Below are 115343 nucleotides of genomic sequence, written 5' to 3'. Positions count from 1 at the left end.
TCGCACAGCTCATCCCCACATAAGCGTCCGATTCAGAAAAATCGCGTCTTTGGGAAAAATCTGACTTTTGAATTGATGGCCTCATGATCTACCCTGCCCCAAATAAAAAGGAGTTCATAGTTGAACTCCTCTTCTCTAGGTTTAAATCGACTCAGTTTTAAATATTTGGCTGAGCTTGCGTCGACAACACTTCTTTCTTCTTATACTTCAGCACATAGACCAATGCCAGTAGCGCCAGCCAGATTGGCACCAGCATCACGGCAAGCCGCATATCTGGGGTGAGGCTCATGATCAGTAAAATCGCAAAGATGAAACCAATGGTCAGGTAATTACTCCATGGCGTTAAGATACTTTTGAACTTGGTGATGTGCTGTTGCTGCTGCATGGCTTTTCTAAATTTAAGATGGGTCCAGGAAATCATTAACCAGTTCACCACCAACGCCGCCACCACCAGCATCATGAGAAACTGGAAGGCTTTGCCTGGCATCAGGTAATTCACCACCACACAAAGTGCCGTCACGGACGCAGATACAATTGCTGCCGCCATTGGAATACCACGGCGATTGACCTTTTGCAGGATTTTAGGCGCATTGCCCTGCATTGCCAGACCATGCAGCATACGGCTATTACAATAAATACAGCTGTTATAGACTGAAATTGCTGCAATCAGTACCACAAAATTCAGCACATTGGCGACCCCATGACTATCTAAGGACTGGAAGATCAGTACAAAGGGACTGCCTCCTTCCGCCAGTTGATTCCATGGAAATAAACACAGCAATACCCCAATCGCACCGATATAAAAAATCAGGATCCGGTAGACGATCTGGTTTATCGCCTTAGGAATGGTTTTATCTGGATTTTTGGTCTCGGCCGCAGTAATCCCGATCAGCTCAAGACCACCGAAAGCAAACATGATCACGGCCATCGACATGATGAAGCCATGCATGCCATTCGGGAAAAATCCCCCGTATTGCCACAAATTGGCCACACTTGCTTGGGGGCCTGCACTGCCAGAGACCAGTAAATAGAATCCAAAACCGATCATGCTCAGGATGGCAATAATCTTGATACAGGAGAATAAGAACTCGGACTCGCCAAAGAAGCGGACATTCACCAGGTTGATGCCATTAATCAGGATAAAAAAGAATAAGGCCGTGATCCATGTGGGCAGTTCAGGCCACCAGAACTGTATAAAGGTACCGATTGCACTCAGTTCCGCCATACTCACCAGCACATACAACACCCAGTAATTCCAGCCCGACATAAAGCCCGCCATTGGACCCCAGTATTTATTGGCAAAATAACTAAAGGAACCACTGACCGGTTCCTCGACCACCATCTCACCGAGATGACGCATAATTAAAAAGGCAATCACGCCAGCCAGTGCGTAACCCAGCAGAACCGAAGGTCCTGCCAGTTTAATGGTTTGGGAGATACCCAGAAACAGGCCTGTGCCGACCGCACCGCCTAATGCAATCAGCTGTATATGCCGATTGGATAAACCCTGTTTTAAATCATGTTTATTGTCTACATCCATCACTTATCTCCAATGTGTGTGTCACATCCTGTACACCTTTATGCAGCGTTAAATTCGAAGCCAAAAGTCTGGCTCCGAATCTGGTTCGCTTTCTTATCAATTTATAAATTTGAAGATTGTTCCTGCCTGATCGCTGATCTAGAAAGAAATCACTTTTTGACAGGGCGTGGTCTGAGCGCGCTGTTTGAGAATTTCATAGCCGCGATCACCATAGTCAAAGCGCGCAATCACCGAAGCAAACTTTTTCAGGCTCAGCGGTGCATCCATTGCAGGAAGTTTTAATTCGATAAAAGTCAGACCATCAAATTGCTCGATACTGTCCAGAGTCTGTTTAAGTTGACCTGCAGTTTCAACCACACAGCTCTTATATTGATGCTTGCCATTAAATACCCCAGGAATCTGGGTATAGTGCCAGTTCTGAATATCGTTATAAGCTGCATTTTCTCCCATGATCAAACGCTCAATGGTATAGCCGCCATTATTCAACAGGAAGATAATCGGCTTGAGATCATGACGGATAATGGTGGAAAGTTCCTGTACGGTTAGCTGGAATGAACCATCACCAATAAACAGGATTTGACGACGTTCCGGGGCCGCCAGCAAACTGCCCAGTAAGGCTGGCAAGGTATAACCGATCGAACCCCACAGTGGCTGGGCAATATATTTGGCCGTTGCCGGGAGCTTTAAACCTGCCAGCGCAGAATTGGAAGTTCCCACCTCGCCGATAATGACATCATCCTCTTTAAGAAAATCAGCCACTGCGTTCCAGAGAATATCCTGACTCAACTTTTGCTGTTCAGGGACATCAATTGCTGTTAAGAGTTGTTTTTCCAGCATCGGCTTGGAAAGTTTACGTGGTGCAACTTTCTTATTCAGTTCAACCAGAAGCTGTCCAATCTCAATTCCAGGATAATCCTGACCAAAAATCGTCAAGGCATAGGGTTTGATTTCAATATAATGTTCAGTGGCGATCTGATGGGTAAACACACCCGTACCGACATCGGAAAAACGGACGCCGATTCCAATCAGGCAGTCTGATTGTTCAATGGTATTGCGGACATGCGGCTGACTCGCGCCCCCCACATAAGTTCCCACATAACGGGGTGAACCTTCATCCATAATATTTTTTGCCGTGAGCATGCTGGCAAAAGGAATCGAACATTTTTGCGATAAATCATTCAGCAATGAAGTCACCCCAAATACGGATGCTTCATTATCAATTAACAAAGCTGGATGTTGAGCAGCACCGATCACTTCACATAGTTTCGCCACAGCACTGTGTAGCAGCTCTGGCTCAACCGCTGGATAGGATAAATCCAATGGACGGTCTGTCACTTCAATTTTGACATGGGTAATATCTGAAGGGAGCTGGATATGCACTGGACGACGATCAATAAAACACTGACGTAACACACGGTCAATTTCAAATGCAGCATTGGCAGGCGTCAAACGGGTTTGTGCCACGGTGAACTCTTTCATACAGTTCATGATATTGTCATAATTGCCATCCACCAGCGTGTGGTGCACCAAGGTACCCTTCTGAACCACATGCAACGGTGGAATACCCGAGATATGCACCACAGGTACATTTTCGGCATAAGCACCGGCAATGCCATTAATCGCGCTTAAGTCACCCACACCATACGTCGTCGTCAAGGCCGCAAAACCGTTGATCCGTGCATAGCCGTCTGCGGCATAGGCCGCATTTAATTCATTACAATTGCCGATAAATTCGAGTTGTGAGTCTGCTTCTACTTGTTCGAGATAAGACAGGTTAAAATCACCGGGTACACCAAAGAGATGCAGGATACCCATTTGTTTTAGACGAAGATTTAAAAAGTCACCGATTTCTATGAACATTGCGCTACATCCTTTCAAGTCAATTTTTTATTCCATAGAAAAATAATATTTCATCTGTGTTTTAGATTTCGTGCATAATGGAAACGGATTTTAATAAAAATACAATATTTGTGTATCATAAAAGGATTTTATGCAATGGATAAGTTCGACTGGCAAATCATTCAGGCATTACAAAAGAATGGACGGCTCACCAATCAGGAAGTTGGCGATTTAATCGGTTTATCCGCATCTCAATGCTCAAGAAGACGCCAATTACTGGAGCAGAAAGGTGTGATTCTGGGTTATGCAGCACGCATCCACCAACAGGCTTTAGGTCTGGAAGTCACCGCGATGATTCACATTAATCTGCGTATCCATGAAGCCAAGTCGCAGCAAGCGTTTCAGGAGTTAATTGAAGCAGAAGACAATATTCAGGATGCCTTTTCAATTAGTGGCGATGCCGATTTTATTTTAAAAGTAGTGGCAGAAAATCTGGAACAGCTGTCGCAGTTTGTGACTGAGCGGCTACTGTCTTATCATTTTATTGGCCATATCAAATCTTACATTGTGTTAAAAAAGATCAAGGAACAGAATCATTTCATGAGCAAAGGCAAAAGCCCGAGTTACCACCCAGCAACCTAAGCCGAGGAACAGTGAGGCTCAAAAAAGGCGGATATTGAATCCGCCTTAACATATTATAAAAGTTAAACTTTATTGATATGCAGCGTTTGCCCGATGGTATTTTCCAGTAATCCTTCCATACCGAATTCAGCACCAACACCCGACATTTTCCAGCCACCAAAAGGTGCATGCGGCACAATTTCCGCATGGGTATTGATCCAGACGGTGCCGCATTCAAGTTGTGCTGCATAGAATTGTGCCGCTTTCAGATCAGTTGACCAGATTGAGCCACCCAAGCCGAACTCACAGGCATTGGCACGCGCGATGGCATCATCAATGCTGGTATATTTCAGAATCGGCAACACCGGGCCAAACTGTTCTTCCTGTACCACTCTGCATGTTTCATCCACATCAGTTAAAATCGTCGGGGCAATAAAATAACCCTGTTCAGGTAAGCTCTGATCACCCGATAGAACGTTCGCCCCCTGGGCAATGGCATCAGCAATCAAGGCTTTAACCTTCTGGTATTGCATCTGGTTCTGCACAGGCCCGAAAGTGGTCTCCGATGCCATGCCATCTCCTACAATCTGTGCCTTAGCGATATCTGCAAGTTTTTGTGCTAAAGCATCATATTGGCTTTCATGCACATACAGACGTTTTAAAGCAGCACAGGTTTGTCCAGCATTTAAAAATGCAACGTTGAAAATCCGTTGTGCAATCTGATCCAGATCCGAATCAGGCAACACAATCCCGGCATCATTACCGCCAAGCTCTAGTGTTAAATGTTTTAAGGTCTTTACTGCACCGGACATAATGTGTTGACCAGTTCTGGTTGAACCGGTAAATACCACCTTTTGTACGTCCGGATGCGTGGAGAGTGCTTCACCAATTTCTCCATCTCCCACCACGATCGAGATGACCCCTGCCGGCACTTCTTGCTGAATGATTTCACATAGCTTTAAAGTGGCTAAAGGCGTAAATTCAGAAGGCTTATTAATCACCACATTGCCTGCACGCAAGGCAGGCATGATATGCCAGACGGCAATCATCAGCGGCCAGTTCCATGGTGTGATTGAAGCCACTACACCCAAGGGTTGATAATGACGCTCGATACGTTTCTGTTCGCTATCTTCCAGGACATCAACCGGTAAGTCCAGACTTGCCGTATAACGGGTCCAGCCAATCGCACCCTGCACTTCCATTTGCGCCAATGCCAATGGCTTGCCCTGTTCCAATACCACCAGCTCAGCCAAAGTTTCAGCATGCTTTTCGATACCATCGGCAATTTTGTTAAGTATATTTTTACGTTCTTCATGCGGACAGCGCTGCCAGCTTTTAAAGGCCTGCTTTGCTGCAGCAATGGCTTGATTCACCTGAGCAACGGAGGCTTTGGCACAATGTGCTGCCACTGAACCTGTCGCAGGATTAATAATCTCAAGTTCACCTTGTTCGCCTAAACAAGATTGACCGTCAATAATAAGTTTAAATTCGTTTTGCATATTCACTTGTTGCATTTCTTTTCCTGATCTTAACTGTCTTTTCCGCTTTATTGTCCGCGTCTATGATTGGAATATAAGTCAAGTAAACGCGATCCTGAATGACATCAATGCATCACAGACACTGAGGGTCTATCAATACAATATGGAATTTGCCATCCACACTTCATGCATAATTATTTCTGATTTAGATTCAAGATGCATATTTTGTGCATAAACGTTGCAAAACCAACACAAGAACTTAATAAAGAAATTTTTGGACAATAAAAAAGGCACCCGAGGTGCCTTTTTTATGGAACGATCGATTAATCGATGGCCGGAACATAAGTGCCCGCAGCAATTGCATCCTTAATACGATCAGCTTCTGCAAGCACCAGTGCAAGCAAGTTCTGAACGTTTTCAAGTGTTGCAACCGGACTTAAAGTGGTCATTTTCAATGATTGAACATTGCCAACTTTAGTCACACCAATATTCGCTTCGCCACGTGCAAACAGTTCATCTGCAACGTTCTGGTTCAAGCTATCGATGAATTCAGTAGGATAAGCGTCTGGTACTACACGGAACAGAACTGATGCGAATTGTGGTTCAACCAGCAATTCCAGACCTGCTGTTGCTTTAATATAATCAGCAACTTCACGTGTTAATTTCACACCATGATCGATCATTGAACCATACAGCTCTTCGCCTAATGCTTCAACGGTCATCCATAATTTCAATGCATCAAAACGACGGGTCGTTTGTAATGATTTAGACACCAGGTTAGGTACACCATGTTCTTCATCATAAGCAGAGTTAAGATATTCTGCTTCATAATGCATAAAGCGATAGTTGGCTTCGTCCTTCAACAAGAAAGCGCCACAGCTAATGCTTTGGAAATAATGCTTATGGAAATCAAGCGTGATTGAGTCTGATAATTCAATACCATCCAGCATTGCACGATGGTCATTTGAAAGAATCAGTGCACCACCCCAAGCGGCATCAATGTGCATCCATGAACCATACTTGGTAGTAATTTCACGGATTTTCTTGAGTGGATCAATCGCACCAGCATCTGTGGTACCTGCAGTCGCAACCACACATGCAACGATTTTTCCTTCAGACTGAAGATGCGCCATGGTTTTTTCCAGTGCATCGACATCCATTTGGGCATTTTCATTAACAGGCACAGTCACAACCGACTGGAAGCCCATGCCCATCATTGCCATGTTCTTTTGCACAGAGAAGTGCGCATTTTCAGAACAGATGACTTTGACGTTTTTCATTGCATCTGCAGGGATACCATCACGCTGAACCGACCATGGCTTGCCATTTTCGTCTTTCCAGTTTTTCGAGATACACCAGTCACGTGCCAGCAATACGCCCATCAGGTTAGATTGCGTACCACCCGAAGTGAACACACCCGCCTGACCTGCACCATAACCGACTTTTTGACGAAGCCAGTCAATCAACTGCACTTCCATCAAAGAACCCGCTGGGCTTTGGTCCCATGAGTCCATCGACTGGTTGGTTGCATTGATCAACACTTCCGCAATCTGGCTCATCACCATGGTTGGGCAGTGTAAATGTGCCAGTGAATGTGGATGATGGACTTTCAAGCTTTTGTTGAGGAAAAGCTCAACCATACGTTGTAATGACTGCTGTACACCCAAACCTTGTTTTGAAGGCGCAAAAGAGATTGCTGCGCGCAAATCCTTGATGCTGCCACCTGTGTACATTTTGTCATTTTGCAACCATGCTGAAACGGCATTTACCGCCTCGCCCATTGCTGACTGATAGTCAGCAATAGATTGAGCATCATTGCAGAGTAACGCTTTACGATGTTCTGCAAAATCAACCATGAATTAGCCTCGTACTGCTTTTAATGCTTCAGCAATCGCTTTCTTGAAGCGAGCAATCACTTCAACACATTCGTCTTGGTTGATGATTAACGGACAAAGCAAACGAATGACTGTACCGTTACGACCACCTTTCTCAAGCAATAATTTATTGTTGAAACATGCGGCTTGAATCGCTGCTGCCAACTGAGCATCCGCAGGATGAGAACCGATACGGTCAGCAGGTTTACGCTCATCAATGATCTCGATACCGATCATCAGGCCACGACCACGCACGTTACCGATACATGGGAATTCTTGTGCAAGTTTTTTCAACTCAGCTTGTAAGAAGTCACCACGCTCTTGCGCATTTTGAGCCAGATTTTGTTCTTTGATCACTTGCAGTGATGCCAGACCTGTACCCATCGCAAGTTGGTTGCCACGGAATGTACCTGAGTGTGTACCTGGCTGCCATGCATCAAACTTACGTTTAATACCTAACACAGCCAATGGCAAGCTACCACCCACCGCTTTCGACATCACCACAACATCAGGCTCGATTCCTGCATGTTCAAAGGCAAACATTTTACCTGAACGTGCAAAACCAGCTTGAACTTCGTCCAAAATTAAAACGATGTTGTGCTTTTCAGTCACTTCACGAATTTTTTTCAACCATTTAACTGGCGCAGTCACCACACCGCCTTCACCCTGAATCGCTTCAAGAATGACAGCTGCAGGTTTGGTTACACCGCTTTCAACATCTTCAATGAAATTTTCAAAGTAGTATGTCAAAGCATCAACACCAGCTTCACCACCTAAACCCAGTGGGCAACGATATTCATGTGGATATGGCATAAACTGCACGCCTGGCATCAAACCATTGACCGCATTTTTCGCGTTCAGGTTACCTGTCATTGCAAGCGCGCCGTGGGTCATACCATGGTAGCCACCTGAGAAACTAATCACAGAGCTACGACCCGTATAAGTTTTTGCAAGCTTAATTGCTGCTTCTGTACCATCTGCGCCTGTTGGGCCACAGAATTGTAAGCAATACTCTTCTTTACCGCCTGGCAAATATGCCAGCAGCGCTTCAGTAAACGCATCTTTTAAAGGAGTCGTTAAGTCTAAAGTATGCAATGGCAAACCACTTGCCAATGTGTCTTGAATACTTTGAATCACCGCAGGATGATTATGGCCCAAAGCCAATGTTCCTGCCCCAGCTAAACAATCAAGGTACTGTGTACCTTCAACATCAGTAACCCAGCAGCCTTGTGCTTTCGCTATCGCTAACGGTAATTTACGTGGATAACTACGAACATTTGATTCCATCTGACTTTGGCGAGTCAGATAATATTCGTTGGTTGCATTAGCGGCAGGATTTACGGAAGTAACGCTCATATCGAATTACCATCTCTGATATGGGTGAAAGAAATAAGTCTGGTGACTTGCGGTCGTTTGACTCGGTGCTTTTTAGAATCTAGTGAGACACAAATTTTATATCTTTCAACTAGGAGCGAGATGATACCTAATTTTGCAAGAAAATAAACACTTTTTATGCCTGACATTGATCTAATCTTATTGAAAAAATGTATCATTCCAACAACTATGATGAATTATGATCATACTATGTGACAAGCGAAAGAAAGTAAGCTTTTTTAAATCCTGATTGCATTTTTAGATAAATGGTCAAATCAATCGATCTAATTATCTAATTTTTAAAGTTTTTCATTTATTTTTCCTGTTGCAAAACACTGCTAATCCCTTACAAAGTCACCACAAAATATGCAGAAGTTCACCATCAGTTCTTTTTAATATCAAAACTGTAAAAAATAAATTTTCGATATCAAATTCTAAGGACAATTTTATGCGCACTTTAGCACTTGCTACATTGATGATCGGGGCGGCCCTCAGCCCAAAACTGTTTGCCCATGAGACAGAAAACTTGAACTATAACATTGTAAATATTCAGGCAGATGCATCGCGCCAGGTTGCAAATGATGAGATGCGTGCCGTCCTGTATATTGAAAAAAGCAACAAACAACCGGCTGAACTCTCTAACCAGATCAATCAGCTGATGAATCAGGCGCAAGCAATTGCACGTAAATACAATCAGGTCAAGGTCGAAACCGGTACACAAAGTACCTATCCCGTTTATGACAATGACAGCAATAAACTGAAAGAATGGCGTGCCCGCGCCGAGATCCAGCTTGAAAGTAAAGACTTCAAGGCCGCAAGCCAGTTGATCAGTGAATTACAGCAAAGCTTCCAGACCCAGTCGATCAACTTTACCGTGTCGGATGAACAACGTAAAAAAGTCGAAAACGAGCTGATGATTGAAGCATCAAAAAATTTCCAGCAACGTGCGCAGGCCATTACTCAGGCATGGAACAAAGCCCAATACAATCTGGTCAGTCTCAACCTGAATACCAGTAATTATTTCCCGCAACCGATGGCGCGTGGCGGTATGGCAAAATTTGCGATGGCAGAAGCAGCTCCCGCGCAGGACATGGCTGCGGGCGAATCAAAAATTACTGTCAGTGCCAATGGTTCGATCCAGTTTAAATAATTCGTCATTTTAGAAAAACCGTGCTCAAACACGGTTTTTTGACGTTTGACATAGCCAAAAATATCTTTAGCAAAAAAACAATTAACTTAACTCATCTCATAGTTATAAGTGATAATCGTTCTTATTTTATTTCTTTACGTAAGCGATTAAGATTCGGGGAAATTTACAGCATTTACTCATCTTATGAAACCTGCCACCTATTCTGCTTCATCTAAAGATTTTCAACCCTCTCCCCTGAGCCTTGCCATTGCGATTTTATTCAGTGGAATTTCTCATACAACATTTGCCAATGAGGAATCCTCAACTGAGACTCAAACACTTGCAACTATTTCTGTTAAAGCCCAGGGAAACTGGCTGGAAAATGCCAATGCAGAAAAGGTACAGCAACATGCCGGCGCACGAAGCATTATTGATCGTAAACGCTTGGATGAAATCGCAACCACCTCGATTCGTGATGCATTAAAACAAATTCCCGGGGTTCAAGTGCAGGACAGCAATGGTACCGGCGGCAGTGATGTTTCCTTAAATATTGGTGTGCGTGGCCTCACCTCTCGTTTATCGCCTCGCTCTACTGTACTTATGGATGGTGTTCCGCTTTCTTTTGCGCCTTATGGTCAACCGCAATTATCTTTAGCCCCTGTGTCGATGGGCAATATTGAATCTGTAGATGTGGTTCGTGGCGCAGGTTCTGTCCGTTTTGGGCCACAGAACGTGGGTGGAATCATTAACTTTAGTACACGTGCCATACCACAAGAGTTTTCAGGTTCAGTTGGCTTAACCACTGAGTTTGCAACAGGAACAGATCAGCTCAAATATACGCCTAATCTATTTATTGGTGGCACCCTAGATAACGGCTTAGGTTTGGCCTTACTCTATTCAGGGACCAAAGGTGATGGCTATCGAGAAGCCAATAATAAAATTGATATCGATGATGTCATGTTAAAAACGGTCTACCAATGGACCGATCAGGATGCCATTGCTATCAATCTGCATCATTATGAAGGTCGTGGTGAAATGCCAGAAGGTTTAACTGCCGCACAATTTGCTGACAATCCTTATCAATCGAATCAAAACCGTAATTATTTCGCGGGCCGTCGTTCTGATATTTCTGTCAAATACAGCCATAAAGATGAACTCAATAACTTTGAAGTATTGGGCTATTACGTCGATTCTTTCCGTACCAGCGATTTAGAGTCAATTGGTACAACAGGCACCAGCCGTATTAGCAACTCACCGCGTGACTATAAATATTTTGGGATTGAGCCACGTTACTCACGTGCCTATAGCTGGGCTGGTATGGATAACGAAGTCACGGTTGGCTATCGTTACTTACAAGAAGAAAGTTCCGAATTTTCAGGACGTACAGATCCATACAATACAATCACAGGTACTCCGGGAGAGCGTATCGCCAATACTACCAGTGACGGCGGTACCAAAGCACATGCTATCTATATTGACAACCGTTTTGGTATGGGGAATTGGGTTATTACTCCAGGTGTTCGTTTCGAGTCGATTGATACACATAATGATTTCACTGCCTATCAAAAAGGTGTTGCAATCAATACGGTTCATCCAAAAATCAAATCAGATGAGTTTTTGCCAAGTTTATCGGTGCTTTATAAAGCCAGTGAAAACTGGAATCTCTTTGCCAATGCGGGCGTCTCATTTGGTCCCCAACAATATAATCAGTTGGTCAGCACTAAAACAGTAAATGGTAACAATACTGCAGTGACGACATTAGATGGCTTACATCCGGAAAAATCGAAAAACTATGAAATCGGAACCAAGTACTTTGGAAATGGGCTTAGCGCAGAGTTCACTGTATTTTATTTAGATTTCGATAAGGAATTGATGTTAGAACGACCTGATAATATTGGGACAGGGATCTGGACAGACTTGGGTGCAACCAGTCATAAAGGTGTTGAAACTGGGATCAGTTATGATTTCGGACAACTGGCAGATGTACTGGAAGGCTTGAAAGTCTATGGTAACTATACTTTTACCAAAGCAACATCCGAAGCAGGAAAGTTTGAAGGTAAAGATCTTCCCTACTACTCACGCCATGTCGGCAATTTAGGAATGGCTTATCAAATAGATCAATGGTCGGTCAATGCCGATATGTTTGCCCAGTCGAAACAACATGCGCCAGGCTCAGGTGATATTTATCAGGTTGAAGAGACCGCGGATGGTCGTACAGGTGATATTCCGGGTTATTCAACCTTTGCAGTACGTGCAGGCTATGATTTCAGTAATCAGCTTAAAGGCTTAAAAATTGCCGGCGGGATAAAGAATGTGTTTGATAAGCAATATTATACCCGTTCATCAGATTCAACTGGGGGTAAATATGTAGGGCAACCAAGAACCATTTTCTTACAGACTTCTTATGATTTCTAAATAAAAGAAAGCCGAACTTTGCAGTTCGGCTTTCTTTTTCATCTCTCATCGCAACGCTTTTTTAATAAAGGTAACGACTATCGATTCATATCAAAATAATTTTCCAATTCATTCAAATCGGGCAACTCATCAAATACCCGAAGCACTTCATGTGTCTCCGCCCAACTCACTTTGGAATTTACACAAAAGTTTAACTCAAGTTCAGGGGTGAACTGTTCCTGAAGCAAGCCCAAAGGAATCCACATAATCTCTGGCTTACTGCCTAAGGCATTCGGGACAGGAGAACCACACTGTTTGCAAAAGCAACTGGTAAAGCCCGTCTCCTTGACATAGGTCTGAATCAATTGCTCGCCCTGCTGCCACCGGAATGCACCAGTCGGCACAACGGTAGAGGCATTGGAGGCTGCCCCACTCTGCTTGCGACATAGACTGCAATAACAACGATAGATCATTTTAATCCGGTTGAGATGCAATTCAAATTGCACCGCGCCACATAAGCACTTGCCGCTAAAGTACTGTTTGTCATTGACTACATGCATATGTTGTTATCCTGAAAATCGTTTCGGCCTTTTTATTTATTTTGAGCCAGATTCTGTAATGAATCCCACGCAGCTTGGGCCAACGTTTCCCGATAAAGGCTCGGCGTTGTACTGACTTTTCCAGATAGCCAGGCCCGGCTATAACTTTCTGCCGCTCCAATAACCAGAGACATCATCAGTTCTGCGGGTACGGCTCTCAACAGCTTTGCCTCGGTATAACGCCCGATCTGGCTGGCTATTTGCTGATTCCGCAGTTTATTTTTCTCATCTAGCTGCGGTCGGTATTCCCCCTGCATTACATTAAAGTGAGCCAGTAACAGAAATCTGGCAAATTCAGGCTGATCAGAGACCCAGTCGGTATAACTGTAAATCAGGGCGTACAAGCATTGTTGTAAAGAATGTGCTTCCTGCAGGTAACGCTCACGCAATTGTGCCTGATCTTCCAGAGCCGCAAATACCAGAGCCGCGACAATACCCTCCTTGTTTTTAAAATGATGGTAAATCGCGCCGACACTACTCTCGGATTTTTCACGGATCATTTCAATACTGGTGGTTTCCAGACCATAGTCAAGAAAACAGCACAAGGCATCCAGCAAGATTTGCCGTTTTAATAAGGACTTCCGTTGCGGATATAAGCGTTGCAATAATTGCTGAGCGGCCTGCATAGTTCTATCAAATTTACCAATGGTCGGAACTATTGTGTATGACTTGACCACAACTTGTAAACAGAATTATATTCTGTAAAAGAATTTAATTCTGTTACAGGACATCTGATCATGGCTTCAACCTTAGAACTCTGGCATAAAGTCTCAGCCTTACCGGCCGGGAAATGGACCTTTACCCGCATGTTATGCCTCAAAGCCCCTTATTTCAGTAGTATTTCTCCGCTATTTGAAGAGCTGAAACCCAATTCTTGTAAAATCAGTATCAAGAAAAAGCGTTCCGTACTGAACCATATTGGTACGGTGCACGCGATTGCGATGTGTAATATGGCCGAACTGGCGGGGGGTACCATGACCGAGGTGACGGTTCCTGCGACACACCGCTGGATTCCCAAAGGAATGACGGTTGAATATTTAAAAAAAGCTGAAACCGATCTGGTTGCAATTGCTACCCCGGTTGATGACCACTACGATTGGGATCAAGCGGGTGAATATCTGGTGAATGTCGATGTGCTTGATCAGCACAAGGACAAGGTATTTCACGCCACCATCACCATGTGGGTTTCCAAAAAGAAGAAATAAAATAAAAAAGCCCTGAGGCACTTAGCTTCAGGGCTTTTGTTAAGGATTTATAGCTTACTTTTTAAATGGCAGTGCATATTTAAAAATACGCCCCACCACTTCACCAAACTGTTTTACAAAGCTGGCATTGTTGTAATGCAGTCCATATTTCTCACAGACTGCCTGTACTTTCGGGGCAACCTGACGGTAACGGCGTGCCGGAATATCCGGGAATAAATGATGTTCAATCTGATGGCTCAAATGCCCGGTTAAAATATGAAAAGCTTCTGAACCGGTCAGATTCGATGAACCGCGGATCTGGCGCATATACCAATGCCCGCGACTTTCATTCTGTAATACCGCTTTCGGGAATACTTCCACATCTTTGGTAAAGTGACCACAGAAAATGATACTGAAGGTCCAGACATTACGAATCCCGTTGGCCACCAGATTGCCTGTAAATACAGGAATCGCGGCTGGACCGGCAATCAGTGGAAAGAACACGTAGTCCTTAAACATCTGCTTAAGAATTTTCTTCTGTGCAGGCTGCCATTCACGCTTGAATTGCGCGATGCTTTTACGCTTATATACAACCTTGCCCAACTCCAGATTCTGGATCGCAACACCCCACTGGAATAGCAGGCTAAATGGCACGATGTAGATCGGCTGAATCAAGGTGAATTTAGACCAGCGCTGTTCCGGGAACAAACGGAAGACACCATAGCCAACATCATCATCCATCCCTTTAATGTTGGTATAGGTATGGTGCTTATAGTTATGGGTCTGGCGCCAGTTGTCAGAGGTACCGACCGTATCCCACTCATAGGTTTGACCGTTGAATTTTGGATCATTCATCCAGTCATATTGACCGTGCATCACGTTATGGCCCAATTCCATATTTTCCATGATCTTGGCGAAACCGAGTAAGCCCGTGCCCAACAACCATGCTGGCGGAAACCAACCCAGAAATAAACAGGCACGCCCAGCCAAACTGCTATAACGAATGGTGGAATAGACACGGCGAATATATTTGGCATCTTTTTCACCAATATCATCCAGTACTTCTTGTTTAATTTGATCCAGTTCACGGGCAAACGCATCTAACTCGGCAGCAGTCAGATCACGGTTTTTAGGATTTTTGAAAAATTCAATTTTAACAGGCATGTTCATAATCAATTTCTCTCTTATAGATCAATCACAAGATCAGACTGGGCTGAATTGACACAAATTTTTAGCAACTGAGCAGGTTCATTATTGGCAGCACCATTTAATAGGTTTTTGGTCGCACCTTGCGCCTTGTTGCAGGCACATTTATTACAGATTCCCATCCGGCAACCGTGATTCGGTTTAATACCTTGATGCTCTAAACTTGCAAGAATCGACTGGCCTTTCGGAATCGCAATCGTCTTATTGGATTGCGTCAAGGTCACATTAATAAAACCGGTCTCAGTTGCATCTTCAGCAAATTGACTTAAACTAAAGGCTTCTGTTTGTAGCGCTGCGGCATCTTTAAACAGGCTTTCCGCTGATGCAGCAAAACCCGAAGGTCCACATGCATAAACTGTGGTGTCGCTTAAAACCGTGCACTGATCCACATGACTTTGATTTAAACGCTGATCCTGCTGTTGGGTATAAAAAATCTGATAACTAAAATTAGGGAAGTTTTCTGATACTTCTTGAAGATATTCAACATAGGCTGCGTCAGCCTGCGTTTTGACCCAGTACATCAGTTGAACCGTATGGTGATTTAACTGTTTAGACTGGCACAAGGCTTCAATCAGACTCAGCATCGGGGTGATGCCACTGCCTGCCGCCAACAATAGCAAGTGTGGGGTTGCAATGTGCTGTTGCATGTCACCATACGGTTGTCCCAAACGTAACATATCACCGGTCTGACTGTGTTCAACCAGCCATGAACTCACTAAACCTTGTTCAACTTTTTTCACGGTTAAACACAGGTGATCGGCATCAACCTGCATCAAACTATAGGTCCGCTCGTAATGACGTCCTGCAATCTCAACGGTTACCGGATGATGCTGCCCTGCCACACCGCGTATGACATGGCGGTTGCATTGCAAAATAAGACTGACCGTATCTTTTGCCACATTTTGTTTTTTTACGATTTTGGCAAGTGGCTGATTGATTGACCACAATGGATTGATTTTCTGTAACCAAAAATTGGCATCATGGCTGTTCATTACACTTTGAGCCAACGAATTAAATAGAGAATTTCTCTTTTCAATTGCTTGCATGAGCAGTTTTACTCTGGTGGTTTGCTAATTATTATACATATGTATATATATTTGTATATACACTCGTATAAGAATTTACATTTCACAAGTACACCGACAATCGCTATAATCCCGAGTAGCTTACTTATATATTGAAAATAATGGTTCATTCTTCTTTTTTACCGCTCGGCCATGACACCGTAAATGAACAAGATGTCATTCCTATGAAATCTCCTGTACGTTCGGTGGGTAGGAAAGCAACGATTACCAAAGAAGAGTTGTTTCAGGCCACACTGAGCCTGATCGGCCCACAAAAAAGTATCGCTTCACTCAGTTTGCGTGAAATTGCACGTGAAGCTGGCATTGCACCAAACAGCTTCTATCGTCATTTCAAGGATATTGATGAACTGGCCATTGCCCTGATTGATCAATCCGGTCTGGTCCTTCGCCGTATTATCCGTGAAGCACGTTTACAGGCTTCCAAGCAGCAAAGCATTATCCGTAGTTCGGTTGAAGTGTTTATTCAGCAACTGAATACCGATGAAGGCAACCTGAGTCTGTTATTACGCGAGGGTTATACCGGTTCAACTTCGTACAAAGCTGCGGTTGACCGTCAGCTCAATTTCTTCCAGCAAGAGCTGCAAGAAGACCTGATCCGTCTGGAACGTTTGAATAATAGCAAAATCAGTCATGCGGATCTGGCTGCCAAGGCCATTACCCAGCTGGTGTTCAACATGGGGGCGAAAGTGATTGATCTGCCTGTGGAGCAACGTACCGAAGTTGCAGAACAGACCATGGTGATGATCCGTATGATTTTAGAAGGCGCGCGTCATCTAAATGAAATGGAAATTGATTAATTGTTTGTATCATCCTACGATGGACCTCGGCAAAATTAAATTTTGTCCTTTGCATCACCCCACATTCTAATCAGGCCTATAGATCATGAATCTACTGAATGACCGTCAAAGCATCATCGCCAGTTTTATCCTGATGTTTTTATTTTTAATGATGGTCATTCCCCTGCATTTACTACCGAGTTTCTTTGCCGGATTTCTGGTTTTTGAAATTATTAACAGTTTAAGTTCGATTGTTGAAAAGCATATTGATGGCCAACGTGCGCGTATCTTTATCAGTATTATTCTAGGGATATTGGCAACCGTGCTGATCGGTTTCTTTATCACCAGCCTGATCAGTTTTGTGATTTATGATCTTAAAGGCACAGGACTCAATTCTTTCAATATCAAAATCGACCAGACATTGATCAAGTTTCAGGCTGAGATGAGCCATTATTTGCCGGGCTATCTGCCCCATAGTGTGGCTGATATCAAAAATCAGATCTTGTCCTTTATCAAGAACAATATCTCGATTGTCAAAAATACAGGCACCGATATTCTACACAATCTGGCCACCATGGTGATTGGCCTGATTGTGGGTATTCTGGTATCGATCCAGAATTTTAAACAACATGCCCCACAACCTGCGTTTAAGGCGGCCATTCTGCATCGCATCCAGAAGCTTTCCGTTTCTTTTAAAAACGTTGTTTTTGCTCAGGTCAAGATTTCACTGATTAACACCGTGTTATTCATGATCTTTGTGTTTATTGTGCTGCCGATATTTAATATCCACTTACCTTTTGCCAAAACCCTGACCATTCTGACCTTTATTTTTGGTCTGCTTCCAATTATTGGCAACCTGATCTCCAACACCCTGATCATCATGGCCGGCTTGACCATTTCCCTGTCTGTGGCAGCGATTGCCCTGGCCTATCTGGTGATTATTCACAAGCTTGAATATTTTATTAATGCCAAAATTATTGGCACTAAAATCAATGCCAGTGCCTGGGAAGTGCTCTTGGCGATGCTGATTTTTGAAGCTATTTTTGGATTGAGTGGGCTGATTGTTGCGCCTATTTTCTATGCCTATATCAAACTGGAATCTAAGGATGCCGGTCTAATCTAAGCATTTTCATACATTCAAAATATTGGGCTTAACAGACTGAAGTACTCTTTAATCTGAATTAAAACGGTTGTTATAAAAAGAAAAGTACCGATAAGTAAACTTACAAAAGGCTAGAAAACGAAAACACTTAGAAGCCGGTTCAAGGCGTAAGCTAGAGATGAAGTAACGGTTTTATTCGTTCTATTTCATCACATATATAATTAAATGAGGTAACTATGAGTTCTTCAGCAACTAAAGCTTTAAAAGTATATACACGTAATAATTTAGATGATGCGATCAAAGAATCGACCGTAAAAATTTTAAACCAAATTCTTGCCAACCTGATCGATCTGTCGTTACTGACCAAACAGGCGCACTGGAACATGCGAGGCAGTAACTTTATTGCAGTGCATGAAATGTTAGATACGTTCCGTACGTCGTTAATTACCCATCTGGACAATGTGGCTGAACGTGCAGTACAGATTGGTGGCACAGCGTTGGGAACCACGCAGTCTGTGGGTGAAAGTTCACATCTGAAGCCTTATCCGGTTGCTATCCATGCGGTGCAGGATCACTTAAAAGAACTGGCAGATCGCTATGGCGTGGTCGCCAACCATTTGCGTGATACCATTGATGAAATTCAGGACCCGATTTCAGAAGATATTATCCATGCTGCCTTAGAGGATCTGGATCAATATCTATGGTTCCTGGAAGCCAATATCGAACAAAAATAATTAAAACAGCTGATAAAAAAGAGGACCCACGGTCCTCTTTTTTATTTAACGCTCGATTATGGTTTAACCACCACCAGCACCTGAATCGCCTCAGGGGTTACAGAAAGACCATCTAACAGGCCCAAGCCTTCTTTCTGAAATTTCTGTAAGCGCTCGATTTCATCTTCACGAATACTTGGATTGAATTGCTTGAGATAGCTCAAACGGTCAATTTCGTATTGCCATTTGCCACTGTAATGCTCTTTGGCTTGCTGCATCAATTCTGGCAATGATCCCTTGGCAATCTCTAAAGCTTGCGCATAACGGGTTTCAATCACTTCACGGCGCGCTTTCACCACCTGACGGCAGCTATTGCCATCCAAATGATGCAGATACGGACGTAAAATGCTTGGATCAATCTTGGCAGACAAATCCTGACCATTTTCACTGAGTAATACGCGAATCAGTTGTTTCGGTAAGCTTGATGGCAGATTCAATGCTTTTGGCGCCACCACATCGACCTTAAACCAGACTTCAAGCAATACCGAGCCTTGTTTCAATGCATTCGATTTCAACAAAGCCACATTGGTACTACCAAATGACTGGGTGCGGATCATTTCCATCACACTTTCAATAAATGGATGTTCCAGCGTCAAATATTGTGCATCTTCACGGATTTGTGCCTGATCACGATAGAAGGTTGCCGTCATCCCTTCTTCGTCTAGAGTTAGACCTTGAACCTGCATCTGATCGGTCGGCTTGATGATCACGGTACCGTTGCTTTGCTCATCAAAATCAATATTGGTTGATGACATGAAACGCTTCACAAACATGGGCAAAGTGGTGTTGTCATCATAATCTTCAAGCGCTTGCACAATGCCTTGCGCAACTACTGGACGGCATGAATTGTACTCAAGCAAACGGTCACGACCCGCCTGTAATTCAGCTTCCAAGGCTTGACGCTGTACATTGACTTCTTCAAGCAGGTCTTCAAAGGTCTGGCCTTGATCTGCGAGTAAGCAATCTTTTAGCTCAACAATAAAATTCTCTTGTAGCGTTTGCGCTGTTGGAGAAATATTGCTGAAAATATTCAGCGCTTCATTATACCAGCGGAACATACGCTCTTGCGCTGTGCCCATGAGATAAGGTACATGGATCTGGATACGGTTTTCCTGACCAATACGATCCAGACGACCAATACGCTGCTCAAGGACGTCCGGGTTTGCTGGCAAGTCAAACAAGATCAAGTCACTGGCGAACTGGAAGTTACGCCCTTCTGAACCAATCTCAGAACACAACAAGATTTGAGCGCCATAACTGTCTTCGGCAAAGTAGGCTGCCGCCTGGTCACGTTCGAGCAGGCTCATGCCTTCATGGAACATCGCGGTGCGAATACCTGCATGTAAACGCAATACATTTTCCAGTGCTTCAACCACTGGACCACTACGGGCGATCAACAACACTTTTTTGTGTTTTAATTCTTTACGTAGCACTTCCATCAACCAAGGCACACGCGGATCATTTTCCATCCATGCGCCATCCAGTTGACCTTCTTCTGGCCACATCTGCTCGCGCATTTTGCCGTCCATTGACCAGTCTTCTGGCGCTGGTAAAGGCGCTGGCTGGCAATCACGTCCCGGGAAGCCCTGAATCGCTTCACGGGTGTTACGGAACAGGATACGACCTGTACCATGGCGGTCCAACAATTCATGAATCGCACGCATACGCTGTTCAGGCTGATCATCAATTCGATGACCCAATAAGCCTTCCAGTGCAGCAAGATGATCTTCTGTTAAAGCCTCATCTGACATCAATACTTCTGCAATTTTCGCAGTTTGCTGGTATTGCTCTTCTTCATCCAGGAAACGGTCAAGGCTGCTAAAACGTTGCGGATCAAGCAAACGTAAACGCGCAAAATGACTTTCTACACCCAGTTGCTCGGGAGTTGCAGTGAGCAACAACACACCTGCGGTCTGTTCCGCCAGTTCTTCAACCAGATCATAGCGATCATTGCCGCCTTCTTCCTCACTCCACATCAAGTGGTGTGCTTCATCGACCACCAATAGATCAAAACCAGCTTCCATCGCTTGCTCACGCAAGTCATCGTGGTCAACCATCAGGTCAACGCTGGCAATAATGCATTGTTCAGTCAGGAACGGATTTAGGTCAGGATCATGTTCTTTGATCGATGCGGTACGGGTCAAATCAAATAAAGAGAATTGCAAATTGAAACGGCGACGCATTTCAATCATCCACTGATATTGCAGTGAATCAGGCACCAAGATCAGGATACGTTCTGAACGGCCAGTTTTCAGTTGCTGGTGAATGATTAAACCTGCTTCAATGGTTTTACCTAAACCGACTTCATCCGCCAGTAAAACACGTGGCGCAAAACGTTTGCCGACTTCATGGGCAATATAAAGCTGGTGCGGAATCAAGCCTACACGCGCACCCAGAAAACCACGTAACGGGCTAGTATGCATTTGCGCCTGCAATAACATGGCTTCAATACGCAGGTCATACCATTCCTTATAATCAACCTGACTCGCCAGCAGACGCTCTAATGGTTTTGACAGCTGGATTTGTGCACCGATACGGGTTTCGTTCAGTGACTTGCGCTCTTGTTCGCCATTTTCCAGGCTACGAACCACATCATAACGCAGTACACCATGACGGTCTTCAATCGACTCAACCGTCCACTTGATACCTTCCTGATCTTGGACTTCATCATTCACGTTAAAGATGATGCGAGATAAAGGCGCATTGTTACGTGCATAGACACGTGTTTCATCACTTTTAGGGAATAAAATGCTGATAGAACGTTCATCTACATCAATAAGAACCCCTAAACCGAGTTCAGTTTCAGTATCTGATAACCAACGTTGACCAATAGCAAACTGCTGCAATTTTTCCACCTTTATCTCAAGTTAGCCCACATATTTTATGCCCTGACCCCAATAAAAGTTAAGGCATTTTATGTAGTTTTCAACGATGTATTTTGACACAAAGCATCATTAAATAGCGTGCATCACATCGTGTTTCATAAAAAAGTTTTTAGACTAAAACGGTACCGCACAATCAAAGGTCAGTTGCGCGCCTGTTTTAGGATGAGCGAAGCTTAATTGCGTGGCATGTAAACACAAACGCGCATAAAGCTGCTGCTGTTCTAGTGTGGCATATAAGGTATCGCCTAGAATCGGATGACCTAAATATTGCATATGCACACGAAGCTGATGTGAACGCCCTGTAATCGGAATCAGTTTCACCCGGGTTACAGCTTGTCCTTGAATTTCTAAATGTTCAATCGCTTGCCATTCCGTTAATGCCGGTTTGTGATGCGTGGCATCAACAATATGTAATGGCGGGCGGCTTGGGTCATAAATCACAGGTATATCGACGGTGCCCTGACCTTCTAAATGGCCAGCAACCAAAGCTTGATAAATTTTTGAAGTTTGACGATCCTGAAACTGACGTGAAATCGTGCTCTGTCCAAATTTGGATAAACCAAACACCAGAATACCTGAAGTGTCACGATCGAGACGATGAATCAGTAAGGTTTTGGGTTCTAGTTCTAGTAGACGATTGATTAAACAATCTTGTAAATCTGGCGTTTTCCCAGGGACGGTGAGTAAGCCTGCTGGTTTATGGATGACCATAAAATCTTCATCACGATGAATCAAATGTTCACTTAGAAAATCACTCAAGGTAGCCTTCCAACGACTGGATGAAAACAAGCGGGCAATCATAAAAAGCTTGGCGCTGAATTACAATGCATGACACGTATTTTTACTGATTTTTTTCGTGTTTCTCTCGATTTTTCATCCAGATTCGAATTTAAATGCTGATTTAGGTGTGTTGCTCTAGAAATTGTTGAATCGCATGCTGGGCAATTTCTGCATCCTGAAAAGATTGTACCCCCGAAACCCCCACAGCTCCGACAACCTGTCCTTGATAGACAATTGGCTCACCGCCTTCCAGCATGCCTTTCGCAGCATTGATGGTTAAAAAGCCGATTTTGCCATCACGGATCATATCTTCGGATGCCTTGGTTGCTCTGCGGCTGACCGCGGCAGAATGTGCTTTTTCCTGGCAAATCTGTGTCGATAATACCGATGCGCCATCCATGCGCTTCATCATTAACAAGGTGCCACCGTCATCGACAACAGCAATGCTGACATTAAAATTATGTGCTGTCGCATATTGTGCTGCTGCATCAACCAGAATTTCCACATCCGCCGCAGTTAAATAATGTTTAGTTTTCATTGTTACTCCATTCCCATGAGTTTGTTATCAAAAGCTTATTCAAAATAAAATATATAGAAGCGCTCTCTATCACCTGCACCAACCAGAACGTAAATGCTTTGCAGCAGGCGCAGACCAACGCAAATATAGTTTATTATTCAAGCATTATTTTGACTGGCGGTACAATAAAGATTATTTATCTTTTTGTTGATCGCAAAGGTTTATCCTATAAACAGCTAGCAAATCAGTACGGTTGCGTTAAGGTCCACTCTTATTTTTTTAATACATTAAGTTTTTTATTCATTTCAGATTAAAGATATATCCATTAAAAAAGCCCGAAAAAATCGGGCTTTTTTAAACATCACAGCATTACTTCATTTCAGCAAAAGTTTCTTTTGCGGCCTGAATGGTATCGGCAATATCCTGATCTGAATGCATCGACGAAATAAAGCCTGCTTCAAATGCGGATGGTGCAAGATAGACGCCACGCTTTAACATGCCATGGAAGAATTTCTTGAATGCTTCCACATCACAGGCCAACATTGAATCAAAGCTGGTAATGTCATCCTTATCGGTAAAATACAAACCAAACATGCCACCCACTTGCTGGGTCTTAAATGGAATGCCTGCTTCATCTGCAGCGGCCTGTAAACCAGCTAGTAATTTGGCGAGCTGCGCAGCAAGCTTGTCATAGAAACCAGGTTCACGTAAATGCTTGAACATCGCGATACCGGCACGCATGGCCAATGGATTGCCTGACAATGTACCGGCCTGATAAACACCACCTAAAGGTGCGATGCATTCCATGATTTCACGTTTACCGCCAAAAGCACCAACCGGTAAACCAGCACCAATGATTTTACCCAACGTGGTCAAGTCAGGCTTAACCTTATACACCGATTGTGCGCCACCTAAAGCGACCCGGAAACCGGTCATCACTTCATCAATAATAAACACTGATTTGTATTCATCACAAACATCACGAATTGCTTGCAAGAAACCATCAATTGGCGTTACCAGATTCATATTACCTGCAACTGGCTCAATGATTACACCTGCAATCTCATGACCAAATTTGCTAAAGCATTCTTTTAAGGCTTCGATATTGTTATACGGTAAGGTTAAGGTATGTTTGGCAAAATCAGCAGGTACACCCTTTGAAGTTGGCTCACCTTCACCAAGTGTCAATAAGCCTGAACCTGCTTTCACCAATAATGAGTCTGAATGCCCGTGGTAGCAGCCTTCAAATTTTACAATCTTGTCACGCCCCGTATAACCACGTGCCAGACGAATCGCGGTCATGGTCGCTTCTGTACCTGAACTGGTCATACGCACCAACTCGATTGAAGGCATAATGTCACAGATCGTGTCTGCCAGCGTCGTTTCGTGCACAGTTGGCGCACCAAAACTTAAACCATCTTCTGCCGCAGTTTGTACCGCCTGAATAATATCCGGATGTGCATGGCCTAGGATCATTGGGCCCCATGAACCGACATAGTCTACGTAGCGTTTGCCATCAACATCCCACAAATACGCCCCTTTTGCCTTTTCGATAAAGACTGGGGTACCGCCCACACCGTTAAATGCACGTACAGGTGAGTTAACCCCACCTGGAATATGTTTATTTGCTTGTTTAAATAGCTGTTCTTGCTTTGGAGATAAACTCATAAAAGGCTCAACCTGGAATCAAGGACGAGGAACGCTGTCGTTCCGAGAAACAATGAAAGCTCCGCACAGCGGATGCCTATAATTAGTCAAATAACGTTGCCCATGCAGTGACACGAGCAGGAATTTCGGCTGTTGATCGTCCTAATATATCACTAATTACCGCACAAAGGCTCGCCCCAGCCTCAATCACCACTTGAGAATTTTCCACAGTCAGGCCACCAATTGCACAAATCGGTACAGCAAACTTTTGTTTCGCCTGTTTGATCACTTCGATACCGACATTACCTGCTTCCGGTTTGGTTGAGGTTGCATAGACTGCACCAAACGCCACATAAGTCGCTCCATCGACAATCGCTTTTTCAGCCAATTCCAGTGAGTTTAGGCAGGTACGACCAATAATCACACCTTTTGGCAAACGTGCAGCAGCATCGCTTATTTCCCCATCGGACTGTCCAAGATGGACACCTAAACCAAATTGTTCAGCCAGAGCCAGATCATCATTAATGACGAATGGCACCTGATGTTGTTCACAGAGTGCTTTGATCTGCTCGACTTCGCTTGACTGCTCTGCCTTTGCTACCTTCTTACGGCGATATTGCAGAATCGCAACCTTCCCGGTGGCTAATGCGACATCTAGTTTTTCAAGTAAGAGCTGGATTGGATCATCGTTGGTAATGAGGTAAAGACCGCGCATGAACGTTTCACTATTCACTATAATTACATTAGCTTCAGGGTATATTTTCTTATCTAAAATTTAAAGAGAGGGAGTGTATTTACATCATTAATCGTTATAAAACAGAATAAATAAAAAAAGCCGCCAAAGCAGCTTTTCAAATACCCAACCAATTTCAAGACTCAATTTTATCAAACTGACGATCAATCAGACTCAAACGGCCACGTGCAATATCCGACAGCATCCGCCAATCCGAAATAAAGCTATACAGTGGCTGCTTAAAGCTGGCAGGCTTATTATGTTCAAAAAAGAAATGCCCGACCCAGGCACAGGCATAACCCGAAACCAAACCATATAAGGCATATTTGGCCTGACGCTTACGAATGGCTTTGCTAAAGAAATACAAACCAATCGAGCTACCTGCCGCATGCAAACGGCGGCTAGCAATATTGCGATGTTCAGTTAAATAAAAACGATAAAATTCATCATAGTTTTTAATCGGTAATGAAAATTCCACTGGCTGGGCGATATTGGCTGGTGCATTCATTTCTAGATCATCCTAATCCTGCAAGACTTTACACACGTTAAAGCATTTTTTGTACAAAATAAAGTCATTGTGTGCCCTGCTTTCAATCCTTAAAACAACTTTACAATAATTTTTCAGATCAACAGTTTATACTCATTTATATATTTATCATTCTCGCTGGTCAGGAGTCATAACATCATGGAAATAGAGCTAAAATTTCAACTTCCTGAATCTAAGAAAAAAAGTGTTTTACAAGCCTTAAGCAAACAAAAAGCACAAAAAATTCAGTTACAGGCAAAATACTATGATACCGCTGAGCGTTTGCTTGCTAAAAATTATGTGGCAATCCGTCTACGTCAAGAAGGCGAACATTGGGTACAAACCTTTAAAGCTGCCAGTAAAAACCATTTACAACGTATCGAAGAAGATATTTATTTAGGTAAATGCGCTGAAGAACCTGAACTGGATTTATCTTTATATAAACATAATCAAACAGTCCAAACTGTACTTCGTGAGGTTTTAGGCGAAGCGCCAGCCGAGCTACAGTTACAGTTCCAGACCAATGTACAACGTACTTTTCATGTATTCGAGTTTGAAGGTTCACACATTGAAGTCTGTCTGGATGATGGGGAAATCCGTACCCCAACTGACCGCGCCAGAATCTGCGAAGTGGAGTTTGAGCTAAAACAAGGTTCAGCAGCAGACCTGATTCAATTTGCCAAAACCTGGGTCGATCAATACCAGCTCTGGCTGGATGTGCGTAGTAAAGCGGAACGTGGAAATTTACTGGCCCAAGGCAAAGTCGTCTCTGCTGCCACCAAAGCGAAATCACTGAACCTAGATAAAGATGTTAGCGCTGAACAGGCTATTAAACAGATTATTGAAAATACCCTTAATCATATCCTGCCCAATGCAGCAGCGATTGCGGATGGCGTCGCGGAAGCGGATCATATTCACCAAGCTCGTGTCGGCTTACGTCGCCTGCGCTCGGCTTTAAAACATTTTTCCAACTGGTCGGCACAGATTGACCCGAAGTGGGAAAGCCAATTGGCAGATATTTTTAGAGCCTTGGGACAATCACGTGATAACGATGCCATTCAGGACTCCGTCATTCCCTTAGTCAAACAAGTCTGTGATTTTGAATTTCCTTTCCCAGAAAATGTCGACACCAATATTGCTGAATTATTAAGTGACAGCAAAACAACCCAACTATTTTTATCTTTATTCAGCTTTAGCTATAGCGATCAACAATCAAAATCTAAACTCTCTAAACAAGCTGCCAAAAGCTTAACCAAGCTGTATCAAAAGATACTGAAAGATGCAACTCAGTTTTCAACTTTAGACATTGAGCAACAACATCGTACCCGTAAGCGCGTTAAACAATTGCGTTATTGCATCGACTTTATTGCAGGGATTTACCCGGAAAAACAGGTTCAGCAATTTTTGAGTAAGTTACAGCCGATTCAGGAATATTTAGGCTTCTATAATGACCTGTTTGTTGCGGAGCAAATCTTTGAACAACAGGCTGCGAAGCATTCACAATTTTTATTTGCTTTAGGCTGGGTTAAGGCTCAACAACCGCATGTTGCAAAGAAAGCGGCAAAGAAACTACAGGCTTTATCGACTAAAGATATTTTTTGGAAATAAAGTTTTATTTCCCAAGTTAACTTCATAGCGGAGTCATGCCGAGTTCTCATTCAATTTCAGGATATACCTTCGGTGACCTACTTTTCTTTCGGGAAAAGTAGGCAAAACCATATGTCATCTACAAAACCTGTTCTCTGCTTTCACACATCTCATTTTATCAACTCACCAAAATCATTCACTTTTTTAATACCACGCAGGTTGTAGATGACGCTCCCGACGCTCATATTCCTGAGTAAGATACTCACTTAAATCATTTACCGATATTTTCCAAAAATCTTCCACGTGCCATTATCCGCAATCGGGTCACTATAGCTATCATTACGCTGCTTACGTGGTTTATCCCGCGCATCGACCAATTTAAAATGCGGCTCAACACTCAAAATCACGCCATTCATATAAAAACGGGTACGGGTATAGTCGCTCAGCCCATGCTGAAACACATAAGTACGTAAATCAATAAACTCACGATGCGCCACCAAAGCAGCGGTATCGTCACTCCCTAACCATTCTTGCATGGCAAAAATCTGATCGGTCTCAAACTGTCCACATTTTTCCAATAAGGCCGCAACACCGCGAAAAGTTTTCGACTCTTTGGCACGGGTTTTATTAATCCTGATCCGATCAACATGAAAGAAAAACAACGGCAGGTTTAAGTGGCTGGGTAAATGAATGGCATCCAGCACCTCATCTTCCATAAAAGGCTGGCATAACTGCTGCGCCCTCTCAATCAAAGGCTGCCATTGTCGGTAATATTCATTGACTTCATCCTTTAAACCATAATAAATCGGCAGGCCTTCAACATGTTCTAAAAATTGAGGCGGATAGATATGCTGGCGCAGTAAGGCAATATCCGTTTTTAAACTTTGAATCGCGATTGCATCTTGCATAGTCATTCTTCGAATTGCTTAGGCTATTTTTAGGTTAAGGCAAAGGTTTAGTTTCGACAAGGCTTTGTCTATAATAATGAGTCTTAACTTGTCGCTGGAAAATCTCATGTCTCAAAAAATTAACGCTACCGATGTGACGGAAGAAGAAGCTTTAAATGCCGTATTTTTTGAGCGTGCCGATGAATTTATCAAACTCGCCAATGATTTTTGCCGTCCGCCAAAGGGCCAGCAAGCCAAACCCGAAGAACTACGTAGTCAGGTCAGCGCAGCCATGTTATTCGCTACTGCCCGTTTCAACACCTGGGTGGCAGCCAATAACTTTAAAGATGGCGAAGAAATGCGTGAAGCGAAAGAACAAGTGATGTCTTATCTGCTGCAACAGTTCCAGATGATGCTGGAAGATAATTTTGACGAATATTGTGAACAGTTCGAAAACTACTTACGTTTCCGCAAAAATGAAGATTTTCATGCCCACAAACATGATCATTAAGCTTTGATGCAAAAAAGAAAGCCACCTGACCGGTGGCTTTCTTTTTGATTGCTTATTTCAAGTTTTGAGGCTGACCATACTGATCCGCCATTACTTCGACGAACTGATCCAGCTTGATATATTTTTTGATGGCCGCATTCACATCATCTTTGCTTAATTTAGCAAGTTCCTGATCACGTTCAGCACGATCCAGCAAAGTTTTGTTGCGCTCTAACTGACCTGTCAACATGCCATGAATGTTACGCTCATCTTCCAAAGCCGTGACACGTTTTTTCATGATGTCTGCTTTGGCTGCTTCAACTTCCTGCTCGGTCACGCCTTTGCTTAACAGCTCATTCAAAACTTTATGCACCGATTGTGATACTTGCGCAGAGCGTCCAGAGGTATAGTTCGCAGTAATACTTAAAGTACCATCATTGATATCTGGGTCCAGGTCCAAACCACTGCCAAAACCATAGACCAAGGCATTTTTTTCACGTAACTCTTGCGCCAGACGCGATGAAAGCTGCGAGTTACCCAAAATATGGCTCAGGATAATTAATGCGGGTGCATCTGGATGATATGAGCCAACAGGCAATGCCAGCACGCTCTGGTAGCTACCGAATTCACGCTGTTCCGATAAAGCATGCACTTTCTGCGCTTTATACACCGTATATTGCCCTGTTACTTTGGTATATGGCTGTTTTGCTTTCCAAGAACCAAATGCCTTTTGTAAGGTCTTTTGCATTTTCTTGGCATCAAAATCTCCCGTCACCGCAATCTGTGCATGATCGGTCACAAAGAATTGATCATAGAATTGTTTCACTTGCGGTTGAGTCACCTCACTGATCTGTTTTTTCGCAAAATCAGGCTCAAAATGATAACGCAAATCGCCAGGTTGATAGATTTCCAGAATTTTAGACAAGGTCATCGAAGCCACAACCGCAGGCTCGGTATAAGGACGATCCAGTACCGATAAACTTTGATTTTTGGCAAGATCAAATTCTGTTTGTGAGAATTTTGGCTGCTTCAGCACATCAACAATAAAGTTGAAGAAGTCTTCAAATTTGTCTTTTTTCGCCTGCACCACAATGGTAAAACCATTGCCATTCGAGCTTACAGATGCACCACCACTGGCAGCAATCGCTTTATCGGTAATTTCTTGCAGGCTATGCTTATCAGAACCACGCAACATCAGATAACTGGTTAGATCCAGTGTGACACCTTTACCAAATAATGCTTTTTCATCACCAAAATCCAGGCTAATGGTGGCATAGGTTTTATCATCGCGGGTTGCGGTCGGGAACAAGGCATAACGAATACCATTCTTCAACTCACCACGCTGGATTTTCTGTTCGTTTTTCTGTAATTGCTGGGCAGACTGTGACATAAACTGGGTCACTTCCTGCTTGTAAACATTCGGATCTTTTAATGGCTCAGGCTGCTCATCACTTTGATCCAAGGTTTTTGGTTTCTCTTCCGCCTTCAACGTCATCGCTTTCTTCTGGTCCTCAGGGGTTGGCAAAATATCCCCAGAGATACGATGTGAAGCGGTTAAAAACGCTTTCAGCGTTGCATTGGTATCTTTTAACTTTAAGGCCTGAACGGTCTTTAAGTCTTTGAAGTACTGGTCCCATTGTCCCTGAGAAGACACTGCATAATCACTGAGGCGTGAACCTAAAGCTACTGCATCATTGGCAATAGTATCCGCGGTATTCTGGGTAATATTCTTGATGCGCTGTAACTCGGCTTCGGTGAATGGCTGACTGTTTTCCACGCCAGTTTTCAAGGCATCATCGACTTTTTTCGCATCATGGCTTGGTGCATAAACTGCGCCCATAAACACCACGTTAAAGTCCTGATCTAACCAGGTTGCAGATTGCACTGCAGTACTGATCCCGGTCTCAACCATATTTTTATATAAAGGCCCGCTCGGCTGCATAGTATAGAGAGAAGGTGCCAGTGCCAGAATCGGTTGTAATTCGGTATTTTTTCCATTCATATAAATATGGAATTTGGCCAGATCACTGCCCTTTTTCACGGTGAATTGACGTTGTTCAATCTTGCTGGCGTCAAGCACAGGCACTTTCACCTGAGCAGGTACCGCGCGTGCAGGGATTGGACTGAAATACTGATCAATCTTATTCAGTACTTCGGTTTTATCAAACTTACCCGAAATGACCATGACCGCATTATTCGGTGCATACCATGTCTTATAGAACTGATTCAATTCATTGAGCTGAATCGACTTGAGCTCAGGTAAGTCACCAATCGGCAAACGACCTAAATATTGATTGCCATAGGCAGCTTTCCAGACCTGATCCATTAAAACTGCAAAGGGCTGATCCATACGGATTTCGCGTTCACGTTTTACGATTTCAATTTCAGAGGGTACAAATTTTTCCTGCAACACCAATTTATCCATACGCTCGGATTCGAGATACAGGATTTCATTCAATGCATTTTTTTCAGGGCGAACAATATTTAAGTATTTGGTCGCGTAATAATCGGTACTGGCATTGGTCATCAAGGTATATTGATCAAGACGGCGCTGGAACTCTTCACCTTTCACATTTTGGGTGCCTTTAAAAGCCAGATGTTCTAATAGATGTGCCAGGCCACCCTTACCTTTTGGATCATTCAGTGAACCCGTCAGGTAAACCGTATTGACATAGACTTTATTTTCTTTATCGTTTGGCGCCAGAATAACCCTGAAACCATTATCTAATTTATATTCTTCGATATTTTTTTCACTTTTTACGAGCACTGTCTGAGACCAAGACGTCGCACTCAACCCGATCAAACATAGAGAGAGAGTAAGCTGCTTAAAGCGCATTAACATAATTTATCCAATTATTTATGGTGATTTAAATCATACAGACAAGCTATGGTAGAGAATGATTCGCATTTTTAATAGTTATGTTTTGAAAAAAGCTGTTTATTTAAACAGCTTTTATCTTTGTTTTTGCACAATTTAAGCTAAAAATCAGATTGCCAGTTCAGCTTGCATATACAGTTTGGCATAACCTGAAATTTCGATACGCTCATCAGATTCAATCACGCAGTCTAAAACGCCACCGCGTGCTGACGCCTGAAACGCCACCAGTTGTGTCTGGTTGAGCTTCTCGGCCCACAGCGGCACAATCGCGGTATGGATCGAACCTGTGACAGGATCTTCATCAATACCGATCGCAGGGGCAAAGTAACGAGAGACACAATCAAACTTGCCTTCGCCTCGAGCGGTAATCGCCACGTCAGGCTGAGAAGCAGTAATCGCAGTCCGGATTTTACCCAAGCGTTTTAATACTTCCAGATCAGGTTGCTCATCCAATACATCCTGTACCGTTTCATATTCAATAATATAAGCTTGAGGATTGCGATACACCGCTTTAAATGGTTTGGTTAGCCCTTCACGCAGTTCTGACGGATAGTCAGATACAAGCGCCGCCCGACGAATCGGGAAGTTCATCTTGATTTTACCATCCGCATCCTGACTAACGATAAAAATCCCCAAATCACGGACATGAAACTGAATTGTTGTGGCTTGCGTAAAATCCTTAAATAGTACAAAAGCACTGGCCAACGTGGCATGACCACAAAATGCCACCTCTTCCAATGGAGAAAACCAGCGAATCTCATAATTGCTGTCATCAAGCGTTCGAACAAAAGCAGTTTCTGACAGGTTATTTTCCATTGCAATATTCTGCATCATCTGCTGATCTAACCACTCATCAAGCACGATGACAGCTGCTGGATTTCCTTTGAATAATTCCTGGGTAAAAGCATCCACTTGATACATTTTCATGGCATAGCACTCGCTCTATTTTTCCACTATTTTGACCATCTACAGACGAATTGATAGATACAGATTTTCCTAAATTTACGATACACCACAGCTTTTCTTGTTTTAGCTGCTTAAATGATTAAAAATCAAGCCAAAAGTATATGCCGCTTGCTAACAAATCAGATCAAAAGTCCAATGATTTAGCATAATTCAAAATAAGCCATACACAATATTCACAATCAAAAATTTGAAGCTCTCTAAGGTATGAGATAGATAAAACTTGTGAGAAAAGTCATGCGTATTCCTGTTCATGCCATTGTATTTGAAGACTTTGAAACCCTCGATATTATGGGACCGGTCGAATTATTTGGTTTACTGCAACAACATTATCAAGTGCAGTTTTATAGCCTGAATGGCGGACTGGTTTCCAACAAACATGGGGTCTATATTCAAACCCAACCATTTACTGAAATACAGACACATGCACAAAGCATTTTGCTGATACCAGGCGGAATCATCACTTTTGAACTCATGAAAAATCAGGAGTTTCTCGATCAGCTCAAAGCATTGGCAGATCAAAGCAGATATGTTCTTACGGTTTGTACAGGGAGTTCACTACTGGCAGCAACCGGTATTTTGAATGGTGTTAAAGCGACATCAAATAAAATGGCCTTAGAAATTGTACAAAGCCTCAATAATCAGGTGTTATGGCAAACTCAGGCACGCTGGGTGACTGATAGAAAGTTTTATACCTCTTCTGGCGTCAGTGCGGGTATGGATATGACCCTTGCTTTTATTCAGGACACGCAAGGTGAAAATATGGCCCAACTTTGTGCCGAAGAAGCCGAATACCTCTGGAACAGCAATCCAGACCTTGATCCCTTCTGTAAAGTGAAAGCTGAATAATCGCGCTAGCTGATGAGACCGAATCATTGATCCGTGATACTAGCGTCTTTCCAGCTCTGCTTTATGGCGAATCACGATTGACCCAGTGTGGATGGCATTTATGTGCACTGATCTTTTTAAGGATTCATGTTGTATTCATTCTTTTAAAATGAGTGGCGCCATCCCGCTCATGTTGAGTAAAGCGTATTGCCCCTGCTCAGTCGATGCGAACATCAAAACCCAAGTTCTCTGCAATCATTAAAGTTTGATCAAGGTTAATAATGGCTGCTTTTATTTGAGTTTCTTTCGGGTCTAATGCACTTAAATCACTGCCTCTTAAATCACATTCAGTCAAATCTGCACTATGCAGCCATGCACCCGATAAGTCACTCTCCCGAAGTGAACTCCCACGACAACGCGCCCCAGTCAAATCGGCTTCTCTTAACCGCGTTCGAAGAAAAGAGGCTTTCTCTAAATCAGCACCCGGCAACCCAACAAAGGCCCAGTCACTGTCTTCCACCCGCATATGATGAAACTGGCAATCACTGAACATGCTGCCCACAAACTTACACTCAGTAAATTGACTATCAAAAAAATTACTGGAAACAAAGGTACAGTTGATAAAAGCGCTGTTTTGATGGACTGAACCATTAAATCGGGCCCGGCGAAAAGTACATTCATTAAATACTGCACCTGTACTGTGCGCCTCAGACATATCTAAATCGACAAATAAAGTACGCTCATATTTCTGATTCCTGAGCACTTGCTCGTACCAATCTAAACTGGCAATGCTGTCTGTTGTTTTGGGTGCAGCTTCACCATATTTTCTTTCAGCCATGATGTTCAAGTTTTTATTCTAGAATTGTCCAAAATATGCCATGTCTTTAGTTTTGTACATGCTTTTTTCATGACAACCTTATCTATTCCCTAAATAAAAAAGAGCAGAAAAATCCGCCCTTTTAGTGAAAATAAATCATCAATCTTGCATATGTTCGATAATCGCTTGCGCAAATTCCGAACAACGCAGCAAGGTTGCATTTGACATCAAACGTTCAAAATCATACGTCACGGTTTTAGCTGAAATCGCGCCTGAAATACCAGTAATAATTAAATCCGCAGCTTCTGTCCAGCCTATATCCCGCAGCATCATTTCCGCAGACAGAATAATCGAACCCGGATTGACTTTATCCTGTCCTGCATATTTAGGTGCTGTACCATGCGTCGCCTCATACATGGCAATCGCACCGCCAATATTGGCACCCGGGGCAATGCCAATACCACCGACTTCAGCAGCAAGTGCATCAGAAATATAGTCACCATTCAAGTTTAGGGTCGCGATCACCGAGTAATCTGCCGGACGCATTAAAATTTGCTGTAAGAAAGCATCGGCAATCACATCTTTAATAATTATGTCTTTACCATTTTTGGGATTCTTGATTTTTACCCAAGGCCCCCCATCCAGTAGCTTTCCACCAAAACGCTCCATCGCCAGTTCATAGCCCCACTCTTTAAACGCACCTTCGGTGTATTTCATGATATTGCCTTTGTGGACCAAGGTCACAGACGGTTTATCATTATCAATCGCGAATTGTATCGCTTTACGCACCAGACGCTGTGAACCTTCTTTCGATACAGGTTTGATCCCGATACCACATTCCTTAGGAAAACGGATTTTAGTGACGCCCATTTCTTCTTGCAGGAATTTAATTACTTTTTTCGCTTCTGGAGAATCTGCTGGCCATTCAATCCCAGCATAGATATCTTCCGAGTTTTCACGGAAGATCACCATATCGGTCAGTTCGGGATGCTTGACTGGCGAAGGCACGCCTTCAAACCAGCGAACGGGCCGTACACAGACATATAAATCCAGTTCCTGACGTAATGCGACATTTAAAGAACGAATTCCACCGCCTACAGGTGTGGTTAACGGGCCTTTTATTGATATAATAAACTCGCGTAAAGCATCAAAAGTTTCTTCTGGCATATAGCTGCCGTAAATTTTGTCTGCTTTCTCACCGCAGTAGACTTCCATCCATTCGATCGAACGTTTGCCACCATAAGCTTTTAGCACGGCGGCATCTACTACTGCTTTCATTGCTGGTGTAATATCCACACCAATACCATCACCTTCAATAAAAGGAATGATCGGACGATTTGGAACATTCAGTGACAGGTCTGCATTTACTGTGATTTTGTCTCCATCTGCAGGAACCACGATCTTCTGATAACCCATTTTGCAGGTTCTCCCTCATGTATTTAGCGATTATGTCGATGCCTTCTGTGGCAAGCTTTCGTTTTTTATTACATGAAACAGTTTAGTTCAAAACAGGTTTTTTTGAGATTTATACGGGAAATAACAACATTTTCCCATTAAATAAAAACCTTTATTGTTATGATGCCGCCCATAGCCAAAGCAGTATACAGATATGAAAATAGTCGTATTAAATAAACCTTTTGACGTTTTGTCACAGTTCCGTGAGGATTCCGCTCATCTCACCCTCTCCCACTTTATCCATGATCCTGATTTACGTCTTGCGGGCCGACTTGACCTTGATTCAGAAGGACTGATGTTTCTGACCGATCATGGTGGTCTGAATCAATACATTACCAATCCGGCCAATAAGAAATTTAAAACCTATCTTGCGCAAGTCGATGGCGATGTGACTGAAGAAGCATTGGAACAACTTCGTAAAGGCGTCGAACTGGCTGATGGTATGACGTTACCTGCCAAGGCATTGAAAGTAGATCAACCAGAATGGTTATGGGATCGTGATCCTCCTGTGCGTTACCGTGCCAATATTCCGACCAGCTGGATTGAACTGCAAATTTGTGAAGGCCGTAACCGTCAGGTACGTCGTATGACTGCTGCGGTAGGTTTCCCGACGCTACGTTTGATCCGGACCAAAATCGGTGCAATCGATCTGATTCGCCTGGGCTTACAACCCGGTGAGCAAACTGAAATTGAACCGTTACTTTATCCTGATTTTAAAGACTTGCCTGAAGATAAACCGTATCGCTCTCGTTCTTATGTGAAAAAACCAGGTGGTACAGGTGGCAAGCCAATGCACCAGAAGAAAAAAGAAGCTGACAAAAAAGACGGCGACAAGAAAAAATCAGGCACCAAGCGTATCTGGCAAATGGATGAAAGTGAAAAGCCACGTCGTAAAACCAATGGTACAACGCGTCCAAACACCAAAGCACCGCGTGGTCGTAGCCGTAATGGTCGTTAATCTTTAGAGATTATTTTAAAGCCCACGATAGTGGGCTTTTTTTATGGGGATCATCTAAGACATCATCCACAAAAAAGCCGATGCTTTCGCATCGGCCTTTTTATACCACCAACAAAACTGTCAGTAATATTTAAACTTAAGCTGTTTCAAGTGCTGCATTCAATGTTGCGCTTGGACGCATGACTGCGCTTACTTTTGCAGGATCAATGGCATAGTAACCACCGATATCAGCAGCTTGACCTTGTACTTGAGCAAGCTCAGCAACAATCTTCTCTTCATTGTCAGCAAGTGCTTTCGCAAGTGGAGCAAACTTCGCTTTTAACTCAGCATCTTCGTCTTGAGCAGCCAATGCTTGAGCCCAATACAATGCCAAGTAGTAGTGGCTACCACGGTTATCCAACTCACCGGTACGACGTGATGGAGACTTATCGTTATCAAGCAGTTTACCTGTTGCCTGATCCAGTGTCTTGGCAAGCAATTTCGCGCGGTTATTGTCTTCTTTAAGACCCAATTCTTCTAAAGAAACAGCCAATGCAAGGAACTCACCCAAAGAATCCCAACGTAAGTGGTTTTCTTCGACCAACTGCTGAACATGTTTCGGAGCTGAACCACCTGCACCAGTTTCATACATGCCGCCACCCGCCATTAACGGCACGATTGACAACATTTTCGCAGAAGTACCCAATTCCATAATCGGGAACAAGTCAGTCAGGTAGTCACGTAAGATGTTACCGGTTACAGAAATGGTATCTAAACCACGTGCTACACGCTCAAGCGTATAACGCATTGCACGTACTTGTGACATGATCTGGATATCAAGACCTGTGGTGTCATGATCTTTCAGGTATTTTTCAACTTTCTTGATCAATTCATTTTCGTGTGGACGGTACGGGTCTAACCAGAAGATTGCTGGCATGCCAGAGTTGCGTGCACGTGTTACTGCAAGTTTCACCCAGTCACGAATCGGTGCGTCTTTCACCTGACACATACGCCAGATGTCGCCTTCTTCGACATTCTGGCTCATCAACACTTCACCCGTGTCTAGATCCGTAATGTTGGCAACGCCTGCTTCAGAAATTTCGAAAGTCTTGTCGTGTGAACCGTATTCTTCCGCTTTCTGCGCCATCAAACCAACGTTTGGCACAGTACCCATGGTACGTGGGTCGAAGTTACCATTCCACTTACAGAAATTGATCATTTCCTGATAGATACGCGCGAAAGTTGATTCAGGCATCACTGCTTTACAGTCGTAAGGTTTGCCGTCAGCACCCCACATTTTACCGCCACCACGGATCATTGCAGGCATAGATGCATCTACAATCACGTCATTTGGTGAATGGAAGTTGGTGATGCCTTTTGCAGAATCAACCATCGCCAGTGCAGGACGGTGTTCTTGGCAAGCATGTAAATCTTCGATAATTTCTTCACGCAGTGAAGTCGGTAAAGTTTCGATCTTCTCGTAAAGACCGGCCATACCGTTATTTACGTTTATGCCTAACTCATCAAATAATTTGCCGTGTTTTTCGAAAGCATCTTTGTAGTAAATTTTCACACAGTGACCGAATACGATCGGGTGTGAGACTTTCATCATGGTTGCTTTGACGTGTAACGAGAACAGGATGCCCGCTTCACGACAATCTTCAAGTTCTTTCTCATAGAAATCGCAAAGCGCTTTCTTGCTCATGAACATTGAATCGATGATTTCACCATCCTGAAGTGCAACTTTTGGCTTCAGCACAATCGTTTCACCAGACTTGGTGATGAGCTCCATCTTGACATTACGCGCACGGTCTAAAGTCATTGATTTTTCACCGTGGTAGAAGTCGCCTTCATCCATGTGAGAAACGTGAGTTTGTGACCATTGTTTCCACTCGCTCATTGAGTGCGGGTGTTTTTTCGCGTAGTTTTTCACAGCAGCAGGTGCACGGCGGTCAGAGTTACCTTCACGCAATACCGGGTTAACTGCCGAGCCTAGGCATTTGCCATAACGCGCCTTAAGTTCTTTCTCTTCTTCAGTTGCTGGATTTTCTGGATAGTCAGGAATCGCATAGCCCTTCGACTGGAGCTCTTTGATACATGCGGTCAACTGAGCCACAGAAGCACTGATGTTTGGAAGTTTAATGATGTTGGTATCTGGATCTTGCGTAAGACGACCTAACTCCGCAAGGTTATTGTTTACCTTCTGTTCATCTTTAAGGTAATCTGAAAATTCTGCAAGTACACGTGCTGCAACTGAGATATCACTTTTCACAATCTCGATGCCAGCAGGCTTGGTAAAGGTCTCAATGATCGGTAGCAATGAATAGGTCGCCAATAACGGCGCCTCATCAGTCAGTGTATAAATGATTTTTGACTTTCCACCAGCCATATATAGCCCCTTGTGTTGGATTGAGTTATGGAAAACTGCGCTTGTGGCCCAGCTCCTAGAACCGATTTGCTTAAAACAAACTTGAGAGTATCAGCGTTCGTAGCATACTAGTCAACGCCCTATCCCGTGATAACGACATTTCGCTAAAAAATACTACAATTATATATAATAGATACTGCAAGTTCATATAATTTGGGCCAAATGTTGCCTTTTCAACTACAAAAGCTTTATCTGGCAGAAAATGCCCAGCAAACTGATCATTTAGCAAACAAATAGGTGTTGATAAATAAATGTGCCCTATTTTGTCAGAATTTCATGAAAATTAGGTTAAGGCTTTAGTGGTAATCGCAACCTAAATGTGACGCCTTCAGGCTGATTTTCAACTTCAGCACAACCACCATGTAACTGCATAATTGATCTGACGATGGCCAGCCCTAGCCCGCTGGTTTGAGCTCTGTTATGTCGACTCTCATCAACTTGATAAAAACGGTCAAATAGATAAGGCAAATGTTTTTCATCAATCCAGATGCCATGCGTCACAATATCAATCACACAATCCATCTGTTCCCTTTGTACCATTAGGGTAATACGCCCCTGTTCTGCACCGTAGACCACCGCGTTACTGATTAAATTGGCAATCGCACGCTGCATGAGGGCTTCATTCACCTTTAAATTCATTTCATCAGGAAGCTGAAGCATCAAGCTCATCTGCCGTTCTTCGATCAGATAATCAAAATACTCCGTCACATTCCGGATCAACTCTGGAATATTTACCAGACTTTTCTCAAGCCCGTGTTCTCCATATTCGGAACGGGCAATAAATAACATGCTCTCAATCATTTTGGTCAGTCTTTCGTATTCTTCCAGATGCGAATACAGCAGATTTTCCAGTTCCTCTTTCTGACGGGGTTGGGACAGCAAAATCTGGGTTTGCCCCATCAAATTATTGAGTGGCGTTCGCAATTCATGTGCTATATCTTCCGAAAACTGGGCCAGCTTTTGATAATCCTGCTGGATTTTATCCAGCATTTCATTCATGGCATGGCTGAGTTGTTGTACTTCGGTATTGCTGGTCTCAACCTGAATACGGTGATTGAGTTTTTGCACGTTGATTTTACTGGTTGCTGCAATCAACTCCCGCATCGAACGGAATAGGTAATGCCCGACCATAAAACCTAATAAACTTGATAATAGAATGCCCAGCCCACTATAAAAGGCAATTTTCCAGAAATATTGCTTCAGGGTTTGATTGACGGCATACCATTGTTGACCTGCAATCAGTTGATAATGCTGATCGCCATGTTGTACCGATTGAAATGCAAGTCGTGTGGTTGGCTGTTCAGGACTATTGTTCGTAAACTGGATTTTACTGGAATAGTTTAAGTGAGGGATGTTGACGTTTAACGGATTGATTCGGATCAGGTCCTTACCCGCCTCTTTAACGATAAAGATACTGTCCTCATGTCCGACCATATTTTCATACAGCTTGGGATATTTGCCCAAAATCTGCACGGTATAGGCATCGGTTAAAAACACTTCCATGCGTTTAATCCGTGCCGCAAGCGCTTTGTCCTGCTGGATATACACCATTTCACGAAAACTTTGATAAGACAATGTGCCAATACTGATAAAAACCACGCATGAAATCAGACTAAACGCGATTCTCAGACGCGAAGCCAAAGACAATCTATTCATCGTCATGGTCTTCTTTTAAATCGATTTTATAGCCCATTCCTCTCACCGTATAAATCAGCTTGGGAGAAAAATGGTCATCAATCTTTGCGCGTAGACGACGTATCGCCACATCGACCACATTAGTGTCAGTATCAAAGTTGATATTCCAGACCATAGAGGCAATTTGTGTTCGTGTGAGCACTTCACCGCGATGCTGTAGCAATAATTGCAACAGCACAAACTCTTTGGCGGTTAAATCGATTTTGCTCTCTGCACGATGCACTTCCCGACTTAAACGGTTTAAGCTGAGATTGGCAATGCTATAAATTTCTTGTTCAACCTTGGGAACACGCCGTAATAAACTTTTGATGCGTGCCAATAATTCGATATATGAAAATGGCTTAACCAGATAGTCATCCGCCCCCAGTTCCAGACCTTTGACCCGATCCATGACCTGATCTTTCGCCGTGAGCATGAGTACAGGGATTTTTGAAAATGTACGGAGCGTCTGCAACACTTGCCAGCCATCCAGTTTCGGCAACATCACATCCAGAATTAATAAATCAAATGCTTCTTCTTGCAAGCGTGACAAAGCGGCCATGCCATCTTTCGCAATCGCACTGGTGTAGCCTGATTCATTTAATCCTTTTGCCAGAAACTGCGCAATCTTGGATTCATCTTCAACAATTAAAATATGCATCCCACATCTTAACCTTTTTTATTCAGCGCAAAGATTACAAATCGGTAATCCAATTGTCATCATGGTCCCATGCATTTTTTCCTAGCATGTACTGAGGAAATAAAGATTTTTATCGCCCAACACGTCTTCATGAATTTTGGAAAATTGTATATGGACAAGCAATTTATACGCTTCACTTTGGGTTCTGTATTATTGATGACCGCATCATTCAGCTATGCGCAAGATACAGCGCTTTCTGGCTATTATCTCTCTGCAAAAGTCGCAGCAGCCCAACTCAAAGCGGACAATATGGAAACCAGCTTACGCCCGGGGATTGGCAAATTTGTTGCAGGTGACGATCAAAAAGATTTAACCAATGCATCACTAGGGTTCGGTTATGACTTTGGCAATGGCTGGCGTACCGAAGGAGAATATACCTTTAAAAATGATGCAGAATTTACCAGCGGTTCAACTAACTTTCCAAGCAGTCTCAACCATCATAAAGTCGAGACGCAACGGCTGATGCTGAATGCTTATCGAGATTTTGAAGTCATGCAAAATGTCGCTGTATACGGCAATCTGGGATTAGGGGTTGCCCGTACCGAATCTTCAGGCTGGCAAGGTAATTCCTCTCGCCAATATCTTTCCAATACCGAAACCCAACTGGTGTATAGCATAGGTGCGGGTGCAAGTTATCAAGCAATTGACAACCTTAAGCTGGACTTGGGCTACCGTTATGTCGACTTGGGCAAAGCTGATAGCGGTCTGAATAACTTCACCAATGCACGCAACTTGCAAGATGAACAGATGAAAGCCCATCTTTATTCAAGTGAGTTCTATCTCGGTGCCAGATACGCATTCTAAAGTTTAAGGGCACTGATCAACAGTGCTGTTTTGCGTTTATACCGCATGTATTGCCTTCATAACCACTGACGGCAATACATACCAAAACATTGATCAACTAAGATGGAATATTGCGATGTATAAAAATCTATTCGCCATCGCTGCTCTCTCGGCTTCAAGCAGCTTGTACGCAGCGACAAACCCATTGAGTGTGCATGTGCTCAACCAGCAGAATGGTCTACCTGCTGCTGATGTCACCGTTGTGCTCGAAACCCAACAAAAAAACCAGTGGATCGAAATCAATCAGGCCAAAACTGATCAGAATGGACGAATTACTGCGCTTTATCCGGCACAGCGACAGTTAAAGTCGGGTATTTATAAAGTGACGTTTAAAACAGGTGACTGGTATAAAGCCCAACAGCAAAGCAGTTTTTTTCCTGAAATTCCGGTTATTTTTGAAGTTGACGGCAGTTTACCGCACTATCACATTCCATTACTGCTCAGCCCCTACGGGTATTCGACTTATCGGGGCAGCTAATAAAAAGGACGCTAGTCGCGTCCTTTTTAACGAGTCTTATCCCTTCAACCAGCGATCAACTTTTTGCTGGTCTTCAACTTTTAATTCAACCGTGGTCAATTCACTTTCACCCGCTTGCAGTTCAACTTGCAAAAGCTCATCACGACGGAAGGCATAAACCGTAAATGTGCCTTGTTGTTTCGCATACTTGGCTAACAGCTTCTCGGAAGCCTTAACGCCATCAATGGCAAGGATCACATCATTGGCAGATAAACCCGCTTGAGCAGCTGCGCTATCACGACGCACTTGCTGTACCACCACGCCTTCCGCTTTATCTACCACTTTCAAGCCAAAAGCCAAGGCCTTGTCATGTTTAAGCGTATAACTCAATCCGAACTCTGGGAACAACTGATCCAGTGGTAATTCATCGGTGGTATTGATCAAGTGATTGATTTGCTCAATCCAGTTATCGCCTGTCAACTCATGACATAATTCAAAAATGGTGCGTTCATTGACCTGAATACCCTGTTGGGTATTTTCGTATAAACGGCGCATTAATGCATCCAGATTTGAACCACGCAATCGTAAGCCTAAATCTAGACAAAGTGCCACTAAACTGCCTTTGTTATAGTAACTGGTGCCTGCATTATTGGAGTTTTCATCCTGACGATAGAACTTGATCCACGCATCAAAACTTGACTCTGAAACCGATTGAATCAAGCGGCCCGGATTCTGCAAATAACGATCCAGCTGTGCTTTTAACAGCTCCAGATAAGACTGCTGCGAAATCACACCGCTACGCAATAAAATCAGGTCATCATAATAAGAGGTAAAGCCCTCAAATATCCACAATAAACTGGTATAGCCCTCTTTATGTAGATCATAATTGGCAAAGTTTTCAGGGCGAATAAATTTAACTAACCAGGAATGGAAATACTCATGGCTACATAAACCCAAGAAGCGTTGATAATCTTTAGAAGGTTCTTCGGCTTCATCTGCTTTGGGTAAATCGTCGCGCGGTGTAATCAAGCTGGTGCTATTACAATGTTCCAGACCACCATAACTATTGCCCGTTGCCATGGTCATAAAAGTATAGTTCTGGAAGGGCGCTGAACCAAACATATCAATTTCAGTCTGACAGATCTTTTGAATATCCGCCTCTAAACGGCCCATATTGGTCGTGTGTTTCCCTGAAATCACAAACTCATGTGGAATCCCGTTTGCTTCAAAGCTGAAACGACTCTGCTCTGCCAGTTCAAATGGACTATCAATCAATTGATCATAATTGTCTGCTTTTAAGGTAAAACGCCCTTTGACCAGACTCTTGCTTGGTAACCCCGTTGCAAGCTGAAAATGTTTTAATTCATCCGGTAGGAAAACCTCAACTTCACAAGCTGCCTGTTCCTGATCTTGCAGGCCCAAACAGACACAGGCAGGGTTAACGTACAAACGGCTCTGATCGACATAGGCACCACGCACAGATAGATCATAAGCATAGACATCATATTCAACCGTAATCAGTTCATGATCGGTATTGAATAAACGCCAGCGATTTTTCTCAGTTTTTTTAATATTCAGTATACGCCCAGCTTCATCAGAGGCTTTCACCGACTCAATATGTTTGGAAAACTCCCGAATCAGATAGCTGCCAGGGATCCAGGTCGGTAACCACAACTCCTGATTAGGATTGGCAAGAAAACGTAGGGTGACATGAATCAGGTGTTGGCGATAATCGTCGAACTCAATTTGATAGTGCAACATAATTTCTAATCATGAAAATAGGAACGGTTTCACACAGCTTAGCATTTTTTTACAAAGTCATGCGCAGATGTCGTAATTGTCAGCAAAAGTTGCTGGATTCTTCAACAAAAAAGTCATAGCATTCTCCTCTCACATTTAAGGCCACCGGATCGGCAATACAAGGTATGCACGTGAAATTTCTCCTCTCTCTCTTTACGTTGTTCAGTCTCATCTGTGCAAATCTCGCCCATGCAAACTTGCTTAACATTGCACCTGAAACAGTTGAGGCTGAAGCATGGTCCATCATCGATGCCCAATCTGGACAAATCATTGCTGAACACAACAGCCATGTTCAACGCGCCCCAGCTTCACTCACCAAAATGATGGTGGCTTATATCGCGTTAAAAGATATTGAGGCTGGTAAATTACGTAAAGAAGACGTTCTGACTGCAACCCCTGTGGTGAGTACGGTGATGTGGGATGAATCACAAATGTATCTAAAAGCAGGTGAACAGATTTCTGTTGATCAGCTTTTAGCAGGTCTGATCGTGATGTCTGCCAATGATGCTGCGGTAACGCTTGCTGAAAAAATTTCTGGCAGCGTGCCACAATTCGTCGCGCGGATGAATCAGGAAGCCCAGGCATTGGGCATGAAGGATACCCATTTCAGCAATCCAGCTGGGATCACCATGACCGATCATTATTCAACAGCAGCTGACCTCAGCCTGTTAGCCAAGGCCATTGTGAAAGAAACGCCTGAATATCTGTATTATTCTAAAATGCCGAGCTTTAGCTACAATCAACGTTTTCACCATGCCACTAACCTTGCCCTGAAAATGGACCCTACCTCAGATGGTCTTAAAACAGGTTATACCAAAGCGGCAGGTTATAACCTTGCCCTGACAGCAGAACGTCCAACATTTAATCCGCATGTTGATAAACGTCGTCTGATTGTGGTGGTACTGGGAACGCCAAGTGCAGTCAAACGCGCGGAAGTAGCGCATAAGTTAATGAACCTGACCTATACCTATACCCGTGATGAGGAAGTCATTCCAAAACAAAAACTGATTGCAGAATTGCCTGTGATTAAATCAACCTTGAAAATGTTTAAGGTCGAAACGCAGCAACCGACTATCGTCACCACATCGTTATACGGTCAGGCAACACCTATCGACTTAAATACTTTTGATCTACTCACCCAACGCATTCATCTAACCGATGCCAATCAGCAAGTGACGACGGTTGAACCGCTACAAACCACCAATACCCGTATCAATATTGAATTGAATGAACAGCACTTGACTGCACCTTTGACGCAGGCCATGAATCTGGCGACGGTTTCAATTTACCAGAATAACCAGTTGATTCGCAGCTTACAGATTGAAAATGATGTGCAGATTGAAGAAGCCAATATTTTTCAGAAAATTATGCTCTGGTTCTCTAACCTGTTTTCATTCTTTTCGACCAGCGATAGCAAAACTGCCAAACTTTATCCTTTAAATCAAGGGTAAAAAACCAACTTTTTTTATCAAGATTAAACATACATTATTGAAAAAAGGATGGCATAATCCAGCCATCCTTTCACAAAAATAATTAGGTTAATCATGAGCAAAACCTTACATCATATCGTGATTGTGGGCGGTGGCGCAGGTGGTTTGGAACTTGCGACACAGTTAGGTGAACGTTTTGGCAGACGAGAGAAAGCCAAAATTACCCTAGTCGATCAAAATCTCACACACATATGGAAACCGCTCCTCCACGAAATTGCAGCTGGCTCGCTAAACCCTCACGAAGAACAAACCAATTATTTTGCCCATGCAGAAAAACATCATTTTGAGTTCGTGCTCGGCACACTTGTTGATGTGAATAAAGATCAAAAACAAATTACCCTTTCTCCCCCGCAGCTTTCTAAAGAACATACGCCGCTGATTCAAACCCTCAGCTACGACACGCTCGTCTTGGCAGTCGGTTCTGTGTCCAATGACTTTGGTACCGCAGGTGTACGTGAACACTGTCATTTTCTGGATAGCCGTCAACAAGCCGATATTTTCCAGCAGGATTTATTTCACCTCTATATCGAGGCGCAGAATCAGTCAAATGAACGGGCCTTGAATATAGGCATCGTCGGTGCCGGCGCAACGGGGGTGGAACTGGCCGCAGAACTGATTGAAACCACCAAGAACTTCTATCGCTATGGATTAAAGAAAATTAATCCGAAGCAAGTCAAAATTACCCTCATTGAAGCCTCTGACCGTATCTTGCCTGCCCTGAATGAAAAAACGGCAGCGCATAGTGCCAAGCAGCTCAAGAAAATGGGGATTGAGATTCTGACTCAACATAAAGTCCAGAAAGTCGAAGAAACCCAGGTCTACTTCAGTAATGGTAATGTCATTCACTCCGATATTACGGTGTGGGCCGCAGGTGTCAAAGCGCCGAAAGTACTCGAGTCTTTGACTGATTTTAAACGGGACAAGATCAATCGCCTGATGGTGTACGCCACCCTGCAAACTTATTCTGATCCGAATGTATTTGCGTTTGGCGATTGTGCAAATTGTCAGTTAGATGCACGGCAGCCGCCGTTAGGCCCGCGTGCACAGGTAGCGAGTCAGCAAGCAACCTTCCTCGTCGAGGCAATGGCTGCACGTTTATCCGGTTCTCCACAACCGATGTTTACCTTTAATGACAAAGGTTCACTGGTTTCACTGAGTCGTAATCAGGCGGTAGGAGAATTGTTAGGTGATGTCAGCGTACAAGGTTTCATTGCCAAAACCATGTATGTTTCACTTTATCGGATGCATCAGGCCAATATTCATGGTTATACCCAAGCGGGCATGCTGACTATGAAAGATTTCCTGACGCGTCGTGTCCGTCCAAAAATTAAACTGTATTGAGTTGAAATTTGATATTTCGTCTCAATATTTAACTAAATCGTTTCAAAAAGTGGAAAATAGTCAACAAAAGCTGTTTTTCACTTTATGATATACAGTTAAAACTATTGATGACATGGATTTAAAACATGACTGCTATTGCAAATAACCACGTGGTTTCATTCCACTACACTTTAACAAACGCTGAGGGTGAAACACTTGATCAATCTCAAGGTGAACCACTTGCATATTTGCACGGCGCGGGCAACATCATTCCTGGTTTAGAAAATGCACTTACAGGTAAAACTGTAGGCGAAAAATTCACTGTAAACGTTCCAGCTGCTGAAGGTTATGGCGAATATAACCCTGAACTTGTTCAAGAAGTTCCGGCGCAAATGTTCCAAGGCGTGGACAACATCCAGCCTGGTATGCAATTCCAAGCACAAACTGATGACGGCGTTCAAATCGTAACTGTTAAAGCGATTGAAGGCGACAACATCATCGTTGATGCAAACTTCCCGCTTGCTGGTCAAGACCTTACTTTCGAAGTAGAAATCGTTGAAATCCGTGATGCTTCTCAAGAAGAATTAGATCACGGTCACGTTCACGGTGCAGGTGGTCACCACCACTAATTCATTTTTGAATTAGATGAAAAAAAGCAAAGCTCCGGCTTTGCTTTTTTATTGGCCCTACTTTTATAAAATCAGAAAATCGCTTATGGTCATGTCAATTTCTTTAAAATAAACAGAATTATGTCGACTGCTTATCAACTGGTCTGGTTTCGTCAGGACTTGAGAATTCGGGACCATGCTGCGCTCTGGCATGCGACTCAGGCTGGCCCTACCATCGCGCTTGTGATTTTATCGCCTGAACAGGGGCAATTACACGATGATGCCCCGATTAAAATTGACTTTTATCTCAGACAACTGCAAAGCTTAAAAGACCAACTTGCAAGTCTGAATATACCACTACTGGTTCACAGCATTTCGCTCTGGAAAGATATACCTGAGTATTTCGCAACGCTCATACAGCAACTGCCGATTCAACATGTATATGCCAATGTTGAACTGGGTGTAAATGAATTAAAACGCGATCAGGCTGTACAGAAACTTTTAAATCAGCAAGACAAGGAACTGGTCCTTTTTCATGATCGTACCTTGTTTCCTGTTGGCTCGATCCGCAACCAGTCCAATCTGCCTTATCAGGTATTTGGCGCCTTTAAAAAGACCTGTTATCAGCGTTTACAGCCTGCTTTACCACAATGTTATCCAATACCAGCTCCCCAACAAGCGTTAACGGATTTAAAGCTGATCTCATCAACTGATAGCAAGTCACTACAACTCGAATATCAAAAACATATCCAGCACCCCCATGATCACGAATGGCAGGTCGGCGAAGCCTATGCCTTGCAACAACTCGACCAATTTATTGAGGAACAGCTCAGTGACTATAAAATTGCACGCGATTTTCCTGCACGCGCGGGTACCAGTCAGCTTTCGGCTTATTTAAATATCGGCATCATTTCGATACGCCAGTGTCTGCAAGCCCTGTTCAGAGCACAGCAGGGCCATTTTGATATTCAATCCGATGCCCAGCAAAGCTGGCTGGATGAACTGTTGTGGCGGGAATTTTATCAGCATATCCTGTTTGATTTTCCGCGTGTCTCACGGCATTTACCCTTTAAGCAATCAACGCAGAATATCCCTTGGCGCGATGATCCCGTCGCTTTACAACAATGGCAGCAAGGTCAGACTGGCATTCCGATCGTTGATGCGGGTATGCGTCAAATGTTGGCAACTGGCTGGATGCATAATCGGGTACGGATGATTTGTGCCATGTTTCTGAGCAAAAACCTGCTGATTGACTGGCGTAAAGGTGAACAATGGTTTATGCAACACCTGATTGATGGCGATCTGGCAGCCAATAACGGTGGTTGGCAATGGTGTGCTTCGACCGGTACAGATTCCGCCCCTTATTTCCGTATCTTTAACCCGGTAAGCCAATCACAGAAGTTTGATCCTGAGGGTGAGTATATTCTGAAATGGCTGCCCGAGCTGGCCCAACTTGATAAAAAAACCATCCATGAACCCTATGCAAAAAAGCACTCTTTGGCGCTGGATTATCCCCACCCCATCGTTGATTTAAAGCTCAGCCGTGCCCGTGCCATCGAGGTATTCAAAGCGCATTTATCCTAGTTACATAAAATAAAATTTATTTGAAATACAAAGCTTTTCTTCGTTCCTTTGAATAGACTATATTGTATGTTACTGTTTATAAAATTATTTTACACAATCCCTAACAGAAAATTTATCGTCATAGCCGTAAAATAATGATACCTTGATCACAAAATACATTTATTAAAACTAAAAATATTATGCAGAAAAATCCGGCTTCAGCACTCGTCTTGTGGATTATCTCAGCCCATGTTTTTATGGGCATCGTCGCGTATGAGTGGTTACCGGCAAGTTATCGTGGCAGTTGGGTTTTCCTGCTTATCCTGTTGATCGCAGGTGCCTTTGTAAATGTCGGTCTGGCCATCATTCTGGGATTAATTACCTTTATTGGCGTCGCTGTTTATTTCCTGCTTGACCTGGCCAATCAAACCTATGTGGAACGTCAACTGCTGTTGCTGTTTGTGCTGCCGATTACCCCGATTTTTTTAAGTGCCATTCGTCACAATATTCAGAATGCGCTCAAGACCTTCCGAGCCATTCAAAGTTATGATCGTAATTATCAACACGATATCTTGCCACTGACGGCCTTGAAACATTTTCAGGGCGAGTTAAAGAAGTTGCTTAAACTTACGCAGAAGGATCATTACAAGGTTATTACCACTCAGATCAATAATACGGTGCTGATCCGGGAAATGCTGGGTGAAGATATCTGGAAAGAAACGCAGAACAAGATCATGGCAATTCTTTCCACCGAGAGAGACAGCGTTATCTATCATTTTATCAATGAAGAGCTGAGCCAGATCAAAAGTATCGTCATTCATGAACCGGTAATTGAGGAAAATCAGGTCTATCCTGTATTTATCCAGCAACTTCAAGACATGTCGGTATTAAAGCTTAAAATTGAACAACACACTGAATATCTGCGCCCTCAAGATCAAGAGGTGCCTTAATGTCCGTACTGCTTAATATTTGTGGTTTGCTGGTGACCACCGCAAATTATCCAGATACCACCTTGCAACAGTTTTATCAGCAGTACTATCACTGCTCGATCCAGCCTGCACAAAATCAGCTCAACCCTCAAACCCAACTTCCCAGAACGATCGCAGGTTTTTTCCCGCAACCCTCGACCTGGTGGCCAGTGTTTACCTCCGATCAGATAGAATCGGAAAGTTTTAAACAACTGATGGAGAAAGGGATCAAACCGGGCATCATCCTGCCCAATGAATATTTTAGTGCAGTTAAATATTATAAAATCAAAAAGGCAGTCAATGAGGGCGCGATTCCGGTCGCCTTCTATCAAATGCAGCATTCCAAGTATTTTGCCGCCAAAGCCACCTTTTCAACGGCACTTGGACTCCGGCCCCTCGCTGCCCTGATTGAAACAGGCTGGGATGAAAACCTGATTTCGCAACCAGCTGGGAGTTATCTGATTCAATCCGATAGCCCCAATGAACTTCGAATTCCTGCACGTAAAATTCAGCAGCATCAACATTATTTTTATCAGGTGATCAAAGACCCTTCACAAGCTTCGGGTTATCAGGTGGTAATCAATCCCCCAACCGACATGCCGGTAGATAATATTGAATATCCGCATCTGGGCATCTCCTGGGACATTAACAATATTCAATACACCAGCACCATCGACGGTGTAGAAACCAATCTGTTCGGTTATTTGCTGATTGCCTTGAGTACGGTCGTGATTCCGCTGGATTATATCTATTCCGCGCATTATCCAAGCCTGCTCAGCACCTTTGGTAGCTCTATTTCCTGGATTTCCTTGCTGCTTGGCGGCGGACTACTGCTGATCCTGATCATTTCCATTATTCGCAGGAGAAGAATAAATGCCCGCAATTGATATTCTTTTTCTATTTGGCTTTCTGGGCATCTGGATTCCTCAGGCCTTTTGGGCATGGCTCAGTTATCAGGCCTGGAAATATTCTAAAAATGCCGCCAAAGAACTGGAGAACATGCCTGTGCCGGAGCATTGGCCAGTATTAAGCGTGTTAATTCCCGCCTATAACGAAGGGGTGGTCATTGAAGATACCTTACATGCAATTGCACAACAGGATTATCCAGCGCATGCCTATGAAGTCTTACTGATCAATGACGGTTCTAAAGACAATACTTTAGAAATTGCCGAGCGTATGGCAGCGATTTATCCCTGCATTAAAATCGTCAATGTACCGAAAGGCATGGGCGGTAAAGGCAAATCCCGCACCTTGAATAATGGCCTGCCGCATGCCAAAGGTGAATTAATCGTGGTCTATGATGCAGATAGTACCCCTGAGCCGGACTGTGTACGTTTATTGGCACAGACCTTATTGGCAGATAAAAAGCTGGTTGCCGTCAACGGTAAAGTACGTACCCGTAACTGGCGTGACAGTATCCTGACCCGATTCATTGCCATTGAGTTTATCTTCTTCCAATGGATTTTTCAGGGAGGACGCTGGCAACGTTTCGAACTTTCTACCCTGATGGGAACCAATTATGTGATCTGGCGGGATGCACTGGAAACCCTGGGTGGCTTCGATGAAAAATCTCTGGTCGATGATACCGAAATGAGTTTCCGGATTTTTCTGGGTCAACGTCGGATTAAATGGGTACCCTACGCCGTCGGCTGGCAGCAAGATCCGCCATCCTTAAGTGTCTTTGTCAAGCAACGCTCGCGTTGGACCCAAGGAAACTTCTATGTCACTAGCAAATATTTACCGATTGCACTAAGAAAACCGTTCCCGATCGGAATTGAAATTTTTAACAATATTATGTGTTATGTCCTGTTTGTGCCGGCCCTGATCTGGAGTCACATTACTTTAACCCTCGGTTTACTGGGTATTGCTGGGATTACCGTTCCCGGCCCGTTTACCCTGCTTTGGGGCTTATCGTTCTGTCTGTATGTCGCACAAATGTGGTTTACCCTATCTCTGGAAAGAGCTCAACCTCAACTCTATTTCTTCTCGGTTTTATCGTATATCACCTATTCACAGGTGTTTCTGTTTATCGTGTTCAAAGCGGCCTATGACATGCTGAAAAATAAGATACAGGGAAACTCACTACAATGGTACAAAACTGAGCGCAGCAAGGAGAAAAAATAAATGAAAAAGAAGCCATTACATCAACAAATTTTTAAAATACTGGTCGCAAGTGCCGCGATCTCCTTGCCGGGGTTAAGCTTCGCCGACACGATAAACACCTGGACATTTGATAATATCAATACCTCCAATAAGTACACCATTGAACCGCATTTCTTTTATGTGGGCAAAGGCTCGGAGTGGCAGAATATTCAGTTTAGCAGTGAATATTCGACCGAACATTTCACCACTTTACTGGTGAAATATGATGACAAGCTGATTTATAACACCACCTTGAATGGTGATGGGACGCTGAACTTTAATATTCCAGCGACCAAGAGTGGCTTTCACCGTCTAGATTTTATCTTGCAACAATATTCGCCACCGACCTCGCCTGCAGCTGATCGAACCACCTTCTGTAGTGAAGATGTGGATCAGGTCACCTATCTCAGCAATTCCAAGATTGATTATTCCCGCCATCGGCCTATTTATCGTTTAAAAGATTTACCTGATGCCTTATTTAACCCGCAGGTGGTCCGTCCAACACCTTTTGTCGGGGTATTAAAATACAATCCGGCCAATCTCAATGAAGCCTCGATGCTGGGGCGTTTAATCAGTGCCTGGAGCTCAGTTACCCCGATCCAGTGGTATGAAAAGAATGCGCCAGAGAACCAGCCAGCTAACTTTTTTATTGAAATTGCAAAGTCTGCAACGCCTTTACCGAATGGTACCCTGGTACAGATTAGTGCCGAGAATGAGGTCCCGACTTTACGCATTCAATATGACAATCCAGAAAAACTGGTCTCTGCCATCAATGGCCTATTAAATCCAAATTATTTACAGCAACTGGATACCTCTTCCACGACGCTACCCAACAAGCTGGCCGCACCGTCTTGGGCCAGAATTAAACAGATCAAATCCCTTGCCGATTTGGGCATCAGCGATTTCCGACTCAATCAGGCAGAAAAGAACCTGTTCTTAAACTTCCCTGCGGTTTGGCAACCCACCGATATTTTGCAAGGGCAAATCGCCTTGCGCGTGCAGAGTGGTTTACTGGAAGGCTCAAATATTACCACATGGATTGATGGCGGTCTGGCCGGTAGCCTAAAAACCGCTGAACTGGATTCAGATCCGGTCAACCGGCAATTTAACTATTTTGCCAAAACCATTTCCAACAATACCAACTTCAGCATGAAGCTGGAAAACTCGGTGATTGTAAACTCGCAATGTTTGCCTTCAGCCAAAGGCTCACTCTGGATTGATACACAAAAATCGACCGTAAAACTGCCGCATAAAATCAAAAACGGTGTCGCTTCGCTTTCGATGAGTTTTGCCACCCATCCTACCATTGCGATTGATGGCAATTCGGGCAGTCTGGAAATTGCCATGACCATGAGTCAGGTGGCGAAAAAGATGCTGATGACCAATGATCCGATTCCATTAAATCTGGTCAAGTTTGATCCAGCCAAACCAGAGCTTCTCAATGTACAGGTCAACCCGAATATCTACCGTCAGCAAGTTTTGATGCATAAAGATATTCTGTACGCGCCCGCCACTGCACGCGGTTTTCTGGTCAGTTTCCATGAGCAACGTTTTGATGTGATTACCGACTCAATTGAAGGTGCGCAGAACTTCAGCAAGCTCTGGGATAAGATTCAAACCAACATCCCGAATAATGCCAGCAAAATATTGGTGGCAGAAAACGGACAAGTATTTATCTTACAAAAAATTATTGTCGGTAATCAGAAAGCGCCTCTGGTTCAGCAATCATCATTCTTTATCTTGGTGGTAATAATCTCTGCTATCATGATTCTGGCAATTTTGCTCTGGTACTGGCGTAAACGACCGAATGCTAAAAATAAGGCAGATTAAATCTAAACTTTTAAAAACGATTACGTTATCAGCCTTAATCAGTTTAGGAGGTTGCATGCATCTGTTTCAGGCAGATGTGCAGCCTCCCCAAATTGAGGGAATATTCTGGCAACCCGATCTGGCCACAACTCCCCCCTCAGGCAACTGGAATTTACTTGGCGTTTCCACCTTTGTACCGCAATGGTCAACGGTGCAGTCCAAAGCCTGGTTCGATCATGAAATGGGCTTTGAAAAGTGGGACAAAACACTTAACTTAAAACAGCTCAACCAGCAGCCGTGGTCTGAAAATATTATTTTGGGGCTGGCAGGCGAATATGATGAAAAACTGGCCCGCTCCAATGTGCTGCAACTGGCAGAAAGTTCGAAACAGATCATTGAACAAACCCGGTCCGTTCCTCTAAAAGGTTATTATTTTCCTGTTGAGGCCGATCCGACCTGGCTCGGTGTCGGTATGTTGGCACAGGCGATCAGTAGCTTGCCCAAACCGGTCTGGGTCAGTATCTACAGTGCTGAACAATCTCCTGAACATCTGGATGTATGGCTGAAAAGCTGGTTACCGCACAATACCCATGTATTTTTTCAAGATGGTGTCGGTGTCGGAACGCGTTCGCCCCAGCAAGCAAAAATGATTCTGGAAAATCTTCAGAAAGAGTTTGGTAAGGATAAGGTGGTGATTGTTTTGGAAGCTTTCCGTCCAGCAAAATCAGGCCAGTTCCGCTCAGCTTATCCGTGGGAAGTGGTGGAACAGCTTAAGGCCTATGAAGGACAGAAAGTGTATATTTTTGATGGTCCGCATTATATGAACCGTATGACTGTTTATGCCGTGGCATTATGGTACAAACTGAAATACGGCTAGCGGATAACCCTATCTTACAAACGCGCGCGGCTAGAAGCTCTTATAAAATACCAGTTCCGTGCGCGTGTTGTTATAGCGATCCGTTCCATCAGCCAGCGCATCTTTGAAATAATGCCCGTATAAGCGCTCAACGCGTAGTTTTACCGGTACATAGTTAAATGGCTGCCAAGCAACACCTGCGCCATATTCAAATAAGTTATTGTAATTTTCACCTTCCGAATCCGCTAAAGTATGTAGCTTGCCATAAGCTTGTACCGTACCCGCTTCTCCACGATAGAGATTAAAACCCGAACGCAATCGTAGGTCGGCAATAACGTTATAGTCTTCTCGTGAGTAACTCGCGACATTACCATATAAATCAGTGAAATAATCATTCCAGAGGGTACGTTGGTCAATGGCTGGATTGGCATACCATTCCTGATAGCCAGTAACACCACCGACCACACTTTCACGGAACTTATCCCGATTACGATCAATCAGATCATAACTCCCGCCCACCTCTAAATAGGCACGCACAGGAATCGACTGCCACGGCTGATAATTTGCACCAACACCGACGGTTACTGCATTTTCATCAATAATCTCGGGACGTACTCCGCCTTTGGATTTGGTATCACGGTTCAGGTTTACAAAGCCATACACCTGTGCCCGACCATTATCCAGATTTTTCCCGTAGCGCATTTTCAATGGGAAAATGAAATCGTCATAACGCGATTCATAAGAAGGCGCAAAGTAGACATCTTTAAAGGTAGATGGGACGGCTGAAGCACTCAGATTCTGGACTGCTTGCTGAGCCTTGCTCGCCATTTCCGGATCAGATGAAGCCGATAAATCTTTAAAGATCACCAAGGCTTCTTTATTTCTTTTTTGCTGATTGAGTAAATAGGCTTCCTGTAGTTTCAGTTGTTCATCCTGCGGTGCAAGCTGCTCGGCTTTACGTACACTCTGGATGGCTTCATTTTGCTTGTTCAAACGGATTTGCAGATAGGTCAGGCTTTTCCAGACTTTAAGGTCTTGTGGCGTAAGTTGCCCCAATTCAAGCAGGATTTTTTCAGCTTCTTCCGGCTGGCTTTGTTCAAGCTTGTAAAACTTGTCCCAACGGTCATAAATCGGATTGCCTGGTTTATAGGCCGCATCCCCTTCCTTCGCAAATTCAGGCTCGGCACTCAGTACCTGTTGTACAGGCAAGATTAGCCCCAAAATGAATAGTGTATGACTCAGCAGCTTATTTTTGGAATTGTTCATCGCAAATCTCAACTAAAAATACTCACAACAGGGCCTATGGCAAGAAGGGCTTATTCGCATTTAAAATGTTAAATTGTTCACATATGATAACCAAATCATCGTTATGCTATCGTTAAAATAAGTTAATTTATAATAGATTAAGTTTATGAAACAACAATAGAATTTTACAGACAATTGAGCCCTTATAAAACCAGGCCTGAACAGATTAAATAAATTTAAACGAGTAGGATTATGTCTTTTTCACATCATGCAGAACCTCATGTCATCCAACGCTCAGGCTGGCTGCGTGCGGCTGTACTCGGTGCCAATGATGGCATCATTTCGGTGACCAGCCTGATTATGGGGATGGCAGCCAGTGGTGCCAGCTCGCATACCTTATTGATCACCTGTATCGCTGGGCTGATCTCTGGTGCGACCTCTATGGCGGCAGGCGAATATATTTCAGTCAAGTCCCAGGAAGATATTGAAAAATCCGACCTGCGTTTTGAGGCTCGAGAACTGGAAAACAACCCGCATGCCGAACTCAAGGAACTGACCCAGATTTATATCTCACGCGGTTTAAATCCGGAACTCGCACATGAAGTGGCCAGACAACTGACCGAGCATGATGCGCTGGGTGCGCATGCACGGGATGAAATTGGCATCCATGAAAATACCGCTGCCAATCCTGTTCAGGCGGCGCTTTCTTCTGCCGCATCGTTCTCTTGTGGTGCTGCCCTCCCCATGCTGGCGATCTTGCTCAGTCCAGACCGCTGGATTGCATCCGCTGTGTTAATTACCGGGATTATTGCATTGGCGCTCCTGGGTGCATTGTCCAGTTACTTTGCCCGCACTTCCCTGCTGAAAGGCAGTCTGCGGATTAGCTTATGGGGCATGCTGGCCATGGCATTTTCCAGCTGGGTCGGTTCCCTGTTTAATGTCACCCCGATTTAAACAGAGATGCCGTACGATGCAAAATAGTGCCTATATTCAATAATTAAATAGCGATTATTATTTGCAAGCCGTTTTGTTTTTACGTTAAGGTGATTAAAAATGCAATGAGTCATTGATCATGTCGATTTTAGAATTATTAGAAATAAAACACCCGATTTTGCTTGCGCCAATGGCTGGGGTTTCCACACCGGAACTTGCCGCTGAAGTGTCCAATCAAGGTGCATTCGGTTCTTTAGGTCTGGGGGCCAATACCCCTGAAACAGCCAAAGCACAAATCTTGAAGACACAAGAATTGACCGATCATCCCTTTCAGGTCAACTTCTTTTGCCATCAATCTGAACAACTTGATCCCGAAATTGCCCGGCAATGGATTGATTATCTCCGTCCCCAATTTGAGAAATTCGCTGCAGAAGCGCCAACCGCACTTCACTGTATTTATCCAAGCTTTCTAGACAATGATGACTTCCTGAATGTCGTGCTGGAAACCCGTCCCAAGGCGGTCAGTTTTCACTTTGGTATGCCTCATCCGCATCAAATTCAGGCTTTGAAGCAAGCAGGCATTATCACCATGGTTTCCGCAACCAATTTACTTGAAGCTCAAGCGATTGAAGCAGCGGGGATTGATATTATTATTGCGCAAGGCATTGAGGCTGGTGGGCATCGCGGGATTTTCAATCAACATTTTGATGCTGCAATTAAAACCAGCGATCTGGTTCAACTGATTACCACACACTGCGATCGTCCAGTGATTGCCGCGGGCGGGATCATGAATGGCGAACAGGCCAAGGAAATGTTGAATCGTGGTGCGTCAGCAGTCCAGCTAGGGACCGCCTTTGTGCAGTGTAAAAGCTCCAGTGCCAATGCCGCCTATCGCAAAGCATTGTTCAGTCAAAGCATTACCCAGATTAGCGCCAGTCTTTCCGGTCGTCCGGCACGTGGCTTGATTGGCACATGGCATACCCAGATTGATACACCGAATCGTCCTGCAACCCCGCAATACCCATATACCTATGACTTGGCCAAGCAGTTGATGAGCATTGCCAGTGCACAGCATGATTTCAGTTATGGCGCTTTTTGGGCTGGGAGTAATGTGGCACAAATCAGAGAGCTAGAGGCCGCCGATCTTGTCAATCAACTGGTGCTGGAAATAAAAACCAACTAAATTTTACCGATAAAAAAGCCGACCCATCAGGGTCGGCTTTTTGCTCTTTCAGGTTATTTAATGGCTTCCAGCAAGGTCTGCTGGGCATTGTGTGGCGCTTCACCTTCTACCGGTCGTGCACGTTCCCACACCCCGTCTCCTTGTAACAACCAGGCTTGCTGATTGTCTTTGAGATAGTTGAGTAAACCCTGTTGATAAATCCGCTTTTTCAAGGTCGGCTCTTCAATCGGGAAACAGGCTTCAACACGGTTAAACAGGTTACGGTCCATCCAGTCAGCACTTGAACCGTAAATACGCGGATTACCGTTATTACTGAAATAATAAACCCGGGTATGTTCCAGAAAACGCCCGACAATTGAACGCACACGGATATTTTCCGACAGATTCGGTAAACCTGGACGTAAACAGCAGATTGAACGAATGATCAGGTCGACCTGCACACCCGCTTGTGAGGCTTCATATAGTTTATTAATCAGCTGAACTTCGGTTAAGGCATTCACTTTAATAATGATCTGTGCAGGTTTGCCTTCCTTAGCGTTGGCAATTTCGTCATCGATATAATTAATCAACTGCGCATGTAAAGTGAATGGTGCATGCAGTAACTTCTTCGGCTTGGCCATTTTACCCATGCCGGTCAATTCCTGAAAAATACGATGCACGTCTTCACACAGGTCTTTATCCGTGGTCATTAAACCATAGTCGGTATAGATACGGGCATTGGTTGCATGATAGTTGCCTGTACCTAAATGCACATAACGCACCAGTTTATTATTTTCACGGCGCACCACCAGAATCATTTTGGCATGGGTTTTATAACCGACGATGCCATACACCACCACGGCACCCGCTTCCTGCAACACATTGGCCACTTCGATATTGGATTCTTCATCAAAGCGGGCACGTAATTCAATCACCGCTGTGACTTCCTTCCCATTCCGTGCAGCTTCGGCAAGCACCTGCACGATTTCCGAGTCTGCGCCACTACGATACAGGGTTTGCTTGATCGCCAGCACTTGCGGATCACGCGCAGCTTCACGTAACAGTTGAATTACTGGGGCGAAGGATTCAAAAGGATGGTGCAATAAAATGTCCTGCTTTTGCATGGCTGCAAAAATACTTTCCGACTTTTTAAAGGCTTTCGGAATCACAGGCGTATGCGAATCATAACGTAAATGCGGACGTTTAAAGTTGGATAATAAACGTGCCAAGTTGACAGGGCCGTCAACGCGATACAACTGTTCTTCGTTCAGGTCGAACTCATTAAGCAGATATTCATAAATATGCTTTGGACAGTTATGGGTTACTTCCAGACGGACTGCACGGCCAAATCGACGTGAACTCAACTCACCTTTCAGCGCTTTTGCCAGATCTTCAACATCTTCGTTTAGCGCTAAATCGGCATTACGGGTGACACGGAACTGGTAGCAACCGGTTGCGGTCATGCCCGGGAACAGATCAGAAATATGTTCATGAATAATCGCCGAAAGCATTACGTGATGTTCTTTACCATCGGTCAATTCATCAGGCAAACGGACTACACGCGGTAATGAACGTGGTGCAGGTACAACAGCCAGATCAATTTGACGACCAAATGCATCCTTCCCTTCCAGCGTGACAATAAAGTTCAGACTTTTATTGACCAATCGCGGGAACGGATGGGCCGGGTCCAGGCTGATAGGCGTAAGCACAGGTGCAACCTGCTCATGGAAATATTTTTTGATCCATGCCGATTGTGCCGGTGTTAATTCACCACGACGCAGGAAGCAAATATCTTCTTTACGTAATTTCGGCAGGATTTCTTCATTTAATATGCGGTACTGACGTTCGATCGCGGCATGCGTAGTTTTAGAAATCTGTTCCAGAACCTGCTTTGGGGTCAAGCCATCTGGCGTGCGGCTTTCATTGCCCAAGGTCAGTTGTTCCATCATGCCCGCAACACGGATCTCAAAGAATTCGTCCAGATTGCGTGAAAAGATCAACAGGAAGTTCATCCGCTCTAATAATGGATGAAGTGGATCGACAGCCTGTTCCAGTACGCGTAGATGGAAATCGAGAATCGAAAGCTCACGATTGATATAACGATCGTTGTAACTATATTCTATTGGCGTTGTTGTCGTCACTGCAGTATTCATACCCAACCTTGTTGCTTTATCATTCATCAAGTGATGATTTAAGTATGCTGCAAAATTATGTCAATTTGGTAAAAAAGCCCAAAATATTGGGCTTTTTTTTAAAATTTGGTGAATTATTGCGGAAGTTGTATACCGTTCATATATTTTAGGATCACCCGCTTACGATATTGCAGCTTACGGTCATTGCGGTTGTCTTGATAATACTTTGGATTGGGCAACAGCGCGGCTAAAAATGCAGCCTGCTCCCGGGTTAAACTTTTAGAGCTTTTACCATAATAAAACTGGGCTGCCGCCTCAACTCCATAGATGTTTTGGCCAAACTCAACCGAGTTCATATACACTTCCAGAATGCGTCGTTTTGACCACATCCGCTCCATCATCCAGGTTGCCACTGCTTCCTGGCCTTTGCGAATAAAAGAACGTTTATTATACAGAAACAGGTTTTTTGCCAACTGCTGGGAAACCGTTGAACCGCCCGCCACCAGTTCACCTTTTTCGCTATTGCGTTCCAGCGCAAACTGAATCCCTGCCCAGTCAAAGCCATGATGGTGAATAAACTTGGCATCCTCACCCGCTAAAATGGCGCGTTTGAAGTTATCACTGATATTGTCATAGTCACGCCATTCCTGCTTGATCGGTTTAAAGTCGGTCAAATAATCCCAACGCATAAACATGGTCGTGTTGACCGGATGGGTGCGCCACCAGACCAGACTACTAAAGATCCAAAGCTGGATCAGTAGAATGACGCCGATAATCAACATTACTGCGCGTGCTAAAAAGGCTTTCATTAAAGTGCATCACTCCATCATGCAATAAATTCATGCTAAGCTATTTTTTATATCAATCACTAGCCTAAACATATGACTGAAACGACTCCACCACAAATCAACCAAAAATTGCAAATACAAACTTGGTGGTTTACTGCGTTATTAATCGCAGTCAATGTCGGATTATTTGGCTGGCAGATTCTTTCAGGGGTGAATATTACCGACCCTGCCCCTGTTGATGCAATCGCCTGGGGCGCAGATTTTACCCCGCTCACCTTTTCCGGGCAGGCAGAACGCTTGTTCACCAGTATGTTTTTCCATTTTGGCCTGATCCATTTAATGTTAAATATGTGGGCACTGTATATCTTTGGCAGTGTGGCAGAACAATTATTTGGTCGCAGCTATTACATCGCTATGTATGTGCTGGCGGGCCTGATGGGCAGTGTCCTGTCCAGCTATCTGAGCATTCGCGATGGCTACGCGCTGTTACAACATTTTGACCCGAAATTACTCCCGCATATCAGTGCAGGCGCCTCCGGTGCAGTGATGGGACTCGGTGCAGCACTTACGGTCATTTCCCTGTTTCCCCCTTTGCCCCAGCAACGCTTTTTGCTGGATAAAAAATCATTACTGATGGTGATGGGGATTAACCTTGTCTTCGGTTTCACCGTTTCAGGCATTAACAATGCCGCGCATATTGGCGGCATGCTGATGGGGGCATTACTGGCCGCAACCTGGTATTTCAGCCAGAAAACGCCAAGAAAAGCACTGGCTCAAGCCATTGCCATGATGATGGGCAGCTTACTGCTCTATGCATTCTATTTTTATTGCACCCAATTAAGCGCAGGACTTACCCCACTGTGGCATGAAATCCTGCGTCAGAACCAGCTTACTTTCTAAGACTGGTTCATTTCTCTTAAACTTTGTAAGGGCGCAATATCGCATAAGTAACTCAAACGATAGCGCCCGATCAGCGTACATACCACTAGCATGCTCAACGGTAGAATCAGCCAGATTTCCGCATGCCACTGAATCGCCATTTGCATCTTGTAACTGGCAATCGCACTGATCACCTCTGCAAACAGACAAGCTACTACACCCGCCAACAGGCCGATAAAACCGATTTCCAGACTGAGCATGCGTTTTAATTTATGCTTGGCAACACCAAAGGAACGCAATAAAGCCACCTCCTTACGGCGCTCATCCATCAGCACATTTAAACAGGCAATCAGTACCAGTACCCCCGATAAACCCACCAGCAAGGCCAGAACCGTGACAATCTGCACCAGAACATTGACCAGACGTTTTACCTCTTCCAGAATACGCCCGACATCAATAAATACCGTGTTGGAAAATTGCTGAATCAATTGCACCATTTTCGGCTGATCCGCTGGCGGGACATAGAAGCTGCCTAAATAACTGCCTGCGTTTTCATCCATGGTTTTCGGTGAAAAAATAAAGAAGAAATTCGGACTAAAACTTTCCCATTCCACGCTCCGCAGATTGATGACGGTCGCATTCAGTGGCCCTTCGGGTAAGCTGAAACTGAGTTGATCGCCAATCTTGATCCCGAGTTCAGTGGCCAGTTTGGCTTCTACCGACACCTGCCCCGTCTGGGTAAAATGTGGATTGCCCTCAGTAATCAGATTATCTTTCGGATACACTGCGGCTTGGGTCAGATTCAGTTCACGACGCAACGAATTATTTTGCTTGACCAGTTCTGCTGCAAAAGGCTGACCATTTTTTGCCACCAACCGGCCTCGAATATTCGGATAAAGCGGGGTGCTCGACCATTGATTCTGCTCAAGCTGCTGTTTCAATTGCGGCATATCAAATGGCGGTAGGCCATAAACAAACTGGTTTGGCGTCCCTGCTGGCAATTGTTGCTGCCAACGCTGCAATAAATCTGTTCTTAAGACACTCAAGACCGTAATCAGGCTCAGCCCCAAAGCCAAAGCGGTAATCTGTAGCGCAGTTTGATGCGGAATCCGTACATAGGCAGAGATCGGATGCTTGAGCTGCTTGATCGCTTTTAACAGCAACCAGATCACGGCAAAAAGCACCGCACATAACATCAAGATCGCGGCCAACACCCATAGACTTAACTGCAAATTATCACTCAGCACCAGACTAAACATCACCAGACTGGCAATACCGACTGCAAACATGGCGATATACGATTTACGTGAACGCTCCTGTTGACGGATCACCCGAATCGGAGGGGTATTGAGTAACTCCCAGATACTGGGCAAGATAAAACCGATCAGCACCATCACACTGGTAAAAATGGCGACAGGCAAGGCAAACAGTAAATCAGCCAGTGCAAAGCTCAATTGTAATTGTGGAATCAGCTGTAACATCAGCTGCAATAAACCATAGCCTAAAGCAATCCCAATCAGACTGCCCAGCCCAATCGACAAAGCACTGACAATACCAAGCAAGGCCAGATAAGCCAGCAAAATCTGTCTCTTACTCGCCCCCAGACAGCGCATCAGGGCAATATGATCCTGATTTTGTTGCACATAACGTTGACTGGTCAAGGCAATGGCAATACCACACAGCAAAATGGTTAACAAATTGGCAAGCTGTAAAAAGGTATCCAGATTTTCAATCGGTTTCATTAAGCGCGTATTGGATTGGCTGGCATCGCGTAATTTCAGTGAAGCCTGTTCCCCCTCTCCCATCTGCTGCTCATCGGGCTGGTCGTGCACCGATTCAGGATGAGTCTGTTGCCTGAACACTTGTTTAAAAGCCTTAACCTGTTCAGGCGGCCCTGCCATCAATAACCGATACTCAATCCGGCTGCCCACTTGCACGGCATGGGTTTTGGCAATATCGGCCTGATGAATCATCACTGTCGGCGAAAATCCTGAAAAGCCAAGCTCCTGATTAGCATCGTGTTCAATAATCCCGCTCACTTTAAATTGAGCATCCGCAATCGCAACCTGATCCCCTACTTTCGCCTGTAACAGATCAGCGGCCCGCGGGCTCAACCAGACTTGTCCAGTTTGCAGGCTTTGTGACTTGGGCTGAATTTCAAGTTCACCGCGTAATGGAAAATGTGCATCAATCGCTTTGACATTAACCATCACAAACTGATCCGAGGTATGCGCCATCGAACTAAATACCGTCACCGCTGCCTGTTGCAAACCCAGTTTTTGGGCTTGCTGTGACCATTCGGTCTGAATCGGGTCCTTATCGTAGAGCACCAGATCCGCAGCCAACATTTCAGCGGCCTGTAGGGTTACGGCATTTTGGACTTGGGTATTACTAAACTTAAGGGCTGTGGTGGCACTGATCGCTAAAGAAAGGGCAATGATTAATAAATACAAGCCTCCCGTACGAAAGCTTTGCAGTAAGAGAGGCTTAAGCACTGAACTCATAGGCCCTCTCCAAGTTTGACGATGTCCTGAATCTGTCCATCCGCCAGTTTGACATGACGTTGACATAAAGCCGCCAGATTCTGATCATGGGTCACCAGCACCAAGGTTGTGCCTAGTTCTTTGTTCAACTCAAATAACAGCTGTTCAATTTCTTCAGCCGTTTGTCCGTCCAGATTGCCGGTCGGTTCATCTGCGAAAATAATTTTTGGTTCTGCAATCAGGGCACGTGCAATGGCTACGCGCTGCTGCTCCCCACCCGAGAGCACTTTCGGTGTTTGCTGGGCCTGACGTACTAGCCCAACCCGTTCTAACCATGCCAATGCTTTTTGTTCTGCCTGCCTGAAATTAAAGTCAGGTTGTAAGCGTAATGGCAACATGACATTTTCCAGTGCACTGAGCTGCGGCAATAGCTGAAAAGACTGAAATACAAAACCGATATTTTCCAGACGAACCTGCGCACGCTGTTCCTCCGACAAGCTATGCACCGCCTGTCCACACACCCATAACTCCCCTGCGCTGGGACGATCAAGCGTTGCCAGGATGCCCAATAAGGTTGATTTGCCTGAACCTGAGCGACCGGTAATGGCAATCTGTTCGCCTGGATAAATCTCCAAATCGATCTCTTTTAAAATCGTTAAACTTTGCTGATTAATTTGAATCTTTTGTGTAACTTTTTGGGCAGAAATAATCGGTTGTGGCATGATGTCACGTATCCTTTAGGACAAATTTGAAGTGCAATGCAAATATCTAAAGTTATCTTGTCAGTATCTAAAACGCTTGCAATGATCAGTGTCTGCTTGATTCCGACACTGGTTTCAGCAAAGACTATTTTAATTTTGGGTGATAGCCTGAGCGCGGGTTATGGCATAGATGCAAAACAAGGTTGGGTTCACTTGTTACAACAACGTTTAGACCAACAGTATCCGAAACAGCACAAGGTGGTCAATGCAAGTGTCAGCGGCGAAACCACCAGCGGTGCACTGGCCAGACTGCCAAAATTATTGCAAACCTATCGCCCGGAAGTGGTGGTGATTGAACTGGGTGGCAATGATGGCTTGCGCGGTCAGCCTCCGCAAATGATTCAAAAAAATCTTGCCCAGTTGGTACAGTTGAGTCAGAAGCAGAAAGCCCATGTTTTATTGTTCGGGATGAAAATACCACCGAATTATGGCACCGCTTATAGCAAGGCCTTTGAAAATAATTACAAGCTGGTCAGCCAGCAATATAAAGTGAAATTACTACCGTTCTTTCTTGACGGCGTCGCAGGACAGAAGCACTTGATCCAGAACGACCAGATCCATCCGAACGCGAAAGCACAACCCCTGATGCTGAATCTGGCTTACCCTTATATCAAAGCTGCGTTATAAACCGCGCCTTTGAAGAAATTGACGATTTCAACTGATGTTTTTCTTAAAATAAACCACACGCTCGGTTTCCTGAAAGCCCAGCGCGCGATGCATGGCATGACTGATCGTATTATCCAGCGCAGCATCTGAAGCAAATTCGCTACATGCAAACTGCTTGGCCCAGTGTTCTACCTGCTGTACCAACGCGCTAGCAACACCTGAACGTCGATACTCTGGCAACACATAAATACCTTCCAGAAAAGCCACCGGTGAAGTTTGTGTGCCATTTACATATTCATATCGAATCGAGGCTTCCAGCATGGCAATTGCTTGCTGCTGATCGTTATAGCTTAATAATTGCAAAGTATGTGGTTGTTCGAGTAACTGCCGCATTTCCAGTAAATGCGCGTCTTCATGATCAGGCCAGAGTAATCGTCTTAATTGCAGCCAGTCGGCCAAGAAAGGCTCGCTTACAGGCATGATTTTCATATCGAGTCTGCCCTTTTACTTTACTTATTTTTCTAATTCAATAAAAAATAAAGATTTATACTTTAATCAGCGAAATTAAGGCGAGTTAAAACTCGCCCTGATGCTTAGAAATCAAAAAAAGAAACTTCACCGGTTTCGAGTGAATATTCTGCACCAACCACAATCATTTTGCCCTTTTCAATCAGGCTTTCCAGCACAGCTGAACCGTGACGGAGCTGATTCACAGAAGCAAATACGTTTGAACGGACCGCATGTGCAGACAATTTTTTCAAATCATTTTTGAGTTCGGTTTGCATCAGAATTTCAACCGAAGGACGGACACGGTTGACGATCGACATTAAATTCGATGAAGGCGGCTGATCAGGGTTCATCAAGGTATCAATCGTGGCTTGAATCGCGCCACAATGGCTATGTCCCAGTACCACCACCACAGCACAATCATAACGCTCTGCAGCGAATTCAACACTGCCGACCTGTGAAGGTGCCACAATATTGCCTGCCACACGAATCACGAACAAGTCACCCAAGCCTTGGTCAAAAACCATTTCAGCAGGTACACGTGAATCAGAACAGCCTAAAACAATTGCAAAAGGATTTTGATCACTTGCCATCTCGGCACGTTCTTGGTGAGATAACAATTTTTGTTGAACTGCTTCTCCTTTTACAAAACGGGCATTACCAGCTTTTAAACGTTCTAATGCTTCTTGTGCGGTGAGCATGTGTATATCCATGTGTGATTGACCTGAGGCAACAGTTTAATGTGCGCCCGTTTGAAAGTCACTGACAAAAATAGAAACGATCAGCATACTTGCTAATCTTTTGAACGCTAAAATAGCGGAAAATTGCTGAATTCATTGGCAAGAATTTCCATACATCTGTAGATTATGCAAATGACTCGCGTCGTCTCTTCCTCAATAATCAATTGGTTTAAAAATAGATCAAGGATTGAACAAAGATGATCAATACCCGATTTGCCCAACCTTTGCGCAAGACGTTTGGTGCTGCGTTACTGGCCTGTAGCTTAAGCACGGTTGCTGTAACTACAACTCAAGCTGCCGAAATAGAAATGAGCTTTCAAAACCTGTTGCAGCAAGAGCGTGCCTGGGCTGGTTTACAAAGCAAAACCTTAAAAGTGGGTGATATCACCTGGTCTTATAGTGAAGGCGGTCAAGCCGGCAAGCCTATTATTATTTTAATTCATGGTCTGGCAGGTAGTCGTGACAACTGGAACCGTGTCGCACGCGCCCTCACAGCAAATTACCACGTCATCATTCCGGATTTACCAGCCAGCGGTGAAACACTGGTTCCGAAAGATTTTGACTATTCTGTGCCGAATGTCACCGAAAAATTACGCCGTTTTGTGGAAGCCGCCAATCTGACCGGACCTGCACATATTGCTGGCCATTCACTGGGTGGTTCTATTGCCATGCTCTATGCAGGCCAATATCCCTTTGAAACCAAGAGTCTTTTCCTGATTGACGCAGCAGGTGTCTATAAAGCAGCGAATACACCTTATTTAAAAGATCCAAATCAGGTGAAGAACATGATTGTGAGCAAAAAAGGAGATTTCAATTTCCTGATGCAACAAGCCATGTTTACTCCACCGTTCATTCCGAAGGAAATTGCTCAGGCACAAGAAAAAATGATGATTGGTCAGGTTGAGCAGACCCAGAAAATGGTCGATCAGGTGATTGCCTTGAACAAGCTCTATACCCCGGATTCATTTGCCTTGCTGGCAAGATCGATTGATGCACCGACCCTGATCTTATGGGGCAAGCAGGATAAAATCGTCAATGTCGAAGTCGTTCCTGAATTAAAAGCATTACTGAAAAATGCCCAGACGCCTGTCATTCTGGACAATGTTGGCCATATGCCGATTCTGGAAGCAGATCAACTGGTGGTTCAGCAATATCTGCCGTTCCTGAGCAAGATTCAGGCACAAAAAACTGCTGCGGCTCCAGCGCAATAAACTTAATTTAGCGATTTGAGAATATATGTCTAAACATCCAATGATAGAACAACTGATTGATGCACAGCTCGAATTTCTTGAACATGAGTTTGCTCAGCCAGACACCATTCAAACTGAATTTAAACAGTTCTATCATTGGTTACGCTTGCAACCGTTACAGCAGATCTGGTCTTTTGAACAAATTTTTAACCTGATTGAAAAACAGATTCTTGCGACACCGGCAAGTGCCTTTCTGGTTGAGCAGATTGCGGAGCATATCCGTTTTGCCCTGATTCATCCCGTTAACGAGCAGACCAGCATTGAAGATGTCATCCCTGTGCTGACAGTAGATTCGATTGCCCAGTATGTGGCCAGTAAAAGTGGCCATCGCCAGCGTTTAATTAAAACCGTGGTGAACAATCCCGCGTTCTCAGCATTGATTAGCCAGTTAATCCAGCACTCGATTCAGGATTATCTGGATAATTCAGTGATGTCAAAGCGCGTTCCTGGTGTCGGGCATTTTATGAAAATGGGCAAATCGGTTTTAGAAACAGTGACCGATTCCAATCTGAACCAGACCATTGCCCATTATCTGCAAAAGAATATTTTAAAAATCAGTCAAATGAGTGAGAGAGTGCTCAACCAGCACTTTAATGATGACAAGCTCTATCATTTTCAGGCCAATCTCTGGCATAAAATTAAAGTCATGCCCTTATCGGTATTGCGGAATTATGTCGAAGTACAGGACTTACCAAAGACGGTCGCGATGGGACACGAAATCTGGGATCATATTCGTCAGACGCCTTATCTAAAACAACAAGTGCATGATGGCGTCTATGCCTGGTACGCACGTAATCAGGAACGGACTTTTGATCTTTTATTACGTGACCTGAATATTGATGAGACATTGATTGAACATGAACTCAGTCAATTACTCATCCCTGTACTGCAACAGGTGATCGAGACAGGTTATTTACGTGAGCGTGCCCGCCCTTATTTAGAAAAGTTTTATTATTCGGATCAAGTCGTACATATCTTAAAAGTAGAAGGATAAGGCTTTAAAAACCTTATCCTTCCCTTCAAGTCTTAGAAGCTATAGGTCACACCAAGATTATAACGGCGGCCATCTAACACATAGTTATAGGTCGCAGTATCAATCTCTTTATCAAATAGATTGTAAATGCCTGCAGCGACCGCAATATTTTGCGTTGGCTTATAGTTCACCCCAACATCTACCATCGTATAAGCAGGTTTACCTTTGGCCATGGCTGTACGGCTTAAGTAATCCGAAGTTTTACTGCGGTAATTCACACGGCCCCAGCTTGAGAACTGATCGTTAATTTCCCAATCTGCTGTGGTATTAAACATGTGTTTAGGCATTTCATTTAAAGGCTTGCCTTTATTCGCGCCACTCTTTTGTTCGGTATCGGTGAAGGTATAATTTGCACTCAAGTTCACATTTGGGAGGACTTTCCAGCCAAAGGTTGCTTCTGCACCACGCATACTGGCTTTATCCACGTTCTCACGCAGGCTGACAAAGTCAAATTTTTCACCCAGCCAGTCGCAGCCCATTGATCCAGAGGCTCCCTGACAGGTTCTGATTTCAGTGATCTTGTCTTTAAACTCACTATTGAATAGTGTAAGACCTGCAGTCAGATTATCTAAATTGTCCCAGTTAAAGGACATTTCATAGTTCACACTCTTTTCAGGTTTTAGGTTCGGATTACCAACAATCACACCTTTACTTTGACTGCCTCCCGTCGCCTGTCCCCACTCTGCAACGGTTGCACGCAGTGCTGGTGTTTTATAACCTGTTGAGACACCACCTTTAATCACCCAATTATCATTCAGCCCCCAAACGCCATAGACTTTCGGGCTCCAGTGATCACCAAATTTTTCATCTTTATCTAAACGCAGTGAACTAGTTAAAGTGAAATCATCGACAATATTCCAGGCATTTTCCGCAAATAATGCCCAGCTATAACGATCAAGATTGGAAACAGGTTTTGCCCCACCAACGCTTAGCTGATTACCTTTGTCATCTAATTCTTCTTTGAGGTACATCCCGCCAAAGCTCAAACTATGACGATCAAAGTTAATTTTATTGATGGTATTAAATGTAGTATTGATCGCTTCCATATTCCGTGATGGATTTTCATTCTCTTCACGCTGAATATAGGAATGTGTTTCGACTGCTCCAATTTTTCCACGATGCGTTAAGCTATATTCAGTACGATAGTAGTCCGAGAATGAGTTTGCTGGTGGATTTCGACCCGTTTGTATTGGAGAAATACTCTTGCCAACGGTTGCATCGCGGTTTTGAATTGAGCGCTGGTACTCCAGATCAATGGTATGATCATCATTGGGGGTCAGACTAAAGGCAGCTCCACCTGCGCGAATTTTTTGCTTGCTATACCCCCCATAGATTTCATCTTCATCACGTTGCGAATAAAGACCATTGGCTTTAAACGATAATAGATTGGCGATTAGAGGACCTGCAATATAAGCATTGGTTTGATATTGATTACCTGAGTCAGAATTTTCCTGCAACGTGGTATCAAGCTTGATCGAACCCGTCCATTCAGTTACATTTTTCTTGGTAATAATGTTAATCACACCGCCCATCGCATCTGAACCATATAAGCCAGACATTGGTCCACGGATCACTTCAATGCGTTCAATAGCGCCAATATTCGGTAACCAGCCTTGCTCAATGCCTGAGTTATCGCTATTGGGACGTACTGAACGTGAATTTACTTTTTTGCCATCAACCATAATCACGGTATAGGCACTGCCCATACCACGGATACTGATATCACTTGAGCTACCGCCTCCTGTAACCACCACACCTGGAACATCTTTCAGTGCATCGGTCACATCACGATATGCTTTTTTATTCATTTCTTCTTGTGTAAGCACAGAAATAGAGGCTGCTGCTTTTTTAATGTCCTGCTCAAATCCACTTGCCGTGACAACAATCTTTTCCAGTTGTACAGGCTCTTTATTGACCTGAATTTCTGCTGCCTGTGCAAGCGCCATCATACCGCCCAATACGGAAATAGTGAGGAGTGATTGACGTGCTATTTTGTTGGACATATTCCCACCCGATTCAGAGATATCTTAAAGATTGCTTAAAATTTATGGGAATTCTAACAAAAAACAAATAAAACTCAATACAAATGATAATTATTATTATTTATATATTCATTTTTAATTGTTTGCCGATAGCTTATCAATTGAGGCAAACCAGTTGAACTTTTTAACTTTCAGTCAAAAATAATGATTCCAAATCATTCATTTTATTTAACAATGATCTGATTACATTTAAGTAAAAAGTTAATGATGAAGTCTGGGTTAGAAGCTAGCTGTTATTGAAATGGTCGGCTGACTCAAGCTGTTCAAATTTAAAGACGTTTTATAGCTTAAATCGCTTCTTTAAAATTATGATACTTTTCTAGTAATTTTTATGCATATTACGTTGTTTTTTGATTGCGCAAGTTGAAAAGCGCGCCCCATATCTGGACCACGTTTCAACTTGCATGTCGCATCGTGACTTAAGCCGGAATTTGCTGAGTAATGCAGTGAATATTGCCGCCACCGAGTAAGATTTCGCGCGCAGGAACACCTGTGATCAGATAGTCTGGATACATCTGCTGGAACAATGCCTTCGCCTGTTCATCAGTACGTTCATCCAGTAACGGGAAAATGATCTGCTGGTTACTAATCAGGTAATTGACATAAGAGCCCGCCAGACGATTACCTTCAAAACGTTCAATGGCATTGCCCTTATCAATATCGATCGTCTCGTTTCCACTGGCATACAGTGGCCCGGGAGATGGCAACTTCCACACTTTCAATTGACGGCCTTTTGCATCCTTTGTATTTTCCAGTACTTGTAATGCAGCTTGTGAACGTGCGTATTGCGAATCATTAAGATCATCTGTCCAGTGCAATGCCACTTCACCAGGACGGACAAAGCAGCACATATTATCAACATGCCCATCGGTTTCATCATTAAATACACCTTGAGGCAACCAGATGAAAGTGGTGACACCCAAGCATTCTTGCAGAATATTTTCAATCTGGGCCTGAGTCAGATGTGGATTTCGGTTCGGATTCAGCAAGCATTCTGCCGTGGTCAACAATGTGCCTTCTCCATCCACATGAATGGCCCCACCCTCTAAAATTAGCGGTGTCGAGTAAGTATCAATACCGTGCTGTGCTGAAATCTTGCCTGCAATCAACTGATCCTGATCCCATGGGAAATACAATCCGCCATTTTCCCCACCCCATGCATTAAATACCCAGTTAATGGCTTTTTTCTGGCCTTGTGCATTCTTGACAATGGTTGGTCCCGTATCACGTGTCCAGGCATCATCACTTTCCATTTCCACCAGTGTGACCTGTGCAGGCATAACTTGACGTGCTTTTTCCATTTCTGCTTGAGGAACAGCCATAAATACTGGCGTTTTCTGGGCAATTGCAGCCGCAACCTGGGCAAAAGCCTGTTGTGCAGGTGCGCCATTGCCACGCCAGTTATCCGTACGATACGGCCAGATCATCCATACCGCTTCTTGTGCAGACCACTCGCCGGGCATGCTAAAACCTTGCTGATTTGGGGTTGTCGCATTCTGTTCCATATTGTCTATCTCCATATGTTCATATCTTTTGAAGTCAAATCTACATTGATCAAATCAATTGTTTAAAACGGTTTAAGTGGTGGCCCCAAACGAGAGCGGCTGTTTGCGGATACGCTTATAAAGCAGCAGTAAAACCCCAGCCAATAGCCACACGCCTCCAAATTCCAGTGCCGATTTTTCCAGATGTACCCATAAACCTAATAGGCACAGTACCGAAACCAGTGGTAGCAGCAAATTGAAGAAAATGTTTTTCAAGCCCGTACGCTCTTTACGAAGCACAAAGAATTTCATGAATACAGAGAAGTTCACCATGGTAAATGCAATCAAGGCACCAAAACTGACCAGACTCACCACCGTTGCCAGATCAACGGTAATGGCTAACAGGGAAATCAGACCCACGAATAAAATCGAATATAACGGCGTACCTAATCTATGATTGACATAACCGAATATTTTTTGGTTAAACACACCATCACGTCCCATGATGTAAAGTAAACGTGAAGCGCTGGCATGAGAGGCCAAACCGGAGGCAAATGCATTCATGATCTGTACGGTAAGCAAGGCTGACTGGAAAAATACGCCTCCAACAAACAGTGCAATTTCAGGTAAGGCTTCATCTGGATTTTTAAACTGTTCCAGTGTCGGAAAGGACAACTGAACGAACCACGAAACCGTAATAAAAATCAGGCCACCTAATAAGGTTGTCAGCATAATCGCCCGGGGAATGGTCTTAGTCGGATTGCGACTTTCATGGGCTAAGGTCGAGACCGCATCAAAGCCCAAATAAGAGAAACAGACCAATGACACACCTGTCAGCAAGGTCAGATATTCGGGATTACCATTGAATAACGGCTTGATTGTCGCCAGGCTTTGATAACCCTGCGAATGCCCCATGCCTGTGACCACCAGAAAAATAAACACCAGCATCATTGAAATCGTAGCTGCAATAAAGATAAAGCTAAAATTGGCCAGAATATTGATACGAAAGCTGTTGATTAGCGTGATAATCCCGACCATGATCACCACCCAGGTGGTATAGGAAATGTCGGGCATCAATGCATTAAGATAAAATGAGGCGAGTAAAACATTGACCAACGGAATCAGTAGATAGTCAATCAACGAGCACCAGCCCACAAAAAAACCCGCTGTCTTGCCGCATGTTTCAGTGGTATAGGTATAAGCCGATCCTGATTTTGGTGTCAGTTTACTAAAGCGTGCATAGCTAAATGCAGTTAATAGCATCGCAAATAAAGCCAGAATATAAGCCAGAGGAACCCGTCCTTCGGTAACTCTTGAAATAATACCAAAAGTATCAAATACAGTGGCTGGAGCCATATAAGCCACACCAATGACAACTACTTGCCACAATGACAGCCCTTTTCGGTTGTTTTCGCTTTCCATGCATGTTTCTCCTGCATCAATGCAAACACTTTCGCAGTGCTTTTTTTATTCATTTTGGATAGTGATACTGAACAGAGAAGTCCCTTTCCCGATTCAATAAATAGTTGAAATAATTAAAGCGTAATCACGTTTTCTTCGAGATAACTTTGCATTCCCGATTCACCCAGTTCACGCCCAATTCCACTTTTCTTGAACCCGCCCCATAAAGAGCCAGGCTGAATCATTTGATGACAATTGATCCAGATATGACCAGAGCGAAGTCGCTTGGCAATTTTTTTACCGTGCTGCAAAGATCCGGTGATAATGGTGGCAGCCAGACCAAAGTCAGAATCATTGGCTAGCCGGATCGCTTCTTCTTCAGTTTCAAAGCTTCGACAGCACATCACCGGGCCAAAGATTTCCTCTGTCCACAAGCGGCTTTCAGTCGGTACATTTACAAAAACATGAGGCTGAATGAAAAAGCCCTTTTCCGGAATGGCAATCTGTTCAGGATCAATTAAGGATTGAAGCTTTTCCTGTTGTGCGATAGTTAAATATTCATGAACTTTCTGATATTGCTTTTGCGTCGTCATCGGTCCCATACTCAACGGGCCGCTTAGGTCAGAACCTAAAGTCATCGACTTCACCGCGGTTTTAAGCTTCTGGTAAAAGCGCTCTGCCAGTGATTGGTGTACCAGTAAACGTGAGGTTGCAGAGCACATTTGACCGCTGTTATAAAACATGCCGCCAAGTGCTTTATCGACGGCTTCATCCAGATCGGCATCTTCAAGAATCAGGATCGGCGATTTGCCACCCAGCTCTAACGTGACACGCTTGACCGATTGCGCTGCTGCCTGCATCACGTGAATACCCACTTCGGTACTGCCGGTGAAAGAGACTTTATTGACCTCTGGATGGGTCACCAGATGCTGGGCTGCCACGGCATCTCCCAAAATCAGGTTAAAGACCCCCTGCGGAAACTGGATCTGATCCAGTAATCGGGTAAATTCATACTCTGGCAATGGCACCAGTTCGGATGGTTTAAAGATCAGTGTGCAACCTGCGGCAAGGGCGGGTGCGATTTTCCAGGCGCTGGTGATTAACGGGAAATTCCACGGCGTAATCAAAGCAACCACACCTACCGGATTTTGCTGATGGGTCAGTTCAATGCCATCTTCACATTGGGTCACCTGACTAAACGCAAATTCTTTGACGAGATTGGCATAGTAGCGATAGCACTTAATGCTATTCTCGACGTCGACTTGGGCTTGCTCCGAAGATTTACCATTATTACGATGAGAAAGTTCAATCAGGGTATTCTTTGCTGCATCTATGGCATCGGCAATTTTGTTTAACCAGTTTGCCCGTTGTTCAGGACTGGTCGAACTCCAGCTTTCCAGCGCCTGCTGCGCAGCCGCCACGGCAGCATCTACATCTTGTGGGGAAGCGGTCGTAAAACGGGTTAATTCTTCTTCACTGGCTGGATTCACCACCGTAATCTGGGAGCTTCCTGACGTATTTTCCCATTTTCCATTGATATAATTCTTCATCTGCTTGCTCTCATACGAGTTCTAAAGCGGATTCATCGTGACTGCCCACAGGATTTCAGCCTGCTTCAAGTCAACCCAGTCGCTTTATTCCTCATTCATTCCATCGACATCATCTGTTGTTGTCCCGCTATTTCTATCGATCAGCGAGACTCAACTCACCCCGCAGGGCAAGTTGACTGCTTGAAAGATCAAAGAGATTCGGCTTACAAATGACCTTCAGCCTTTAATTCCTGAATGGTATTCTGAATCGCATGACGTAAGGTTTTCACGGCAAAGTCAATTTGATCACGTGTCAGGATTAAAGGTGGAGACAATACATTCATGTGTCCCACAGGACGTACAATCAGACCGAGTTTCTGGCAATGATTGGCAATACGTTTACCTACCCCAACAGAACGGTCAAACAGTTCTTTGGTTTGTTTGTTACGCAGGTTCTCGATACACATCATGAATTTCTTGCCGCGTACTTCACCGACAATTTCCAGATCTGCCAACGTCTTTAATTGCTCTTCAAAGTAAACACCCATGTCCTGGACATGTTCACAAATCTTTTCCTTTTCCAGAATTTCAATATTCTTGAGTGCAGCCACACAACTGACCGGATGACCTGAATAGGTAAAGCCATGAGTAAGCAAACCACCTTCATGATGCGGTTTACTGATGGCATCATAAATCTCATCCGAAATGATGGTTGCACCTAAAGGCAGGTAACCCGAAGACAACCCTTTTGCACAGGTAATAATGTCAGGCACAATGCCAAACACGTCTTCTGAAGCAAACATATGACCTAGGCGACCAAATGCGGTAACCACTTCATCAGATACATACAGCACATTGTATTTTTTACAGACGGCCAAGGTTTTGGCATGGTAACCTTCTGGCGGAACAATCACCCCGCCCGCACCCATGATTGGCTCGGCAAAGAAAGCTGCGACATTGTCCGGGCCAAGTTTCAGAATGGTATCTTCCAGTTCCTGAACCTTTTCATTACAGAAATCTTCCATCGACTGCGATGCTGGCTTGCGGTATGGATTTGGACATGACACATGGTGAACCAGCTCATTGTGAATTTCGAAACCGACATGATCGGCTTCAATACCCGTCAAGGTCATACTGATATAGGTACTGCCGTGATAAGCGTCTTTACGGGCAATCAGTTTCTTTTTCGATGGTTTGCCAATCTGATAGAAATAGTGGTGAATTAAACGTACTGCAGTATCGTTCGCTACTGAACCACCACAGCCATAAAACACATGATTCAGATTACCCGGTGCCAACTCAGCCAGTTTAGCCGCCAACTTGGCTGCTGGTGCTGTAGTTTGATGACCAAATGGTGAATAATAAGGTAGTTCCATGATCTGTTCAGCAACGGCATCGGCAATTTCTTTGCGTCCATAACCGACATTGACACACCACAGGCCGCCAATACCATCTAGATATTTATTGCCCTGCGCATCATAGACATAGACATTTTCACCTTTCGACATGATTAAAGAGCCTTCGTCTTTAAAGGTCGAAAAATCTGTCCATGGGTGAATCACATGATCCTTATCTTTTTGCCAGATATCCTGAATATCGACATTTACAGGTAATTTAGAGTTCATCTTCTATCCATCCATTTTTTATTGCAATGCTCCATTCCAGCAGCATGCATGTCTTACACATTGTTAATTTATTGATCATTAAACTGTTACTGTATTCTTCTGCATCATTTGTGCGGTTGACTGTGCGTCATAATTTAAGATCGCATTCAGCAACACATCGGCACCTTGAGCCGCATCTTGCATATAAATATCTTCTGCCTCGTTATGGCTTAAACCATCAATACACGGAATAAAGATCATCGTGGTCGGACAATGTTTCGCGATATTGATGGCATCATGTCCTGCACCACTCACAATCGGCTGATTGCTGTAGCCCAGACTGTTTACCGCTGCCTGAACCGTTGCCACACAAGTCTTATCAAAATAAGTCGCCGGACTCAGCCAATGTTGAGACACCTGAACGTCCAGATCTCTTTCTGTCGCCAGACGAGACAAGATCGCTCTGGTTTCCACTTCCATGACGTTGAGTGCAGCATCATCTGGATGACGTAAATCAATGGTCCACTGAATCTGGCCCGGGATGGTATTGCGCGATGAATTCGCCACCTGCATTTCACCAAAGGTCACCAAACCTTGCGGGAATTTCTCAAGAATGCATTTTTCAACAGCCACAATCATTTCTGCGGTACCGACCATGGTGTCTTTACGCATATTCATCGGGGTTGTGCCTGCATGTGCTGCTTTGCCTTGGGTTTCAACATCGAGCCACAGAATGGCTTGACCACCGGTGACCACGCCAATCGAGATCTGGTTTGTTTCCAATACAGGCCCTTGCTCAATATGGGCTTCGTAATACGCCTGGAATGGACGCGCCAGTGGATAATCGCCGAGTTGCCCAGTACGGACCAGTTCGGAATAAACAGAAATACCGTTTTTATCGGTAGTGTCATAGACTTGCTGTTTAGGTAATACCCCAGCGAAAGCGGCGGAGCCCATCATTGCCGGAGTGAAACGTGCGCCTTCTTCATTCATCCACACCACCAGTTCAAGTGGATGAGCCGTCACAATATTCTGTTCTTCTAGGCGCTGTAACACTTCCATACCCGCCAGCACACCATAAATGCCATCAAAGCGTCCGCCCTTGGGCTGGGTATCCAGATGGCTGCCCATAACGATAGGCAATGCGGTATGGTCTTGACCAGAACGGCGTAAAATCAGGTTACCGACTTCATCATAATGAATAGAAAGATTAATCTGCTTGGCCCACTCAAGCAGTAAAGCCCGACCTGCAATATCTTCATCCGTAAGCGCTAACCGTGTATTACCACCCTTGCTGGTGGCACCAATTTTTGCCATGTCCATGAGCATCTGCCATAAACGCTCTGCATTCACTTTCATTGTTTTAACATCCCTTTTATCGATATATCACTATCGCTTTATTCACTCTACTTTGATTAATTCTTCCATTAAAAACGAGTGCCAATTCTTTCAAAAAAACAGGTACCAATTTAAACATCAATAAATAAATAAAATTCCTTTTGTTTTTCAAACAAATAAGCAAAAGATTAAACTAACCCTATTTTTATAAAAATCAATTTATTTTTTATTACTTTTTAATTATTTCTAACTACATTCAACACCGAACACAAAACAGCCAAAAAGTTTTATATATAAAACTTTTTGGCTGCTGTTTGATCTAAGAAAATTTTAAATAGGACTATTTCAACCATCAAAGCATGATTTAAAAATACAAATGCTCACATTTAAACTAAAACAGTTTGGTTAAACTAAATACCACTGTTTTATCTACACTGGGTAAATCTTTATTAACATTTGCATTGGCATAATATAAATCAAAAATAAAATCTTGATAATTAAAATCCAGCCCTAGCTTATAATCATAGAAATGACTTTTCTCATCCGTTCCCCAAAGTACGGCATAGGCATCTTTATTTGCAAACTGGTTATATGCTACTTGCGTATATATATTCCACTGCTCCGCGACTGGATAACGATATCCGACCTCATAACGCAGCATTTTACCGGTCTCTAGCGTATAATCAGGTGAATAGTAAAAAGCCAGATTCAACTCATCCTGAGCATGGAAGAGATTTGATTTCAACACGCCAATTGAGTATTCCTCAAAATCTACACGGGGCAGGGTTTTATCTTCTCCAGGATAGTTTACATCCAGATATTGCAGATTCAGTTTAAGATCATTATTTATTTGATAATTATAGCCAATATAATAATCCAGCTCTAAACTACTGCCAATATCCAGCTGTATATTTGATGCAAAAAGTTGCGTATACAATCCTGAATCATGATCTAGACTTAATGTTCCTTGAACAGCCGGTTTGCCTTTGGTTTGCGTAGTTCCACGCCAATAATACTCTGTTAAAAAAGCCATTGAACCACTGACTGAAAAACGTTGCTGCTGATTTTCAGTAGGACTATCGGCGGGTTTTGCATATACTGGCGCTAATAGTGCAGATGTTAAGATAGCTAGAATCCATTTCTTGTTGATCATCTATTTATTCCATGAATATATGATTATTTTTGAATTCTGATTATCTTTCACACACCCTATAAATCGAGAACCAATTTCACAAAAAACAGAAGAGCCATTTATTTTATAAAAACTAGGTTTAATTCATATCCGCATAAAAACAAAGCAAGCTTATCGCTTGCTTTGTTTTTAAAATTTATTAACATTTTTACATCAGTCATATTTTTAACTGTATTGAATAGACAATAAAAGTCCCCTCTCCTTTTTAAAGGATGAGCGTAGTTACGCGTAAAAGGGAGAGGATTTAGATCAAGCATTTCCCCTCATCCTAACCTTCTCCCAAGGAAGAAGGAACTTTTAACACCAATGTTGAGCATTTTTTGAATTTTGAAAGCGCTCTGTTCTTTATTGTTTATTCACTTCCCTTTATATACCTGTTTGCCTGCAAACCAGGTCTCAGCAACTTTCCAGTCTTTGATATCTTTATTCAATGGCGTTTTTAAAGCATCTTGCAAGACCACAAAATCAGCCCACTTTCCGACACTGATACTGCCAATCTGATCCCCCCAGCCTGCAATATTGGCAGGTGCTTGAGTATAGGCATATAAGGCTTCATCCAGACTTAAAGCGTTATCGCTATAGCGGGTTTTGCCCTGATACTCACGGAAAACCACATCACTCAGCTGTAACATTGGATTTTCGGATGCAGTCGGCCAATCACTCCCGAGTACCATGGTAGCACCGCTACTGAGCAGCGACTGCCAGGCATAGCTATACGGCATCCGCGCCTTACCCAAACGCGATTCCTGATAATTACCTGTAATGGCATGATCTGGCTGCATTGAAGCCACCACGCCTAACTGGGCAAAACGCGGAATTGCATCTTTAGAGATCACTTCAATATGCTCAATTCGATTGGCAAACTGACGATGTTTCGGACTATTCTCAATCGCATTCAGGGCCATATCGACACTTTTGTCACCAATGGCATGTATCGCCACCGGGAAACCTGCTTCATTCGCATTTTTCACTGAATTATTCAGCTCTACCTGTGAGGTAATCGGCGCGATATTAAAATGATGACGATCTGCATACGGTTCATTCAATGCAGCGGTGTAATTCATCAAGGTACCATCAACAAAATATTTCATATAGGCAAAGCGGAACTGCGGTCCAGTTTTCCACTGCTGTTCTTTTTGCATGAACTGCTGATTGAGTTGATCACGTTGCTTTGCATAAGCCTGAAAATGGGCTGGTGTGACCTGATCCTCTCCTGCCATCAAGCCAAAACGTATCCGCATCGGCAATTGCTGTTTCGACTCCAGTAAAGCAGGATAAACCGTAGCCAACTCAGTCCACATATCATGTACGGAGGTAATCCCCAAACTGTTAAAATGCGCTATGATTTTTTCAATGACTGGAAGTGCCGCCTTGCCCGAAAGTAATGCACTGCTGTACTTTGGATTGCCCAAAATCAGTTGCATGCCCGCAGTTTCCTTAAAAATACCTGTCGGCTCTCCTGTTTTCGGGTCTTTGACAATCTCGCCCCCTTCGGGTGCTTGGGTATTTTTATCAATTCCCAGCAATTGCATCGCCTTGCTATTTACCCAGACCGAATGATAGTCAATGTCCTGTAACACCACAGGGCGATCGGGCACAATCGCATCCAGTTCCTGACGGGTCGGCATATGACCATCTTTGAGGCTGCTGACATCCCAGCGACCACCCACCAGCCAGGCGCCTTTCGGTAACTGTTTATCCTTTTCGGCGATCAATCTAAACCATTCCTGACGATCGCTGATTCCAAAAAGGTCCACCCCTTCCCAAAGCTCTAGCCCACCCAATAAATGGGTATGCGCATCGGTCAAACCAGGCAGCACCGTCTTGCCTTTTACATCAATAATTTGTGTCTGCTTGGTCGCCATCTGCTGAATAAAGCGGTTGTCGCCTACAGCCAGAAACTTTCCATCTTTCACAGCAAAAGCTTGTGCTTTTGACTTGGCCGGATTGGATGTCCGAACATCGGCGTTCAGTACAATGACATCAACCTGAGGCGTTTGTGCATAGCTGTTTAAGCTTATGACGCCGATACTGCTCGCTAACCATAATTTCTTATTCATAAGTCCCTTATTTCCCTATCCAGTGTTATTTTTCCATTTTTATTCTCGTTGCTTTTTCTACAAAACCTAGAACCAATTCAACTGAAAATGCAGGAACCATTTTTATTGAGATACCACCGATTCAAGTCAAACGAAAGCAGCTACCTGTTCGAATGCCTTTTATCGTGGCCGCGGTTTTGCAGCATAGACCTGTCGGCCTGCAAACCAGGTTTCCGCGACCCGCCAGTCCTTCAGGTTCTTAGGCAGTGGTGGCTGTAAGGTACCTTGTAAAATGACAAAATCGGCCCATTTACCCACACTGATACTGCCCGTTTCATTTCCCCAGCCTGCAACATTGGCAGGCGCTTGCGTATAAGCATATAAGGCTTCATCCAGACTCAGGGCGTTTTCGCTATAACGGGGTTTTCCGTTATATTCACGAAATATGGCATCACTGAGTTGTAACATCGGGTTTTCTACGGCGGTCGGCCAGTCACTCCCCAGGACCAGCGTAGCCCCACTGCTTAATAGCGACTGCCATGCATAGCTATAGGGCATACGTGCTTCGCCCAAACGTGATTCTTGGTAATTACCTGAGATGGCATGATCAGGCTGCATCGAAGCCACCACACCTAACTGGGCAAAACGCGGCATGGCTGCTTCACTCATGACTTCAATATGTTCGATTCGATTGGCAAATTGACGATGGCGGGGACTGCTTTCAATCGCATTTAAGGCCATATCGACACTTTTATCTCCAATTGCATGCATCGCAACAGGAAAACCCACCGCATTCGCCTTGCTGACCAGATCATTTAATTTGGCCTGTGAGCTTATTGGCTCACTATTAAAATCATGCCGGTCTGCATAATCTGCATTCAATGCAGCGGTATAACTAAATAATGTGCCATCCACAAAATATTTAAGATAACCATAGCGGAATTGCGGTCCCTGTAACCATTGCTGTTCTTTTTGTTGAAATTGCCGGTTCAGTTCATCGCGTTGTCTTGCATACTCAGCAAATTGTGCTGTTGTGGTTTTTTCTGCCGATGTATCTGCCATATAGCCAAACCAGACCCGCATGGGTAATGGTTGCTTTTGTTGTAGCATTGCAGGATAAACCGACCAATCACTTCTCCACATATCATGGACTGAGGTCACGCCCAACTGGTTAAAATGCGCAACCAGTTTTTTCAAAACAGGCAGTGCTTCTGTTCCAGCAATCACCGCTTTGAGATAGACCGGATTTTTACGCACCAGTTGTGTTGCGGCGGTTTCTTTAAATATCCCGGTCAACTCGCCGGTATGTGGGTCCTTAACAATTTCGCCTCCCTCTGGTGCGACGGTGTGACGGTCAATTCCCAGAAGTTGCATGGCTTTGCTATTCAGCCATGCGGTATGATAATCAATATCCAGCAATACTACGGGGCGATCTGGCACAATCGCATCCAGTTCCTGTCGTGTCGGCAAGCTTTGCTCTGGCAACAAACTGATATCCCAGCGGCCTCCGGTCATCCACTGTCCTTTGGGTAGCTGCTTATCACGTTCTGCAATTTGCCTGAACCATTCAGCACGATCATTCAAACCGTATAGATCAATGCCTTGCGCAATTTCCATCCCGCTACCAAAATGTGTATGTGCATCTGTTAAACCCGGGATGACGGTACGACCCTGAGCATCAATGACGCGCGTGTGCTCGGTTGCCATATGCCGGATAAAACTGTTATTGCCTACCGCCAAAAACTTTCCTTCTTTGACCGCAAATGCCTGTGCTTTTGGCTTTGCCGGATTAGAAGTTCGCACATCAGCATTGAACACAATCACATCAACTTGCGGCGTTTTTGCATAGCTTGCCAAACTCATGACACCAATACTGAGGCCCAACACGAATGCCTTATTCATAAATCCCTTCCACCCTTATCCTGAATTATTCTGCTGTTTTTTTTATTTTGTCTATTTTGCTCTTAAAACCTAGAACCAATCTGCCTGCATAAACAGGAACCATTTTAAGTCCCGTAGTACGTCGACTAAAGTTTTCATCCTCTGTTTTTATTGATCAGGAGTGATGAACACACCTGCATCCAGGCAACCTCATGGGGTTGCTAAATGCAAAATTAATCTTCATTTAAAAGTATCAAAATCAGCATGTTAAAAATAAAAAAAGCCCTCGAAAGGACTTTTTAAAATACAATAGATTTCTCGCGATTATTTAAAATACGCGCCTTCTGCCTGTGTATGGTCTGTTTGATCCACAACGCGCTGTAACTCTGGTACATGCTGTCTTAAGGTGGTTTCTACACCTTGTTTTAAAGTGACATCAATCGCAGAACAACCCTGACAACCACCACCGAATTTCAATACAGCGGTTAAGCCGTGCTCCGGACTATCCTGTACTTCAACCAGGCTACAGTTACCGCCATGGCCTGCTAAGCCTGGATTGATTTCAGATTGCAACACATAGGTGATACGTTCTTCAATTGAGGCATCTGGACCAACGCGTGGCACTTTAGAGTTCGGTGCACGGAACGTCAATTGACCACCAAAACGGTCTTTGTTGTAGTCAATCACTGCATCCACTAAATATGGAATTGATGGTGCATCAACATAGGCAGGAAAATCTGGATAGTCCTGCTTATAGTCTGTTGGTGCCACTTCTTCAGGGGTACTATAAGCCATACAACATTCAGCACGTGGAGTACCTGGATTTTCTACAAAAACACGAACGCCAATCCCTGGAGTATTCTGCTTTGCTAATAAATCACTTAAATACTCTTGTGCAGAGGGAGTAATCAAAAGGTTTGGAATTTCTTCTGCGACAGCAGTGTTGGTGTTCTCAGTCGACATAACAATAATCCTCAAGCTGATGTCGTTATATTAACCGAAGATGGAGGGTAATTAAAAAAAATCAACCATTTTTGTAGGAATTCTATGCAAGATCATTGTTTATTAAGTTTTTAATGGCATTATTGCTTAGACTCTGATCAATTTAAACTATTTATGTTACATCTACCCTTTGGTCACACTGTGACCCTGATCATTATTACTGTTGCAATTTCCTTGTTGGCTTTCTCCAATCAGGCAGTGATGAATCGTCTGATTTTCTGGCCGCCTGCCATGCAACGTGGGCAGTATGACCGTTTTATCACGCATGGTTTTATTCATGTCGACGGTACGCATCTCCTGTTCAATATGATCACGCTGTTTTTCTTTGGCAATATCATTGAAAGTTTTTACCGTCAGTTTTTTTATGACATGGGCTTTGTCTTATTTTATTTGGGTGGACTGATTGTTGCCATTTTGCCGAGTTATTTAAAACATCGCCATGATGCCCACTGGGCCAGCCTAGGAGCCTCTGGTGCAGTATCAGCGGTGCTATTCGCTTATATTCTGTTTCAGCCTTGGAACCTGATCTTCGTGTTCTTTATTCCAGTGCCTGCGATTATTTTTGCGATTTTATATGTGGCTTATAGCATCTGGTCCGGCAAACGGGGCAATAGCAATATCAACCACAGTGCGCATCTTTGGGGAGCCGCCTATGGTGTTGTAGTCACCATTATTCTGGAACCTCGCGTCATTCCACATTTCCTGAACCAGTTGACCAAATTGCCTTTTTAAATAGATTTAATATTCGCCCCAGAGATGGGGCTTTTCTTTTTTTAAGATTAATAATCAAATTTTAATTATTTTTATCATAAAAATCATCTCTCTAAACTCGACTGCATTATTTTAACGGATTAAGTCGATTCTCATGCCTCGTAACAGCCTGCTCACCACCTTGTCGATTGCCCTGTTTAGCCTTTCGATTTCAGCATGCAGTAATGATGATTCCAAAGAATCCAGTACTGTGGTCGAAACCCAGAAACAACCTAACATTTTATTCATCATGGCTGATGACTTAGGCTATTCAGACTTAGGCGCTTTTGGTGGAGAAATTCATACCCCCAATATTGATGAACTCACCCGAGCAGGTCGTATTTTAACCGACTATCACACTGCCCCAACCTGCTCGCCAACCCGTTCGCAATTGATTTCAGGGACTGACCACCATCTGGCGGGTATTGGCGCGATGGCCGAACTCACGCCTACGCATCTAGAAGGCCAACCCGGATATGAAGGCTATCTGAATGAACGTTCACTTTCGATAGCTGAAGTCCTCAAAGACAATGGCTATCGCACTTATATCAGTGGTAAATGGCATCTGGGCTTAACCCCTGCAACCAATGCCCATGCCAAAGGTTTTGACCATTCCTTTACCTTGCTGCAAGGACTGGATTTGCATTTTAAACAGGCACCGACTGCCTATAAACGCAACGCCACTTATACCGAAGATGGTAAACAAGTGCCGATTTCATCTTTACCTGATGATTTCTTCTCGACCAACTATTTCACAGACAAATTGATCAGTTATCTAGAGTCAGGTAAAAACTCAGGCAAGCCCTTCTTTGCCTATGCGGCTTACACTGCACCGCATTGGCCTTTACAAGCCCCTGCTGAATATCGTGACCGTTATCGTGGTGTTTATGACGTCGGCTATGACGTGATTCGCGATGCACGTATTGCCCGCCAGAAACAGCTCGGCCTGATTCCAGCCAACTTTATTGCCGCAGAACCGGTTGCCACGCAAAATGCCCCACAAAAATACGGCAAATGGAACGAGCTTTCGGCTGAACAAAAAGCACTGGAAGCCCGTAGAATGGAAATCTACGCAGGCATGGTGGAAAATCTGGATGCCAATATTGGTCGAGTGATTCAATATCTCAAACGCAATAATTTATATGACAATACACTGATTTTCTTTGTTTCAGATAATGGTGCCGAAGGGTTTATCCGTGGCAACTATGGTCCCGAATCAGGCTTTGATAACAGCGTCAGCAATGTGGGTACATCCAGTTCTTATCATTATGTCGGGCCACGCTGGGCAGAAGTGAGTGCTGCGCCATTTCATTTGTGGAAAGATACGGCAGGTGAAGGTGCGACCACTGCCCCTGCCATTGTAAAACTCCCTTATCAAACCCAGGCTCAGGCGACTCATCATGGATTTGCCTCGGTGCTGGATGTTTTCCCGACGGTTTTAGATTATGCCAATATTGCTGTGCCACAGGGCCAATATAAAGGTCGTCAGGTGAATACCCCAAGCGGCTATTCATGGAAACCGCTACTTGAAAACAAGGCTCAGGCGATTCGCCCAGTCAACTTTAGCTTTGCCGATGAATTACATGGAAACAAATATGCTCGTCAAGGCGACTGGAAAGTTGTTTTACAAGATAACCCAGCCACACTTGGTACAGGCAATTGGGAACTCTATAACCTGAAAAATGATCGGGGTGAAACCCAAAACCTTGCCCAAAGTAATCCAGCGAAGCTACAAGAACTGGTCGATGTATATAACAAATACACCCAGCAAAATGGCGTTAAGGAATACAACCCTCAATGAAACTGAGTAGCATTCTAGTTTCCATCTGTAGCCTGTCCCTTGTGGCAGGTTGCAGCAAAGTTGAGTCGAAGGTAAAGCCATCGCAACAACACCCAACAGCTCAACCTTTATCGTTGGGCTCTGTAAGCCAATGCCAGAATTATTCTGGCTTACCCGATGCCTGGCAAAAACATAAAACAGCGGGCATGGTCTGGATTCCTAAAGGCTCCTTTCCACTGGGTTCTAATCAGGCCTATCCCGATGAACTCAATTTTGGCGCGAGAGAGCGTCAAGTCGAGGGCTTCTGGATCGATCAGACCGAAGTCACAGTTGCCCAGTTTTCCAGTTTTGTCAAAGCGACGGGCTACGTTACCGATGCAGAAAAGCAAAAGCAGGCGGCGGTATTCTCTCCTGATCTGAATCGACCGAATCAATGGTGGCAACTCAAAGCTGACTATACCTGGAAAAGCCCGAATGGCCCTCAGAGTCAAGCCCCTCTGCCCTCCGAACCCGTGCGCTATGTCACCAAGAATGATGCAGAGCATTATGCAGTTTGGTTAGGACACGATTTGCCCACCGAGCTGGAATGGGAATATGCCGCCAAAGCCGGTTCAAAAACAGATACCCCTTTACACCAAGCCCCACAAGATGCCCATCAACATCCGCAAGCCAATTATTGGCAAGGTGATTTTCCACGTAACAATACCGTTGAAGATCATTTTGAAGGGGTTGCCCCTGTCGGCTGTTACCCGGCCAATGCCTTTAAACTGTTTGACATGATTGGCAATGTCTGGGAATGGACGTCTTCGGTCTATCACGGTGCACATGATCAACACATGGGTAATTATACCGACTTGCGTCAACATAATAACGCGACCACTCAATATGTGCTGAAAGGTGGCTCATTCTTGTGTGCCTCTAATTTCTGTGCACGTTATCGCAATAGCAGTCGTTATCCTCAGGAGTTTGATCTGGCGGCAACCCATGTCGGGTTTAGAACCGTGTTACGACCTTAACTGTGAGATCAATCTTAAAGTTTTAGTCCCGTTCTGGTAAAAAGTAACTGATCGTTTTAAAGTGATCCTTAAAGCAATAAAAATACGGGACGGAACCATGAAAAAATATCACGCTACCTTGATCTGCTGTTGATATCAGCCTATCCGCTTGTGCAGTGCATACACCGCATGGCAGTGTTGTGATCGATCAGGAAGGATATCGCGATGGCCATGACGACTTTTGCCCACCAGGACAGGCCAAAAAAGGCCGTTGCTAAATGTCATCTTGCCTAAAGCCATGAGGGTTGAGGCAATTGATTTGTTTTCCATCGTCCCTGCATGGCTCATTTCATCTGTCATTGTATAAAAAAATTACATTTTTTCTGATTGATCATTTTATTTGGATAAAACCCATATAAACTATATGGAAATAGATCTTGCTCTTTGCTGGACACATTCAATGAATCAAACCCAATCCCATGCTGTACTGGACATTCTGAACAAGGTTCAACATGCTGATGACTGGTTGATTTTCCTTGAACAGCTAAACCAGCATTTTGACCTTCAGGCCACACAACTTCTGGCAGTCGATCTTGAAGTGCAGGCCCTGTCATTTAGTGTACATCATGGGGTTGATCTTGATCCCCAGCAACTTGAGCGAGCGGCGCTGCAACAACTTCGTTTAGCTTTTGATGATGACCCACAACTAAAAAAATTATTGGCAGCACCGCTCACAGGCTGGATGCATTGCACACAACACTTTAGCGAACAGGACATTGTTCAGACCCAGGTCTACCAACAGATTTTACAACCGCTCAATTTACGTTTTTGCTCAGCACTTCAGGTCATTTATGATCATAAAATCTGTGTGATTCTGGCCTTGCTCACCAGCCCCGATCGTGGTGCATTAAGTTGCTCTGAACTCCAGCCGATTTATGAGATATTGCCGCAGATCCAGCAAAAGCTTCAGCACTATCGCCATCATTTTGAATATTCCACCATGACCCTACTTGGATCACAATTGATCCGGAAAATGAATCAACCCATTGCGATTATTAATCTCAACGGCGATATTCTGGAGATGAATGCCGAGGCAGAAAAATTTCTCGAACATAATACGCACATCCGGATTGAACAGCGCCGCTTCTACTTCGAACCACATAAACAGCAAATATTTGAACAGCACCTGCTTGAATTAGAACGCCTGCATCACACCAGTTCTCAGGTCGGTTATGCTGAACGGAGTCAGGTGATGCACCTCGATCATCAGCTGTTTTTAACACTGGATCTGCTCTGCCCCGAAAAAACCCATAAGATTTTTGGTTTACGCCCCGTATTACTGGCAACATTTTCAGGGCTGCAACATCTGCCTAAATATCAAAAAGACCGATGTACTCAGCTGTTTATGTTCACACCGGTCGAACATAAAATATGCGAGCAACTGTTGAAAGGCAAAACCACTAAAGAAATTGCCCTTTTATATGAAATTCAGGCCGATACCGTGAAAAAGCACCTGCAAGCTATTTTCAAAAAGACCAGAACACATCGACAAAGTGAATTGATACAGTTGTTGATGCAATTAGTCTAGGCCATAAAATACGCAGCGTTACGCAATCTCGGCAGGGAAAGCAATCACCTGATCAATCTTGACCTGATTCATCACCACCATCAATAAACGGTCAATCCCTAACGCGATCCCGGAACATTCAGGCATATGCGGTAAAGCTGCCAGCAAATACTGATCGGTTGGAATCACAGGCAAACCTTGTTGTGCTCGCTCTGCATTATCGGCTTCAAAACGGGAGGCCAATACCTCGGCATCCAGCAATTCATCATAGGCATTCGCCAGTTCCAGCCCTTCAATATAAACCTCAAAACGTGCTGCAACCAGTTCACCCTCTTCATCCTGTTTCACTTTGGCCAGTGACGCCATTTCAGGTGGAAAATCGGTTAAAAAGACAGGCGCATCAAAACCCAGACTTGGCTCGACAAAGTGCGAAAACAACAGATCCATATACCCCAGACGATCATCCCCCAAGTCAAGATTCAGACCGACACGATTGGCGGTATCCTTGAGTTGTTTTAAGGTTGCCTGCAATGGATTAATCTCAAGACGATCCTGAAAGGCATGCTTATAACTCAGCACCACTGGACGAATTTCACCAAAACGATGTGCCAAACAGGTTGCTAACAGATCCGCCGTTTCATGCATCAGTGCCTTTAAATCCAGCCCTGGACGATACCATTCCAGCATGGTAAATTCACTGTTATGCTTACGCCCATGCTCATCATCACGAAATACTTTACAAATTTGATAAATTGGTCCACTTCCACTGGCCAATAAGCGTTTCATTGGAAACTCGGGTGAAGTCTGTAAATATTGGGTATTTAATTTGCCATGAATATGACGCTGTACCTGCACTGAAGCCAAATGCACATCGGTCACACCCGCCTGGGACAGCACTGGGGTTTCCACTTCGAGAACATGACGCTCAGCAAAAAACTGGCGGATTTTCTGATACATCGCTGCACGTGCTTTTAAAGCCTCAATGGAGCACGTTGGCTGATAGTTGTTCATCATCTGGCTCATGCTTTTGGCCCACCATGTGCAGCCCATTCACGGCGCAAAGGATAATTTTTTCGGAGTAAATCAAATGCGGTTTGCTCGACCTTGCCGTCCTGAACACAAGCACGGAGTTGCTGATCATCCGCAGCAATATCATAAATTTGCGTGAGATGCTGTTTAAGTGCCGCTTTTAAATCCTGTTCAAAGTATTGAGACACCTGTGGCAACTGGCTTTCAAAACGCTTTGTTAGCTCATAAGCAAAGGTCTGGCAAAACGCCTCATAGATCATCTGCGTGCCTCTGGCCTTACCTTCCAGGCTATAACCCGCAATATGCGGTGTCGCTAATGCCAGTAGATCCAATAATTGTTCTGAAATTTCTGGCTCGAACTCAAACACATCCAGGACCACTTTACGCCGCGTCGCGATAATATCTGCCATTAATGCAGCCTGTTCAATTATAGGTCCACGCGCACTATTGATTAAAATAGCAGATGGTTTCATTGCAGCAAATGCAGTCGCATCAAATAAATGCTGGGTTGGATAATCGCCAGACACCGTTAAAGGTACATGAATTGAAATGGCATCGGCACGATTTAACAATGCCTCAAAAGAAGCATTTTCAATCCCGGCAAGTTGCACATAAGGATCGTAACCGATGACATTCCAGCCCAATAGTTGCGCCATCACCGCCAGACGGCTGCCCACATTACCCAGACCCACAATCGCTAAAGTAAAGTCTTGGTCTTTCTCTAATAAATCAGCATTTAAATGCAATAAGGCTGTAATCACATATTCCGCCACCGCTTGTGCATTACAACCAGGCGCATTGCTCCAGACAATATTTTGTTGTTCTAAAGCCTGAATATCTAAATGATCGGTTCCAATGGTGGCACTGCCGACAAACTTGATCTTGGTCTGATCAATTAAGGCATGGTTCACTTTGGTCACCGAACGAACCAACAGTGCATCTGCATCCTGTACATCCTGATGCATCAAGCTACGCCCTGCCCGATGCTGTATTTCTGCAAATTCCGCAAAGAAATAATCGGTAAATGCCAAATTTTCATCTGCGATAATTTTCATGCAGCAGCTTTCCTCAATAGATTAATGCTTATTATCCTTAGCCTGATTCGAATTGACAATTCCTAAATACCACATGGTCTGTTTTGATGGCAAAAAAAGGCGCTGATTGGTACACGCATGCGACATCTTGCCAATTTACTGCAACATATTTGGATTTATACTAAAGCTTTCTTCTGTCTCTCCATATCGCAATGACACCCTACTCTCCTTATAAAGGCAAAAATGGCCTCAAACGGATTTTCAATGCTACGGGCTATTCACTGGCCGGCTTTAAAGCAGCATTTAGTCATGAAGCTGCATTTAGACAAGTGATCTTGCTCAATGTCATCTTGATTCCGCTGAGCTTTTTTGTGCATGTCTCGGCTTTGGAACAGGCTTTGATGGTCGCTGTCTGCCTGTTGGCGATTATTGTAGAGTTATTCAACTCCGCCATTGAAGCCGTTGTTGACCGCATTTCGCTGGAAAAACATGAGTTGTCTAAAAATGCCAAAGATATGGGCAGCGCTGCGCAATTTGTTTCTTTAGCCATTATCTTTTTTACTTGGACAATTATTTTATTTAAATAAACATTCAATATTTGGCATATAAAAAAATCCCTGCATAGGCAGGGATTTTTTTTTGATCTAGACGTCGATGCGCAATTACATCATTCCACCCATACCACCCATACCACCCATATCTGGAGCAGCTGGTTTGTCTTCTGGGATGTCAGTAATCATGCATTCAGTCGTCAACATTAAACCGGCAACAGAAGCTGCGTGTTCAAGTGCAGAACGCGTTACTTTAGCAGGGTCAAGGATACCCATTTCTAACATATCGCCATATTCACCAGTTGCAGCGTTATAACCGAAGTTACCTTCACCCGCTTTAACTGCATTGATCACAACTGAAGGCTCATCACCTGCATTTGAAACGATTTGACGAAGTGGCGCTTCAATCGCACGACGTAAAATGTTGATACCCGCAGTTTGGTCTTCGTTAGCGCCTTTTAAGCCATCTAACACATTTACTGCGCGTACTAGTGCAACACCACCACCCGCAACAACACCTTCTTCAACTGCTGCACGAGTTGCGTGAAGCGCATCGTCTACACGGTCTTTCTTCTCTTTCATTTCAACTTCAGTTGCTGCACCAATTTTGATGACTGCAACACCGCCTGCTAATTTAGCAACGCGTTCTTGAAGTTTTTCTTTGTCATATTCAGAAGTAGATTCTTCGATTTGCGCACGGATCTGTTGAACACGTTCAGCGATTTGCTCAGCATTACCTGCACCATCAACGATCACAGTGTTTTCTTTAGATACTGTGATTTTGTGCGCAGTACCTAAATCTTGAAGAGAAGCTTGCTCTAAAGACATACCCACTTCTTCAGAAATAACAGTCGCGCCAGTCAAGATCGCGATGTCTTGAAGCATTGCTTTACGGCGGTCACCAAAACCTGGTGCTTTCACCGCACATACTTTGATAATACCGCGCATGTTGTTCACAACAAGAGTCGCAAGCGCTTCGCCTTCAACATCTTCAGCGATGATAAGTAGTGGTTTACCTGTTTTAGCAACAGCTTCCAATACCGTAATCAATTCACGGATGTTGCTGATTTTTTTGTCAACAAGCAGGATGAACGGATTTTCAAGTTCAGCAGTAAGCGTATCTTGCTTGTTCGCGAAGTATGGAGAGATATAACCACGGTCGAACTGCATACCTTCTACAACGTCTAAAGCGTCTTCGAAGCCAGAACCTTCTTCTACAGTGATGACACCTTCTTTACCCACTTTTTCCATCGCTTGAGCGATCAGTTTACCTACAGTGGTATCAGAGTTCGCAGAGATTGAACCTACTTGTTCAATTGCTTTGAAATCATCAGCAGGTTTTGCGTTGGTACGGATATTTTCAACCACAGTTTTTACTGCGATGTCGATACCACGTTTTAAATCCATTGGGTTCATACCAGCAGTTACTGATTTGATCCCTTCATTTAAAATTGCTTGAGCAAGTACAGTTGCAGTTGTTGTACCGTCACCCGCGATGTCATTGGTTTTAGAAGAAACTTCACGAACAAGTTGAGCACCCATGTTTTCAAACTTGTCTTTTAAAGAAATTTCTTTCGCAACAGTCACACCGTCTTTAGTGATGTGTGGCGCACCGAAAGAACGGTCGATAACAACGTTACGGCCTTTAGGGCCTAAAGTTACTTTTACTGCATCTGCAAGTACGTTAACGCCTGCAATCATTTTTGAGCGAGCTGAATCACCAAATTTTACGTCTTTAGCTGACATGTTAAACTCCGAATCTTTTTAATTACTGAATCTGATAATAAATTTGAGTTATGTGTCGATTAGCCTTCAAGCACAGCTAAGATATCCGACTCTTTCATAATCAAGAGTTCTTCACCACTTACTTTTACTGTTGTACCCGCATAAGTACCGAACAATACTTTGTCGCCAACTTTAACGTCTAAAGCACGAACGCCGTTGTCAGTGATCTGACCATTACCAACTGCAATTACTTCACCTTGAGATGGTTTTTCTGCAGCAGAACCTGGAAGTAAAATACCACCAGCCGTTTTGGTTTCTTCTTCTACGCGACGAATCACAACACGATCATGTAATGGACGAATGTTGCTCATAGTTAACTCCATCAGACTTAGTCTTATTGATTAATGTATGTCACCAGTTCGTGGCAACACATATAAAATTTTGGTATGCCACTTTTTTGGGGATGAAAAAAATGGCTTCAAGGGGAAAATAAAAAAAAATTCTATTTATAGATGTTTTTTTGAGCACAAGAATAAGGTTATGCCGAATTAAACAACATTTTGTGATTTCACAAATGTTTGCAGCGATTCATCGAACCAGTAATGCTCGATCCACCCCTGATCCGAAATCACATTAAAACTATTGGATAATCCGAAGCGTAAACGCTTGGATGTGGCTGTTCCTGCATGAATATCCAGAATCGGATGATCAAACCCCAAATGAAAAATCTGATTGAGATCGTGTATCGCCACTTTATGTAAATGACCATGTAATAAACCGAACAAGCCGGTTTTACCCCACTGCTCCAAAGCAATTTTCCCCAGCACTGGACAGTCTTTATCGCCATGTTCATTGGGAAAGGTATAAAAAGGTTGATGAAACACCACCATTTTGATTTTATGCGCGGGCGCATTGTTCAAACGCTGATAAGTTTCATGAATTTGCTCTAGAGAAACATGTCCCCGGGTATGGTAGCGCCGCCGGATACTGTTTACGCCCACCAAATAGAAATGTTCAGTCTCCAAAGTGGTTTCCATACGACCAAAGAAGGCCTGATAACGCACAAAAGGAGAGAAAAAACGGTTCCAGACATGATAAAGCGGAATGTCATGATTACCAGGCACCACCAGATAAGGAATTTCCAGTGCATCCAGAAATTGACGGCAGGCATAAAACTGCTTTAATCGCGCACGTTGGGTCAGATCGCCACTCACCACCACCGCTTCTGGACGATGATCCAGACAAAACTGTTTGATCGCGTCAATACAGGCTTCACGCTCCGTTCCAAAATGCAGGTCAGACAGATGCAGTAACATTCGGAACCATTACCTTTAAAGCAGATTTTTCAACGGCAAATTTTAATGGGGTTTGCATCTCTTTCAACTCTCCATCTATTGCAACAGTTAACTGTGGCTTTTTACAATCGACCTGGATATGCTCGGCACAAAATGTATAGACACCAGAAGCCTGATCGATTTTTCCCTGAATCAGTTTCCATAACAATTTTAACAAACTGAAGCGGTCACTTTTAGCCACCACAACCCCAGCCAGTTTGCCGTTGGCAGCACACTCCGCAATTCTTAATTTCATGTCACTGAGTTGTAGCTGATTATTGCCAAAGAAAATCAATGGCGTTGCCACAGGATATTTTTCTCCATCCACGCTGACTGACAGTTTCAGGGATTTATGCTCACGCAACAAAACATCTAGCGCAGAGGTATAAGCATTTAAAGGAAGACGCCCTAGATGCTGGTTAAAGCGCTCACGCTTTTTAATAAATAAAGGATATAAGCCGAGACTGGCATTATTTAAGTAAATCTGATCATTGATCGTTGCAATATGGACTTTCTGAATCGCGCCGGTAGCAATCACCTCTGCAGCTTGAAACACATCCAGGGGAATATTCAAGACCCGTGCCACATAATTAAAAGTGCCCAAGGGAATAATGCCCATCGGAATATCGGTATGCATCAGTTTTTTTGCGACCGCATTGAGCGTGCCATCTCCTCCTGCTGCCACCACAACGCCGCGTGATTCCGTCTGTTGATGGCGAGCCAGCACCGTTCTCATCATGGCATCAAAATCTGTTTGCGAACTGAGCTCAAACACCTGAATTTCAAATCCATATTGCGTCCAGAAGGTCATCAGACGCTCATATTCTTCATCTTGCTGTGCCGCATGAAAACCCGATTTTTGATTATAAATAATGGACAGAGGCTGGACATTAGGGGACATAACTTTCAACCTTAAGGAAGATTACAGGGCTATTTTTGTTTACAAAATCAACAAATAATAGCTTGTTTATGTAAATTTTGAATGAGCTTCATTCATATAATCAATAACAATTCTCAAGAAAATAAAAAAATAATTAAATCATTGTTTTTAATAAAAATTTATAACAAAAATAACATATATAAATAAACAAAATAGCAAAATATAAAATGATAAATTATTTTAAAAACAAAAACTTATAAACATGTTAGCAATCCCTACTTTAGAACCCACCCTATTCTTTAGTCTTATATTTTTTATGATTTTATGCTTTAATACAGCCACTTTTTTTACTTCATCTGTCTTACTGCCATCCAGTAGATAGAACTTGTACGTTGTACACACTTTAAAAAGGCATCACCATGACCCAAGTGAACGCACCAGAATTCGTTCGTCACCCTAAGCTAATTGCATGGGTGGAAGAAATTGCAAAATTAACCAAACCAGCAAAAATCGAATGGTGTGACGGCAGCGAAGAGGAATATCAACGTCTTATGGACTTGATGATCGCTAACGGCACCATGCAGAAACTTAACCAAGAAAAACATCCTGGTTCTTATCTTGCAAATTCTGATCCTTCTGACGTTGCTCGTGTTGAAGACCGCACTTATATCTGCTCTCAAAACCAAGAAGATGCTGGCGCAACGAATAACTGGGTTGCTCCTGCGGAAATGCGCGCAAAATTAAATGGATTATTTGACGGTGCAATGGAAGGCCGTACCATGTATGTGGTTCCCTTCTCGATGGGTCCTTTAGGAAGCCACATTGCACACATTGGTATCGAATTAACAGATTCTCCTTACGTTGCTGTCAGCATGACAAAAATGGCACGTATGGGCAAAGCAGTTTATGACGTGTTAGGCACAGATGGCGAATTCATCCCATGTGTACACACGGTTGCTGCACCGCTTAAAGATGGTCAAAAAGATGTTGCTTGGCCATGTAACAATGAAAAATATATCGTTCACTATCCAGAAACACGTGAAATCTGGTCTTACGGTTCTGGTTACGGCGGTAATGCCTTGCTTGGTAAAAAGTGCCTTGCATTACGTATTGCTTCTGCAATGGGCCGCGAACAAGGCTGGTTAGCTGAACACATGCTGATTTTAGGCGTGACCAATCCGCAAGGTGAAAAACACTACATCGCAGCTGCATTCCCTTCTGCTTGTGGTAAAACCAACTTTGCCATGTTGATTCCACCAGCTGGCTACGAAGGCTGGAAGATTGAAACTGTAGGCGACGATATTGCCTGGATCAAACCAGGTGAAGATGGTCGCTTATACGCAATCAATCCTGAAGCTGGTTTCTTCGGTGTTGCGCCAGGTACCAATACCAAGACTAACCCGAACTGTATCGCAACGATGCATAAAGATGTTATCTATACCAACGTTGCAGTAACCAAAGACGGCGAAGTATGGTGGGAAGGTTTGACTAAAGAAGTTCCAGCTGATCTTATCACCTGGAAAGGTCAACCATACGTTGAAGGCGAAAAAGCTGCGCATCCAAACTCACGCTTTACCGTTTCTGCGGGTCAATGCCCTTCGATTGATGCTGACTGGGAAAATCCAGCAGGCGTACCAATCTCTGCATTCATCTTCGGTGGTCGTCGTGCAGACACCGTGCCTTTAGTCTCTGAAGCATTTGACTGGGTTGACGGCGTTTATAAAGCAGCAACCATGGGTTCTGAAACCACTGCCGCGGCTGTTGGTCAACAAGGTATCGTGCGTCGCGATCCTTTCGCAATGCTTCCATTTGCCGGTTACAACATGGCTGATTACTTCGGTCACTGGTTAGACATGGGCAAAAAAGTCGGTGCGAAAGCTGAAGCTGCTGGTAACAAATTACCAAAAATCTTCAACGTAAACTGGTTCCGTCGTGATGCTGAAGGCAACTTCGTATGGCCTGGTTTCGGTCAAAACATGCGTGTTCTTGAGTGGATCATCGATCGTTGTGAAGGCCGCGCTGAAGCGACTGAAACACCAATCGGTTATGTTCCAACTTACGAACAATTGAACTGGACAGGTATCGAGTTCTCTAAAGAGCAATTCGAAACAGTCACTGCACAAGACAAAGACCAGTGGATCAAAGAACTTGAAAGCCACACTGAGTTATTTACCAAACTTGGTGACCGCTTACCTCAAGCGCTTAAAGATCGTCAAAATGAATTACTGGCAGCGGTTAAATCTGCTTAAGCCTCTTAACTTCCCTCTTTCATAAAGCGGGTTCAAAGAGAATAAAAAGGTCACTTCGGTGGCCTTTTTTTATGGCTTGTCGAAATTTTCTATCAATCCCCTGCTTAGCCCTAACTATTCCCATTAAGCTTAAGACAAAACAAATTGCAAAATTAACGAATATTAACAATAATTATAATAATAATATTTCTCATTTACATGGTTGTAAGCATGAGCTCTTCCCCACTGTTTAAACGCACTCCCCTGTTTTTAGCAATTTCTACACTCGTCAGTATCAGCTCATATAGTCATGCAGTTGATGAGGCATCGCAACAACTCCCGACGATTAAGGTACAAGCCACTCAGAATGATGGCCCTAGCGAACAAAGCAAAGCCTACACGATCAAGCACAGTTCAAGTGCAACCAAGCTCAACATTGAAGCCAAAGAAACACCTCAAACCATCAATGTTGTCACACGCCAACAAATGGATGATTTTGGACTCACCAGTTCCCGCGACATTTTAAATAACACTCCGGGGGTGACCGTCAACTCATCTGAAACTGAACGCTCTGTGTATATGGCACGTGGTTTTGAGATTTCCAATATTCTGGTCGATGGTGTCGGCTTCCCTGCAAGCGCATGGAACTATAACGATACCAATCCCGATAGCTTTTTTTATGATCGCATTGAAGTGATTAAAGGTGCAGATGCGCTCACCAATGCCTTTGGTGACCCGAGCGCAACCATCAACTATATTCGCAAACGTCCGACCAAAGAATTTCAGGCCAATGCCGGGTTGAGCTATGGTTCATGGGATACGCAACGCTATGAAGCAGATGCTTCTGGTAGCCTGACACCAAGTGGCAATATTCGTGGTCGCCTTGCCGGTTTTGAGCAGACCGGTGACTCCCATTTAGATCGCTACACCTCCGAAAAAAACGGGATTGCAGGGGTATTAGAGGCAGATCTTACGGATAACACCCTCATTACAGTGGGTGCCAGCCAAGAAAAGAACAAACCGAATGCCAACAACTGGGGTGCGTTACCGCTGATGGATTCCACAGGCAAGCAACTCAGTTATGATCGTTCTTACAATCCCAATCCGGACTGGACCTATTGGGACAACACCTCACGTAATGCATTCTTTGAACTAAAACAAAAGCTCTCTGACACATGGTCTGCCAACCTGAGCTATAACTACAATGAAAAAGAGCGTAGTAGCCAGTTACTTTACTATTATGGCTATCCGAAGGCCGATGGTTCAGACGTCGATCTAACCGCCTGGGGTGGAACAGAACATAATAAACTACAAACTGCCGATTTTAACCTGCAAGGTAAATTTGACCTTTTAGGACGCGAACACGAAGCCATTGTGGGCTACACCTATTCTCAAAGCGAACAAAAAGATAAGCAGAAATCCGGAACGATCCTCGATAACAATATCGGGTCATGTACCCGTGGTACAGGTGCTAATCAATACAAAGCTCCATGTACAACGGGCTGGGCAAGCTGGACACCAAACAATGTCACCTGGAGTGCCTTAACGGATGCTGCGGATTACACCCAACGGAATCAGTCCGTTTACGCAGCAACCCGCCTGCATTTAAACGAAGGCCTGAAATTAACCTTAGGTGCGAACTATGTTCAAGCCAAAAGTAAAGGCGCAAGTTATAGCTCGCCGATGAATTATGATGAAAGTAAAGTCTCACCCTATGCCGGCATCACCTATAACTTTACTCCTGAATATACAGGTTATATGAGCTATACCTCGATTTTTCGCCCACAAACCTCAGTGGATGAAAAAACAGGGAAAGTCGCCGATCCAATCAAAGGTAAAAGCTACGAAATCGGGGTAAAAAGTGCATGGTTAGACAATAAACTAACCGGCACATTAGCCGTATTCAGAACCGAGGAAAATAATTATCCACTTCGACCAGCCGACAGTCATCCGCTCAATCGTACCTCAGCAATTAGCGACTTACGCTCACAAGGTGTAGAAGTCGGCTTGGCTGGTCAACTCACCGATCAGGTCAATGTCTCTTTGGGCTACACCCAATTCAGTCTGCAAGATATGAAAAATGGCGGTGCGGCCAGAACCTATAATCCAACCCAAAGCTTCAACCTGTTGACCACTTATTCACCTACCCAGTTACCAAAACTGAAAGTGGGCGCAGGCTTAAAATGGCAAAGCAAGATTACCCGCTTCGATCCGACGTATTCGACTTACCTGAAACAGGGGGATTATGCCTTGCTGAATTTGATGGCAAGTTATGAAGTCAGCCCTAACTTTAGCATTCAGGCCAATGCCGACAATGTCACCGATAAAAAGTACCTGAACAGCTTCACTGATGGTCAGGCATTCTACGGCGAGCCAGCCAATTATACCGTTGCACTAAAATTTAGATACTAATAAAAAAAGCCCCCTATATCAGGGGGCTTTTTTTATGAAAAGACTTAAGCAGCAACAGTGTGATGTGGTTTAGTTGCCAGATAGGCATCTAAACTTTCAATTTCGCTTTGCGCAAAGTTTAGACCCAATTTAGAGCGTCTCCACAACACATCCTGACTATTGCTCGCCCACTCAACAGCACATAAGTAGTCAACTTCTTTTGCATATAGGCCTTGACCAAAATGCTGTCCAAGCTGCTCGATTGAAGTGGCTTCACCCACAATATTCCAGATGCGCGAACCGTATGCAGATGCCCAACGTTTTGCTAAAGTTTCAGAAGCATCTGTCACTTGTGCACGAATTTCTTTTGCCAACTGTTCAGCCGACTCCATATTTTCACCACCTGGTAAGGCTTCAGTTGCCGTCCAGCTCCCCTTCATGTCCGGGAAGAATGGTTTTAACTGCTGCATGGCAGACTCTGCCAACTTACGGTAAGTAGTTAATTTACCACCAAACACTGAAAGTAGCGGTGCCTGCTCAGCCGACTCTTTAGAAAGTGCCAAGGTATAGTCACGGGTAATGGCAGACGGATTATCCGATTCATCATCACACAATGGACGTACACCCGCAAAAGTAGACACGATATCGGCTTGCGTCAACTGATTTTTAAAGTGTGCATTGCTCACTTTAATCAGATAATCGGTCTCTTCCTGGGTAATTTTCACTTGTGCTGGATCACCTTGGTACTCACGGTCTGTGGTTCCAATCATGGTGTACTGATCCAGATACGGAATCGCAAACACGATACGACGATCATCATTTTGCATAATAAATGCTTTGTCGCCTTCATACAGCTTCGGCACAATGATGTGACTGCCCTGAATCAAACGGATACCGTATGGTGATTTAAGTTGTAAATCCTGCTTAATGAATTGTGCAACCCAAGGGCCAGCAGCATTCACCAAAGCCTTGGCTTTAATCTGGAATTGACCTTGTTCATTTTCCAGATCAACCACCCAGTACTGACCTTCACGTTGTGCAGATAAACAACGGGTACGGGTCACAATATCAGCACCCTTTTCACGTGCATGCATGGCATTCAACACCACCAGACGCGCGTCATCGACGGCACAATCCGAATACTCAAAACCACGGGTAATCGCAGCATTTAGCGGACTGTCTTCCTTAAAGTAAACATTATTTGAACCCAATAATTTTTCGCGTTTGCCCAGATGGTCATAAAAGAACAAACCGGTACGGATTAACCAGGCCGGACGCAAATGCGGACGATGCGGCATGATAAAACGCATTGGACGAATAATATGCGGCGCTTTGGCTAACAATACCTCACGTTCAGCCAATGCTTCACGCACCAAGCGAAACTCTTTATGCTCAAGGTAGCGCAGACCACCATGAATCAGTTTACTACTTGCAGAAGATGTATGACTGGCCAAATCATCTTTTTCGCACAAGAACACCGACAAACCACGTCCTGATGCATCAGCAGCAATACCAACACCATTGATACCACCACCAATCACGGCAAGATCATAAATTTTGTCATTTGACTGAGGAGAAGTTTGCATAAATCACCGCAAATGTTCATTATTGTTCAATTACGAACATTTAAACATGTTAAATGAAAATAAACAATAAAGATCAGCCTAAAAAATGCCAATTTATAGACATTTTTAGATAAATGGTCAAAAACGAAAGTTGTCACTAAAGCAATAGAGATGCAGCAAAAATTTTCGAGTAAAGAGAGAAGTTAAGCAGAAGCATTACTAAGTCTATTACTCTAATTGCAAGGAAGTATTTGTTTTACCCTAAAAGTTGCAATCATGGATAAACAAAAAATCGAAATAAATTGATACATTCAATAAAAATATTTATTTTACCTTTTGGTAAAATAATTTATATTATAAACAGCTTTTTAATTAATATTTATTTTAGATAAATATTAAAAAGGCTAAAATAAAATTTTCCACTAAATTATTAACAATTATCGGAATCCTTATGAATAAGATTAAAATATTGTTTATGTCATTTTTCTTAACGTTATTATCCATTAGTACAATGACATCAGCCGATACTGTCATTGGCAATAATGGGCCAAAACAATGGGGACCGTGGTATCTCATTAAATCTGAACCTGATACCTACTGGATTAAATGCACTTATAAACGTAAACAAATAAAACCTAATGGTGGAGCATTCCTGACTGAAACCTACTCATTAGTGGTCCCACGTTATCCAGCTGGTAGATGTTCAGATACCATCACCCCATAATTTCTGAAAAGGTCTATTTAAATTAAATAGACCTTTTTCCTAAAATTAACATTAATAAAATTTCAACAAAAAAAATTATCAACAAAAATGTGAATTTGATAAATATAGAGATTCTAAAATACTGGTTTAATATAAATCCAACAAATAATTCAATCTAATAAATCTATAAAATATTATTTAAATTTTAATTAAAAAATTTCATACACATCCTGAGCCAAATAGCTTTAGCTCAAGAAAAGTAACAATTTTTCGAATTCGAAAATGAAGATTTATTTAGCAATAATCAAACCAACATCCAGTTCCTGAATGGTTTTCATAAAAGCCTCATTCGGTTGCTGATCGGTAAAAATACAATCCACCTGCTTGAGTGAACCCAGACGAATCATGGCATTACGCCCAAATTTACTACTATCGGCAGCAAGAAAAACCTGACGTGCACTTGAAACGATTTCTTGCGAAACGCAAACTTCCTGAAAATCGAAATCTAGCAAAGTCCCATCTTCTTCAATGCCACTAATCCCAACCAGTGCATAATCCGCTTTGAACTGTTTAAAGAAGTCCGCAGTCGCCTGACCAATCACCCCACCATCCGGACGTACACGACCACTGGCAATCAGAACTTCAAAGTCCTCTTTGGTACTGAGAATTTTCGCAACATTAAGGTTGTTGGTAATAATCCGCAAACCGGTATGGTTCAACAATGCGTGCGCAATTGCTTCGGTTGTGGTCCCGATATTAATGAATAATGAAGCATGATCTGGAACGGCTGCAGCGACAGCCGCTGCAATGGTTCTTTTTTCTTCCAGCATATGCCCGACACGCATGGTATATTCAGTATTTTCCACACTTGAATCATGCGCTGCACCACCATGGTAACGACGCAACAATCCCTCATCCGCCAATTGATTGATATCACGACGGATGGTTTGTGGCGTCACATCAAAATGCTGAGCAAGCTCTTCAATACTGATATAGCCACGTTCTCTCACTAATTCGAGGGTTTTCTGTTGGCGCAATATCAAGCTCATGCTCATCCATCCTGTATTGTTTTAGGTGTTACTCAATCGGGTTATTTTAACTTAATCTTCCGCCCAATCACGAGTACGTCCGACCGCTTTTAACCAACCTTTGTACAGTTTTTCAGTTACTTCCTGACCGCACTCCGGGGTAAAGGTATTTTCAATGGTCATTCTACTCTTTAATTCGTTCAGGTCAGACCAGAAACCGACCGCCAAACCAGCCAAGAATGCAGCACCCATCCCCGTGGTTTCTTTCATGGCTGGACGTTCTACCGAAGTCCCCATGATGTCGGCCTGGAACTGCATCAGGAAGTTATTGGCAGTAACACCACCATCCACACGTAAGGTCCGTAACTTTTCGCCTGAATCCTGTTGCATGGCATCCAGTACATCACGGGTTTGATAGGCAATCGACTCGAGTGTGGCACGGATAATATGTTCAATGCTGACACCGCGGGTAATGCCCATAATTGCACCACGCGCAGTCGGGTCCCAATACGGCGCACCCAAGCCAGTGAATGCAGGCACCACGTAGACGCCATTGCTGTCTTTAACTTTGGTGGCATAGTATTCAGAATCATGTGAGTCATTAATGGCTTTTAATTCGTCACGTAACCACTGTACGCATGAACCACCATTAAATACCGCACCTTCCAGTGCATAATTCACTTCTCCACGCGGACCACATGCAATCGTCGTTAGCAGACCATGATCTGACTGAACCATACGTTTGCCGGTATTCATCAGCAAGAAACAGCCAGTGCCATAGGTATTTTTTGCCTGCCCGACTTCTACACACATTTGACCGAACAAGGCTGCCTGTTGATCACCCGCAATTCCGGCAATTGGAATTCCAATTTCCTGACCGCTAATGGTGTGGGTATAACCATAAACTTCTGAAGAACTACGCACTTCTGGCAACATCGCTTTTGGAATATCCAAAGCTTCAAGCAGTTTGTCATCCCATTCCAGTGTTTCAATGTTGAATAACATGGTGCGCGATGCATTGGTATAGTCAGTGACATGAGCCTGACCATTGGTCAGTTTCCACAATAACCAGGTATCAATCGTACCAAACAACAATTCACCACGCTTTGCGCGTTCACGGCTGCCTTCCACACGGTCAAGAATCCACTTGATTTTTGTTGCCGAGAAATATGGATCAATCACCAGACCCGTCACTTTACGGACGTAGTCTTGCCAGCCATCCTGACGAAGCTGGTTACAAATCTCATTGCTTTGACGACTTTGCCATACAATTGCATTGTAGATAGGTTTACCTGTCTGCTTATCCCAGATCACCGTCGTTTCACGTTGGTTGGTAATCCCGATCGCTGCAATCTGATCACTTGAGATACTCGCCTGCGCTAAGGCTTCAACCCATACTGCACTTTGCGTCGCCCAGATTTCCATAGGATCATGCTCAACCCAACCTGGTTGTGGGTAAATTTGCGTAAATTCACGCTGAGCAATACTGATGACATTCGCATCGTGATCCAATACGATTGCACGTGAACTCGTTGTACCTTGGTCAAATGCAACCACGTATTTTTTTTGACTATCTGTAGAGATCATGACATACCTATCCAGACTTGCTTGTGTATAGTGCAATAAATTAAATGCCCGTTAAAAAACGGGCTCCAATACTGCAAAAAAGCAATGACTTCTGTATTAAATAAAAAACTTGGCAGATTATATGCAAAATTGTTCGAAAACGAAAATTCTTTCTTTAACTTTGAACATAAAAACGATGAATAGCCCGTATTTTAAAGATAACTCACAATAAAAAACTGTTTTTATGCGATACTAAAAGCAGAAATAACAGGACCATTGATATGAAAAAAACGAATTTATTCTTTCTTGTAAGCGGTACTCTTCTTATTGCAGCCTGTCAAAGCAGTCCACATCAATATAATGGTGTGACTGGCTACCAAATTGAAAATAAAACAACGACTTCGGCAACGATTGCCTACACACTGGCAGCACATAGCAATCGTGATATTGATGAGAAAAAGTTACAACATGCCTGCAAACAGGTCTTAGGTGCAGAAAAAAACTACAAAATTTCAGTGCTTAGCGTCAATGAAATTATGAATCCGACCCAACAAGAACAATATGGCGTCAAGCTCGGTAACAGTCGCGCAACTTTTGGCCTATCAAACTCGCCAGATTTCAACAATAGCGAAGGTTATGCAACTCGTCAGGCACTTGAAGCCCGTCCTGCCACCTTAAAAGTGGTACGTTACAGCTGTTCTTAATCAGGCCGATTGTTTAAACAAAGGATATCCCCGGCACTGGAGATATCCTTTTTTATTATTTTAAAACGTCATGAATCGAGAGATCTTTATCAAACACCGATTTTGCAAACGGACATAAAGGAATGACTTTCACCTGACGTTCACGCACAAAGGCAATCAACTCCTTTAACAGCTTATGCCCTACACCTTGCCCACGAAATTGATCATCGACATCTGTATGGTCAATAATGAGCATAGCATCTCCCGCCCAGGTATATGCCATTTCACCTGCCAGTAGCTCGCCTTCGAACAACTTAAAAGCGCCGTGTTTACCATCGTCAACGTGTTCAATTCCCATAGGATGCTCCATTTATGTTCTATTTAATGCCATCTTACAACGTCATTACCGATCTTCTATGTTTTAACATGGGCTTGGGTCGTGCTGTGTTAAGATTTTATATTTAACCATCCGATAAGCTCATCCTGAACCTGCCTGATGTTATTTGGTTCGATAAAAGCTCACATTACGGAATTCTTTTGATTCATCCAGATCTGGCCAGGTAGTGGCACTGCGCTCGTCAATTTTTAGATATTGCGGATGACTAAAGTTCTTTACCCGACTATCTGCCACCCACACTTCAGGGGCAAACTTCAGGAACTCATCCAGAAAGAAACGATTACATTGATCGTAGAGCACATCTGCAGCTAACAATACATCAACTTGCCCAGACTGATACAAATCATCCAGATATTCCAGCTCCACATCATTCAATAATGCATTCTCCCGACATGATGCCAGACTGACCGGATCAATATCACAGCAAATCACCCGCTTCGCACCCGCCATTTTTGCTGCAATGGCAACTACACCCGACCCAGCACCAAAGTCCAGCACCACTTTATCTTTAACATGATGCGGCTCTGCCAATAACCATTGCGCCATGGCCAGACCAGACGCCCAGCAAAAAATCCAGTACGGTGTTTCATTCCAGATGCGTCGAATCACTTCATCATCTAAACGGTCTGTTGGAAATACCGGAGGAATCAACCACAGTGAAATCGGCGTTTCAGGTAACTGTTGTGCCAGCAAGTCGGTGTTTGGAATGACCTCATGCAATGCCTTCAGCAATTGCTCAGGCGCCTTGGCAAATTGAAATGTACAACTCATATAGATTTAGTTCTAAAAAAACCCCTCTTGGCGAGGGGTTATCAATGCTTATCCTAATGCTTTTTCAGCAGCTTCTACAGTTTGACGAATCAAGGTGGTAATCGTCATCGGACCCACGCCACCCGGCACTGGGGTATAAGCTGAAGCAATCTCTTCAATACCCACCAACTGGATATCACCTACACCGCCACCATCACGTGGATGGAAACCGGCATCCACCACAACTGCGCCTTGCTTGATCCAGTCTTTTTGGATCAGTTCAGCTTTACCCACTGCACCCACAATAATATCGGCCTGTTTCACCAGTTCCGCTAAGTTTTGTGTACGAGAGTGGCAAATCGTCACAGTTGCATTGGCTTGTAACAGCATCATCGCCATCGGTTTACCCAAAATAGCAGAACGGCCGACAACTACTGCATGCTTACCTGCGATTTCAATCTTGTTTTCTTGCAAAATGGTCATGATACCCGCTGGAGTCGCTGAACCATAAGCGGCTTCGCCCATCGCCATACGACCAAAACCTAAACAAGTCACCCCATCCACATCTTTTGCCAGTGAAATTGCATCAAAACATGCTCTTTCATCAATTTGTTCAGGCACAGGATGTTGCAACAGGATCCCGTGAACATCAGGATTGGCATTTAATTTTTCAATTTCAGCCAAAAGCTGTTCAGTTGTGGTTTCTTTTGGAAGCTCAACCTTAAGCGAATCCATACCGACACGGCGGCAGGCATTACCCTTCATACGCACATAAGTTGCAGATGCACCATCATCGCCAACCAGAATGGTGGCCAAGATTGGGGTACGTCCCGATTTTGCTTTTAATGCTTCTACACGTACCAACAAATCCGTTTCAATCTGTTTTGCTAATGCACGACCGTCTAAAACCAATGCCACAGCACATCTCCAAAGTGGGTATGAATGAATTGGGTAAATAATACATGATAATTTGAGCAATATTCTTTTAGATGTTGTTTTTATGTGCATATTCGCGATAAACACTATTGTTTTTTTTTAAAAGATTGCTAATATGTGCATCACCAAGAGATGGCGGGGTGGCAGAGTGGTCATGCAGCGGACTGCAACTCCGTGTACGCCGGTTCGATTCCGACCTCCGCCTCCATTGGTAAAGCCCGAGTGGTGAAATCGGTAGACACAGGGGATTTAAAATCCCCCGCCCACAAAGCGTGCCAGTTCGAGTCTGGCCTCGGGCACCATTTTTCAGCTAATGAAACATGGTGCAAATAAAAATCCAGCGTAAGCTGGTTTTTTTATGCCTGAAATTTGGAATATCATAAAAAAGCCAAGTACATTGACTTGGCTTCCCACCACGCTTGAAACTTAAGCCACTTGCTGCCCTGTTCTGACTGCGACTAAGTTTTTATCCAGTGTTAACTGATAGCCACGGCTCTGATCAACCGCATAGTCAGACTTTTTGATCGAATCCAGATAAATCCACTGTGACTGAACCTGCGCTGTATCAAATTGAACCATTAAATAACCTCTTTGATTTAAGTTGCAGTAATTCAACTCATCAATCAAGGTGGTAAAGGCAAATTCAAATTGCTGCAACTGGGCCAAAGGAATATTCAGGTACTTTTCCAGCCCTGGTGAAGACACTGAACTGGTGGCTAACTCTACCCCAACAAATGCCCCATCTTTACTGTATAAATTTGAGGCCCATGCATTATGGGTATCCCCTGCCAGCACCACAACTTTTTTCTTGAGTTGTGCCAAAACAGCATACACAATCTCACGCTCGGCAAAATAACCGTCCCATGCATCCAGATTATACGGTGCTACCGTCAGAACACGTGCTTTTTCTTGTGCGGTTAACGTCGGATCACCATTCTGTAAACGGATTTTCAGGGTCATCAGCTCGGCAATCTGCGCATTCATCTTTTCTAAGGTGCCCGTACTTGGCTTTCCTGAAGTAATTTCTGCCAATGCAAATAATAACTCAGCAGGCACCAGCATCTTGGTCATGAGAATTTGCTGGCCCAGCACATTCCACGTCGCGGTAGAGCTTGGCAAAACGCCTGTGACACCCTGCTGTGGATTTCCCAATAACCATTCGCGTTGGGTTTCACCGATTAAGGTTCGCGCCGGACTGGTTAAATCTGCCCGGAATCTGGCAATATCCAAACCATTTGCTGTCATATAGTCGGCATAATCCAGTTGTTGATCACGCGCAATAATACGGGTATCCAGCATCATCAAATTCACCAGCCCGCCAAAGTCAAACTGGCGATAAATCTTGGTATGTTGCTCATCCACTGGACGAATCGGCATCCATTCAAAATAAGCCTGTAAAGCCGCCAACTTTCTTTCTAAAAACTTACCTTCATTCTTTGCTTGTGGAGTTTCTTCAGTATGATTTTCCGCCCCTTCTCGCCATGCGTCATTGGCTAACTCATGATCATCCCAGACGACAATAAACGGATGACGTTGATGTAATGCCTGCAAGTCTTTATCTTTACGATACAGCGCATAACGCTTGCGATAATCATTTAATTTGATAATTTCCGTATTATTATCTGCTTCAAGTTTACGAACAGCTTCATCTTTTGCATAACCATCTGCACCATATTCATAAATATAATCGCCCAGATGAATCACCACATCGACATTTTGTTTGGCCATTTCACGATATACATAGAAATAGCCCACCGGATAATAAGAACATGAACATACCGCAAAACTGACTTTTGTCGCACTGCTGGGCAAGGTCTTGGTTTGACCGATAGGAGAAATCTTATCGCCGAAGATAAAACGGTAGAAATAGCTTTGATCTGCTTTTAAACCTGTGGCATCGACCTTTACGGTAAAATCATAGGCTGCCGTTGTTATGACTTTATCGGTTTTAATGATTTGCTTGAATTGCTGATCTAAAGCGATTTCCCAGGTCACTTGCAGACGCGCACTACTCTCACTTGGCGTCAAGCGTGTCCACAAGATCACGCGATCCTGCAATGGATCACCACTGGCAACCCCATGTTCAAAATTCACTTGCAATGTTGCTGTCTCTTGATCTGAGCTGTCGTTACAGCCCGTCAACCCCGCAGTTAAAGACAACGCCCCGAAACCGAATAGACTTTTTTGAATGAGTTCCCGCCGTGAAATTTTTGCTGTCATTTGGATAGCTACCTTTACTTTTATTGGTTTAAATAAATGAGTAAAGTTAATTCGCCAACATGAAGCTTTAATCTCAGTTTGATGAAAGAATCATGAAAGTTATATGACACTGCTTAATTTTCATCAGACAAACTTCTGAATCGCTTGAAAAAAAAGCAAATAGTGAGTTTTACTCTTGCCAAGTTTTAAAGTGTCCTCTATTATTGCGCACATGCCCGAGTGGTGAAATCGGTAGACACAGGGGATTTAAAATCCCCCGCCCACAAAGCGTGCCAGTTCGAGTCTGGCCTCGGGCACCATTTTTCAGCGAATGAAAGATGGTGCAAATAAAGATCCAGCGTAAGCTGGTTTTTTTATGCCTGAAATTTAGGAAGATAAAATAAAAATGCCCGAGAAAAGACTCAGGCATTCACTCTAAAACCGTAAAGATTATTCCACCCGAATAATTTTACCATTCTCATCATGATGTACGATACTGACCTTCTGCTGACGCCCTGCCTGAATTTCTTGCTCAGGTAGCTCAAAATAACGTGCATAATCAGGCAGTGTCTTTTCCACTACATGTTTTTGATGTACACGTTTGGCCGGTAACAGTCCCCAAAGCAATAAGGCAACTGCACACATAAACAGGGCCGTGACACCATGCTCAATGCCGTCACTCAATGCCGACATCAAACGCTGGGCAATATGGGCCTTTTGTAATTCAATCAAGACCCAGACCAAAATAAAGGGACGCCATAATAACAACCAGACTGCCCACATCATTGCGGTGGTGGTGGTCGAAAAATAACGTTTATGCCATGGGAGCTGGCGACGTATATCAATAATCAAACTGTCTGCTTTCATTGCTTATTACTCAGCAAAATGAATCTTTGCGATTCAACGAATTCCACGATCTGGGCTAATCCAACGGGCACGCTTTTCATCATTACGCAACAGGACCTTTGGAAAGGCGACGATTGTAGCAGTAATCGTGATTAACCAAAACACAAACGGGTACCAAATCATCCAATAATAATTTTTCCCTAAGTTTGGCTCATAACGACTATCCATCCATTTGCTTAAAGCAAACTGAATTAGACAGGTGGCCCCCAATAAAATTCCACTGCCATATGGTAAAAATGGAGAGCTGACCACTGCCAGTGCCGGTATCGCAAGCACGAAATGCAATAACCAGATCACCGCCATAATAAGCATCAAATATGACCAAACGAGTGTCAAACACAGCTCAAACATCAACGGCCATAAAAAATTTAATTTTGGTTTCAGGAAGACATCAATATTCTTGACCAGCACCTGTGCCCCGCCCATCGCCCAACGCAAGCGCTGCTTCCACAACCCGTTTAAGGTTTCAGGCATTAAAATCCACACCAGCGCATTCGGCTCAAAACGCACATCCCAACCGGCACGTTGCAGTTTCCAGGTAATATCAATATCTTCGGTCAGCATGTTCGGTGACCAGTAGCCCACCTGATGCACCGCACTTTTACGAAAGGCGGTAATCACCCCAGATACGGTAAATAAACGGCCAAAAGTACGCTGGGCACGCTTGATCATGCCGACAATTGAAGAAAACTCGCCCACCTGAATCCGTCCAAGCAAGGTCGAACGGGTACGGATTCGTGGATTACCTGTTACCGCTGCAACCGTTGGATCTTCCAGAAAGTGTCGTATCATCCATTTAGCAGCATGGGGATCGAGCAATGCATCGCCATCAATCCCGATCAGGAATTCTGCATCGGTCATCAGACTGCCTGCTTGCAGCCCCATGGCCTTACCCTGATTTTGCGCTAAATGGACCACGCGCAATTTGTCGTACTGGGTCGCCAAGCGATCCAGTACTTCACCGGTATTGTCAGAACTGCCGTCATTAATCGCAATCACTTCAAAATTGGGATAGTCCAGTTTCAGTGCATGGCTAATGGTTTCTTCAGCATTGTCCCCTTCATTAAAGCAGGGAACCAAAACCGCAACTTTTGGATACTCAGCTAAAGCAGCAGGTTGCTGATAAGGCGGATCCTGACGCTCTTTCCAGTAGAAAATAATTGCCCCGACCATCCACAAATACGACATGAACAAGGGATAGTAAAAAACAAACTTAATGGCATAAGACCACAATAAAGCAAGCCAACTCATCTACATTACTCGACTATGGTACTAATTGAGATGATTTTAGACTAAAAGCCTTATGCATTGTTTCTACATCTGGATGCCCTTTGATCGGATCGTCAGGATAATAGGCAATATGCATCGCGCCCTGCTCATATAGAGACTTAATGGTCGCTGACATTTCTTCGGAAGGCACTTTTTCATTATTGCGCCAGTTAATGGCCTGTAGCTCCATTACGGTCTTTTTCACACCATTTGGATATTTTTTCACACGATTTAAAATATCACTGTAGAACTTTTCCGGATTCTCAGATTGCTCCATATAAGGCATGGCCATAATCGCGGTAAAGTCATAACGATTCAGTGATTGCTCCAACGACTGGGCATACCAGTTTTCTGCATAAGGATTTAACGCCACCTGTGCATATAAATTACGCGCAGTCACTAAGAAAGGTTGATATTGACGCACCTCTCCTGCCAGTTCCATTGCGAAATCATCTAAATAGCGTGTCTTATAGGCCGTCCATTTTTGCAAATCAGCGTCATTATCACGAATCTTTGCCAAGTCGGTCGGCAGACCTTGCTTAGCATAAGCAGCCAAAGCCTCTGGGCTCGCATCTTCGTAGTCCGACAAGGTCACATCGTCATGAAACAACAGGCCATCAAACGGCGTCGATTTTGCCAGATCCTGATAAATTTCCTTAATGGTTTGACGCGCTTCTGGCGAGAATGGGCTGAGACGGATATAGCCCATATTTAAATGGTCACCTTCTTTTGCCTGCTGCGTTTCCACCAGATCTTTGGATACCGGATCGGTTTTAGGCAGTTCCCAAGCCAATAATGGCATCCATGCATAGAGACGCTGTACAGGGGTACGGGTCTGGATTTGCCAAGCCACACGGTTAAACAAGTCTGCACGCATTGGAATATGACGGTTCGGGAAATACACCATATCCGCTGAGCCGTTGGCGTCCGGGTCAGAGAAGGCTTGTAAATAAACGGTATTGACGCCCATGCCATTAATACGGTCAATCAAATGATCGAGATTACGTTCTTGCTGCTTCTCATCCGGATCATAAATATAGTCCAGATCCACATGCATGATTTTTTGCGGACGATTATTGTCGTTCAGGTTCAGTTCACGGTTTTTAATTTCCTGCGCCAGTGCACTGGTCGACATACTGCCCTGAATCAGGATACGACTCATATTCTGTAAGGATTGCTTGGCATGATCTGCCCCATCGTCCAGCGTGATGGTAATCGGCATACCGAGCTGCTTCGCGGCTTGTACCAGTTGCATGTTATAGCGCCCATACGGCCAGACCATGACACGCGGTGAACGGAGACCATGGGCTTTTAATAGCTCATTATTCTTTTTCAGGTCACCAAAGACACGTGCCTGATAAGTTGCATCACTTTCATAGCTTTTGCTTTTTGGGTCATAAATGCGCGCAATCGCGGCAGGCTCCAGATTGCCTTGAGGATTGGCATTAATGCCTTGATGCAAATGGTAACTATGGCTGGCAATT

At 43.8% G+C, this 115343-nt stretch carries 95 protein-coding genes and 3 tRNA genes (1 of these 98 only partly in view); 41 read left to right on the top strand and 57 right to left on the bottom strand.

Features of this window, described 5'->3' with window-relative positions; all coding sequences use genetic code 11:
* Positions 1-157: 157 nt before the first annotated feature.
* Both IEV39_RS00720 and IEV39_RS00715 read right to left on the bottom strand, forming a co-directional pair.
* Complete coding sequence (locus IEV39_RS00720; protein ID WP_005231736.1) at positions 158-1540, bottom strand: amino acid permease; 1383 nt, start codon at positions 1538-1540, stop codon at positions 158-160.
* Positions 1541-1678: 138 nt separating this feature from the next.
* Positions 1679-3400: an alpha-keto acid decarboxylase family protein gene (locus IEV39_RS00715; RefSeq protein ID WP_005288125.1), complete on the bottom strand. Its 1722-nt coding sequence runs from the start codon at positions 3398-3400 to the stop codon at positions 1679-1681.
* 135 nt (positions 3401-3535) lie between these two features.
* Between IEV39_RS00715 and IEV39_RS00710 the strand changes: the two genes are divergently transcribed.
* Positions 3536-4021: an Lrp/AsnC family transcriptional regulator gene (locus tag IEV39_RS00710; protein ID WP_005288129.1), complete on the top strand. Its 486-nt coding sequence runs from the start codon at positions 3536-3538 to the stop codon at positions 4019-4021.
* Between the two features lie 62 nt (positions 4022-4083).
* On the opposite strand, the gene IEV39_RS00705 is transcribed toward IEV39_RS00710, so the two are convergent.
* The 3 genes from IEV39_RS00705 to IEV39_RS00695 all read right to left on the bottom strand — a co-directional run bounded on the left by IEV39_RS00705 (position 4084) and on the right by IEV39_RS00695 (position 8708).
* Entirely contained in the window at positions 4084-5514 is a 1431-nt protein-coding gene (locus tag IEV39_RS00705; RefSeq protein WP_005288131.1) for an aldehyde dehydrogenase family protein, read from the bottom strand.
* A 287-nt stretch (positions 5515-5801) separates the two neighbouring features.
* A complete protein-coding gene (locus IEV39_RS00700) occupies positions 5802-7334 on the bottom strand; it encodes a pyridoxal phosphate-dependent decarboxylase family protein (protein ID WP_005288135.1) in 1533 nt (510 codons plus the stop codon).
* 3 nt (positions 7335-7337) lie between these two features.
* Positions 7338-8708 (bottom strand): diaminobutyrate--2-oxoglutarate transaminase, encoded by a 1371-nt coding sequence (locus IEV39_RS00695; RefSeq protein ID WP_005231743.1) that lies wholly within the window; start codon positions 8706-8708, stop codon positions 7338-7340.
* A gap of 466 nt (positions 8709-9174) precedes the next feature.
* On the opposite strand from IEV39_RS00695, the gene IEV39_RS00690 reads away from it, so the two are divergent.
* Together IEV39_RS00690 and IEV39_RS00685 are read left to right on the top strand one after the other, a co-directional pair.
* Complete coding sequence (locus IEV39_RS00690; RefSeq protein WP_005231744.1) at positions 9175-9876, top strand: SIMPL domain-containing protein; 702 nt, start codon at positions 9175-9177, stop codon at positions 9874-9876.
* Between the two features lie 183 nt (positions 9877-10059).
* Entirely contained in the window at positions 10060-12270 is a 2211-nt protein-coding gene (locus tag IEV39_RS00685; RefSeq protein ID WP_005288139.1) for a TonB-dependent receptor family protein, read from the top strand.
* 77 nt (positions 12271-12347) lie between these two features.
* On the opposite strand, the gene IEV39_RS00680 is transcribed toward IEV39_RS00685, so the two are convergent.
* Both IEV39_RS00680 and IEV39_RS00675 read right to left on the bottom strand, forming a co-directional pair.
* The gene (locus IEV39_RS00680) at positions 12348-12809 is read right to left on the bottom strand and encodes a GFA family protein (RefSeq protein ID WP_005288142.1); all 462 of its coding nucleotides are present in this window, start codon (positions 12807-12809) and stop codon (positions 12348-12350) included.
* Between the two features lie 32 nt (positions 12810-12841).
* Positions 12842-13474: a TetR/AcrR family transcriptional regulator gene (locus tag IEV39_RS00675; protein WP_005288145.1), complete on the bottom strand. Its 633-nt coding sequence runs from the start codon at positions 13472-13474 to the stop codon at positions 12842-12844.
* Between the two features lie 111 nt (positions 13475-13585).
* Here IEV39_RS00675 and IEV39_RS00670 point away from each other — a divergent pair, with 111 nt between their 5' ends.
* Positions 13586-14053, top strand: coding sequence for a hotdog fold domain-containing protein (locus tag IEV39_RS00670; RefSeq protein WP_005231748.1), 468 nt, complete (start codon positions 13586-13588; stop codon positions 14051-14053).
* Between the two features lie 54 nt (positions 14054-14107).
* On the opposite strand, the gene IEV39_RS00665 is transcribed toward IEV39_RS00670, so the two are convergent.
* Both IEV39_RS00665 and IEV39_RS00660 read right to left on the bottom strand, forming a co-directional pair.
* Complete coding sequence (locus IEV39_RS00665) at positions 14108-15202, bottom strand: fatty acid desaturase family protein (protein WP_005231749.1); 1095 nt, start codon at positions 15200-15202, stop codon at positions 14108-14110.
* A 14-nt stretch (positions 15203-15216) separates the two neighbouring features.
* Complete coding sequence (locus IEV39_RS00660) at positions 15217-16284, bottom strand: ferredoxin reductase (RefSeq protein ID WP_005288148.1); 1068 nt, start codon at positions 16282-16284, stop codon at positions 15217-15219.
* A 140-nt stretch (positions 16285-16424) separates the two neighbouring features.
* Here IEV39_RS00660 and fabR point away from each other — a divergent pair, with 140 nt between their 5' ends.
* The 3 genes from fabR (at position 16425) to dps (ending at position 18935) form a co-directional block, all read left to right on the top strand.
* Positions 16425-17120 carry an HTH-type transcriptional repressor FabR gene (fabR, locus tag IEV39_RS00655; protein WP_005231751.1) on the top strand — a complete coding sequence of 232 codons (696 nt, stop codon included), beginning with the start codon at positions 16425-16427 and terminating at the stop codon, positions 17118-17120.
* A gap of 85 nt (positions 17121-17205) precedes the next feature.
* Positions 17206-18222, top strand: coding sequence for an AI-2E family transporter (locus IEV39_RS00650; protein WP_005231752.1), 1017 nt, complete (start codon positions 17206-17208; stop codon positions 18220-18222).
* 215 nt (positions 18223-18437) lie between these two features.
* Positions 18438-18935, top strand: coding sequence for a DNA starvation/stationary phase protection protein Dps (dps, locus tag IEV39_RS00645; RefSeq protein ID WP_005231753.1), 498 nt, complete (start codon positions 18438-18440; stop codon positions 18933-18935).
* Between the two features lie 56 nt (positions 18936-18991).
* On the opposite strand, the gene rapA is transcribed toward dps, so the two are convergent.
* From rapA to IEV39_RS00615, 6 genes are all read right to left on the bottom strand, one after another.
* Positions 18992-21829 carry an RNA polymerase-associated protein RapA gene (gene rapA, locus IEV39_RS00640; protein ID WP_005288151.1) on the bottom strand — a complete coding sequence of 946 codons (2838 nt, stop codon included), beginning with the start codon at positions 21827-21829 and terminating at the stop codon, positions 18992-18994.
* Positions 21830-21973: 144 nt separating this feature from the next.
* Positions 21974-22618, bottom strand: a complete 645-nt coding sequence (locus tag IEV39_RS00635) for an RluA family pseudouridine synthase (protein WP_171067878.1) — start codon at positions 22616-22618, stop codon at positions 21974-21976.
* A 142-nt stretch (positions 22619-22760) separates the two neighbouring features.
* A complete protein-coding gene (locus tag IEV39_RS00630; RefSeq protein ID WP_005231756.1) occupies positions 22761-23177 on the bottom strand; it encodes a GlcG/HbpS family heme-binding protein in 417 nt (138 codons plus the stop codon).
* A 348-nt stretch (positions 23178-23525) separates the two neighbouring features.
* Complete coding sequence (gene hemL / locus IEV39_RS00625; RefSeq protein WP_005288158.1) at positions 23526-24824, bottom strand: glutamate-1-semialdehyde 2,1-aminomutase; 1299 nt, start codon at positions 24822-24824, stop codon at positions 23526-23528.
* An 82-nt stretch (positions 24825-24906) separates the two neighbouring features.
* A complete protein-coding gene (thiE, locus tag IEV39_RS00620; RefSeq protein ID WP_005231758.1) occupies positions 24907-25518 on the bottom strand; it encodes a thiamine phosphate synthase in 612 nt (203 codons plus the stop codon).
* Between the two features lie 154 nt (positions 25519-25672).
* A complete protein-coding gene (locus IEV39_RS00615; RefSeq protein WP_005288162.1) occupies positions 25673-26044 on the bottom strand; it encodes an Mpo1-like protein in 372 nt (123 codons plus the stop codon).
* Positions 26045-26221: 177 nt separating this feature from the next.
* Between IEV39_RS00615 and IEV39_RS00610 the strand changes: the two genes are divergently transcribed.
* A complete protein-coding gene (locus IEV39_RS00610) occupies positions 26222-27670 on the top strand; it encodes a CYTH and CHAD domain-containing protein (protein ID WP_005288165.1) in 1449 nt (482 codons plus the stop codon).
* 254 nt (positions 27671-27924) lie between these two features.
* Here IEV39_RS00610 and IEV39_RS00605 read toward each other — a convergent pair whose 3' ends face one another.
* Complete coding sequence (locus IEV39_RS00605; protein ID WP_005288168.1) at positions 27925-28557, bottom strand: hypothetical protein; 633 nt, start codon at positions 28555-28557, stop codon at positions 27925-27927.
* 106 nt (positions 28558-28663) lie between these two features.
* Here IEV39_RS00605 and IEV39_RS00600 point away from each other — a divergent pair, with 106 nt between their 5' ends.
* Positions 28664-29047 carry a DUF3144 domain-containing protein gene (locus IEV39_RS00600; RefSeq protein WP_005288171.1) on the top strand — a complete coding sequence of 128 codons (384 nt, stop codon included), beginning with the start codon at positions 28664-28666 and terminating at the stop codon, positions 29045-29047.
* A 52-nt stretch (positions 29048-29099) separates the two neighbouring features.
* On the opposite strand, the gene IEV39_RS00595 is transcribed toward IEV39_RS00600, so the two are convergent.
* Both IEV39_RS00595 and IEV39_RS00590 read right to left on the bottom strand, forming a co-directional pair.
* The gene (locus IEV39_RS00595) at positions 29100-31868 is read right to left on the bottom strand and encodes a M16 family metallopeptidase (protein WP_005288175.1); all 2769 of its coding nucleotides are present in this window, start codon (positions 31866-31868) and stop codon (positions 29100-29102) included.
* Between the two features lie 144 nt (positions 31869-32012).
* Complete coding sequence (locus IEV39_RS00590) at positions 32013-32831, bottom strand: PhzF family phenazine biosynthesis protein (RefSeq protein WP_005231767.1); 819 nt, start codon at positions 32829-32831, stop codon at positions 32013-32015.
* A 273-nt stretch (positions 32832-33104) separates the two neighbouring features.
* Here IEV39_RS00590 and IEV39_RS00585 point away from each other — a divergent pair, with 273 nt between their 5' ends.
* Positions 33105-33716, top strand: a complete 612-nt coding sequence (locus IEV39_RS00585; RefSeq protein WP_005288179.1) for a DJ-1/PfpI family protein — start codon at positions 33105-33107, stop codon at positions 33714-33716.
* Between the two features lie 196 nt (positions 33717-33912).
* Here IEV39_RS00585 and IEV39_RS00580 read toward each other — a convergent pair whose 3' ends face one another.
* Both IEV39_RS00580 and icd read right to left on the bottom strand, forming a co-directional pair.
* Positions 33913-34533, bottom strand: coding sequence for a pentapeptide repeat-containing protein (locus IEV39_RS00580; RefSeq protein ID WP_005288181.1), 621 nt, complete (start codon positions 34531-34533; stop codon positions 33913-33915).
* 138 nt (positions 34534-34671) lie between these two features.
* The gene (icd, locus tag IEV39_RS00575) at positions 34672-35928 is read right to left on the bottom strand and encodes an NADP-dependent isocitrate dehydrogenase (RefSeq protein WP_005288184.1); all 1257 of its coding nucleotides are present in this window, start codon (positions 35926-35928) and stop codon (positions 34672-34674) included.
* A gap of 193 nt (positions 35929-36121) precedes the next feature.
* Here icd and IEV39_RS00570 point away from each other — a divergent pair, with 193 nt between their 5' ends.
* Positions 36122-36925 carry a pseudouridine synthase gene (locus IEV39_RS00570; protein WP_005288187.1) on the top strand — a complete coding sequence of 268 codons (804 nt, stop codon included), beginning with the start codon at positions 36122-36124 and terminating at the stop codon, positions 36923-36925.
* Between the two features lie 136 nt (positions 36926-37061).
* On the opposite strand, the gene IEV39_RS00565 is transcribed toward IEV39_RS00570, so the two are convergent.
* From IEV39_RS00565 to IEV39_RS00555, 3 genes are all read right to left on the bottom strand, one after another.
* Complete coding sequence (locus IEV39_RS00565) at positions 37062-39293, bottom strand: NADP-dependent isocitrate dehydrogenase (RefSeq protein WP_005288190.1); 2232 nt, start codon at positions 39291-39293, stop codon at positions 37062-37064.
* Positions 39294-39620: 327 nt separating this feature from the next.
* Positions 39621-40988, bottom strand: a complete 1368-nt coding sequence (locus IEV39_RS00560) for a heavy metal sensor histidine kinase (RefSeq protein ID WP_005288194.1) — start codon at positions 40986-40988, stop codon at positions 39621-39623.
* Positions 40981-41667: a heavy metal response regulator transcription factor gene (locus IEV39_RS00555; protein WP_005288198.1), complete on the bottom strand. Its 687-nt coding sequence runs from the start codon at positions 41665-41667 to the stop codon at positions 40981-40983. The genes IEV39_RS00560 and IEV39_RS00555 overlap by 8 nt, the downstream gene beginning before the upstream one ends.
* A 150-nt stretch (positions 41668-41817) precedes the next feature.
* On the opposite strand from IEV39_RS00555, the gene IEV39_RS00550 reads away from it, so the two are divergent.
* Together IEV39_RS00550 and uraH are read left to right on the top strand one after the other, a co-directional pair.
* Positions 41818-42510 (top strand): outer membrane protein, encoded by a 693-nt coding sequence (locus IEV39_RS00550; protein WP_005288201.1) that lies wholly within the window; start codon positions 41818-41820, stop codon positions 42508-42510.
* A gap of 115 nt (positions 42511-42625) precedes the next feature.
* The gene (gene uraH / locus IEV39_RS00545; RefSeq protein WP_005288204.1) at positions 42626-43027 is read left to right on the top strand and encodes a hydroxyisourate hydrolase; all 402 of its coding nucleotides are present in this window, start codon (positions 42626-42628) and stop codon (positions 43025-43027) included.
* Positions 43028-43063: 36 nt separating this feature from the next.
* Here the strand turns inward: uraH and IEV39_RS00540 are convergent, their stop codons facing one another.
* Complete coding sequence (locus IEV39_RS00540; protein ID WP_005288208.1) at positions 43064-44767, bottom strand: M61 family metallopeptidase; 1704 nt, start codon at positions 44765-44767, stop codon at positions 43064-43066.
* Between the two features lie 170 nt (positions 44768-44937).
* Here IEV39_RS00540 and IEV39_RS00535 point away from each other — a divergent pair, with 170 nt between their 5' ends.
* From IEV39_RS00535 to IEV39_RS00495, 9 genes are all read left to right on the top strand, one after another.
* A complete protein-coding gene (locus IEV39_RS00535) occupies positions 44938-46257 on the top strand; it encodes a D-alanyl-D-alanine carboxypeptidase PBP6B (protein WP_032883187.1) in 1320 nt (439 codons plus the stop codon).
* A gap of 93 nt (positions 46258-46350) precedes the next feature.
* The gene (locus IEV39_RS00530; RefSeq protein ID WP_005288213.1) at positions 46351-47637 is read left to right on the top strand and encodes an NAD(P)/FAD-dependent oxidoreductase; all 1287 of its coding nucleotides are present in this window, start codon (positions 46351-46353) and stop codon (positions 47635-47637) included.
* A 125-nt stretch (positions 47638-47762) separates the two neighbouring features.
* Complete coding sequence (locus tag IEV39_RS00525) at positions 47763-48245, top strand: FKBP-type peptidyl-prolyl cis-trans isomerase (RefSeq protein ID WP_004770302.1); 483 nt, start codon at positions 47763-47765, stop codon at positions 48243-48245.
* A gap of 120 nt (positions 48246-48365) precedes the next feature.
* Positions 48366-49808 (top strand): cryptochrome/photolyase family protein, encoded by a 1443-nt coding sequence (locus IEV39_RS00520; protein WP_005288217.1) that lies wholly within the window; start codon positions 48366-48368, stop codon positions 49806-49808.
* Between the two features lie 179 nt (positions 49809-49987).
* Positions 49988-50737 carry a hypothetical protein gene (locus tag IEV39_RS00515; RefSeq protein ID WP_005231782.1) on the top strand — a complete coding sequence of 250 codons (750 nt, stop codon included), beginning with the start codon at positions 49988-49990 and terminating at the stop codon, positions 50735-50737.
* A complete protein-coding gene (locus IEV39_RS00510; RefSeq protein ID WP_005288219.1) occupies positions 50737-51642 on the top strand; it encodes a hypothetical protein in 906 nt (301 codons plus the stop codon). The genes IEV39_RS00515 and IEV39_RS00510 overlap by 1 nt, the downstream gene beginning before the upstream one ends.
* A complete protein-coding gene (locus IEV39_RS00505; RefSeq protein WP_005231784.1) occupies positions 51629-52879 on the top strand; it encodes a glycosyltransferase family 2 protein in 1251 nt (416 codons plus the stop codon). The genes IEV39_RS00510 and IEV39_RS00505 overlap by 14 nt, the downstream gene beginning before the upstream one ends.
* Positions 52880-54727: a hypothetical protein gene (locus IEV39_RS00500; RefSeq protein WP_005288220.1), complete on the top strand. Its 1848-nt coding sequence runs from the start codon at positions 52880-52882 to the stop codon at positions 54725-54727.
* Positions 54705-55583, top strand: a complete 879-nt coding sequence (locus tag IEV39_RS00495) for an alpha-amylase family protein (RefSeq protein ID WP_167510621.1) — start codon at positions 54705-54707, stop codon at positions 55581-55583. The genes IEV39_RS00500 and IEV39_RS00495 overlap by 23 nt, the downstream gene beginning before the upstream one ends.
* Positions 55584-55613: 30 nt before the next feature.
* Here IEV39_RS00495 and IEV39_RS00490 read toward each other — a convergent pair whose 3' ends face one another.
* Positions 55614-56828, bottom strand: coding sequence for a tetratricopeptide repeat protein (locus IEV39_RS00490; protein ID WP_005288226.1), 1215 nt, complete (start codon positions 56826-56828; stop codon positions 55614-55616).
* 231 nt (positions 56829-57059) lie between these two features.
* Between IEV39_RS00490 and IEV39_RS00485 the strand changes: the two genes are divergently transcribed.
* On the top strand, positions 57060-57761 hold the full coding sequence (locus IEV39_RS00485; protein ID WP_005288229.1) for a VIT1/CCC1 transporter family protein: 702 nt from the start codon (positions 57060-57062) through the stop codon (positions 57759-57761).
* Positions 57762-57879: 118 nt separating this feature from the next.
* Positions 57880-58923, top strand: a complete 1044-nt coding sequence (locus IEV39_RS00480; RefSeq protein WP_005288231.1) for an NAD(P)H-dependent flavin oxidoreductase — start codon at positions 57880-57882, stop codon at positions 58921-58923.
* 53 nt (positions 58924-58976) lie between these two features.
* Here the strand turns inward: IEV39_RS00480 and ppk1 are convergent, their stop codons facing one another.
* Positions 58977-61055: a polyphosphate kinase 1 gene (ppk1, locus tag IEV39_RS00475; RefSeq protein WP_005288233.1), complete on the bottom strand. Its 2079-nt coding sequence runs from the start codon at positions 61053-61055 to the stop codon at positions 58977-58979.
* Between the two features lie 113 nt (positions 61056-61168).
* Complete coding sequence (gene mtgA, locus IEV39_RS00470; RefSeq protein ID WP_005231795.1) at positions 61169-61843, bottom strand: monofunctional biosynthetic peptidoglycan transglycosylase; 675 nt, start codon at positions 61841-61843, stop codon at positions 61169-61171.
* 72 nt (positions 61844-61915) lie between these two features.
* Between mtgA and IEV39_RS00465 the strand changes: the two genes are divergently transcribed.
* Positions 61916-62722, top strand: a complete 807-nt coding sequence (locus IEV39_RS00465; RefSeq protein ID WP_005288237.1) for a rhomboid family intramembrane serine protease — start codon at positions 61916-61918, stop codon at positions 62720-62722.
* On the opposite strand, the gene IEV39_RS00460 is transcribed toward IEV39_RS00465, so the two are convergent.
* Together IEV39_RS00460 and IEV39_RS00455 are read right to left on the bottom strand one after the other, a co-directional pair.
* Positions 62719-65205 (bottom strand): ABC transporter permease, encoded by a 2487-nt coding sequence (locus tag IEV39_RS00460; RefSeq protein ID WP_005288241.1) that lies wholly within the window; start codon positions 65203-65205, stop codon positions 62719-62721. The genes IEV39_RS00465 and IEV39_RS00460 overlap by 4 nt on opposite strands.
* On the bottom strand, positions 65202-65906 hold the full coding sequence (locus IEV39_RS00455; RefSeq protein WP_005231798.1) for an ABC transporter ATP-binding protein: 705 nt from the start codon (positions 65904-65906) through the stop codon (positions 65202-65204). Before IEV39_RS00455 ends, IEV39_RS00460 begins: the two co-directional genes overlap by 4 nt.
* A 42-nt stretch (positions 65907-65948) precedes the next feature.
* On the opposite strand from IEV39_RS00455, the gene IEV39_RS00450 reads away from it, so the two are divergent.
* Positions 65949-66572 (top strand): arylesterase, encoded by a 624-nt coding sequence (locus IEV39_RS00450; RefSeq protein WP_171067903.1) that lies wholly within the window; start codon positions 65949-65951, stop codon positions 66570-66572.
* A 27-nt stretch (positions 66573-66599) separates the two neighbouring features.
* Here the strand turns inward: IEV39_RS00450 and aac(6')-I are convergent, their stop codons facing one another.
* Together aac(6')-I and IEV39_RS00440 are read right to left on the bottom strand one after the other, a co-directional pair.
* Positions 66600-67040, bottom strand: a complete 441-nt coding sequence (aac(6')-I, locus tag IEV39_RS00445; protein WP_005288246.1) for an AAC(6')-Ighjkrstuvwx family aminoglycoside N-acetyltransferase — start codon at positions 67038-67040, stop codon at positions 66600-66602.
* Positions 67041-67144: 104 nt separating this feature from the next.
* Positions 67145-67759 carry a carbonic anhydrase gene (locus IEV39_RS00440; RefSeq protein WP_005231802.1) on the bottom strand — a complete coding sequence of 205 codons (615 nt, stop codon included), beginning with the start codon at positions 67757-67759 and terminating at the stop codon, positions 67145-67147.
* 236 nt (positions 67760-67995) lie between these two features.
* Here IEV39_RS00440 and IEV39_RS00435 point away from each other — a divergent pair, with 236 nt between their 5' ends.
* Complete coding sequence (locus tag IEV39_RS00435) at positions 67996-69009, top strand: alpha/beta fold hydrolase (protein WP_005288250.1); 1014 nt, start codon at positions 67996-67998, stop codon at positions 69007-69009.
* A gap of 25 nt (positions 69010-69034) precedes the next feature.
* Positions 69035-70042 (top strand): hypothetical protein, encoded by a 1008-nt coding sequence (locus IEV39_RS00430; protein WP_005288253.1) that lies wholly within the window; start codon positions 69035-69037, stop codon positions 70040-70042.
* A 32-nt stretch (positions 70043-70074) separates the two neighbouring features.
* On the opposite strand, the gene IEV39_RS00425 is transcribed toward IEV39_RS00430, so the two are convergent.
* The 10 genes from IEV39_RS00425 to nfuA form a co-directional block, all read right to left on the bottom strand.
* Complete coding sequence (locus IEV39_RS00425) at positions 70075-72084, bottom strand: ligand-gated channel protein (protein WP_005288256.1); 2010 nt, start codon at positions 72082-72084, stop codon at positions 70075-70077.
* Positions 72085-72542: 458 nt separating this feature from the next.
* Positions 72543-73628 (bottom strand): agmatine deiminase, encoded by a 1086-nt coding sequence (aguA, locus tag IEV39_RS00420; RefSeq protein WP_005288259.1) that lies wholly within the window; start codon positions 73626-73628, stop codon positions 72543-72545.
* Between the two features lie 72 nt (positions 73629-73700).
* The gene (locus tag IEV39_RS00415; protein ID WP_005231807.1) at positions 73701-75029 is read right to left on the bottom strand and encodes an APC family permease; all 1329 of its coding nucleotides are present in this window, start codon (positions 75027-75029) and stop codon (positions 73701-73703) included.
* Positions 75030-75142: 113 nt separating this feature from the next.
* A complete protein-coding gene (locus IEV39_RS00410) occupies positions 75143-76558 on the bottom strand; it encodes an aldehyde dehydrogenase family protein (protein WP_005288263.1) in 1416 nt (471 codons plus the stop codon).
* A 203-nt stretch (positions 76559-76761) separates the two neighbouring features.
* Positions 76762-78162 carry an aminotransferase gene (locus tag IEV39_RS00405; RefSeq protein ID WP_005288265.1) on the bottom strand — a complete coding sequence of 467 codons (1401 nt, stop codon included), beginning with the start codon at positions 78160-78162 and terminating at the stop codon, positions 76762-76764.
* A 78-nt stretch (positions 78163-78240) separates the two neighbouring features.
* Positions 78241-79500 (bottom strand): Zn-dependent hydrolase, encoded by a 1260-nt coding sequence (locus IEV39_RS00400; RefSeq protein WP_005288268.1) that lies wholly within the window; start codon positions 79498-79500, stop codon positions 78241-78243.
* A 370-nt stretch (positions 79501-79870) separates the two neighbouring features.
* Positions 79871-80632, bottom strand: a complete 762-nt coding sequence (locus IEV39_RS00395) for a TorF family putative porin (protein ID WP_005288273.1) — start codon at positions 80630-80632, stop codon at positions 79871-79873.
* Between the two features lie 395 nt (positions 80633-81027).
* Complete coding sequence (locus IEV39_RS00390) at positions 81028-82731, bottom strand: amidohydrolase (RefSeq protein ID WP_005288279.1); 1704 nt, start codon at positions 82729-82731, stop codon at positions 81028-81030.
* Between the two features lie 159 nt (positions 82732-82890).
* Positions 82891-84612 carry an amidohydrolase gene (locus tag IEV39_RS00385; RefSeq protein ID WP_005288282.1) on the bottom strand — a complete coding sequence of 574 codons (1722 nt, stop codon included), beginning with the start codon at positions 84610-84612 and terminating at the stop codon, positions 82891-82893.
* 303 nt (positions 84613-84915) lie between these two features.
* Positions 84916-85554, bottom strand: coding sequence for a Fe-S biogenesis protein NfuA (nfuA, locus tag IEV39_RS00380; RefSeq protein WP_005288285.1), 639 nt, complete (start codon positions 85552-85554; stop codon positions 84916-84918).
* A gap of 153 nt (positions 85555-85707) precedes the next feature.
* Here nfuA and IEV39_RS00375 point away from each other — a divergent pair, with 153 nt between their 5' ends.
* The 5 genes from IEV39_RS00375 to IEV39_RS00360 all read left to right on the top strand — a co-directional run bounded on the left by IEV39_RS00375 (position 85708) and on the right by IEV39_RS00360 (position 90706).
* On the top strand, positions 85708-86325 hold the full coding sequence (locus IEV39_RS00375; RefSeq protein ID WP_005288288.1) for a rhomboid family intramembrane serine protease: 618 nt from the start codon (positions 85708-85710) through the stop codon (positions 86323-86325).
* A gap of 133 nt (positions 86326-86458) precedes the next feature.
* Complete coding sequence (locus tag IEV39_RS00370; protein ID WP_005288293.1) at positions 86459-88144, top strand: arylsulfatase; 1686 nt, start codon at positions 86459-86461, stop codon at positions 88142-88144.
* On the top strand, positions 88141-89139 hold the full coding sequence (locus tag IEV39_RS00365) for an SUMF1/EgtB/PvdO family nonheme iron enzyme (protein WP_005288297.1): 999 nt from the start codon (positions 88141-88143) through the stop codon (positions 89137-89139). The genes IEV39_RS00370 and IEV39_RS00365 overlap by 4 nt, the downstream gene beginning before the upstream one ends.
* A gap of 134 nt (positions 89140-89273) precedes the next feature.
* A complete protein-coding gene (locus tag IEV39_RS18655) occupies positions 89274-89396 on the top strand; it encodes a hypothetical protein (protein ID WP_371873701.1) in 123 nt (40 codons plus the stop codon).
* Positions 89397-89578: 182 nt separating this feature from the next.
* Positions 89579-90706 (top strand): helix-turn-helix transcriptional regulator, encoded by a 1128-nt coding sequence (locus tag IEV39_RS00360; protein ID WP_005288300.1) that lies wholly within the window; start codon positions 89579-89581, stop codon positions 90704-90706.
* Positions 90707-90724: 18 nt separating this feature from the next.
* Here the strand turns inward: IEV39_RS00360 and epmA are convergent, their stop codons facing one another.
* The gene (gene epmA, locus IEV39_RS00355; RefSeq protein WP_167510623.1) at positions 90725-91699 is read right to left on the bottom strand and encodes an EF-P lysine aminoacylase EpmA; all 975 of its coding nucleotides are present in this window, start codon (positions 91697-91699) and stop codon (positions 90725-90727) included.
* Between the two features lie 5 nt (positions 91700-91704).
* Positions 91705-92769 carry a 4-phosphoerythronate dehydrogenase gene (locus IEV39_RS00350; protein ID WP_005288308.1) on the bottom strand — a complete coding sequence of 355 codons (1065 nt, stop codon included), beginning with the start codon at positions 92767-92769 and terminating at the stop codon, positions 91705-91707.
* 191 nt (positions 92770-92960) lie between these two features.
* Here IEV39_RS00350 and IEV39_RS00345 point away from each other — a divergent pair, with 191 nt between their 5' ends.
* The gene (locus IEV39_RS00345; protein ID WP_005231823.1) at positions 92961-93335 is read left to right on the top strand and encodes a diacylglycerol kinase; all 375 of its coding nucleotides are present in this window, start codon (positions 92961-92963) and stop codon (positions 93333-93335) included.
* A gap of 75 nt (positions 93336-93410) precedes the next feature.
* On the opposite strand, the gene groL is transcribed toward IEV39_RS00345, so the two are convergent.
* From groL to IEV39_RS00325, 4 genes are all read right to left on the bottom strand, one after another.
* Complete coding sequence (groL, locus tag IEV39_RS00340) at positions 93411-95045, bottom strand: chaperonin GroEL (protein ID WP_004878354.1); 1635 nt, start codon at positions 95043-95045, stop codon at positions 93411-93413.
* 59 nt (positions 95046-95104) lie between these two features.
* On the bottom strand, positions 95105-95395 hold the full coding sequence (locus IEV39_RS00335; protein WP_004652030.1) for a co-chaperone GroES: 291 nt from the start codon (positions 95393-95395) through the stop codon (positions 95105-95107).
* 177 nt (positions 95396-95572) lie between these two features.
* Positions 95573-96340, bottom strand: coding sequence for a metallophosphoesterase family protein (locus IEV39_RS00330; protein ID WP_005288311.1), 768 nt, complete (start codon positions 96338-96340; stop codon positions 95573-95575).
* A complete protein-coding gene (locus IEV39_RS00325; protein ID WP_005288314.1) occupies positions 96321-97259 on the bottom strand; it encodes a diacylglycerol/lipid kinase family protein in 939 nt (312 codons plus the stop codon). The genes IEV39_RS00330 and IEV39_RS00325 overlap by 20 nt, the downstream gene beginning before the upstream one ends.
* Positions 97260-97657: 398 nt before the next feature.
* On the opposite strand from IEV39_RS00325, the gene IEV39_RS00320 reads away from it, so the two are divergent.
* A complete protein-coding gene (locus tag IEV39_RS00320; RefSeq protein WP_005231827.1) occupies positions 97658-99487 on the top strand; it encodes a phosphoenolpyruvate carboxykinase (GTP) in 1830 nt (609 codons plus the stop codon).
* A gap of 198 nt (positions 99488-99685) precedes the next feature.
* Positions 99686-101878 (top strand): TonB-dependent siderophore receptor, encoded by a 2193-nt coding sequence (locus IEV39_RS00315; RefSeq protein WP_005288318.1) that lies wholly within the window; start codon positions 99686-99688, stop codon positions 101876-101878.
* Positions 101879-101922: 44 nt separating this feature from the next.
* Here the strand turns inward: IEV39_RS00315 and glpD are convergent, their stop codons facing one another.
* Positions 101923-103443 carry a glycerol-3-phosphate dehydrogenase gene (gene glpD / locus IEV39_RS00310; protein ID WP_005288322.1) on the bottom strand — a complete coding sequence of 507 codons (1521 nt, stop codon included), beginning with the start codon at positions 103441-103443 and terminating at the stop codon, positions 101923-101925.
* A gap of 490 nt (positions 103444-103933) precedes the next feature.
* Between glpD and IEV39_RS00305 the strand changes: the two genes are divergently transcribed.
* Positions 103934-104146, top strand: a complete 213-nt coding sequence (locus IEV39_RS00305; RefSeq protein ID WP_126687684.1) for a hypothetical protein — start codon at positions 103934-103936, stop codon at positions 104144-104146.
* A 269-nt stretch (positions 104147-104415) separates the two neighbouring features.
* Here IEV39_RS00305 and IEV39_RS00300 read toward each other — a convergent pair whose 3' ends face one another.
* Both IEV39_RS00300 and glpK read right to left on the bottom strand, forming a co-directional pair.
* A complete protein-coding gene (locus IEV39_RS00300; protein ID WP_005231831.1) occupies positions 104416-105174 on the bottom strand; it encodes a DeoR family transcriptional regulator in 759 nt (252 codons plus the stop codon).
* Positions 105175-105225: 51 nt separating this feature from the next.
* Positions 105226-106740 (bottom strand): glycerol kinase GlpK, encoded by a 1515-nt coding sequence (gene glpK, locus IEV39_RS00295; protein ID WP_005231833.1) that lies wholly within the window; start codon positions 106738-106740, stop codon positions 105226-105228.
* A gap of 260 nt (positions 106741-107000) precedes the next feature.
* Here glpK and IEV39_RS00290 point away from each other — a divergent pair, with 260 nt between their 5' ends.
* On the top strand, positions 107001-107423 hold the full coding sequence (locus tag IEV39_RS00290; RefSeq protein ID WP_005288327.1) for a hypothetical protein: 423 nt from the start codon (positions 107001-107003) through the stop codon (positions 107421-107423).
* Positions 107424-107478: 55 nt separating this feature from the next.
* On the opposite strand, the gene IEV39_RS00285 is transcribed toward IEV39_RS00290, so the two are convergent.
* From IEV39_RS00285 to folD, 3 genes are all read right to left on the bottom strand, one after another.
* A complete protein-coding gene (locus tag IEV39_RS00285; RefSeq protein WP_005231835.1) occupies positions 107479-107760 on the bottom strand; it encodes a GNAT family N-acetyltransferase in 282 nt (93 codons plus the stop codon).
* 141 nt (positions 107761-107901) lie between these two features.
* Entirely contained in the window at positions 107902-108570 is a 669-nt protein-coding gene (locus IEV39_RS00280; protein WP_005288333.1) for a class I SAM-dependent methyltransferase, read from the bottom strand.
* A 48-nt stretch (positions 108571-108618) separates the two neighbouring features.
* Complete coding sequence (gene folD / locus IEV39_RS00275; RefSeq protein ID WP_005231839.1) at positions 108619-109467, bottom strand: bifunctional methylenetetrahydrofolate dehydrogenase/methenyltetrahydrofolate cyclohydrolase FolD; 849 nt, start codon at positions 109465-109467, stop codon at positions 108619-108621.
* Positions 109468-109619: 152 nt separating this feature from the next.
* Here folD and IEV39_RS00270 point away from each other — a divergent pair.
* A tRNA-Cys gene (locus IEV39_RS00270) sits at positions 109620-109693 on the top strand.
* 8 nt (positions 109694-109701) lie between these two features.
* Positions 109702-109787: transfer RNA gene (locus tag IEV39_RS00265), tRNA-Leu, on the top strand.
* Between the two features lie 124 nt (positions 109788-109911).
* On the opposite strand, the gene IEV39_RS00260 is transcribed toward IEV39_RS00265, so the two are convergent.
* Positions 109912-111705 (bottom strand): alkaline phosphatase D family protein, encoded by a 1794-nt coding sequence (locus tag IEV39_RS00260; RefSeq protein WP_005288336.1) that lies wholly within the window; start codon positions 111703-111705, stop codon positions 109912-109914.
* A gap of 213 nt (positions 111706-111918) precedes the next feature.
* On the opposite strand from IEV39_RS00260, the gene IEV39_RS00255 reads away from it, so the two are divergent.
* A tRNA-Leu gene (locus tag IEV39_RS00255) sits at positions 111919-112004 on the top strand.
* 130 nt (positions 112005-112134) lie between these two features.
* On the opposite strand, the gene pgaD is transcribed toward IEV39_RS00255, so the two are convergent.
* The 3 genes in view from pgaD to pgaB are tightly spaced (at most 33 nt apart) and all read right to left on the bottom strand, a layout consistent with a single transcriptional unit that may run on beyond the window.
* Complete coding sequence (pgaD, locus tag IEV39_RS00250) at positions 112135-112551, bottom strand: poly-beta-1,6-N-acetyl-D-glucosamine biosynthesis protein PgaD (RefSeq protein WP_005231841.1); 417 nt, start codon at positions 112549-112551, stop codon at positions 112135-112137.
* A 33-nt stretch (positions 112552-112584) separates the two neighbouring features.
* A complete protein-coding gene (gene pgaC / locus IEV39_RS00245) occupies positions 112585-113841 on the bottom strand; it encodes a poly-beta-1,6-N-acetyl-D-glucosamine synthase (RefSeq protein WP_005288341.1) in 1257 nt (418 codons plus the stop codon).
* Between the two features lie 13 nt (positions 113842-113854).
* Positions 113855-115343: the 3' portion of a poly-beta-1,6-N-acetyl-D-glucosamine N-deacetylase PgaB gene (gene pgaB / locus IEV39_RS00240; RefSeq protein ID WP_005288343.1), read on the bottom strand. 509 nt of this gene lie beyond the right edge of the window; only the last 1489 of its 1998 coding nucleotides appear in the window; its start codon lies off the right edge, out of view; it ends in the stop codon at positions 113855-113857.

This window comes from Acinetobacter courvalinii, from assembly GCF_014635545.1.
Taxonomy (GTDB): Bacteria; Pseudomonadota; Gammaproteobacteria; order Pseudomonadales; family Moraxellaceae; genus Acinetobacter; species Acinetobacter courvalinii.
The sequence above is the reverse complement of the archived record's forward strand: the minus strand, read 5'-3'. Positions and strand labels throughout refer to the sequence as shown.

Excerpts from the sequence above, each read along its gene's own strand:
- IEV39_RS00720 (WP_005231736.1), bottom strand. The coding sequence starts at position 1,540 with ATGGATGTAGACAATAAACATGATTTAAAACAGGGTTTATCCAATCGG.
- IEV39_RS00715 (WP_005288125.1), bottom strand. The coding sequence starts at position 3,400 with ATGTTCATAGAAATCGGTGACTTTTTAAATCTTCGTCTAAAACAAATG.
- IEV39_RS00710 (WP_005288129.1), top strand. The coding sequence starts at position 3,536 with ATGGATAAGTTCGACTGGCAAATCATTCAGGCATTACAAAAGAATGGA.
- IEV39_RS00705 (WP_005288131.1), bottom strand. The coding sequence starts at position 5,514 with ATGCAACAAGTGAATATGCAAAACGAATTTAAACTTATTATTGACGGT.
- IEV39_RS00700 (WP_005288135.1), bottom strand. The coding sequence starts at position 7,334 with ATGGTTGATTTTGCAGAACATCGTAAAGCGTTACTCTGCAATGATGCT.
- IEV39_RS00695 (WP_005231743.1), bottom strand. The coding sequence starts at position 8,708 with ATGAGCGTTACTTCCGTAAATCCTGCCGCTAATGCAACCAACGAATAT.
- IEV39_RS00690 (WP_005231744.1), top strand. The coding sequence starts at position 9,175 with ATGCGCACTTTAGCACTTGCTACATTGATGATCGGGGCGGCCCTCAGC.
- IEV39_RS00685 (WP_005288139.1), top strand. The coding sequence starts at position 10,060 with ATGAAACCTGCCACCTATTCTGCTTCATCTAAAGATTTTCAACCCTCT.
- IEV39_RS00680 (WP_005288142.1), bottom strand. The coding sequence starts at position 12,809 with ATGCATGTAGTCAATGACAAACAGTACTTTAGCGGCAAGTGCTTATGT.
- IEV39_RS00675 (WP_005288145.1), bottom strand. The coding sequence starts at position 13,474 with ATGCAGGCCGCTCAGCAATTATTGCAACGCTTATATCCGCAACGGAAG.
- IEV39_RS00670 (WP_005231748.1), top strand. The coding sequence starts at position 13,586 with ATGGCTTCAACCTTAGAACTCTGGCATAAAGTCTCAGCCTTACCGGCC.
- IEV39_RS00665 (WP_005231749.1), bottom strand. The coding sequence starts at position 15,202 with ATGAACATGCCTGTTAAAATTGAATTTTTCAAAAATCCTAAAAACCGT.
- IEV39_RS00660 (WP_005288148.1), bottom strand. The coding sequence starts at position 16,284 with ATGCAAGCAATTGAAAAGAGAAATTCTCTATTTAATTCGTTGGCTCAA.
- fabR (WP_005231751.1), top strand. The coding sequence starts at position 16,425 with ATGGTTCATTCTTCTTTTTTACCGCTCGGCCATGACACCGTAAATGAA.
- IEV39_RS00650 (WP_005231752.1), top strand. The coding sequence starts at position 17,206 with ATGAATCTACTGAATGACCGTCAAAGCATCATCGCCAGTTTTATCCTG.
- dps (WP_005231753.1), top strand. The coding sequence starts at position 18,438 with ATGAGTTCTTCAGCAACTAAAGCTTTAAAAGTATATACACGTAATAAT.
- IEV39_RS00630 (WP_005231756.1), bottom strand. The coding sequence starts at position 23,177 with ATGAAAACTAAACATTATTTAACTGCGGCGGATGTGGAAATTCTGGTT.
- hemL (WP_005288158.1), bottom strand. The coding sequence starts at position 24,824 with ATGAGTTTATCTCCAAAGCAAGAACAGCTATTTAAACAAGCAAATAAA.
- thiE (WP_005231758.1), bottom strand. The coding sequence starts at position 25,518 with ATGCGCGGTCTTTACCTCATTACCAACGATGATCCAATCCAGCTCTTA.
- IEV39_RS00615 (WP_005288162.1), bottom strand. The coding sequence starts at position 26,044 with ATGAATGCACCAGCCAATATCGCCCAGCCAGTGGAATTTTCATTACCG.
- IEV39_RS00610 (WP_005288165.1), top strand. The coding sequence starts at position 26,222 with ATGGAAATAGAGCTAAAATTTCAACTTCCTGAATCTAAGAAAAAAAGT.
- IEV39_RS00605 (WP_005288168.1), bottom strand. The coding sequence starts at position 28,557 with ATGCAAGATGCAATCGCGATTCAAAGTTTAAAAACGGATATTGCCTTA.
- IEV39_RS00600 (WP_005288171.1), top strand. The coding sequence starts at position 28,664 with ATGTCTCAAAAAATTAACGCTACCGATGTGACGGAAGAAGAAGCTTTA.
- IEV39_RS00595 (WP_005288175.1), bottom strand. The coding sequence starts at position 31,868 with ATGTTAATGCGCTTTAAGCAGCTTACTCTCTCTCTATGTTTGATCGGG.
- IEV39_RS00590 (WP_005231767.1), bottom strand. The coding sequence starts at position 32,831 with ATGAAAATGTATCAAGTGGATGCTTTTACCCAGGAATTATTCAAAGGA.
- IEV39_RS00585 (WP_005288179.1), top strand. The coding sequence starts at position 33,105 with ATGCGTATTCCTGTTCATGCCATTGTATTTGAAGACTTTGAAACCCTC.
- IEV39_RS00580 (WP_005288181.1), bottom strand. The coding sequence starts at position 34,533 with ATGGCTGAAAGAAAATATGGTGAAGCTGCACCCAAAACAACAGACAGC.
- icd (WP_005288184.1), bottom strand. The coding sequence starts at position 35,928 with ATGGGTTATCAGAAGATCGTGGTTCCTGCAGATGGAGACAAAATCACA.
- IEV39_RS00570 (WP_005288187.1), top strand. The coding sequence starts at position 36,122 with ATGAAAATAGTCGTATTAAATAAACCTTTTGACGTTTTGTCACAGTTC.
- IEV39_RS00565 (WP_005288190.1), bottom strand. The coding sequence starts at position 39,293 with ATGGCTGGTGGAAAGTCAAAAATCATTTATACACTGACTGATGAGGCG.
- IEV39_RS00560 (WP_005288194.1), bottom strand. The coding sequence starts at position 40,988 with ATGAATAGATTGTCTTTGGCTTCGCGTCTGAGAATCGCGTTTAGTCTG.
- IEV39_RS00555 (WP_005288198.1), bottom strand. The coding sequence starts at position 41,667 with ATGCATATTTTAATTGTTGAAGATGAATCCAAGATTGCGCAGTTTCTG.
- IEV39_RS00550 (WP_005288201.1), top strand. The coding sequence starts at position 41,818 with ATGGACAAGCAATTTATACGCTTCACTTTGGGTTCTGTATTATTGATG.
- uraH (WP_005288204.1), top strand. The coding sequence starts at position 42,626 with ATGTATAAAAATCTATTCGCCATCGCTGCTCTCTCGGCTTCAAGCAGC.
- IEV39_RS00540 (WP_005288208.1), bottom strand. The coding sequence starts at position 44,767 with ATGTTGCACTATCAAATTGAGTTCGACGATTATCGCCAACACCTGATT.
- IEV39_RS00530 (WP_005288213.1), top strand. The coding sequence starts at position 46,351 with ATGAGCAAAACCTTACATCATATCGTGATTGTGGGCGGTGGCGCAGGT.
- IEV39_RS00525 (WP_004770302.1), top strand. The coding sequence starts at position 47,763 with ATGACTGCTATTGCAAATAACCACGTGGTTTCATTCCACTACACTTTA.
- IEV39_RS00520 (WP_005288217.1), top strand. The coding sequence starts at position 48,366 with ATGTCGACTGCTTATCAACTGGTCTGGTTTCGTCAGGACTTGAGAATT.
- IEV39_RS00515 (WP_005231782.1), top strand. The coding sequence starts at position 49,988 with ATGCAGAAAAATCCGGCTTCAGCACTCGTCTTGTGGATTATCTCAGCC.
- IEV39_RS00510 (WP_005288219.1), top strand. The coding sequence starts at position 50,737 with ATGTCCGTACTGCTTAATATTTGTGGTTTGCTGGTGACCACCGCAAAT.
- IEV39_RS00505 (WP_005231784.1), top strand. The coding sequence starts at position 51,629 with ATGCCCGCAATTGATATTCTTTTTCTATTTGGCTTTCTGGGCATCTGG.
- IEV39_RS00500 (WP_005288220.1), top strand. The coding sequence starts at position 52,880 with ATGAAAAAGAAGCCATTACATCAACAAATTTTTAAAATACTGGTCGCA.
- IEV39_RS00495 (WP_167510621.1), top strand. The coding sequence starts at position 54,705 with ATGCTAAAAATAAGGCAGATTAAATCTAAACTTTTAAAAACGATTACG.
- IEV39_RS00490 (WP_005288226.1), bottom strand. The coding sequence starts at position 56,828 with ATGAACAATTCCAAAAATAAGCTGCTGAGTCATACACTATTCATTTTG.
- IEV39_RS00485 (WP_005288229.1), top strand. The coding sequence starts at position 57,060 with ATGTCTTTTTCACATCATGCAGAACCTCATGTCATCCAACGCTCAGGC.
- IEV39_RS00480 (WP_005288231.1), top strand. The coding sequence starts at position 57,880 with ATGTCGATTTTAGAATTATTAGAAATAAAACACCCGATTTTGCTTGCG.
- ppk1 (WP_005288233.1), bottom strand. The coding sequence starts at position 61,055 with ATGAATACTGCAGTGACGACAACAACGCCAATAGAATATAGTTACAAC.
- mtgA (WP_005231795.1), bottom strand. The coding sequence starts at position 61,843 with ATGAAAGCCTTTTTAGCACGCGCAGTAATGTTGATTATCGGCGTCATT.
- IEV39_RS00465 (WP_005288237.1), top strand. The coding sequence starts at position 61,916 with ATGACTGAAACGACTCCACCACAAATCAACCAAAAATTGCAAATACAA.
- IEV39_RS00460 (WP_005288241.1), bottom strand. The coding sequence starts at position 65,205 with ATGAGTTCAGTGCTTAAGCCTCTCTTACTGCAAAGCTTTCGTACGGGA.
- IEV39_RS00455 (WP_005231798.1), bottom strand. The coding sequence starts at position 65,906 with ATGCCACAACCGATTATTTCTGCCCAAAAAGTTACACAAAAGATTCAA.
- IEV39_RS00440 (WP_005231802.1), bottom strand. The coding sequence starts at position 67,759 with ATGCTCACCGCACAAGAAGCATTAGAACGTTTAAAAGCTGGTAATGCC.
- IEV39_RS00435 (WP_005288250.1), top strand. The coding sequence starts at position 67,996 with ATGATCAATACCCGATTTGCCCAACCTTTGCGCAAGACGTTTGGTGCT.
- IEV39_RS00430 (WP_005288253.1), top strand. The coding sequence starts at position 69,035 with ATGTCTAAACATCCAATGATAGAACAACTGATTGATGCACAGCTCGAA.
- IEV39_RS00425 (WP_005288256.1), bottom strand. The coding sequence starts at position 72,084 with ATGTCCAACAAAATAGCACGTCAATCACTCCTCACTATTTCCGTATTG.
- aguA (WP_005288259.1), bottom strand. The coding sequence starts at position 73,628 with ATGGAACAGAATGCGACAACCCCAAATCAGCAAGGTTTTAGCATGCCC.
- IEV39_RS00415 (WP_005231807.1), bottom strand. The coding sequence starts at position 75,029 with ATGGAAAGCGAAAACAACCGAAAAGGGCTGTCATTGTGGCAAGTAGTT.
- IEV39_RS00410 (WP_005288263.1), bottom strand. The coding sequence starts at position 76,558 with ATGAAGAATTATATCAATGGAAAATGGGAAAATACGTCAGGAAGCTCC.
- IEV39_RS00405 (WP_005288265.1), bottom strand. The coding sequence starts at position 78,162 with ATGAACTCTAAATTACCTGTAAATGTCGATATTCAGGATATCTGGCAA.
- IEV39_RS00400 (WP_005288268.1), bottom strand. The coding sequence starts at position 79,500 with ATGAAAGTGAATGCAGAGCGTTTATGGCAGATGCTCATGGACATGGCA.
- IEV39_RS00395 (WP_005288273.1), bottom strand. The coding sequence starts at position 80,632 with ATGATCAACAAGAAATGGATTCTAGCTATCTTAACATCTGCACTATTA.
- IEV39_RS00390 (WP_005288279.1), bottom strand. The coding sequence starts at position 82,731 with ATGAATAAGAAATTATGGTTAGCGAGCAGTATCGGCGTCATAAGCTTA.
- IEV39_RS00385 (WP_005288282.1), bottom strand. The coding sequence starts at position 84,612 with ATGAATAAGGCATTCGTGTTGGGCCTCAGTATTGGTGTCATGAGTTTG.
- nfuA (WP_005288285.1), bottom strand. The coding sequence starts at position 85,554 with ATGTCGACTGAGAACACCAACACTGCTGTCGCAGAAGAAATTCCAAAC.
- IEV39_RS00375 (WP_005288288.1), top strand. The coding sequence starts at position 85,708 with ATGTTACATCTACCCTTTGGTCACACTGTGACCCTGATCATTATTACT.
- IEV39_RS00370 (WP_005288293.1), top strand. The coding sequence starts at position 86,459 with ATGCCTCGTAACAGCCTGCTCACCACCTTGTCGATTGCCCTGTTTAGC.
- IEV39_RS00365 (WP_005288297.1), top strand. The coding sequence starts at position 88,141 with ATGAAACTGAGTAGCATTCTAGTTTCCATCTGTAGCCTGTCCCTTGTG.
- IEV39_RS00360 (WP_005288300.1), top strand. The coding sequence starts at position 89,579 with ATGAATCAAACCCAATCCCATGCTGTACTGGACATTCTGAACAAGGTT.
- epmA (WP_167510623.1), bottom strand. The coding sequence starts at position 91,699 with ATGATGAACAACTATCAGCCAACGTGCTCCATTGAGGCTTTAAAAGCA.
- IEV39_RS00350 (WP_005288308.1), bottom strand. The coding sequence starts at position 92,769 with ATGAAAATTATCGCAGATGAAAATTTGGCATTTACCGATTATTTCTTT.
- IEV39_RS00345 (WP_005231823.1), top strand. The coding sequence starts at position 92,961 with ATGACACCCTACTCTCCTTATAAAGGCAAAAATGGCCTCAAACGGATT.
- groL (WP_004878354.1), bottom strand. The coding sequence starts at position 95,045 with ATGTCAGCTAAAGACGTAAAATTTGGTGATTCAGCTCGCTCAAAAATG.
- IEV39_RS00335 (WP_004652030.1), bottom strand. The coding sequence starts at position 95,395 with ATGAGCAACATTCGTCCATTACATGATCGTGTTGTGATTCGTCGCGTA.
- IEV39_RS00330 (WP_005288311.1), bottom strand. The coding sequence starts at position 96,340 with ATGTTACTGCATCTGTCTGACCTGCATTTTGGAACGGAGCGTGAAGCC.
- IEV39_RS00325 (WP_005288314.1), bottom strand. The coding sequence starts at position 97,259 with ATGTCCCCTAATGTCCAGCCTCTGTCCATTATTTATAATCAAAAATCG.
- IEV39_RS00320 (WP_005231827.1), top strand. The coding sequence starts at position 97,658 with ATGACCCAAGTGAACGCACCAGAATTCGTTCGTCACCCTAAGCTAATT.
- IEV39_RS00315 (WP_005288318.1), top strand. The coding sequence starts at position 99,686 with ATGGTTGTAAGCATGAGCTCTTCCCCACTGTTTAAACGCACTCCCCTG.
- glpD (WP_005288322.1), bottom strand. The coding sequence starts at position 103,443 with ATGCAAACTTCTCCTCAGTCAAATGACAAAATTTATGATCTTGCCGTG.
- IEV39_RS00305 (WP_126687684.1), top strand. The coding sequence starts at position 103,934 with ATGACATCAGCCGATACTGTCATTGGCAATAATGGGCCAAAACAATGG.
- IEV39_RS00300 (WP_005231831.1), bottom strand. The coding sequence starts at position 105,174 with ATGAGCTTGATATTGCGCCAACAGAAAACCCTCGAATTAGTGAGAGAA.
- glpK (WP_005231833.1), bottom strand. The coding sequence starts at position 106,740 with ATGATCTCTACAGATAGTCAAAAAAAATACGTGGTTGCATTTGACCAA.
- IEV39_RS00290 (WP_005288327.1), top strand. The coding sequence starts at position 107,001 with ATGAAAAAAACGAATTTATTCTTTCTTGTAAGCGGTACTCTTCTTATT.
- IEV39_RS00285 (WP_005231835.1), bottom strand. The coding sequence starts at position 107,760 with ATGGGAATTGAACACGTTGACGATGGTAAACACGGCGCTTTTAAGTTG.
- IEV39_RS00280 (WP_005288333.1), bottom strand. The coding sequence starts at position 108,570 with ATGAGTTGTACATTTCAATTTGCCAAGGCGCCTGAGCAATTGCTGAAG.
- IEV39_RS00260 (WP_005288336.1), bottom strand. The coding sequence starts at position 111,705 with ATGACAGCAAAAATTTCACGGCGGGAACTCATTCAAAAAAGTCTATTC.
- pgaD (WP_005231841.1), bottom strand. The coding sequence starts at position 112,551 with ATGAAAGCAGACAGTTTGATTATTGATATACGTCGCCAGCTCCCATGG.
- pgaC (WP_005288341.1), bottom strand. The coding sequence starts at position 113,841 with ATGAGTTGGCTTGCTTTATTGTGGTCTTATGCCATTAAGTTTGTTTTT.